95 protein-coding genes, 1 pseudogene and 1 riboswitch (2 of these 97 cut by a window edge) are annotated in these 115,343 nt (G+C 60.0%); of the genes and pseudogenes, 53 read left to right on the top strand and 43 right to left on the bottom strand.

The annotated features are described in order from the left end of the window. From AC1DVF_RS00990 to madM, 12 genes are all read left to right on the top strand, one after another. Positions 1 to 2,907 carry the 3' end of a hybrid sensor histidine kinase/response regulator gene (locus AC1DVF_RS00990; RefSeq protein ID WP_477781887.1) on the top strand. 2,991 nt of this gene lie to the left of the window's left edge, so the window shows 2,907 of its 5,898 coding nt (coding positions 2,992–5,898); the start codon falls outside the window, past its left edge; its stop codon occupies positions 2,905 to 2,907. Next, positions 2,900 to 3,370, top strand: coding sequence for a chemotaxis protein CheW (locus AC1DVF_RS00985; protein WP_460089157.1), 471 nt, complete (start codon positions 2,900 to 2,902; stop codon positions 3,368 to 3,370). Before AC1DVF_RS00990 ends, AC1DVF_RS00985 begins: the two co-directional genes overlap by 8 nt. 651 nt (positions 3,371 to 4,021) lie before the next feature. After that, on the top strand, positions 4,022 to 4,387 hold the full coding sequence (locus AC1DVF_RS00980) for a DUF6124 family protein (RefSeq protein WP_477781886.1): 366 nt from the start codon (positions 4,022 to 4,024) through the stop codon (positions 4,385 to 4,387). 296 nt (positions 4,388 to 4,683) lie between these two features. Further along, positions 4,684 to 6,354 carry a malonate decarboxylase subunit alpha gene (gene mdcA / locus AC1DVF_RS00975; protein ID WP_098966058.1) on the top strand — a complete coding sequence of 557 codons (1,671 nt, stop codon included), beginning with the start codon at positions 4,684 to 4,686 and terminating at the stop codon, positions 6,352 to 6,354. Beyond that, positions 6,354 to 7,226 carry a triphosphoribosyl-dephospho-CoA synthase gene (locus AC1DVF_RS00970; RefSeq protein WP_460089155.1) on the top strand — a complete coding sequence of 291 codons (873 nt, stop codon included), beginning with the start codon at positions 6,354 to 6,356 and terminating at the stop codon, positions 7,224 to 7,226. Before mdcA ends, AC1DVF_RS00970 begins: the two co-directional genes overlap by 1 nt. Next, positions 7,226 to 7,525 (top strand): malonate decarboxylase subunit delta, encoded by a 300-nt coding sequence (locus AC1DVF_RS00965; RefSeq protein ID WP_007913697.1) that lies wholly within the window; start codon positions 7,226 to 7,228, stop codon positions 7,523 to 7,525. Before AC1DVF_RS00970 ends, AC1DVF_RS00965 begins: the two co-directional genes overlap by 1 nt. Continuing rightward, the gene (locus AC1DVF_RS00960; protein ID WP_320336202.1) at positions 7,518 to 8,369 is read left to right on the top strand and encodes a biotin-independent malonate decarboxylase subunit beta; all 852 of its coding nucleotides are present in this window, start codon (positions 7,518 to 7,520) and stop codon (positions 8,367 to 8,369) included. The genes AC1DVF_RS00965 and AC1DVF_RS00960 overlap by 8 nt, the downstream gene beginning before the upstream one ends. Next, complete coding sequence (gene mdcE, locus AC1DVF_RS00955; protein WP_099757410.1) at positions 8,366 to 9,151, top strand: biotin-independent malonate decarboxylase subunit gamma; 786 nt, start codon at positions 8,366 to 8,368, stop codon at positions 9,149 to 9,151. Before AC1DVF_RS00960 ends, mdcE begins: the two co-directional genes overlap by 4 nt. Next, positions 9,145 to 9,765 (top strand): malonate decarboxylase holo-ACP synthase, encoded by a 621-nt coding sequence (locus tag AC1DVF_RS00950; RefSeq protein WP_016984758.1) that lies wholly within the window; start codon positions 9,145 to 9,147, stop codon positions 9,763 to 9,765. The genes mdcE and AC1DVF_RS00950 overlap by 7 nt, the downstream gene beginning before the upstream one ends. Continuing rightward, positions 9,762 to 10,682 (top strand): malonate decarboxylase subunit epsilon, encoded by a 921-nt coding sequence (gene mdcH, locus AC1DVF_RS00945; protein ID WP_477781885.1) that lies wholly within the window; start codon positions 9,762 to 9,764, stop codon positions 10,680 to 10,682. Before AC1DVF_RS00950 ends, mdcH begins: the two co-directional genes overlap by 4 nt. Positions 10,683 to 10,747: 65 nt before the next feature. Beyond that, positions 10,748 to 11,140: a malonate transporter subunit MadL gene (madL, locus tag AC1DVF_RS00940; RefSeq protein WP_016984760.1), complete on the top strand. Its 393-nt coding sequence runs from the start codon at positions 10,748 to 10,750 to the stop codon at positions 11,138 to 11,140. Positions 11,141 to 11,145: 5 nt separating this feature from the next. Continuing rightward, positions 11,146 to 11,910, top strand: a complete 765-nt coding sequence (gene madM / locus AC1DVF_RS00935) for a malonate transporter subunit MadM (RefSeq protein WP_038861195.1) — start codon at positions 11,146 to 11,148, stop codon at positions 11,908 to 11,910. Between the two features lie 213 nt (positions 11,911 to 12,123). Here madM and AC1DVF_RS00930 read toward each other — a convergent pair whose 3' ends face one another. After that, entirely contained in the window at positions 12,124 to 13,044 is a 921-nt protein-coding gene (locus AC1DVF_RS00930; protein WP_099757407.1) for a LysR family transcriptional regulator, read from the bottom strand. 142 nt (positions 13,045 to 13,186) lie between these two features. Here AC1DVF_RS00930 and trhA point away from each other — a divergent pair, with 142 nt between their 5' ends. Then, entirely contained in the window at positions 13,187 to 13,804 is a 618-nt protein-coding gene (trhA, locus tag AC1DVF_RS00925) for a PAQR family membrane homeostasis protein TrhA (protein WP_007964065.1), read from the top strand. Positions 13,805 to 13,952: 148 nt separating this feature from the next. On the opposite strand, the gene AC1DVF_RS00920 is transcribed toward trhA, so the two are convergent. Both AC1DVF_RS00920 and AC1DVF_RS00915 read right to left on the bottom strand, forming a co-directional pair. Beyond that, positions 13,953 to 14,672, bottom strand: coding sequence for a 16S rRNA (uracil(1498)-N(3))-methyltransferase (locus AC1DVF_RS00920; RefSeq protein WP_460089152.1), 720 nt, complete (start codon positions 14,670 to 14,672; stop codon positions 13,953 to 13,955). A gap of 145 nt (positions 14,673 to 14,817) precedes the next feature. Then, entirely contained in the window at positions 14,818 to 16,224 is a 1,407-nt protein-coding gene (locus AC1DVF_RS00915) for an adenosylmethionine--8-amino-7-oxononanoate transaminase (protein ID WP_320336205.1), read from the bottom strand. Positions 16,225 to 16,447: 223 nt separating this feature from the next. On the opposite strand from AC1DVF_RS00915, the gene AC1DVF_RS00910 reads away from it, so the two are divergent. The 3 genes from AC1DVF_RS00910 (at position 16,448) to AC1DVF_RS00900 (ending at position 19,990) form a co-directional block, all read left to right on the top strand. Beyond that, entirely contained in the window at positions 16,448 to 18,217 is a 1,770-nt protein-coding gene (locus AC1DVF_RS00910; RefSeq protein WP_460130359.1) for a flavin monoamine oxidase family protein, read from the top strand. 611 nt (positions 18,218 to 18,828) lie between these two features. Further along, complete coding sequence (locus AC1DVF_RS00905) at positions 18,829 to 19,380, top strand: cytochrome b (RefSeq protein ID WP_077574882.1); 552 nt, start codon at positions 18,829 to 18,831, stop codon at positions 19,378 to 19,380. Between the two features lie 31 nt (positions 19,381 to 19,411). Continuing rightward, positions 19,412 to 19,990, top strand: coding sequence for a YceI family protein (locus AC1DVF_RS00900; protein WP_038358767.1), 579 nt, complete (start codon positions 19,412 to 19,414; stop codon positions 19,988 to 19,990). Positions 19,991 to 20,249: 259 nt separating this feature from the next. On the opposite strand, the gene AC1DVF_RS00895 is transcribed toward AC1DVF_RS00900, so the two are convergent. The 4 genes from AC1DVF_RS00895 to ahcY form a co-directional block, all read right to left on the bottom strand. Continuing rightward, the gene (locus AC1DVF_RS00895) at positions 20,250 to 22,133 is read right to left on the bottom strand and encodes an RNA helicase RhlE2 (protein WP_427119116.1); all 1,884 of its coding nucleotides are present in this window, start codon (positions 22,131 to 22,133) and stop codon (positions 20,250 to 20,252) included. A 222-nt stretch (positions 22,134 to 22,355) separates the two neighbouring features. Then, positions 22,356 to 23,168, bottom strand: a complete 813-nt coding sequence (locus tag AC1DVF_RS00890) for a substrate-binding periplasmic protein (protein ID WP_477781884.1) — start codon at positions 23,166 to 23,168, stop codon at positions 22,356 to 22,358. A gap of 145 nt (positions 23,169 to 23,313) precedes the next feature. Next, positions 23,314 to 24,159, bottom strand: coding sequence for a methylenetetrahydrofolate reductase [NAD(P)H] (metF, locus tag AC1DVF_RS00885; protein WP_093429977.1), 846 nt, complete (start codon positions 24,157 to 24,159; stop codon positions 23,314 to 23,316). A 156-nt stretch (positions 24,160 to 24,315) separates the two neighbouring features. After that, positions 24,316 to 25,725 (bottom strand): adenosylhomocysteinase, encoded by a 1,410-nt coding sequence (gene ahcY / locus AC1DVF_RS00880; RefSeq protein WP_460089147.1) that lies wholly within the window; start codon positions 25,723 to 25,725, stop codon positions 24,316 to 24,318. Between the two features lie 23 nt (positions 25,726 to 25,748). Beyond that, positions 25,749 to 25,847: riboswitch (S-adenosyl-L-homocysteine riboswitch) on the bottom strand. Positions 25,848 to 26,045: 198 nt separating this feature from the next. On the opposite strand from ahcY, the gene AC1DVF_RS00875 reads away from it, so the two are divergent. Then, a complete protein-coding gene (locus AC1DVF_RS00875; protein ID WP_016984776.1) occupies positions 26,046 to 26,453 on the top strand; it encodes an acyl-CoA thioesterase in 408 nt (135 codons plus the stop codon). A 177-nt stretch (positions 26,454 to 26,630) separates the two neighbouring features. Beyond that, positions 26,631 to 27,518, top strand: a complete 888-nt coding sequence (locus AC1DVF_RS00870; protein ID WP_099757402.1) for a formate/nitrite transporter family protein — start codon at positions 26,631 to 26,633, stop codon at positions 27,516 to 27,518. Here the strand turns inward: AC1DVF_RS00870 and AC1DVF_RS00865 are convergent, their stop codons facing one another. Together AC1DVF_RS00865 and AC1DVF_RS00860 are read right to left on the bottom strand one after the other, a co-directional pair. Further along, a complete protein-coding gene (locus AC1DVF_RS00865) occupies positions 27,519 to 28,784 on the bottom strand; it encodes a cation:proton antiporter (protein WP_477781883.1) in 1,266 nt (421 codons plus the stop codon). Positions 28,785 to 29,051: 267 nt separating this feature from the next. Next, entirely contained in the window at positions 29,052 to 30,221 is a 1,170-nt protein-coding gene (locus AC1DVF_RS00860) for an MFS transporter (RefSeq protein ID WP_477781882.1), read from the bottom strand. Positions 30,222 to 30,433: 212 nt separating this feature from the next. Between AC1DVF_RS00860 and AC1DVF_RS00855 the strand changes: the two genes are divergently transcribed. Together AC1DVF_RS00855 and AC1DVF_RS00850 are read left to right on the top strand one after the other, a co-directional pair. Then, positions 30,434 to 31,267, top strand: coding sequence for an EamA family transporter (locus tag AC1DVF_RS00855; RefSeq protein ID WP_093429860.1), 834 nt, complete (start codon positions 30,434 to 30,436; stop codon positions 31,265 to 31,267). Between the two features lie 38 nt (positions 31,268 to 31,305). Beyond that, on the top strand, positions 31,306 to 31,689 hold the full coding sequence (locus AC1DVF_RS00850) for an MAPEG family protein (RefSeq protein ID WP_008081053.1): 384 nt from the start codon (positions 31,306 to 31,308) through the stop codon (positions 31,687 to 31,689). Positions 31,690 to 31,810: 121 nt separating this feature from the next. Here the strand turns inward: AC1DVF_RS00850 and mltA are convergent, their stop codons facing one another. Next, entirely contained in the window at positions 31,811 to 32,989 is a 1,179-nt protein-coding gene (gene mltA / locus AC1DVF_RS00845; protein WP_460130355.1) for a murein transglycosylase A, read from the bottom strand. Positions 32,990 to 33,117: 128 nt separating this feature from the next. On the opposite strand from mltA, the gene AC1DVF_RS00840 reads away from it, so the two are divergent. Further along, complete coding sequence (locus AC1DVF_RS00840) at positions 33,118 to 33,567, top strand: c-type cytochrome (protein ID WP_093429862.1); 450 nt, start codon at positions 33,118 to 33,120, stop codon at positions 33,565 to 33,567. Positions 33,568 to 33,641: 74 nt separating this feature from the next. Here the strand turns inward: AC1DVF_RS00840 and AC1DVF_RS00835 are convergent, their stop codons facing one another. From AC1DVF_RS00835 to AC1DVF_RS00820, 4 genes are all read right to left on the bottom strand, one after another. Beyond that, entirely contained in the window at positions 33,642 to 34,037 is a 396-nt protein-coding gene (locus AC1DVF_RS00835; protein ID WP_093429863.1) for a DUF1090 domain-containing protein, read from the bottom strand. Between the two features lie 97 nt (positions 34,038 to 34,134). Further along, positions 34,135 to 35,811 (bottom strand): NAD-dependent DNA ligase LigB, encoded by a 1,677-nt coding sequence (ligB, locus tag AC1DVF_RS00830; protein ID WP_477781881.1) that lies wholly within the window; start codon positions 35,809 to 35,811, stop codon positions 34,135 to 34,137. A 230-nt stretch (positions 35,812 to 36,041) separates the two neighbouring features. Then, on the bottom strand, positions 36,042 to 37,232 hold the full coding sequence (metK, locus tag AC1DVF_RS00825; protein WP_093429865.1) for a methionine adenosyltransferase: 1,191 nt from the start codon (positions 37,230 to 37,232) through the stop codon (positions 36,042 to 36,044). A gap of 18 nt (positions 37,233 to 37,250) precedes the next feature. Next, positions 37,251 to 38,246 carry an ArsR/SmtB family transcription factor gene (locus AC1DVF_RS00820; protein WP_093429866.1) on the bottom strand — a complete coding sequence of 332 codons (996 nt, stop codon included), beginning with the start codon at positions 38,244 to 38,246 and terminating at the stop codon, positions 37,251 to 37,253. Between the two features lie 259 nt (positions 38,247 to 38,505). Between AC1DVF_RS00820 and tkt the strand changes: the two genes are divergently transcribed. From tkt to fba, 6 genes are all read left to right on the top strand, one after another. After that, the gene (tkt, locus tag AC1DVF_RS00815) at positions 38,506 to 40,503 is read left to right on the top strand and encodes a transketolase (RefSeq protein WP_093429867.1); all 1,998 of its coding nucleotides are present in this window, start codon (positions 38,506 to 38,508) and stop codon (positions 40,501 to 40,503) included. 150 nt (positions 40,504 to 40,653) lie between these two features. Then, positions 40,654 to 41,706 carry an erythrose-4-phosphate dehydrogenase gene (gene epd, locus AC1DVF_RS00810; RefSeq protein ID WP_064388120.1) on the top strand — a complete coding sequence of 351 codons (1,053 nt, stop codon included), beginning with the start codon at positions 40,654 to 40,656 and terminating at the stop codon, positions 41,704 to 41,706. 12 nt (positions 41,707 to 41,718) lie between these two features. Then, entirely contained in the window at positions 41,719 to 42,882 is a 1,164-nt protein-coding gene (locus AC1DVF_RS00805) for a phosphoglycerate kinase (protein ID WP_007913753.1), read from the top strand. 34 nt (positions 42,883 to 42,916) lie between these two features. Beyond that, positions 42,917 to 43,138, top strand: a complete 222-nt coding sequence (locus tag AC1DVF_RS00800) for a hypothetical protein (protein WP_477781880.1) — start codon at positions 42,917 to 42,919, stop codon at positions 43,136 to 43,138. Positions 43,139 to 43,195: 57 nt separating this feature from the next. Beyond that, positions 43,196 to 43,528, top strand: coding sequence for an MliC family protein (locus AC1DVF_RS00795; protein WP_016987235.1), 333 nt, complete (start codon positions 43,196 to 43,198; stop codon positions 43,526 to 43,528). A 271-nt stretch (positions 43,529 to 43,799) separates the two neighbouring features. Beyond that, positions 43,800 to 44,864, top strand: a complete 1,065-nt coding sequence (gene fba / locus AC1DVF_RS00790; RefSeq protein WP_019694035.1) for a class II fructose-bisphosphate aldolase — start codon at positions 43,800 to 43,802, stop codon at positions 44,862 to 44,864. 215 nt (positions 44,865 to 45,079) lie between these two features. On the opposite strand, the gene AC1DVF_RS00785 is transcribed toward fba, so the two are convergent. The 4 genes and pseudogenes from AC1DVF_RS00785 to AC1DVF_RS00770 all read right to left on the bottom strand — a co-directional run bounded on the left by AC1DVF_RS00785 (position 45,080) and on the right by AC1DVF_RS00770 (position 47,422). Then, positions 45,080 to 45,430 (bottom strand): hypothetical protein, encoded by a 351-nt coding sequence (locus AC1DVF_RS00785; protein ID WP_220557107.1) that lies wholly within the window; start codon positions 45,428 to 45,430, stop codon positions 45,080 to 45,082. Positions 45,431 to 45,702: 272 nt separating this feature from the next. Beyond that, positions 45,703 to 45,813, bottom strand: a pseudogene (locus tag AC1DVF_RS00780) (helix-turn-helix domain-containing protein); the annotation flags it as partial. A gap of 120 nt (positions 45,814 to 45,933) precedes the next feature. Beyond that, complete coding sequence (locus AC1DVF_RS00775) at positions 45,934 to 46,296, bottom strand: DUF6124 family protein (protein WP_477781879.1); 363 nt, start codon at positions 46,294 to 46,296, stop codon at positions 45,934 to 45,936. Between the two features lie 457 nt (positions 46,297 to 46,753). Further along, a complete protein-coding gene (locus AC1DVF_RS00770) occupies positions 46,754 to 47,422 on the bottom strand; it encodes a polysaccharide lyase family 7 protein (RefSeq protein WP_477781878.1) in 669 nt (222 codons plus the stop codon). A gap of 321 nt (positions 47,423 to 47,743) precedes the next feature. On the opposite strand from AC1DVF_RS00770, the gene AC1DVF_RS00765 reads away from it, so the two are divergent. Genes AC1DVF_RS00765 through AC1DVF_RS00755 form a run of 3 tightly spaced genes read left to right on the top strand, consistent with a single transcriptional unit; the run spans position 47,744 to position 50,727 of the window. Next, complete coding sequence (locus AC1DVF_RS00765) at positions 47,744 to 49,867, top strand: putative bifunctional diguanylate cyclase/phosphodiesterase (RefSeq protein ID WP_460089143.1); 2,124 nt, start codon at positions 47,744 to 47,746, stop codon at positions 49,865 to 49,867. Between the two features lie 44 nt (positions 49,868 to 49,911). Then, the gene (locus AC1DVF_RS00760; RefSeq protein ID WP_099757394.1) at positions 49,912 to 50,406 is read left to right on the top strand and encodes a M48 metallopeptidase family protein; all 495 of its coding nucleotides are present in this window, start codon (positions 49,912 to 49,914) and stop codon (positions 50,404 to 50,406) included. Positions 50,407 to 50,430: 24 nt separating this feature from the next. Continuing rightward, positions 50,431 to 50,727, top strand: a complete 297-nt coding sequence (locus tag AC1DVF_RS00755) for a winged helix-turn-helix domain-containing protein (protein WP_093429875.1) — start codon at positions 50,431 to 50,433, stop codon at positions 50,725 to 50,727. 186 nt (positions 50,728 to 50,913) lie between these two features. Here AC1DVF_RS00755 and AC1DVF_RS00750 read toward each other — a convergent pair whose 3' ends face one another. Then, a complete protein-coding gene (locus tag AC1DVF_RS00750; RefSeq protein ID WP_102900062.1) occupies positions 50,914 to 51,366 on the bottom strand; it encodes a GNAT family N-acetyltransferase in 453 nt (150 codons plus the stop codon). Between the two features lie 255 nt (positions 51,367 to 51,621). On the opposite strand from AC1DVF_RS00750, the gene AC1DVF_RS00745 reads away from it, so the two are divergent. Further along, a complete protein-coding gene (locus AC1DVF_RS00745) occupies positions 51,622 to 52,359 on the top strand; it encodes a substrate-binding periplasmic protein (RefSeq protein WP_460089141.1) in 738 nt (245 codons plus the stop codon). A 112-nt stretch (positions 52,360 to 52,471) separates the two neighbouring features. Here the strand turns inward: AC1DVF_RS00745 and yccS are convergent, their stop codons facing one another. From yccS to betI, 9 genes are all read right to left on the bottom strand, one after another. After that, the gene (yccS, locus tag AC1DVF_RS00740) at positions 52,472 to 54,664 is read right to left on the bottom strand and encodes a YccS family putative transporter (protein WP_186620004.1); all 2,193 of its coding nucleotides are present in this window, start codon (positions 54,662 to 54,664) and stop codon (positions 52,472 to 52,474) included. 230 nt (positions 54,665 to 54,894) lie between these two features. After that, positions 54,895 to 56,073, bottom strand: a complete 1,179-nt coding sequence (locus AC1DVF_RS00735) for a BaiN/RdsA family NAD(P)/FAD-dependent oxidoreductase (protein WP_477781877.1) — start codon at positions 56,071 to 56,073, stop codon at positions 54,895 to 54,897. 131 nt (positions 56,074 to 56,204) lie between these two features. Next, positions 56,205 to 57,590, bottom strand: a complete 1,386-nt coding sequence (dbpA, locus tag AC1DVF_RS00730) for an ATP-dependent RNA helicase DbpA (protein WP_093429879.1) — start codon at positions 57,588 to 57,590, stop codon at positions 56,205 to 56,207. 80 nt (positions 57,591 to 57,670) lie between these two features. Then, positions 57,671 to 59,098, bottom strand: a complete 1,428-nt coding sequence (mdtD, locus tag AC1DVF_RS00725; protein WP_099757388.1) for a multidrug transporter subunit MdtD — start codon at positions 59,096 to 59,098, stop codon at positions 57,671 to 57,673. A gap of 151 nt (positions 59,099 to 59,249) precedes the next feature. Continuing rightward, positions 59,250 to 60,587: a TldD/PmbA family protein gene (locus AC1DVF_RS00720; protein WP_477781876.1), complete on the bottom strand. Its 1,338-nt coding sequence runs from the start codon at positions 60,585 to 60,587 to the stop codon at positions 59,250 to 59,252. Then, the gene (locus tag AC1DVF_RS00715; RefSeq protein WP_186620000.1) at positions 60,587 to 62,029 is read right to left on the bottom strand and encodes a TldD/PmbA family protein; all 1,443 of its coding nucleotides are present in this window, start codon (positions 62,027 to 62,029) and stop codon (positions 60,587 to 60,589) included. Before AC1DVF_RS00715 ends, AC1DVF_RS00720 begins: the two co-directional genes overlap by 1 nt. Before the next feature lie 256 nt (positions 62,030 to 62,285). Then, a complete protein-coding gene (gene betA / locus AC1DVF_RS00710) occupies positions 62,286 to 63,989 on the bottom strand; it encodes a choline dehydrogenase (protein ID WP_099757387.1) in 1,704 nt (567 codons plus the stop codon). A 153-nt stretch (positions 63,990 to 64,142) separates the two neighbouring features. Continuing rightward, entirely contained in the window at positions 64,143 to 65,615 is a 1,473-nt protein-coding gene (gene betB / locus AC1DVF_RS00705) for a betaine-aldehyde dehydrogenase (RefSeq protein ID WP_477781875.1), read from the bottom strand. Positions 65,616 to 65,704: 89 nt separating this feature from the next. Continuing rightward, a complete protein-coding gene (gene betI / locus AC1DVF_RS00700) occupies positions 65,705 to 66,298 on the bottom strand; it encodes a transcriptional regulator BetI (protein WP_008085771.1) in 594 nt (197 codons plus the stop codon). 429 nt (positions 66,299 to 66,727) lie between these two features. Between betI and betT the strand changes: the two genes are divergently transcribed. Next, a complete protein-coding gene (betT, locus tag AC1DVF_RS00695) occupies positions 66,728 to 68,725 on the top strand; it encodes a choline BCCT transporter BetT (RefSeq protein WP_099757385.1) in 1,998 nt (665 codons plus the stop codon). A 188-nt stretch (positions 68,726 to 68,913) separates the two neighbouring features. Here the strand turns inward: betT and choV are convergent, their stop codons facing one another. The 3 genes from choV to AC1DVF_RS00680 form a co-directional block, all read right to left on the bottom strand. Beyond that, positions 68,914 to 70,092 carry a choline ABC transporter ATP-binding protein gene (gene choV / locus AC1DVF_RS00690; RefSeq protein WP_034153601.1) on the bottom strand — a complete coding sequence of 393 codons (1,179 nt, stop codon included), beginning with the start codon at positions 70,090 to 70,092 and terminating at the stop codon, positions 68,914 to 68,916. Continuing rightward, positions 70,089 to 70,934 (bottom strand): choline ABC transporter permease subunit, encoded by an 846-nt coding sequence (gene choW, locus AC1DVF_RS00685; RefSeq protein ID WP_093429887.1) that lies wholly within the window; start codon positions 70,932 to 70,934, stop codon positions 70,089 to 70,091. Before choW ends, choV begins: the two co-directional genes overlap by 4 nt. 66 nt (positions 70,935 to 71,000) lie before the next feature. Then, a complete protein-coding gene (locus AC1DVF_RS00680) occupies positions 71,001 to 71,945 on the bottom strand; it encodes a choline ABC transporter substrate-binding protein (protein ID WP_007918300.1) in 945 nt (314 codons plus the stop codon). A gap of 436 nt (positions 71,946 to 72,381) precedes the next feature. On the opposite strand from AC1DVF_RS00680, the gene AC1DVF_RS00675 reads away from it, so the two are divergent. Both AC1DVF_RS00675 and gbdR read left to right on the top strand, forming a co-directional pair. Beyond that, entirely contained in the window at positions 72,382 to 73,758 is a 1,377-nt protein-coding gene (locus AC1DVF_RS00675) for an L-serine ammonia-lyase (RefSeq protein WP_477781874.1), read from the top strand. Positions 73,759 to 74,300: 542 nt separating this feature from the next. Then, complete coding sequence (gbdR, locus tag AC1DVF_RS00670; protein WP_007949927.1) at positions 74,301 to 75,404, top strand: choline metabolism transcriptional regulator GbdR; 1,104 nt, start codon at positions 74,301 to 74,303, stop codon at positions 75,402 to 75,404. Positions 75,405 to 75,529: 125 nt separating this feature from the next. Here gbdR and AC1DVF_RS00665 read toward each other — a convergent pair whose 3' ends face one another. The 6 genes from AC1DVF_RS00665 to AC1DVF_RS00640 all read right to left on the bottom strand — a co-directional run bounded on the left by AC1DVF_RS00665 (position 75,530) and on the right by AC1DVF_RS00640 (position 81,230). Then, positions 75,530 to 75,793 (bottom strand): hypothetical protein, encoded by a 264-nt coding sequence (locus AC1DVF_RS00665; RefSeq protein WP_007962640.1) that lies wholly within the window; start codon positions 75,791 to 75,793, stop codon positions 75,530 to 75,532. A 387-nt stretch (positions 75,794 to 76,180) separates the two neighbouring features. Then, entirely contained in the window at positions 76,181 to 77,344 is a 1,164-nt protein-coding gene (locus AC1DVF_RS00660) for a gamma-butyrobetaine dioxygenase (protein WP_477781873.1), read from the bottom strand. 23 nt (positions 77,345 to 77,367) lie between these two features. Next, positions 77,368 to 77,844, bottom strand: coding sequence for a thioesterase family protein (locus AC1DVF_RS00655; protein WP_116254345.1), 477 nt, complete (start codon positions 77,842 to 77,844; stop codon positions 77,368 to 77,370). A 337-nt stretch (positions 77,845 to 78,181) separates the two neighbouring features. Beyond that, positions 78,182 to 79,147, bottom strand: coding sequence for an L-carnitine dehydrogenase (locus AC1DVF_RS00650; RefSeq protein ID WP_093429892.1), 966 nt, complete (start codon positions 79,145 to 79,147; stop codon positions 78,182 to 78,184). A 141-nt stretch (positions 79,148 to 79,288) separates the two neighbouring features. Next, complete coding sequence (gene cdhC / locus AC1DVF_RS00645) at positions 79,289 to 80,176, bottom strand: 3-dehydrocarnitine:acetyl-CoA trimethylamine transferase CdhC (protein WP_093429893.1); 888 nt, start codon at positions 80,174 to 80,176, stop codon at positions 79,289 to 79,291. Positions 80,177 to 80,285: 109 nt separating this feature from the next. Further along, positions 80,286 to 81,230, bottom strand: a complete 945-nt coding sequence (locus AC1DVF_RS00640; protein ID WP_477781872.1) for a choline ABC transporter substrate-binding protein — start codon at positions 81,228 to 81,230, stop codon at positions 80,286 to 80,288. A gap of 206 nt (positions 81,231 to 81,436) precedes the next feature. Here AC1DVF_RS00640 and AC1DVF_RS00635 point away from each other — a divergent pair, with 206 nt between their 5' ends. Continuing rightward, positions 81,437 to 82,381: a GlxA family transcriptional regulator gene (locus tag AC1DVF_RS00635; RefSeq protein WP_093429895.1), complete on the top strand. Its 945-nt coding sequence runs from the start codon at positions 81,437 to 81,439 to the stop codon at positions 82,379 to 82,381. 137 nt (positions 82,382 to 82,518) lie between these two features. Here the strand turns inward: AC1DVF_RS00635 and AC1DVF_RS00630 are convergent, their stop codons facing one another. Continuing rightward, positions 82,519 to 82,935: a DUF3010 family protein gene (locus tag AC1DVF_RS00630; RefSeq protein ID WP_477781871.1), complete on the bottom strand. Its 417-nt coding sequence runs from the start codon at positions 82,933 to 82,935 to the stop codon at positions 82,519 to 82,521. 47 nt (positions 82,936 to 82,982) lie between these two features. Then, entirely contained in the window at positions 82,983 to 83,384 is a 402-nt protein-coding gene (locus tag AC1DVF_RS00625; protein ID WP_077574880.1) for a lysozyme inhibitor LprI family protein, read from the bottom strand. A gap of 234 nt (positions 83,385 to 83,618) precedes the next feature. Here AC1DVF_RS00625 and AC1DVF_RS00620 point away from each other — a divergent pair, with 234 nt between their 5' ends. The 9 genes from AC1DVF_RS00620 to AC1DVF_RS00580 all read left to right on the top strand — a co-directional run bounded on the left by AC1DVF_RS00620 (position 83,619) and on the right by AC1DVF_RS00580 (position 99,322). After that, positions 83,619 to 84,596: a dipeptidase gene (locus AC1DVF_RS00620; RefSeq protein WP_093429898.1), complete on the top strand. Its 978-nt coding sequence runs from the start codon at positions 83,619 to 83,621 to the stop codon at positions 84,594 to 84,596. A 106-nt stretch (positions 84,597 to 84,702) separates the two neighbouring features. After that, positions 84,703 to 85,233 (top strand): DUF5943 domain-containing protein, encoded by a 531-nt coding sequence (locus tag AC1DVF_RS00615; RefSeq protein WP_005792152.1) that lies wholly within the window; start codon positions 84,703 to 84,705, stop codon positions 85,231 to 85,233. A gap of 15 nt (positions 85,234 to 85,248) precedes the next feature. Further along, positions 85,249 to 87,309 (top strand): dimethylglycine demethylation protein DgcA, encoded by a 2,061-nt coding sequence (gene dgcA, locus AC1DVF_RS00610; RefSeq protein WP_477781870.1) that lies wholly within the window; start codon positions 85,249 to 85,251, stop codon positions 87,307 to 87,309. Between the two features lie 164 nt (positions 87,310 to 87,473). Then, entirely contained in the window at positions 87,474 to 89,423 is a 1,950-nt protein-coding gene (gene dgcB / locus AC1DVF_RS00605) for a dimethylglycine demethylation protein DgcB (RefSeq protein WP_186619988.1), read from the top strand. Then, entirely contained in the window at positions 89,423 to 90,643 is a 1,221-nt protein-coding gene (gene etfA, locus AC1DVF_RS00600; RefSeq protein WP_477781869.1) for an electron transfer flavoprotein subunit alpha, read from the top strand. The genes dgcB and etfA overlap by 1 nt, the downstream gene beginning before the upstream one ends. Before the next feature lie 9 nt (positions 90,644 to 90,652). Beyond that, on the top strand, positions 90,653 to 91,423 hold the full coding sequence (gene etfB / locus AC1DVF_RS00595; RefSeq protein WP_186619986.1) for an electron transfer flavoprotein subunit beta: 771 nt from the start codon (positions 90,653 to 90,655) through the stop codon (positions 91,421 to 91,423). A 1,144-nt stretch (positions 91,424 to 92,567) separates the two neighbouring features. Continuing rightward, the gene (locus AC1DVF_RS00590; protein ID WP_477781868.1) at positions 92,568 to 96,020 is read left to right on the top strand and encodes an alpha/beta fold hydrolase; all 3,453 of its coding nucleotides are present in this window, start codon (positions 92,568 to 92,570) and stop codon (positions 96,018 to 96,020) included. Between the two features lie 164 nt (positions 96,021 to 96,184). After that, entirely contained in the window at positions 96,185 to 98,053 is a 1,869-nt protein-coding gene (locus AC1DVF_RS00585; RefSeq protein ID WP_477781867.1) for a c-type cytochrome, read from the top strand. A 24-nt stretch (positions 98,054 to 98,077) separates the two neighbouring features. Next, a complete protein-coding gene (locus AC1DVF_RS00580; protein ID WP_477781866.1) occupies positions 98,078 to 99,322 on the top strand; it encodes a metallophosphoesterase family protein in 1,245 nt (414 codons plus the stop codon). A 122-nt stretch (positions 99,323 to 99,444) separates the two neighbouring features. Here the strand turns inward: AC1DVF_RS00580 and gbcA are convergent, their stop codons facing one another. Beyond that, positions 99,445 to 100,740: a glycine-betaine demethylase subunit GbcA gene (gene gbcA, locus AC1DVF_RS00575; RefSeq protein WP_093429906.1), complete on the bottom strand. Its 1,296-nt coding sequence runs from the start codon at positions 100,738 to 100,740 to the stop codon at positions 99,445 to 99,447. Between the two features lie 297 nt (positions 100,741 to 101,037). Between gbcA and gbcB the strand changes: the two genes are divergently transcribed. Beyond that, positions 101,038 to 102,138, top strand: coding sequence for a glycine-betaine demethylase subunit GbcB (gene gbcB / locus AC1DVF_RS00570; RefSeq protein WP_007911227.1), 1,101 nt, complete (start codon positions 101,038 to 101,040; stop codon positions 102,136 to 102,138). 180 nt (positions 102,139 to 102,318) lie between these two features. Here the strand turns inward: gbcB and AC1DVF_RS00565 are convergent, their stop codons facing one another. The 3 genes from AC1DVF_RS00565 to AC1DVF_RS00555 all read right to left on the bottom strand — a co-directional run bounded on the left by AC1DVF_RS00565 (position 102,319) and on the right by AC1DVF_RS00555 (position 105,183). Next, on the bottom strand, positions 102,319 to 103,143 hold the full coding sequence (locus AC1DVF_RS00565) for an SDR family oxidoreductase (RefSeq protein ID WP_099757370.1): 825 nt from the start codon (positions 103,141 to 103,143) through the stop codon (positions 102,319 to 102,321). A 151-nt stretch (positions 103,144 to 103,294) separates the two neighbouring features. Continuing rightward, positions 103,295 to 103,828: an REP-associated tyrosine transposase gene (locus tag AC1DVF_RS00560; protein ID WP_093429909.1), complete on the bottom strand. Its 534-nt coding sequence runs from the start codon at positions 103,826 to 103,828 to the stop codon at positions 103,295 to 103,297. Positions 103,829 to 104,142: 314 nt separating this feature from the next. Then, entirely contained in the window at positions 104,143 to 105,183 is a 1,041-nt protein-coding gene (locus tag AC1DVF_RS00555; RefSeq protein WP_093429910.1) for a threonine aldolase family protein, read from the bottom strand. Positions 105,184 to 105,309: 126 nt separating this feature from the next. On the opposite strand from AC1DVF_RS00555, the gene AC1DVF_RS00550 reads away from it, so the two are divergent. The 8 genes from AC1DVF_RS00550 to fdhA all read left to right on the top strand — a co-directional run. Then, entirely contained in the window at positions 105,310 to 106,020 is a 711-nt protein-coding gene (locus AC1DVF_RS00550) for a TraX family protein (RefSeq protein WP_477781865.1), read from the top strand. A 274-nt stretch (positions 106,021 to 106,294) separates the two neighbouring features. Continuing rightward, positions 106,295 to 107,548: a serine hydroxymethyltransferase gene (gene glyA / locus AC1DVF_RS00545; RefSeq protein ID WP_108225128.1), complete on the top strand. Its 1,254-nt coding sequence runs from the start codon at positions 106,295 to 106,297 to the stop codon at positions 107,546 to 107,548. 20 nt (positions 107,549 to 107,568) lie between these two features. Then, complete coding sequence (locus AC1DVF_RS00540; RefSeq protein WP_034155011.1) at positions 107,569 to 108,819, top strand: sarcosine oxidase subunit beta; 1,251 nt, start codon at positions 107,569 to 107,571, stop codon at positions 108,817 to 108,819. 14 nt (positions 108,820 to 108,833) lie between these two features. Further along, entirely contained in the window at positions 108,834 to 109,163 is a 330-nt protein-coding gene (locus tag AC1DVF_RS00535; RefSeq protein WP_007913119.1) for a sarcosine oxidase subunit delta, read from the top strand. Beyond that, on the top strand, positions 109,160 to 112,177 hold the full coding sequence (locus AC1DVF_RS00530; RefSeq protein ID WP_477781864.1) for a sarcosine oxidase subunit alpha: 3,018 nt from the start codon (positions 109,160 to 109,162) through the stop codon (positions 112,175 to 112,177). The genes AC1DVF_RS00535 and AC1DVF_RS00530 overlap by 4 nt, the downstream gene beginning before the upstream one ends. A 132-nt stretch (positions 112,178 to 112,309) precedes the next feature. Beyond that, a complete protein-coding gene (locus AC1DVF_RS00525) occupies positions 112,310 to 112,942 on the top strand; it encodes a sarcosine oxidase subunit gamma (RefSeq protein WP_008086919.1) in 633 nt (210 codons plus the stop codon). Positions 112,943 to 113,165: 223 nt separating this feature from the next. Further along, a complete protein-coding gene (gene purU / locus AC1DVF_RS00520) occupies positions 113,166 to 114,023 on the top strand; it encodes a formyltetrahydrofolate deformylase (RefSeq protein WP_064589552.1) in 858 nt (285 codons plus the stop codon). A gap of 173 nt (positions 114,024 to 114,196) precedes the next feature. Then, positions 114,197 to 115,343: the 5' portion of a formaldehyde dehydrogenase, glutathione-independent gene (gene fdhA, locus AC1DVF_RS00515; RefSeq protein ID WP_093429915.1), read on the top strand. 53 nt of this gene lie beyond the right edge of the window; only the first 1,147 of its 1,200 coding nucleotides appear in the window; the start codon lies at positions 114,197 to 114,199; the stop codon falls past the right edge of the window.

Here is a 115,343-nt window from a genome sequence, read left to right as displayed (position 1 = left end):
CACGAAGCGCTGATCAACATGCTCGACGAACTGGCCGCCGGGCAGGAAGTCACGCCACAACCGGCGCGGATCCGGGCGTTGCATGATCTGCTCGATCAGAGCCTCGACCCATCGTCCATGGGCCTGATTCGCAGCGATGGCAGCCGCACCCTGAGCATCCGTGATCTGGGCAGCGCCACCGCTGAGTTGCAGCAAAAGGCAACGGCGCTTGAACACGATGACGAGATCGTCGAGATTTTCCTTGAAGAAGCGGTCGACATTCTCGATAGCTCGGGCCAAGCCTTGCAGCGCTGGTTGAGCGACCCGGACAACGCTGCACCGCTGTCCTCGCTGCAACGCGATCTGCACACCCTCAAGGGTGGCGCGCGGATGGCTGAAGTCGAGGCCATTGGCGATCTGGCTCAGGAGCTGGAAAGCTTTTACGAAGGCTTGGTGGATCGTCGCTACCACTACAGCGAAAGCCTGGGGCGCTTGCTGCTCAAGAGTCATGAGCGTTTGGCATTGTTGCTTGATCAACTGCAAAGCCATCAGCCGCTGATCCCGGCGCAGGATCTGATCGACACGATTCGTCAGGTACGTCAGGGCCACAGCGTCGCCGAAGCGCCGTCAGCAACAACCGAGCACGACAGCGCTGGCCACGATCCCGAACTGCTGGAAATCTTCCTCGAAGAAGGTTTCGACATCATCGAAAACTCCGGCGCCGCGCTGCTGCGCTGGCAAGCCGAGCCGGGCAATCGCCAGGAAGTGGAAACCCTGCTGCGCGATCTGCACACCCTCAAGGGTGGCGCGCGGATGGTCGAGATCGGGCCGATCGGCGACCTCGCCCATGAGCTGGAATACCTTTACGAAAGTCTTTCCAGCGGCGCTTTGCAGCCGTCGGCGGAGCTGTTTGCGCTGGTGCAGCGCGGCCATGATCGGCTGGCACAAATGCTCGATGGCGTGCGCGCCGGGCAACCGTGTCCACCGGCCGATCGGCTGATCAACGCGATCCAGAATTTCAGCCATCCGGTGACGATAGAAACGCCGCCAGTGCTACCCGCTCCGGTCAAGACCGACGCGGCGCCGCCGGCTGCTGACGCTGGCGCGGACATGGTCAAAGTCTCCGCCGAACTGCTCGATGAGCTGGTCAATCTGGCCGGGGAAACCTCGATCTTCCGTGGTCGCATCGAGCAGCAGGTCAACGACGCACAGATCGCCCTGAACGAGATGGAAACCACCATCGAACGCATGCGCGATCAGTTGCGTCGTCTCGATACCGAAACCCAGGGGCGGATTCTCAGCCGCCAGCAAGTCGATGCCGAACGTCTCGGCTACGAAGAATTCGATCCGCTGGAAATGGACCGCCATTCGCAGTTGCAGCAACTGTCTCGCGCGCTGTTCGAATCGGCCTCCGACTTGCTCGACCTCAAGGAAACCCTCGACCGCCGCAACCACGACGCCGAGAACCTGTTGCAGCAACAGGGGCGGATCAATACCGAATTGCAGGAAGGCCTGATGCGCACGCGCATGGTGCCGTTCGAGCGCATGTTGCCGCGTTTGAAACGCATCGTCCGCCAGGTCGCTGAAGAGCTGAACAAAGACGTCGCGTTTGTCGTCGGCAACGCCGAAGGCGAGATGGATCGCAACGTACTCGAACGCATGGCCGCGCCGTTGGAACACATGCTGCGCAATGCCGTCGATCATGGTCTGGAGTCCGCCGAGGTGCGGCTGGCGGCAGGCAAACCGGCGCAGGGCACGGTAAGCCTGGACCTGTCCCGCGAGGGCGGCGACATCGTTTTCGACATTCGCGACGACGGTGCCGGCGTGCCACTGGAAGCGGTGCGGCGCAAGGCGATCAAGCGTGGCATGCTCGCGCCGGAGGCCGAAATCAGCGACCGCGACGTGTTGCAGTTCATCCTCCAGCCGGGGTTTTCCACGGCGGAAAAGATCACGCAGATTTCCGGACGCGGCGTCGGCATGGACGTGGTGCATGAAGAAGTGCGGCAACTCGGCGGCAGCATGAGCATCGACTCGGTGCCGGGGCAGGGCGTGCATTTCCGTATTCGTTTGCCATTCACCGTGTCGGTCAACCGCGCATTGATGGTGCAGTGTGGCGAGGATCAATATGCGATTCCGCTGAACACCATCGAAGGCATCGTCCGTGTGCTGCCGAATGATCTGGAAGGGCACTTCCGCCAGGATCCACCGCGCTACCACTACGGCGGCCAGACCTATGAACTGTGCTACCTCGGCGAACTGCTGAAAACCGCGCCACGGCCAAAACTGCTCGGCCAGAACCTGCCGTTGCCGGTGCTGCTGGTGCACTACAACGACCGGCGCATCGCGGTGCTGGTCGATACCATGGCCGGCACCCGCGAGATCGTGGTCAAGAGCCTTGGCGCGCAATTCGCGGCGGTGCAGGGCGTGTCCGGCGCGACGATTCTTGGCGATGGTCGAGTGGTGCTGATTCTCGATCTGCTTGCTCCGATCCGCGCGATGCAAGCACGGGTTGTGCAGCCGCCAACGCTGCCGGAGATCGACAGCGAACCGCACAAACCACTGCTGGTTATGGTGGTCGACGACTCGGTCACCGTACGCAAGGTCACCAGCCGCTTGCTCGAGCGCCATGGCATGAACGTGCTGACCGCCAAGGACGGTGTCGACGCCATGCTACTGCTGGAAGAACACATGCCCGACCTGATGCTGCTCGACATCGAAATGCCGCGCATGGACGGCTTCGAAGTCGCCACCCAGGTACGCAACGACGAACGCCTGAAACACCTGCCGATCATCATGATCACCTCACGCACCGGCCAGAAACACCGCGACCGTGCCATGGCGATTGGCGTCAACGACTACCTCGGCAAGCCGTATCAAGAGTCGGTGCTGCTTGAAAGCATTGCCCAATGGAGCAAGAAACATGCATGAGCGCCGGCATAATCAGCGCAGCAGCCAACTCACCGGGTTGCTGCTGCCGTTGGCGGATCGCAATTTGATCCTGCCTAACGTCGCTGTCGCAGAGCTGATCGATTACCAGGCCAGCGCCTTCGATCTGGATACGCCGCCGTGGTATCTCGGCAAGGTTACGTGGCGTGAGCGGCAGATTCCGTTGCTGAGTTTTGAATCGGCGTGCGGGCAGAAAATCGTCATTGGCGAGCGCGCGCGGATCGTGATTTTGAATGCGCTGGGCGGGTTGCCGGAGTTGAAATTCATTGCGCTGCTGGTGCAGGGGATTCCGCGGTCGTACAAGCTTGATAGCCAGTTGAGTTATGTCGATGTGCCGTTGTGTGCGCTGGAGCAGGCGGCGGTGCAGGTCGGGGAGCAGGTGGCAAAGGTGCCGGATTTGTTGGGGCTGGAGAAGTTGTTGGTAGATGCTGGGCTAGCCCACTGATCGTTCCCACGCTCCGCGTGGGAATGCAGCCCGGGACGCTCCGCGTCCCAAAAAGCCGAACGCAGAGCGTCCGTTGAGGCATTCCCACGCAGAGCGTGGGAACGATCATCCGCGGGGTGATCCAGAACTTGCGCTGCTTCGGCTGGCCTCTTCGCGAGCAAGCTCGCTCCCACAGTGGGTTTCTGTCGTACACAGAATCTGCGTTCTCTGGAGATCTCCTGTGGGAGCGAGCTTGCTCGCGAAAGCGTCAGTCGCTACACCTCAATCCGACAGGAAAATCCTCAATCTTTGTGCGCAATAAACACCCTTTAGCGCAGCTGTTTAAAGACACTCTGTGTTACGCCTCCCTAACCTACAAATCCTTGCGCCGCTGCCTACGCATGCACCAGAATCCGCCGGCTTGTGCGCCTTGGGCATGCTGCGTAACTTGATTCCGTCACTGATTTCCAGTGATCGGGTTTAGCAGCCCGTGGTTAATCTAAGGGTGCACATGCATCATCGTCAGGCTCAGCGCCTGCATTCGATGGCGGCTGTGCGCAGGGCGCTTCGGCGCGCCGGCTTCCTTAGGTTCCCCGGTCTGCTAACCTGCGTTCAGCTGCCACCCCTTCTTTTAGCAGAGAAGCGGTTCCAGCTTTATTTCGGAACCTGAAGATGATTAAACCAACGCCTAACCCCCCGCTCGCAGACCCGGCATCCCCCTACGAATCCTCCGATTCGAAGAAATTCCACGAAGCCGCCGAGCGCGCCCTCGATCATTACCTTGGCCCGACCAACGCCGACCTGATGGCCACGCCCTACACCCCGAACACGCTGTACATGGCCAACCCGAATGCCGACACCGAATCCCTGCTGGCCGACGCCAGTGAAACCCTCGGGTCGGCCACGGTGATGCTCAACAATCATGCGGCAATGGTGGAAGGTACGCACCGCAAGACTGTGCAGGGTATTGCGCAGGTGGTGATGGTGGCGGAGATGGCGGTCAATCGTTTGTTGGATAGGTTGGTGCCGACGGAGTAGCGAAAAAGCTGACCCTCACCCCAGCCCTCTCCCGGAGGGAGAGGGGGCCGACCGTGGGATGCTCACAAGTTACGCCGACCTGAAAGTACCGCTGTGAATCCATAATCGACTCGGTGAGGCAGGTCGATGTAAGGCGCCATACACCTCGGTCAGTCCCCTCTCCCCCCGGGAGAGGGCTAGGGTGAGGGCGCTCTTGACCATTACGCTCAGCGTAACGATTCACCACCGCGCTTGATTGATGCCCCCACCCCACACGCCTACCTTAGCTCCACGACAGCGAACCCCGTGGAGTGAGCATGACAACAACAATTTCCCCCGACTCGCGCTGGACGCGGCGGCGCGATGAGAAGCAGCGCCGGCTCGACAAGGTGCGCGGGCTGGCCGACGGTGTGGTGTTGCCCACCGACAAGATCGTCGCCGCGCTCGAAGCGCTGATCCACCCCGGTGACCGTGTGGTGCTGGAGGGTAACAACCAGAAGCAGGCGGATTTCCTTTCGCGCTCGCTGGCCAAAGCCGACCCGGAAAAGCTCCACGACCTGCACATGATCATGCCCAGCGTCGGCCGCTCCGAGCACCTCGACCTGTTCGAACGCGGCATCGCCCGCAAGCTTGATTTCTCCTTCGCCGGAACCCAGAGCCTGCGCATCAGCCAGTTGCTGGAAGACGGCCTGCTGGAAATCGGCGCGATTCACACCTACATCGAACTCTACGCCCGGCTGGTGGTGGACCTGATCCCCAACGTCGTGCTCTCGGCCGGGTTCATGGCCGACCGCGCCGGCAACATCTACACCGGCCCGAGCACCGAAGACACTCCGGCACTGATCGAACCGGCCGCCTTCAGCGACGGCATCGTCATCGTCCAGGTCAACCAATTGGTCGACGACGTCAGCGAACTGCCGCGCGTCGACATCCCCGCCTCATGGGTCGACTTCGTGGTGGTGGCCGACAAGCCGTTCTACATCGAACCGCTGTTCACCCGCGACCCACGCCATATCAAGCCTGTGCACGTGCTGATGGCGATGATGGCGATCCGTGGCATCTACGAAAAACACAACGTGCAGTCGCTCAACCACGGCATCGGTTTCAACACCGCCGCCATCGAGCTGATCCTGCCGACCTACGGTGAATCCCTCGGCCTCAAAGGCAAGATCTGTCGCAACTGGACGCTCAACCCGCACCCAACTTTGATCCCGGCAATCGAGAGCGGTTGGGTCGAAAGCGTGCATTGCTTCGGCACCGAACTGGGTATGGAAAACTACATCGCCGCGCGCCCGGATGTGTTCTTCACCGGTCGCGACGGCTCGCTGCGTTCCAACCGGATGTTCTGCCAGCTCGCCGGGCAATACGCGGTGGATCTGTTTATCGGCGCGACGTTGCAGGTTGATGGCGACGGCCACTCCTCGACCGTGACCCGTGGTCGCCTCGCCGGTTTCGGTGGTGCGCCGAACATGGGCCACGACCCGCGCGGTCGGCGTCACGGCACCCCGGCGTGGCTCGATATGCGTCATGACGATGCGCAGCAACCGATGCTCGAACGCGGCAAGAAACTCGTGGTGCAAATGGTCGAGACGTTCCAGGAGGGCGGCAAACCGACCTTCGTTGAAACCCTCGACGCCGTGGAAGTGGCGAAGAAAAGCGGCATGCCGCTGGCGCCGATCATGATCTACGGCGACGACGTCACCCACCTGCTCACCGAAGAAGGCATCGCCTACCTGTACAAGGCGCGCTCGCTGGAAGAGCGTCAGGCGATGATCGCAGCGGTCGCCGGCGTCACCGCGATCGGCCTGCGCCACAACCCGAAAGACACCGAACGCATGCGCCGCGAAGGCCTGATCGCCTTGCCCGAAGACCTCGGCATCCGTCGCACCGACGCCACCCGCGAACTGCTCGCGGCAAAAAGCGTGGCCGATCTGGTCGAGTGGTCCGGCGGCCTGTACAACCCGCCCGCCAAATTCAGGAGCTGGTAATGCACGCATTTAACCTGCAAGCGAAACCGCTGTCCCTGGCTGATCGATTGGCCGACCTGGCGGTGGACGCGCTGATCGACGAAGCCGATCTGTCGCCGAAACCGGCACTGGTCGACCGTCGCGGCAATGGCGCGCACACCGATCTGCACCTGGGCCTGATGCACGCTTCGGCGCTGTCGTTGTGGCCGGCGTTCAAGGAGATGGCTGAAGCGGCGGTTGCAATCGGTGAAGTCGATTCAGCGTTGCGCGAAGCGATTGGCCGCATCGGCCGTGAAGGTGAGCAAGCGATGCTCACCACCACCAACGGCGTGAACACGCATCGTGGGGCGATCTGGGCCTTGGGATTATTGGTGACCGCCGCTGCGCTGGAACCACAATCTTCCAGCGCCAATGCCGTGACCTTGCGCGCCGCACGCCTGGCCTTGTTGGACGATCGCCACGCACCAAAACCCTTGAGCCACGGCGCGCAAGTCGCCCTGCGTTACGGCGCTCGCGGCGCTCGTGAGGAAGCGCAACTCGGCTTCCCTTCGGTGCTGCAACGCGGTCTGCCGCAACTCAAACTCAGCCGCGCCAATGGCCACGGCGAACAGAACGCCCGGCTCGACGCCTTGCTCGCAATCATGACTGACCTCGCCGACACCTGCGTGCTCTACCGCGCCGGCGAAGAGGGTCTGCACGCCATGCAGTCCGGCGCGCAAGCGGTGCTCGACGCCGGTGGCAGCGCCAGCCTCAGCGGTCGCCGTCGCCTGCACGATCTCGATCAACAACTCATCGCATTGAATGCCTCGCCCGGTGGCGCCGCCGACTTGCTCGCCGCCACACTGCTGCTCGATCGCATCGAGCGCGACGGCATCCTTCAGGGAGCGTTTTGATGGAAACCCTATCGTTTGAATTCCCCGCCGGGCAGCCGCCACGCGGCCGTGCGCTGGTCGGTTGTGTCGGCTCGGGTGATCTGGAAGTGCTGATCGAACCGGGTCTGGCCGGCAAACTGACAATCAATGTGCAGACCTCGGTGAACGGCGCGCAACTGCGTTGGCAGCACCTGTTTGCGCGGATGTTCGACGGCACCACGCCGCCGGCGATGGCCATCGATATCCACGATTTCGGCGCGACGCCGGGGGTGGTGCGTTTGCGTCTGGAACAAGGTTTCGAGGAGATCGGCCATGACTGACAGCGCAGCGTTGCTCAACAAACACAGCTTCGTCGAGCTCGGCGCGCGGCAACGGGCGAAAGCCTTGCTCGATGCCGGCAGTTTTCGCGAATTGCTCGACCCGTTTCAACGGCTGATGTCGCCGTGGCTCGAACGCCAGGGCGTGGTGCCGCAGGCCGATGACGGCGTGGTGATCGCCAAGGGCAGCCTCGACGGTTTGCCGGTGGTCATCGCGGCGATTGAAGGCGCGTTTCAAGGCGGCAGCCTTGGCGAAGTCGGCGGGGCGAAGATTGCTGGCGCGCTGGAACTGGCGGCTGAAGACAACCGCAAAGGCATTCCGACTCGTGCGGTATTGCTGCTGGAAACCGGTGGCGTGCGCTTGCAGGAGGCCAATCTCGGGTTGGCGGCGATTGCCGATATTCATGCGGCGATTGTCGATTTGCAGCAGTACCAACCGGTGGTCGGTGTGGTCGCGGGCAGCGTCGGGTGTTTCGGCGGCATGTCGATTGCGGCGGCGCTGTGCAGCTATCTATTGGTGACTCAGGAAGCGCGCCTTGGTTTGAACGGCCCGCAGGTCATCGAACAGGAAGCGGGCATCGAAGAATACGACTCCCGCGACCGACCCTTCATTTGGAGCCTGACCGGTGGCGAGCAGCGTTTCGACACTGGTCTGGTGGATCGTTATGTCGCCGATGATGTGGCGAAGATTCGTCAGCAGGTCGGCGAATTGCTGCAGCAAGGTTTGCCAAAGCAACCACGCAGCCAACGCGCCGAATGGTTTCTGCAACGCCTGAGCAGTCTGAACACTGACCCGCAAATCGAACCGTCGGTGGTTCGCGATCTGTATCAAGGAGAGCGCTCATGAGCGGTTATTCACTGCGCGGTTTGAACTGGTTCGACGCCTTGAGCGCCGGGGCGAAAGCCGTTGAGGGTTTGCCGCCATCGCTGCGGGTTGCCGATGGTGAACTTGGGCGTTTTATCGCCGTGGTCGCTGACCCGGACAATCGCTTTCCGCGTGCTCGCAATGGCGAAGTCGGCTTGCTTGAAGGCTGGGGTCTGGCCAAGGCTGTGGATGACGCGATCACTGCTGATCGTGACAAAGCGCAGAAACGCCCGATCATCGCCATCGTCGATGTGCCGAGCCAGGCTTATGGTCGGCGCGAAGAAGCACTCGGCATTCATCAGGCGCTGGCCGGTGCGGCGGACAGTTATGCCCGTGCGCGGTTGGCCGGGCATCCGGTGATTGCATTACTGGTCGGTAAGGCAATGTCCGGGGCGTTTCTCGCTCATGGTTATCAGGCCAACCGTTTGATTGCGCTGCGCGATCCGGGCGTGATGGTGCATGCGATGGGCAAGGCGTCGGCGGCGCGGGTGACGTTGCGCAGTGTTGAAGAGCTCGAAGCGCTGGCCGCCAGTGTGCCACCGATGGCTTATGACATCGACAGCTACGCCAGCCTCGGATTGCTCTGGGAAACCCTGTCGGTGCAGCAGATTGAGCAGCCGACGGCGGAGGATCTATCGAGAGTTAACGAGTGCCTGAAGCAAGCCATCGGCGATGTCGTCAGCACTGATCTGAGCAATCGCCTCGGCGCGAAGAATCGTGCGGCCTCCAGCAAGGTTCGCGAACTGCTGAGGGCGCAGTGGTGAGCACGCCTCTGGCCCACGATCTGCTCTGGGGCATGACCCCGGCGCAGTTGCCGGCGGATGCGCCGCTGTGGGCCGTCGAGTCATTAGCCGCCGGGCAACCGGTGGTAGTGCGACGGGCGTTGAGTGCTGAGGGTTTTGTCGCGGTCGGCGTGCGCGGTGTGTTGCGCGAGCAGCGCTGGGCGGCATTTATGGCCGTCGATTCGATTGCCTGTCGGGTCAGTCCAGAGGCGCTGTGTCACGTCGACAGTGAGCGCAATCTGCCAGTCATGCACGCGCTCCAACAGCTGCGGCCGATGCTCGACGATTGCGGTTGGGTCTGGGGTGTCAGCGGCAGTGTCGGGTTTGAATTGGCCAGCGGTTTTACCGCGATGCACGCGGCCAGTGATCTCGATTTGATTCTGCGTACACCGCAACTGATCACGCGTAATCAGGCACGCAAACTTGTCGCGGTTTTTGATCAGGCTGTGTGCCGGGTGGATATGCAATTGCAGACGCCGTTTGGTGCTGTGGCTTTGCGTGAATGGGCTAGCGGTTCGGCGCGGGTGCTGCTGAAAAATGCTCATCAGGCTTGCCTGGTGATTGATCCGTGGAATCCGCAGGAGCAGGCAGCGTGAGCAGTCTGCTGGTGTTCCCCGGTCAGGGCGCGCAGCAGGCGGGCATGTTTCAGCGCTTGCCTCGGGAAACCTTGGTCGAAGCCAGTGATGTACTTGGCGAAGATGTTTTGCTGCTCGATTCTGCTCAAGCATTGCGCACGACGAGGGCGGTTCAGCTGTGCCTGCTGATCGCCGGCGTCGCGGCTTCACGACAGTTATTGCAGGACGGACTCACGGCGGATTACGTCGCCGGCTTGTCCATCGGCGCTTACCCGGCAGCGGTGGTCGCTGGAGCGTTGAGCTTCAGCGATGCGCTGCATCTGGTCAGCCTGCGCGGTGAGTTGATGCAACAGGCTTATCCACAGGGCTACGGCATGACCGCGATCATCGGCCTGCAATTATCCACAGTCGAAACACTGCTCGCACAGGTGCACAGCGAAGATTCGCCGGTGCACCTGGCCAACATCAATGCCGATAACCAGGTGGTGATCGCCGGTAGTGACGAGGCCATGCAAGTGGTGGCTGAACTGGCGCGCAGTCGTGGCGCTGGTCTGGCGAAACGCCTGGCGGTGAGTGTGCCGTCGCACTGTCCGCTGCTGGAGGCACCTGCACAAACCCTCGCCGAGGCCTTCGCCAAAGTTGAACTGAAAACTCCGAAAATCGCTTACCTGAGCGGCAGCCGCGCGCGTCCTGTGACCAAAATCGAAGCGCTGCGCGACGACCTCGCCTTCAACATGTGCCGCGTGGTGGATTGGCGCGGCACCGTACAAAGCGCCTACGAGCGTGGCGTACGTTTACAGATCGAACTGCCGCCCGGTGCGGTGCTGACCGGACTGRCGCGCCGGGTGTTCGAGCAGGGCACGGTCACGGCCTTCGACAGTGCGCGTCTCGACACCTTGCAGGCGCTGTTGCGTGAGGAGGGTGGCCGCCAACTCTAAAACCGCCGACTCAAGCTTCGAACAACAAAAACAACATTCGACGATGCACTTTGAGGACTACAACAATGATTATTTACGGTGTGGCGTTTCTCGCCTTTTGTACGCTGGTGGGTATCTGGGTCGGTGAACTGCTCGGCAAGCTGATCGGCGTGCCGGCCAACGTCGGCGGTGTCGGCATTGCGATGCTGCTGTTGATTGGCCTGGGCAGTTATCTGAACAAAAGCGGCTGGCTCAAGGGCAAGACCGAGCAGGGCGTCGAGTTCTGGAGCGCTATCTACATTCCGATCGTGGTCGCCATGGCCGCGCAGCAAAACGTCTATGGCGCGCTCAAGGGCGGGCCTATGGCGATTCTTGCCGGCACCCTCGCTGTGGTGATCGCTTTTGCCCTGGTGCCCGTGCTGACGCGCATGGGCAACAAGGAGCAGACCCCGATCGCTCCAGCCAAGACTGCGGGGTAAGCGCCATGTACGAATCAATGATGAAAGTGATCACCGGTTACGGTTTGATCAGCGGTTTCCTGATTGTCGGGCTGACCATGTGGGTGTCCTACTGGATGTCCAACACCTTCACCAAGGGCCGTTTGCACGGCTCGGCCATCGCCATTCTGCTCGGGCTGGTGCTGTCGTATGTCGGCGGCGCACTGACCGGTGGGCAGAAGGGCGTGGTGGATATTCCGTTGCTGTCGGGCATCGGCTTGCTCGGTGGGGCGATGCTGCGCGATTTCGCGATTGTGGCCACGGCGTTTGGCGTGAGTGTCGATGAACTCAAGCGTGCCGGGTTCGTCGGAGTGCTGGCGCTGTTTGTCGGGGTGGGGACTTCGTTTGTCGCCGGGGTCGGTGTGGCGATGGCGTTCGGTTATACCGATGCCGTGAGCCTGACCACTATTGGTGCCGGCGCGGTGACTTACATTGTCGGCCCGGTGACCGGCGCGGCGATTGGTGCCAGTTCCGAGGTGATGGCGTTGTCGATTGCAGCGGGGTTGATCAAGGCGATTCTGGTGATGGTGATGACGCCGTTCGTGGCGCCGATGATTGGCCTGAACAATCCACGCAGCGCGGTGATTTTTGGCGGGCTGATGGGCACGTCCAGCGGTGTGGCCGGCGGGTTGGCGGCGACGGATCCGAAGCTGGTGCCTTACGGGTGTCTGACGGCGGCGTTTTATACGGCGCTTGGGTGTTTGCTTGGGCCTTCGCTGTTGTTTCTGGCGATGCGCGGGTTGATGGGATAACAGCTAAGAGCTGCCCTCACCCTAGCCCTCCCGAAACGTCGGACCGCCCGTAGGGAGAGGGGACTGACCGAGTTGTTTTGGCGTTATACATCGATCTGAAATTCTTATGTCGAACTCAGGTTCCGAAACCCATGAAGATCTGCTCCCTTTCCCCCTCGCCCCCTTGGGGGAGAGGGCTGGGGTGAGGGGGTAGCTCTTGATCTTGATTTTGCTCTAAATCCCAGCCTGTCGATTGGCATACATCCGACACTCCGCCAGCAACGCCAGCAAATTCGGATCCCGCTCCTTGGCCTTCAAAAACACCACGCCAATGTGCTGCTGCAACCGGTACTTCTCCTGCAACGGAATCAACTTCACCCGATTCTCATACACCGCCGCAATCCTTCCCGGCAGCAATGCATAACCCACTCCCGAACTGACCATGCTCAACAGCGTGAAGATGTCATTCACCTGCATCGCCACTTTCGGCTCGAACCCCGCCTGCTTGAATACCCGGTTACCGTCCTGATGCGTGGCAAAACCCTGGGTCAAGGTGATAAAAGTTTCATCCCGGACTTCCGCCAGATCCACTTCACTGCGCTGGGCAAACTTTGAATCCGCCGGTGTGGCGAGGAAGATGTCGTCAGAAAACAGCGCGATCTGCTCGCAATCCGGGTCGTTGATGCTGTCATCCAGCGACACCAGAATCGCGTCGACTTCCATGTTCTTCAGCTTGTAGAGCAGGTCGATGTTCGAGCCGAGGATCAGGTCGATATTGAGTTCGCTGCGGCGGATTTTCAGGCCCATGATCAGTTGCGGTACGGTTTTCACGGTCAGCGAATACAGCGAGCCGAGTTTGAAGCGTTCGGCGGAGAACCCGGCGGCTTCGCGGGTCAAGCGTACGCTTTCGACGACGTCGTTGATCAGCTTCTGCGCCCGTTCTTCGAGCACATAAGCGCTTTCCAGCGGCGTCAGGTTGCGCCCTTCGTGTTTGAACAGCGGGCAGCGCAGGGCGCTTTCCAGCGAGTGGATCGCGCGGTGCACGCTGACGTTGCTGGTCTGTAACTCGGCAGCGGCGCGCGCGAGGTTGCCGGTACGCATGAAAGCGAGGAACACCTCGAGTTTTTTCAGGGTCAATTCTTCGTCGATCAGCATGGCGCGGACTCTTTTTGGAATGCTTCGATTGTGCCCAATTACCGTGGCGTGCGCAGGTCCGCGTTGAACAGAAACATTGCGCTTTTACGCTTAAGGCCCGAGCCTTGCGCGCTGCGGTAACGAATATTGAGGTGAGCGATACATGTATCACGGAGAAAAACTCAACGCCTGGACGCATTTGGTCGGGGCAGTGGCAGCGTTTATCGGCGGCGTCTGGATGCTGGTGATCGCCAGCCTCGACGGCAGTCCGTGGAAAATTGTCAGTGTGGCGATCTACGCGTTTACCTTGCTGGTTCTCTATAGCGCCTCGACCGTGTACCACAGCGTGCGCGGGCGCAAGAAAGCGATCATGAAGAAGGTTGATCACTTTTCGATCTATTTGCTGATTGCCGGTAGCTACACGCCATTCTGTCTGGTCACCCTGCGTGGGCCGTGGGGCTGGACGTTGTTCGGGATTGTCTGGGGGCTGGCGCTGATCGGCATTCTGCAAGAAATCAAACCGCGTTCGGAGGCGCGGATTCTATCGATCGTGATTTATGCGGTGATGGGCTGGATTGTGTTGGTGGCGGTGAAGCCTTTGATTGCGGCGCTGGGTACGGCCGGGTTTGCCTGGCTGGCATCGGGCGGGGTTTTGTACACGGTGGGGATTATCTTTTTTGCCCTTGATCACCGGTTGCGGCATGCGCACGGGATCTGGCATTTGTTCGTGATTGCCGGGAGTTTGCTGCACTTTGTGGCGATTCTGTTTTATGTCCTGTAGCCCGGCTGACTGATCGTTCCCACGCTCTGCGTGGTAACGCCTCCTGTGACGCTCTGCGTCACGCCGTTTGGGACGCGGAGCGTCCCGGGCTGCATTCCCACGCAGAGCGTGGGAACGATCAATCAGGGGGACGTATTCCAATTTTGGATTAGAAATCACCCCAAAGCTGTTGAGCCACCGCCAGTGCAACCACTGGCGCCGTCTCGGTACGCAATACGCGCGGTCCAAGGCGGGCGGCGTGGAAACCGTTGCCCTTGGCCTGCTCGACTTCGGCATCTGTCAAACCGCCTTCCGGCCCGATCAGGAACGCCAGCGTCGCCGGTTTGGCATGACTCACCAACGGCTCCGCCACCGGGTGCAGCACCAGTTTCAACTCGGCTTCGGCCTGCTTGATCCAGTCCGCCAACAACACCGGCGGATGAATCACCGGCACCCGCGAGCGTCCACATTGCTCACACGCGCTGATCGCCACCTGACGCCAATGCAGCAGGCGTTTGTCGGCGCGTTCGTCCTTGAGGCGGACTTCACAGCGATCACTGAAGATTGGGGTGATTTCATTCACGCCCAGTTCGGTGGCTTTCTGAATCGCCCAGTCCATTCGCTCGCCACGGGACAGGCCCTGGCCGAGGTGAATGTGCAGCGGCGATTCGACCTGGCCGGCGAATTGCTCATCGATCTGCACGGTCACGCGCTTCTTGCCGACTTCCAGCAGGGCGCCGCGAAATTCATGGCCGGAACCGTCGAACAACTGCACCGCATCGCCCTCGGCCATGCGCAGTACGCGGCTGATGTAATGCGCCTGGGCTTCCGGCAATTCGTGTTCGCCGGTGCTCAGCGGGGCGTCGATAAAGAAGCGGGACAGTCTCATTTCGGGTCTCTGGAAAGATGTGAATCAGGTGGATCGGTGTCGACTTCATTCGCGAGCAAGCTCGCTCCCACATTTGGAATGCATTCCCCTGTGGGAGCGAGCTTGCTCGCGAAAGCGGCAGTTCAGGCGCCACAAATTTTTTGAATCAGCCTGGATCGCGGAACCCCGGGTGGAAGTCTTTTGGCACGGCGACGCTGACGCTGTCACGCGTCGCTATATCGATGCCTTCGCTGGCCACTTCGGCGAGGAAGTCGATCTGCTCCGGGGTGATCACGTACGGCGGCAGGAAATACACCACGCTACCGAGCGGGCGCAGCAACGCGCCACGTTCCAGTGCATGCTGGAACACTTTCAAACCGCGACGTTCCTGCCAAGGGTAGGCCTCTTTCGTGGCTTTATCCTTGACCATCTCGATGGCCAGGACCATGCCGGTCTGGCGTACTTCGGAGACGTTCGGGTGATCGACCAGATGCGCCGTCGCCGACGCCATGCGCTGAGCCAGCGCCTTGTTGTTCTCGATGACGTTGTCCTGCTCGAAGATATCCAGCGTTGCCAGTGCCGCCGCGCACGCCAGCGGGTTGCCGGTGTAGCTGTGCGAGTGGAGGAAGGCGCGCAGGGTTGGATAGTCGTCGTAGAACGCGCTGTAGACCTCATCGGTGGTCAGGCACGCCGCCAGCGGCAGATAGCCGCCGGTCAGCGCCTTCGACAAGCAGAGAAAGTCCGGGCGAATGCCGGCCTGTTCACAGGCAAACATGGTTCCGGTGCGACCAAAGCCGACGGCGATTTCGTCGAGAATCAGGTGCACGCCGTAGCGGTCGCAGGCCTCGCGCAGCAACGTCAGATACACCGGGTGATACATGCGCATGCCGCCGGCGCCCTGAATCAGCGGCTCGACGATCACTGCCGCGACGCTGTCATGATTTTCTGCCAAGGTCTGTTCCATGGCGGCGAACATATTGCGCGAATGGTCTTCCCAGCTCATGCCTTCGGGGCGTCCGTAGCAATCCGGGCTCGGCACCTTGATGGTGTCCATCAACAGCGCTTTGTAGGTTTCGGTGAACAGCGGCACGTCACCGACTGCCATCGCTGCCATGGTTTCACCGTGGTAGCTGTTGGTCAGGGTGACGAAGCGCTTCTTGTTCGGTTGGCCGCGATTGAGCCAGTAATGAAAGCTCATCTTCAGCGCGACTTCGATGCAGGACGAACCGTTATCGGCATAGAACACCCGGTTCAGGCCTTCCGGGGTCATCTTCACCAGACGCTCGGACAGCTCGATCACCGGTTGATGGCTGAAACCGGCCAAAATCACGTGTTCCAGCTGATCGACCTGATCCTTGATGCGCTGGTTGATGCGCGGGTTGGCGTGGCCGAACACGTTGACCCACCACGAGCTGACGGCGTCGAGGTAGCGCTTGCCTTCGAAGTCTTCGAGCCAGACGCCTTCGCCGCGCTTGATCGGGATCAGCGGCAGCTGTTCGTGGTCTTTCATCTGGGTACAGGGATGCCACAACACCGCGAGGTCGCGTTGCATCCACTGGTTATTCAGGCCCATTTACAGTCTCCTCGAGGCGGCTCGCGTCAGGCGCGGGCAAACAATCGCGCAAGCCTATGCAATGCGTCGCGCGGGGACAACCCATTGTGTCGATTGAGCTACTTTGTATGAGCCGATAGACGTCGCTGGCGGCGTTTTGATGGCTAACGTATTCTTCGCGGTTCTTTGGGTCGTCTGACCCGCAAAACTGCTTTTTCCTACGTGTATTTCCGGAGTTCGCTGAATGTCTGTCGGTTGGCTGCGCGCCTGTGCGCTGGTGATGTTGGGGCTGTTCAGCGTTACAGCGCTGGCCAAGGATAAAACTGCAATCGTGATCGGCGGCGGCCTGTCGGGCCTGACCGCCGCTTATGAGCTGCAAAACAAAGGCTGGCAGGTCACCCTGCTGGAAGCCAAACCGAGCCTGGGTGGTCGCTCGGGTATGGCCACCAGCGAGTGGATCGGCAACGACAAGACCCAGCCAGTGCTGAACAAGTACGTTTCGACGTTCAAGCTGAGCACCACGCCAGCCCCTGAATTCGTGCGTACACCGGGTTATCTGATCGATGGCGAGTATTTCTCCGCTGCCGATCTGGCGACCAAACAGCCGGCCACCGCCGATGCCTTGAAGCGCTACCAGAAAACCCTCGATGATCTGGCGCGTTCGATCGACGACCCGCAAAACCCGGCGGCAACCAGCACCCTGCACGCACTGGACCAGATCACCGTGTCGAGCTGGCTCGACAAGCAGAACCTGCCAGCCACCGCACGTCAGTTGATCAACCAGGACATCCGCACCCACTACGACGAGCCTTCGCGTCTGTCGCTGCTGTATTTCGCTCAGCAGAACCGCGTGTATCGCGGCATCTCCGACCGTGACCTGCGCGCTTCGCGTCTGGTCGGCGGCAGCCAAGTGCTGGCGCAGGCGTTCGTCAAACAGATCAAAACCATCAAGACCAACTCGCCGGTGTCCGCGATCACTCAGGACAAGGACGGCGTGACCGTCAAGGTCGGCAGTGTTGGCTATCAGGCTGACTACGTCGTGTTGGCCGTGCCGCTGCGTGCACTGAACAAGATTGCCCTGACGCCGGCGCTGGATGCCCAGCATCTGGCCGCGATCAAAGGCACTAACTACGGCTGGCGCGACCAGATCATGCTGAAGTTCAAGACGCCGGTGTGGGAAAGCAAGGCGCGCATGTCCGGCGAGATCTACAGCAACACCGGTCTCGGCATGCTTTGGATCGAACCTGCCCTGAAGGGCGGCGCCAACGTGGTGATCAACCTGTCCGGCGACAACGCTCGTGTGATGCAGGCGTTTGGCGACAAGCAAATGGTCGATCAGGTGCTGATTCGTCTGCACGCGTTTTATCCACAGGCTCGTGGCTCGTTCACCGGTTATGAAATCCGTCGCTACAGCACCGACCCGTCGATGGGCGGCGCCTACCTGGCTTACGGCCCGGGGCAGATCAGCAAGTTCTGGCGTCTGTGGGAACGTCCGCTGCAACGCGTGACGTTCGCCGGCGAACACACCGACACCTTGTACCCGGGCACCCTGGAAGGCGCGCTGCGCACCGGTCAGCGGGCGGCGAGTCAGGTTGAAGATCTGGCGGCAGGCAAATCGTTCGAGCCAGCCAAAGTAGTGCCGGCTGCAGCAGCGGCAGGCGCGGCGGGTGCCGTGGCGGCGAAGAAGGGCAACTTCTTCACTAATCTGTTCGGCGGTTCGGATGACGAGAAGAAGCCAGAGCCTGTGAAGGCGCCAGAGCCGGCTCCAGCTCCGGTCGCTCCAGCGCCTGCGCCGACTCCGGCACCTGCGCCAGCTCCGGTGGAAGCGCCAAAGCCTGCGGCACCAGTGAAAGCTGCACCGGCGAAGAAAGCGGCGGCCAAGCCAGCGGTGAAGAAGCCAGCGGCTAAAACCGAGGCGAAAAAGCCTGCGGCGAAACCGGCAGCGCAGAAGGCTGAGCCGGCGAAGAAGCCAGCGGCCAAGCCGGCAGCCACTACTGAGACCAAGGCGCAGTAAGCCTTTGCTTCAATAAAAAACGCGGCCTTCGGGTCGCGTTTTTTTTCCTGCATTTTTGTCCTTCGCCATCCGGTCACGGAGCTTACTTGTGTACCGGAGCCTTCCCACAAAATACTCAGAGTGAGGTGATAGCGGGTGCCCCGGCGCCAATTCTATGCTGGGAAAAATAGGAGGCACTTGATGAAAACGTTCACGCTCATGCTTTTGCTGATTGCACTTCCAGGTTGCTCCAACGGGCGTTTCTTACCTGGCGGTTATAGTTCAGAACTCGCGCATAAATGCCAGATAGATCCCTACAGCGCCGATTGCCTGCAACCACCGGCGGTACTTCATAACTAATCAGCCATGAATAAAGAACCGGTTACTTGAATAACTCTGTCCCGTTCGGCAGTTTCCCTTGGCCACCTTTGCTTGCGCTTGTGCAGGCGCCCGAGGGTTCAGCAACGATCATTTGTCCAGACGTCCCACGCCAAAATCGCCTTTAATCTTTCCTTAACACGCCACTTTCAGACTCTTGATCGTATTTCTCGATATTTCAAAGCAAAATTTTCCGCTTTAATTCGATAGATAACTCGCTAGTCTTGGTTCGCAGTTCTCACAGGATTTGGGCAATGCAGCTACGTAACTCTTCTTCGCGCTATGGTTGGGTCAGCATCTTCATGCACTGGGGCGTGGCGCTGGTGGTCTTCGGGCTGTTTGCGCTGGGCCTGTGGATGGTCGGGCTGGATTACTACAGCAGCTGGCGCAAAGAGGCGCCGGATCTGCACAAAAGCATCGGACTGGTGCTGCTGGGTGTGATGGTGTTGCGGGTGCTGTGGCGCTTTATCAGCCCGCCGCCGCCGACGCTGCAAAGCTACAGCCGGATGACCCGTATCGGCGCCAAGTTCGGCCATGGGTTTCTGTATCTGGCGCTGTTCGCTGTGATGCTTGCCGGTTACCTGATTTCCACCGCAGACGGTGTCGGGATTCCGGTGTTTGGCCTGTTTGAAGTTCCTGCACTGGTTTCCGGGCTACCGGATCAGGCAGATACCGCTGGGGTGATTCATCTCTGGCTCGCGTGGGCACTGGTAATTTTTTCCGGCCTCCATGCGTTGGCAGCATTGAAGCACCACTTTATCGATCGTGATGCGACCCTGACGCGAATGCTCGGTCGCAAAGCCTGAAATTCAACCTCGACTCAAAGGAAAAGAAAGCATGTTGAAAAAGACTCTGGCCGCTCTGGCAATCGGTTCTGCACTGCTCTCGGCTGGTCAGGCCATGGCTGCGGACTACAAAATCGACAAGGAAGGCCAGCACGCCTTCGTTGACTGGAAAATCAGCCACCTGGGCTACAGCTTCATTCACGGTACTTTCAAGGATTTCGACGGTACATTCTCGTGGGATTCGGCCAAGCCTGAAGCCAGCAAGATCTCGGTTGATGTGAAAACCGCCAGCCTGTGGTCGAACCACGCTGAACGTGACAAGCACATCGCCAGCAAAGACTTCCTGGATGTTGGCAAGTTTGCTGATGCCAAGTTCGTCTCCACCGCCGTTAAATCGACCGGTGAAAAGACTGCAGACGTGACTGGCGACCTGACCCTGCACGGTGTGACCAAGCCTGTGACCTTCAAGGCTACGTTCAACGGCGAAGGCAAGGATCCATGGGGCGGCGAGCGCGCTGGCTTCAATGCCAAGACCACCCTCAACCTGAACGATTTCGGGATCAAGGGCCCAGGTCCTACCTCGCAAACTGCGGATCTGGACATCTCGCTGGAAGGCGTGAAAGTTAAATAACTTTCCTCCCGCCACACAGAAACGCCCCCGGTCGAAAGATCGGGGGCGTTTTTTATTGCCTACGACACACACGCATCCCCTGTGGGAGCGAGCCTGCTCGCGAAGGCGGCGGGTCAGTCAGCAATGATGTTGGCTGAATGACCGCTTTCGCAAGCAGGCTCGCTCCCACAGGGTATATGCGGTGATTCAGGGGGATTCGTGGCGGCAAAAAAATGCCCCGGCTCTTGCGAGTCGGGGCATTTTATATGGCGGCGTTAACTCAGCGATTGCGGGTCAGCAATGCTGGTTTTTCGCCACGCGGGCGGCTTGGCAGTTGATCGAGCTGCTCAGGCGTCGGGAAGCGGTCGGCTTTCGATTCCTTGTGCATGATCTTCGGGCCGTTGCTGCGCGGGTTCTGCACGGCTGGCTCGCTGCGTGGCTGATCGTCACGGGCCGGACGACGATTGCGCGAGGACGAGGAGGATTCGTCGCGACGACCCGACTGACCATCACGCGGTGCGCCGTTGCGCGGGCCGCTACGCTTGGCTGGCGGGGTGCCGGTGCTCGAACCGTTGCTGTTGCGCGGACCGTTCTGACGACCCTGCGACTGACCGCCACGTGGTGCGCCCGAACCTGCGCCTGCACCTTGAGCCGGTGCGCCTGGACGACGGCCACGGCCGCCGGCAGGGGCTGGTTTTGGTACGTAATCAACGCGGTTACCGAAGTTATCGATATCGTCGTCGAGGAACTCGTCCGGTGCACGATCAGCCGCCGCACGTGGCGGTTGGCTCGGACGCTGTTCGCGGCTCGGAGTGCCTTCGCGCGGTTTCTGCTGACGAGCAGGGCGCTCGCCACGTTCGCCGGCCGGTTTTTCCTTGCCCTTGTCTTTGCCTTTGTCTTTACGACCGCCGCCACCGCCGCTGCCATTCGGGCCGTCGCCGCGTGGGCCACGTGGATTGCGTGGGTTACGCACGTCCGGACGCTCACGCACTTCCGGCTTCTCGGCTTCAATGGTGCTCGAATCGAAGCCCATCAGGTCGCCGTCGGCGATTTTCTGCTTGGTCATGCGTTCGATGCTTTTCAGCAGTTTCTCTTCGTCCGGCGCGACCAGCGAGATCGCCTCGCCCGAACGACCGGCACGGCCAGTACGGCCGATACGGTGCACGTAGTCTTCATCGACGTTCGGCAGTTCGAAGTTGACCACGTGTGGCAACTGATCGATGTCCAGGCCGCGTGCGGCGATGTCGGTCGCAACCAGAATGCGCACCTGGTTCGCCTTGAAGTCGGCCAGCGCTTTGGTGCGCGCGTTCTGGCTCTTGTTACCGTGGATCGCTACAGCCGGCAGGCCGTGCTTGTCCAGGTACTCGGCCAGACGGTTGGCGCCGTGCTTGGTGCGGGTGAACACCAGCACCTGTTCCCACGCGCCGGCGGTGATCAGGTGCGCCAGCAGCGCACGCTTGTGGCTGGCCGGCAGACGGAACACGCGTTGTTCGATGCGCTCGACCGTGGTGTTCGGCGGCGTCACTTCGATGCGTTCCGGGTTGTGCAGCAGCTTGCCGGCGAGGTCGGTGATGTCTTTGGAGAAGGTCGCCGAGAACAGCAGGTTCTGACGCTTGGACGGCAGGCGCGCGAGGACTTTCTTCACGTCGTGCACGAAACCCATGTCGAGCATGCGGTCGGCTTCGTCGAGGACGAGGATTTCCACGTGGGACAGGTCAACGCTGCCCTGGCCGCAGAGGTCGAGCAAGCGACCCGGGCAGGCAACGAGTACGTCGACGCCGCGGGACATGGCCTGAACCTGTGGGTTCATGCCGACGCCGCCGAAGATGCAGGCGCTGACGAATTTCAGGTCACGGGCGTAGATCTTGAAGCTCTCGTGAACCTGGGCCGCGAGTTCGCGGGTCGGGGTCAGGACCAGTACGCGCGGTTGGCGCGGGCCATGACGCTGGGATTTGTCCGGGTGACCGTTGGGGAACAACCGCTCCAGGATCGGAAGGGCGAAACCGCCGGTTTTACCGGTACCTGTCTGTGCCGCAACCATCAGGTCGCGACCTTGCAACACGGCGGGGATGGCCCGCTGTTGCACCGGAGTAGGCTCGGTATAGCCCGCATCTTCGATGGCGCGGACTAAAGCCTCGGAGAGACCGAGGGAAGCAAAGGACATGAGTAATCCTGTTTTAGTTAGGGCTTGGCCCAATGGGAGTCTTGCCTGGCGCGAATCACGTTTAAGAGGACGCAATCCCGTCCGGTCCTGCTGCGGTTCCGAAGGCACGTCTGGAGTGCTCGCGCGGGCTGCAAAGCTGCGCTGTAGCGGGTCGAGAGGCCTGTTACGGTTCCGGGCGTCCGGGCGTGAGCCTGGCGGGAACGCCGGAGTATAACAGAGCAATCACTGCGCGCTGCTTTCCTGCTGCTCAACGGTTTTGCCGCTGGCCGTGGCATTGCCCAGCGGCGCAGCCATGGCGGGAGCCGCGCCGTAGCGTGCGCTCAGCTCGGCGTAAGCCGGTTCGCGCTTGAATCGCTTGAGCTCGGCGCCAAATCGCTGCACCAGCAAATCCATGCCGGCATTGCGTCTAACCGCGAGAAACTGGCTCTGGCGGCTAATGACAGTGGGGTTTTCGGTGATCTGATCGCGAATATCCAGCTCATCGAGCAAGTGCTGACCGACACGGCGATCGGTGATCAGCAAGTCGATGCGGCCGCGCACCAGTTTGCCGAAGTTGGCTTCGTGGGTCGGTGCCGGTTCACGGGTAAACAGTGTTGATTCGCTGAAATCGGGGCTGTACAGATAACCCGGCGAGGTGCCGATGGTCAGGCCTTTGAGCTCTTCGAGTTTGCTGAACGGGTGCGGCCGGTCGTTGGCGTACAACAGGACGAACTCGACGTCCGACAGCGGCTCGCTCGGGTAAAGCAGGGTGGCGTCGCGCTCGTCGCTGTGAAAAATGTCCAGCGCGCCATCGGCCTGACCGGTCTCAAGCATCGACAGGCAGCGCTTCCACGGCAAGAACTGCCATTCGACTTCGATGCCCAGACGTTTGAAGACAATGGCCGTGGTTTCGTAATCCAGCCCGAGGTTTTTACCGTTCTCTTCGTAGACATAGGGCGCCCACGGCTCGGTGACAATACGCAACTTTTCGCCTCGAGCGGCGAAGCTCAGGCAAGCAAAAACCAGCACGGCGAATAACTGCGTGATCAAAGGCATGGCTTGAGATTACGACGAGAAACGCGAAAGAGCCAGAAAGTGCCTGCACAAGCTCTGTTTCGGGCCTTTAAAAGCAAAAAATCGCAGCTGCGACACCCCTGTAGGAGCTGCCGAAGGTTGCGATCTTTTGATCTTTCTATGAGGCTTAACGCGGCAACTTCAGGTTATTCCAGATCGCCAGGCTAGGCTCAGCCTGGTTCATGGAATAGAAGTGCAGACCCGGCGCGCCACCTTGCAGCAGGCGTTCGCACATCTCGCTGACGACTTGCTCACCAAAGCGCTGAATGCTTTGCGTGTCATCGCCGTAGGCTTCCAGTTGCTTGCGGATCCAGCGCGGGATTTCCGCACCGCAGGCATCAGAGAAGCGCGCGAGTTTGCTGTAGTTGGTGATCGGCATGATCCCCGGAACGATCGGCAGATCCACACCCTGCGCCTGCAAACGCTCGACGAAATAGAAGTAGCTGTCGGCGTTGAAGAAGTACTGGGTGATTGCGCTGTCGGCGCCGGCACGGGCCTTGCGGATGAAATTGGCCAGATCGTCTTCGTAGTTGCGTGCTTGCGGATGCATCTCCGGGTAAGCGGCAACTTCGATATGGAAATGATCACCGGTTTCTTCACGAATGAATTCAACCAGTTCATTGGCGTGACGCAGCTCACCGCTGGTCATGCCCATGCCGGATGGCAGGTCGCCACGCAGCGCGACGATACGCTTGATGCCGGCAGCCTTGTACTCGTTCAGCAGGCCGCGCAGGTCGTCCTTGCTGTCGCCGACGCACGACAGGTGCGGTGCGGCCGGTACTTTGACTTCGCTTTCCAGTTGCAGAACGGTGTTGAGGGTGCGATCACGGGTCGAACCACCAGCGCCATAGGTGCAGGAGAAGAAATCGGGATTGTACGTTGCCAACTGACGGGCAACGTTGAGCAGCTTTTCATGCCCAGCATCGGTCTTGGTCGGGAAGAACTCGAAGCTGTAGCGACGGTCTTGGGACATGGTCATACCCTTGGAAACAAGAACCTTCGAGGCGCTGCAATCCCGTGTGGGAGCGAGCCTGCTCGCGAAAGCGCCGGGTCAGACAACACGGATGCTGAATGATAAACCGCCTTCGCGAGCAGGCTCGCTCCCACAGGGAGAGCGAGCAAGCACCTGTTAGTAGCGGTAAGCGTGCGGCTTGAACGGGCCTTCGACGGTCACGCCGATGTAGTCAGCCTGTTGCTTGGTCAGTTGGGTGACCACGCCGCCGAAGCCGCGAACCATTTCCAGGGCCACTTCTTCGTCGAGTTTCTTCGGCAGTACTTCAACGGTCAGGCGCTCGGCTTTCTGGGCTGGCGACAGGTCGGCGTACTTCTGGCCGAACAGGAAGATCTGTGCCAGAACCTGGTTGGCGAACGAACCGTCCATGATGCGGCTTGGGTGGCCAGTGGCGTTACCCAAGTTAACCAGACGGCCTTCGGCCAGCAGGATCAGGTAGTCGTCGTTCTGCGCGTCGAACGCGCCCGGGCCGGTACGGTGGATCTTGTGTACCTGTGGCTTCACTTCTTCCCATGCCCAGTTCTTGCGCATGAAAGCGGTGTCGATTTCGTTGTCGAAGTGACCGATGTTGCAGACAACAGCGCGCTTCTTCAGGGCTTTGAGCATGTTCGCGTCGCAAACATTGACGTTACCGGTGGTGGTCACGATCAGGTCGATCTTGCCCAGCAGCGCTTTGTCGATGCTCGTTTCGGAACCGTCGTTGATACCGTCGATGAACGGCGAAACCAGTTCGAAACCGTCCATGCATGCTTGCATGGCGCAGATCGGGTCAACTTCGGAGACTTTAACGATCATGCCTTCCTGACGCAGCGACTGAGCCGAACCCTTGCCCACGTCACCGTAACCGATGACCAGCGCTTGCTTGCCGGACAGCAGGTGGTCGGTACCACGCTTGATCGCGTCGTTCAGGCTGTGACGGCAGCCGTACTTGTTGTCGTTCTTGGACTTGGTCACCGAGTCGTTGACGTTGATGGCCGGGATTTTCAGCTCGCCTTTGGCCAGCATGTCCAGCAGACGGTGTACGCCGGTGGTGGTTTCTTCGGTCACGCCGTGAACGCGATCCAGTACTTGTGGGTACTTGTCGTGCAGCAGCTGAGTCAGGTCGCCGCCGTCGTCGAGGATCATGTTGGCGTCCCATGGCTGGCCATCCTTCAGGATGGTCTGCTCCAGGCACCACTCGTACTCTTCTTCAGTTTCGCCTTTCCAGGCGAAAACCGGGATACCGGCAGCAGCGATAGCGGCAGCAGCCTGATCCTGAGTCGAGAAAATGTTGCAGGACGACCAGCGTACTTCGGCACCCAGGGCAACCAGGGTTTCGATCAGCACGGCAGTCTGAATGGTCATGTGGATGCAGCCGAGGATCTTGGCGCCTTTCAACGGCTGTTCGCCGGAGTACTTGCGACGCAGACCCATCAGGGCCGGCATTTCCGATTCGGCGATGATGGTTTCGCGACGGCCCCAGGCAGCCAGGGACATGTCGGCAACTTTGTAATCGTTAAAATCTGCAGGCGTGATAACAGCGCTCATGAAGAGCCTCCATTCGTAATGTATGCGAATGGGCGCCGTTGTGCGTTTAGTGTCCGGCCTGAGCCAGTCAACGCCCCATCCGAGCCTGACAGGTTGAACCTGCTGCAGCGCCCCTCGGACAGGTGGCGGGAAAACGGTAGCAAGTGAACGTTACCGTTTTGAAACGGGGGCGATTATAGCCGTCTAGACTGATCTTCCAAAGGGTTTCTGTCGGCCAGATGAAGATCGTTAATGACGACCATAGTCGAAGCCGCATGGAGCCTGACCGCTCAGTCTGCCAAGATACCGTCCATCGTTCGGCAAGACACTCAGGAGTGAAGATGAATTTCCACACCCGCAAATGGGTAAAACCCGAAGACCTTAACCCCAACGGCACCCTGTTCGGTGGCAGCCTGTTGCGCTGGATCGACGAAGAAGCGGCGATTTACGCGATCGTCCAGTTGGGCAATCAGCGCGTGGTGACCAAGTACATTTCCGAAATCAACTTCGTCAGCGCCTCGCGCCAGGGCGACATCATCGAACTGGGCATCACCGCCACCGAGTTCGGCCGCACCTCGATCACCCTGACCTGCGAAGTGCGCAACAAAATCACCCGCAAAAGCATTCTGACGGTTGAGAAGATGGTGTTTGTGAACCTCGGTGAAGACGGTTTGCCGGCTCCGCACGGGCGCACTGAAATCAAATATGTGAAAGATCAGTTCCAGGAAGATGAATTGGTCACCAAATAACATCGGCGGTGCTTTCTTCGCGAGCAAGCTCGCTCCCACAAGGATTACGCTTTACCTGTGGGAGCGAGCTTGCTCGCGAAAGCGGTTGTCCTGTCACCGAAGATTGATCAGGCCACTGAACAGCCATGAACCGCCGGGGTCGTAGGTAAACCCCCCCCCCCCCACGGTTCCCACGCCATGACCACCCCCACCGACGGCAAGACCCCCGATCTCTCGGCCGATGAGCAACACGAAGTCGAGAAAAGCCAGCCGCCCCGCGCGGCCGTTCTGCATGAAATCATCCGCACCCAAGGCGATCAGGAACTGGAACGCAGCATCGCCGCGCTCTGGTGGTCGGCGTTGGCGGCGGGGTTGACCATGGGCCTGTCATTGATGGGCATGGGCCTGCTCAATTCGCGTCTGCCCGAAGGTGACGAGTTCAAGGTAATCGCCAGTTTCGGCTACTGCGCAGGCTTCCTCGCGGTGATCCTCGCCCGCCAGCAACTGTTTACCGAAAACACCTTGACCGCCGTATTGCCGGTCATGACCAAGCCGACCCTGAAAAACTTCGGCCGGTTGATCCGCCTGTGGACAGTGGTTTTGGTCGGTAATCTGTGCGGGACGATTCTGGTTGCGTACGTGATGCTCGAACTGCCGATCTTCGACACCAAGACTGACCACGCCTTCCTCGAAATTGGCCGCAAGGTGATGGAGAACCACGCCAGTCAGATGTTCGCCAAAGGCATCGTTTCCGGCTGGATGATCGCCACCATGGTCTGGATGATCCCGTCCATGGAGAGCGCGAAGATGTGGATCATCATCCTCATCACTTATCTGATGGCGCTCGGCGATTTCACCCATATTGTGGTGGGTTCAGCGGAAGTGTCGTATCTGGTGTTTGCCGGCGAGTTGCCGTGGAGCGATTTCTGGATGGTCTTCGCAGGTCCCACGCTGGCGGGGAATATCATTGGTGGCAGCTTTATCTTTGCGCTGATCAGCCATGCGCAGATTCGCAGCGAGAGCGGTGCGCCTAAGGAGCCTGCGGATCAGGCCGGGAAACCTGATCCGCAGGAGATCAAAAAATGATCAGTGGTGAGCGGCTTCGCTGATGGTCACGGGCTCGTGGCGAGTCGCGTACTTGACCAGTTTGCCGATGGTCAGACCCTGCAACAGGATCGATGACAGCACCACGATGTAAGTGATGCTCAGCAGCAGATCGCGCTCCGGGCCCAACGGCAGGGCCAGCGCCAGTGCCACCGAAACACCGCCGCGCAAACCGCCCCAGGTCAGAATCCGGATGGTGCCGGCCGGCACCGTCCGCCAGCGGCGCAGCAGGACAATCGCCGGGGCCACGGTGAGCAGGCGCGACAGCAGAATCGCCACCGCCAACAAACCTGCCGCGGCCATGTGCAACCAGTTGAATGGCAGCAGCAACAGTTCCATGCCGATCAACGCGAACAGCAGCGCGTTGAGCATGTCATCGAGCAATTCCCAGAAACCGTCCAGATAACGACGGGTCATGTCATTCATCGCCAGATTGCGCCCGACGTTACCGATGATCAGACCTGCGACCACCATCGCAATCGGTGCGGAAACGTGAATCTCGGTAGACATCGCCGAACCACCAATGACCAGCGCCAGCGTCAGCATCACGGTGATTTGATGTTGCTCGACGCTTTTGATCATTCGATAAACCAGATAACCGATCAGGCCGCCAAACAGCACGCCGCCAATCGCTTCGTGCACGAACAGCATCGCGGTGGCGCTGATGGTCGGGGTTTCGCCGAGTTGGGCGATGCCCAGCAACACGGTGAACACCACCACGGCTGTGCCGTCGTTGAACAGCGACTCGCCGACGATGGTGGTTTTCAGCGGTTTCGACGCATTGGCGGTACGCAGCACGCCGAGCACCGCGATGGGGTCGGTCGGCGAAATCAACGCGCCGAACAGCAAGCAATACAAGAAGCTCACGTGCCAGCCGAACAGGGCGAAAATGTAATAGGCGAGGCTGCCGATCACCGTGGTGGCAATCAACACACCGAAAGTCGCCAACAGACCGATGGGCCAGCGGTAGCTGCGCAGGTCGTTGAGGTTGACGTGCAGGGCGCCGGCGAACAGCAGGAACGAGAGCATCCAGTTCATCAGCAGATCGCCGAAGTCGATCTGGCCAATCAGTTGCTGCACGCGTTCTTCGAGACCGGGGTAACCGAGCACGCTCAGGCCTTGCAGGATCAGCGAGAACAGTAGCGCGGTGACCATCACGCCGATGGTCGGCGGCAGGCCGATGAAGCGGAAATTGACGAAGGTGAGGAGGGTGGTGAGGCAGATGAAAGCGGCGACAAGTTCAAGCATCCGGGGTCCTTTGGATGAGGGGTGAGTGGAGCGCGCCCGATGTTTGGGCGCAGGGGTTTGATGGGCTGAGAGCGACAGAGGGCACAAGCTTCCCTCACCCCAGCCCTCTCCCGGAGGGAGAGGGAGCCGACCTTATTGTCTTGTGGCATGCATCGACCTGAATAACCGAGTCGATTATGGATTCGGCAATGCGCGTTCAGGTCGGCGTACTTCTGAAGCATCCCCCATTCAGTCCCCTCTCCCTCTGGGAGAGGGTTAGGGTGAGGGCTAGCCGGACACATTGACCGCAGCCGCTTCGCGACGTTGCAGATAGATGAAAAACAGCGCCGTCAGCACCGTCAATACACCGACCAGCGCACCCGTCCATGGCAAGTCCGCCAGATCCGCGCCACTGGCCACCACCAGTCCGCCGATCCACGCACCCGCTGCGTTGCCAAGGTTGAATGCGCTCTGGTTCAACGTCGAGCCCAGGTTCGGTGCTTCATGCGCCTGATCGATGATCAGCAGTTGCAGAATCGGGCACAGCGCAAAAGCGAAAATCCCCCACAGCGCCAGCGTGATTGCCGCTGGCACCACCGAGCGACTGGTCTGACTGAACGCCGCCAGAATCACCACCACCGCCAAGGCCACACCGACCAGCGACGGCAACAAACGGCTATCAGCCAGACGCCCGCCGAGCATGCTGCCACCGGTCAAACCGACGCCGAACAACAGCAACATCACCGTCACGCCATGCGGGCTGACGCCGGTGATGTCCTGGAGGATCGGCGCGATATAGGTAAACACGCTGAACAGACTGGTCGACGCGAGCACACTCATGCCCAGAGCCAGCAACACGTTGACCTTGCCCAGTACCTTGAATTCGCTGGCGAGGTTGGCCTTGTCCATGGGGATGTGTTTTGGCAGCCACAACCATTGCGCGAGCGCCGCAATCACACCAATCACCGACACCGCCCAGAACGTCGAGCGCCAGCCGGCATACTGCCCGAGCGCCGTGCCCAGCGGCACGCCGAGAACGTTGGCCAAGGTCAGGCCGGTGAACATCATTGCAATCGCCTGCGCGCGTTTGTTCGGTGCGACCAGCCCGGCGGCAACCACCGAGCCAATGCCGAAGAACGCGCCGTGACAGAGGGCTGTGACCACACGAGCGGCCATCAGCGTCGCGTAGTTGGGCGCCAGTGCGCAGAGGATGTTGCCGAGGATGAACATCAGCGTCATGCCCAGCAACGTTGCTTTGCGCGGCATGTTTGCGGTGCCGATCGCCAGGATCGGGGCGCCGAAGACCACGCCCAGGGCGTAGCCGGTAATCAGCAGGCCCGCATGGGGAATGCTCACGGAGAGGTCCCGGGCGACATCGGGCAGCAGGCCCATGATGACGAATTCAGTGGTGCCGATGCCGAACGCGGCAACAGCGAGTGCAAGCAAGGCGAGTGGCATGCGCAAGGTCTCTGTCGATAGTCTTGACGCTTTGATCAGGCATACGCAGGCCGACGACCGATCTCGATGGAGGGCGGTGCAGGCAGGGATTATTGGTATTTTTCTGTGCGCAACTGAGTGCGGCGTGGTCGCTTGCAGTATAAACAGCTGCTGACACATCGCGAATCAATAATCTGACTAATTGGCTCGCTAACAACAATAAGGAGTGGAACGTGCTGGCGACAGCTTTGGTATTGATGGCGGCGCTGTTGCATGCGACGTGGAATACGTTAATCAAGTTCAGCGCCGAGCGACTGTTGGTGGTGGCGTGCATGGACACCGTGGCGCTGCTGGTCGTTGCCATCGCGTTTCCATTCGTGAGCTTGCCGCCCATGGAAATCTGGCCATGGATTCTCGCTTCGGCAGCCTTTGAGCTGCTGTATCGCTATCTGCTGATTCAAGCCTACCGGGTCGGCGATCTCGGGCTGGTATATCCGCTGATGCGTGGATTATCGCCTTTGGTGGTGCTCGCGCTGACCCTGATCTTCGCGGGAGAGGTGCTCACCACGCAGCAAATCTTCGGCATCATGCTGATCCCGTTCGGCATGGTTTGTCTGCTATGGCAGGGTGGCGGTGGCAAGCATTTGCCATGGTCGATGCTGCCGGTGGTGGCGCTGATCGGCCTGTGCATCGGCTGCTACACCTACATTGATGGCCAGGCGTTGCGGCGCTGGTCCCATCCTTTGGATTATCTGGTCTGGGTCACGCTGCTCAGCGCCTGGCCGTTTCCGCTGTTGGCGTGGGTCGCCAAGCGTCCGGCGTTCATGTTGTTCTGGCGTGAGCAATGGAAGCTGGGGTTGGCGGTGGGCTTCTGCGTATTGGCCAGCTACGCTCTGGTGCTGTGGGCGATGCAATTGGGCTCGATTGCGGAGGCGGCGGCATTGCGCGAGATCAGCGTGATTCTGGTAGTGCTGTTCGGTATGCGTTACCTCAAAGAACCTTTTGGCCGGCCGCGGCTCTTAGCCTGTGGGCTGGTACTGATCGGCATGCTGGTAATGAAGTTCTGACCGCTCGCGAACTCTAAAACTCGAAAAAGGACGGCGTTATGACGGTGGCTCTGTGGTGTGTGTTGATTGCGATTTTCCTGCCGTATATCTGCACTGGCGTAGCGAAAGCCGTGGGCGGCTACCGGCTGAGTGATAACCACGATCCGCGCGACTTTCTCGAAAGTCTCAACGGTGTGGCGAGGCGTGCCCATGCCGCGCAGATGAACAGCTTTGAAGTGACGCCGGCATTTGCGGCGGCAGTGATTGTTGCGCACCTGGTGGGGACGGCGGAGCTGGTGACGGTCAATGTGCTGGCGGTGCTGTTTATCACCAGTCGCCTGCTCTACATCATTTGCTACCTGGCGGACTGGGCGATCCTGCGCTCGCTGGTGTGGTTTGTGGGGATGGGGTTGATTGCTTCGTTCTTCTTTGTGTCTGTTTGATTATCGGTGTTGCTGATGGCCTCATCGCGAGCAGGCTCACTCCTACATTTTGGAATGCGTTCCCCTGTAGGAGTGAGCCTGCTCGCGATAGCTATCTGATTACCTCAGCAAATTCCAAGGGTTACTTCTTCTCTGTATCAGCCACCTGCGGTACTTGCGGCAGCGCTGCGCCTTTGGGCCAGAGCATCCAGATCTGCCCCTGCTGTTTCATGTCCCCGGCCAGTTGTCCGGCCGCATCACCGGTGCCCCAGAACAGATCCGCACGCACCTCGCCGGCAATCGCGCCGCCGGTATCCTGTGCCGCCACCGGGCGAACCAGTGCCGTGCCATCCGGTTTTGTCGTCGACAGCCACAGCAGGCTGCCCAACGGAATCACCTTGCGATCCACTGCCGCGCTATAACCGGCAGTCAACGGCACGTTCAGCGAACCGCGCGGGCCTTCGTTGCTGTCCGGGTTGCGCGTGAAGAACACGTAGCTCGGGTTGCTGCCCAGCAGTTCCGGAATGCGCGAAGGATTGGCCTTGGCCCAGTTGCTGATCGCGCTCATGGTCACGTCTTCTTTCTTCAGCTCGCCTTGCTCGACCAGCCAGCGCCCGATTGGGCGATACGGATGGCCGTTCTGATCGGCGTAAGCGATGCGCAACTGTTTGCCGTCCTCGGTCTGAATTCGCCCGGAACCCTGGATCTGCAGGAATTGCAGATTCATCGGGTCGGTCAGGTAGGCAACCACCGGAGCTTTTACACCTTTGGATTCAATGGTGGCGGCATCGTCGTAAGGCTTGAGCACGCGACCTTCGAGGCGGCCGCGCAGGCGTTTGCCTTTCAGCTCCGGGTAAATGCTGTCCAGCGAGACAATGATCATGTCTTCGGGCACGCCGTACACCGGCACATTGGCCGTGTCGGTGGGAGTCAGGCTGCCGGGGTAGACCGGTTCGTAGTAACCGGTGATCAAACCGTTCGGGTTGTCGTTTTCAGCGCGCAGGCCGTAAACGTCGAGGTTTTGCTTAAGGAAGGCGCGAATCTCGCCAGCACTTTGTGGCACGTTGGCCGCAGCGGCGCAGGTGGAGCCCCATACGGCATCAGCTTTGAGTCGGGTGCAGGCGCTACGCCACGAACCGAAACCGGCGACCAGATCGCTATCGGATACTGCCGGCAGTGCTTCCCAGGTGGCGCTGGAATAAGTGGCCAGTGCGTGGGTTTTTGGTTTGGCGCTATCACCGCCAGTGCAGCCAGCGAGAATTGCCACTAGAGGCAGGGATGCGATCAGCGGGTGACGCCAGGCCTTGAAAGGGCTGTTCATGGAGTAATTCCTGTGCCGGTTGACCGAGTGCTCCATGCGCTCGAGCAACCCGTATTTTTAATAGGGCTATTGGTGTTTGGCGGTGACGCGAGGATACTGGCCGCCGAATTCCGTGACCTGAAGCCACCATGACTCTTAAAAGCATTTCTGTTGTATTGCTGGCCTGTCTGACCTTGTCCGCCTGTGGCGGTGTCGATCCGAATTCTCCACTGGGCCAACGCAAGGCGATCTTCAAACAGATGCTCAAGACCGGTGAAGATCTGGGAGGCATGTTGCGTGGGCGCATTCCGTTCGACGGGCCGAAATTCGCCGAGGGCGCGGTCAAGCTTGATGCGTTGTCCCATGAGCCGTGGAAGCACTTCCCGCAGGTTCGCGAAGAAGATCACACCAGCGCCAAGGACGATGTCTGGAAACAACAGGCACGTTTTCAGGAAATGGCCCGCAACCTTGAAGCCGCCACCGGTGAATTGGTGATTGCCAGCCAGGTGCAGCCGTACAAGGCCAGCAATCTCGGGCCTGCGGTGCAGAAAGTTGAAGATGCCTGCAGCGCTTGTCATAAACAGTTTCGCGATCATTGATATTTAAAAGATCGCAGCCTGCGGCAGCTCCTGCCCTGATCAAGGAGCTGCCGCAGGCTGCGATCTTTTGATTTTTACTTATCGATTTCGTCCAGCGCGTCCTGAAGTTCTTTGCGCGATTCGGCGAGTTTGTCTTTGCGCTTGTTGATCTTCTCTGGATCGCCTTTCTTCATCGCCTTGTCGAGATCAGCCTGGCGCTTGCTCACTTCGTGCTTGGCGTCGAGCACCTTGTTTTCGCGTTCTTTCTTCAGGCCCGCGTCGGTGCAGTGTTCGGTCACCTCACGCAGGGCAGTTTCCAGGCCTGCCTGCTGATCAGCGTTGCCACGCGACTTGGCCTGTTCGATCTGGTTCATGATGCCTTGCTTCTTGGCCGCGCAACCGGTCAGGCCCGGGGCGTCTTCGTCGGCCATGACAGGGGCGGCCATCACGCCACAAAGGGTCAGCATGGCGAGCGGTGCGAGAAATTTCATAAAAGCTCCATGTGCAAAGGCAATCGGGTCGGGGCGGCACTGCGCTGTTGGAGCGCCTCGGTGGTGGTTGGGTTCCCGGGGTACCGGGATTGCGTGCTCAGAAACCGTCGATGCCGGCGTTCCGCAAGGTATCGCTCAAGGCTAACACCTGCGGGTCGCGGAAGAAGGCGCTCAATTGCGCTGCGCGACCGGGGCCGATACCGGGTTCTGCCTGCCATTGTTCGGTGTCTCGTTGTGCCAGCGCCTGCCATGAATCGGGGAGTTGTGCCTCACCGCTTGGCGGCAAGCCCAAAGCCTTGAGCCACTGAGCGAAGGGCCGTTGGCGGGCGCTGTGAAAACTGTGCATCAGGCGGGCGCTGCTGCGTTCGCCAAAGCCGGCAATGTTAGCAAGCTCCGGCTCATCAAGGGTCAACCAATCCAGCAGGTTATTCAGGCGGCCTGTTTCGAAAAGTTTCTCCCAGGTGCCGCGACCGACATGCTGCATCGCCAGTCCCTGCTTGCCACTGAGCCAGGTCAAGCGGGCGAGAAACTGGCTTTCGCAACCAGGGGTAGGTTGCCAGCAACTCAAGGTATGGAAGTCGTCGGCGTTGGGGAGGTTGATCTCTGCCCGCTCGGCGGTTCGCAGCACGACGCCGTCGAGCCGGGGAATGGTCAGGCCGGCGAGGCTGATGGCGACCTGATCACCAGGACGAATATCCAGTGCCTGCCAGCGTTTTAGCGAACTGGCGCTGACCCGTTTTATCTCTCGGTCATCGAGCCTGACCGGGTTCAGCTCGATCACCGGGGTGATGCGCCCGGTGCGCCCGATCTTGAAATTGACCTTGCGGACTTCGGCCAGTACCTGCGCGAATGGGTATTTCCAAGCGATGGCCCAGTAGGGAGCACGTGCCTGCCAGCGTTCGGCGGGTGGGCGCTGACCCTGACGCAGAACCACGCCGTCGGTTGCGAAGGGAAGGGGTGAGCGATACCAGTGATCGCGCCATTTCTGCGCCTCTGCGAGTTTGCTGACCGGTTGGCTGTAAGGTTCCGTCGTGGCGAAACCCAGCGTCGCCAATCCGGTTATTCGCTTGGGCAAGTCCAGGGGGCTTTGCGGCCAGTCCCAGGCGAAGAATCCGATTCCGGCGGCTTGTTCTGTATTCAGGAATTTACGCCCCATCAATCCGGCGACGGTGGCGCGAGCGTTGACGCTGCCGGATTTGGCTTGCACGTGTTCGTTCAAGCGCCAATAAAGTTCGCCTTGTACCAGCAGGTCCAGCGGTTGCGTCAGGCGTTGCGGAATGGCGGCGATCTTTTGCACTGATGGCGTCCAGTCCTGGCCCCGAATCCCGTCACCACGACTGATGGCCTGATGCAGAACGCCTGCGCGGTAAATCAGCGTCACCGCGACGCCGTCGATCTTGGGTTGTACCCAGACATTCCGGCGGTCGCGTAGCCACGCTTCCACGGCGGCTGCTTCGTGTAATTTATTCAGGCCGGTATGGGCGATGGGGTGTGTGATTGAACCTGAGGTGGTGCGCAGTGGCACAGGTGCGGGTGGCAGATCGAAGCAGCGCTGCCACTCACTTAAGCGCAGACGTGACTGATCGTAGAGTTCGTCGGCAATCAGCGAGCGGCCTTCGCGGTGATAGGCGTCGTCCCATTGGTTGATCTGTTTGTGCAGGGCGGTGATTTCGCTTTTTGCTTGAGTAGCTGGCCATTTCGGGCAATCGGCGTGGGCGTTGAGGGCCGTACAGGCCACGAGGAAAACAAACAGCAGGCGCAGCGTGACAAGCATGGTGAGCGTCCTTGCTCAGGGGGAATGCTTGAAGGTTAGAAGACAATCTGGAGCGTGGTAGACGGGGTGTTTTGCGGGGTGTGTCTGGCCGGAAATTGATGTCGGTTCGGCTGGCCCCTTCGCGAGCAAGCTCGCTCCCACAGGGGGGCGAGTTCAAAACTGTATTTCAGGCATGAAAAAGCCCCGCACGGGGCGAACCGTGCGGGGCTTTTTTGTACCGCCAGGGAGTCTTACAGACCAGCAGCAGAACGCAGGGCGTCGGCGCGGTCGGTTTTTTCCCAGGTGAACGTGGTGAAGGTGTCTTCGCCAACGGTCTTGGTCTCTGACGCGCGACCGAAGTGGCCGTACGCTGCAGTTTCCTGGTACATCGGGTGCAGCAGGTCGAGCATAGTGGTGATTGCGTATGGACGCAGGTCGAACACTTCACGCACCAGTTTGACGATCTTGTCATCGCTGATCTTGCCGGTGCCGAAGGTGTTCAGCGAGATCGAAGTAGGCTGAGCCACACCGATCGCGTAGGAAACCTGAATCTCGCAACGCTCGGCCAGGCCGGCCGCGACGATGTTCTTGGCAACATAACGGCCAGCGTAGGCAGCCGAACGGTCAACCTTCGATGGATCTTTACCGGAGAACGCGCCACCGCCGTGACGGGCCATGCCGCCGTAGCTGTCGACGATGATCTTGCGACCGGTCAGACCGCAGTCACCTACCGGGCCGCCAATGATGAACTGGCCGGTCGGGTTGATGTGAAACTGGGTGTCTTTGCTCAGCAGTTCGGCAGGCAGCACGTGCTTGACGATCAGCTCCATCACGCCTTCGCGCAGGTCTTTGTACGACACTTCAGGGTTGTGCTGGGTCGACAGAACAACCGCGTCGATACCAACAACCTTGCCGCCTTCGTAACGGCAAGTCACTTGCGACTTGGCGTCCGGGCGCAGCCAAGGCAGCAGACCCGATTTACGGGCTTCGGCCTGGCGCTGCACCAACTGGTGCGAGAAGGTGATCGGCGCTGGCATCAGCACGTCGGTTTCGTTGCTGGCGTAGCCGAACATCAGGCCCTGGTCGCCGGCGCCCTGATCTTCAGGCTTGGCACGGTCAACACCTTGGTTGATGTCTGGGGACTGCTTGCCGATGATGTTCATCACGCCGCACGTCGCGCCGTCGAAGCCGACTTCGGAGCTGGTGTAGCCGATGTCGCAGATGACGTCACGAACGATCTGCTCCAGGTCGACCCAGGCGCTGGTGGTCACTTCACCGGCAACGATGGCCACGCCGGTCTTGACCAGGGTTTCCACGGCAACGCGTGCGTGTTTGTCCTGGGCAATAATGGCGTCCAGCACCGCATCGGAAATCTGGTCGGCGATTTTGTCCGGATGTCCTTCGGACACGGACTCGGAGGTGAAGAGGGAGTATTCGCTCATCTCGATGTTTTCCTGAATTTACCGATGGTGAGTGTCGCCAGCCGGTCGCTGAAAATGGCGGACCTGGATCTGGAAACCATTACGTAAGCCTACATAGAGGCTTTCCCCGGGAACGAGTCCCGCAGCGGTGGCCCAACGGGCCAAATCGTCCTGTTCAAACCCCAACCACAGATCACCGCAGGCCTCCCTGGCCCAACTCTGGTTGTGGCTACATAACTCTGTCACGAGCAGGCTACCGCCCGGTTGCAGCAGGTTGGCCATATGCTTGAGTGCGTCGGCCGGCGCGGCGAAATGGTGCAACACCATGTTCAACACCACGCAATCGGCCGTAAGGCTTGTGCCATTCAATGCATCGGCCAATTGCAGGCTGACGTTAGCCAGCTGTTCACGTTCACATACCTGGCGCGCCAGTTCGAGCATCGCCGGGCTGTTGTCCAGCGCGGTTACGGTGCCGAAGCGACGGGCCAGTTCCGGCAAAAAAGCACCATCGCCGGGGCCGACTTCAATGGCCGTGGCTGCACCATCGAAGTTCAGTTTGTCGAGCAGGGCCAGCACGCTGTCACGGTATTGCGGCAGGCCTGCGATCAAGTCTTGCTGGGCACGGAATTTTTCCGCCACCCGGGTGAAAAAGTCCTGACTGGCGGCGGCACGTTGGCCGTGAACCTGTTCGATGCGCGCTTGCACGTCGTCAGGCAGTGCCAGGTTGTCGACTTCTTCTAACAATGCAGCGTGCAGCTTGCCGCCGAGCAATTCGGTGTGGGGCAGGGCGCGGCGATAAAAGATCGCGTTGCCTTCGCGGCGCGTCGCCACCAGATCAGCCTGGGCCAGCACCTTGAGGTGGTGACTCATGCCGGACTGACCAATGCCGAAAATCTGCGCCAGCTCCAGCACGCCGAACGAATCGTTGGCCAGCGCGCGCAATACATTCAGGCGCAGCGGATCGCCGCCGGCCTTGCACAGGGCCGCCAGCTCGTCGCAATCGTCATGGCGAATGGAAGGCACGCGTAAGTTCATAGGGCTGGCAGTCTAGAGAGGGGGGCAAATCATCGCAAGGCCAATATCAAAAAGTTTTGATATTGCTCGATAAATGGCACTTCTCCCGAAACGGTTAACTCTACAAACGAACAGCGGAAAGGTTTCACCTACCGAAACCACTGCTATCCATTGGAAAAACGCCTCCGGATGACTATCTGTCATTGCCCCGAGGCGCTCCGGTGAGGGAAAATGCCCTCCTTTTTTCCGTTTCAATCTATTCACACCCAGGAGATCAGCGATGCCTAGCCGTCGTGAGCGTGCCAACGCCATTCGTGCCCTCAGCATGGATGCCGTGCAAAAAGCCAACAGCGGCCATCCCGGTGCCCCTATGGGTATGGCAGATATCGCCGAAGTGCTTTGGCGCGACTACCTCAAGCACAACCCGAGCAATCCATCGTTCGCCGACCGTGACCGCTTCGTGCTGTCCAACGGCCATGGCTCGATGTTGATCTACTCGCTGCTGCACCTGACCGGTTACGACCTGTCGATCGAAGACCTCAAGCAGTTCCGTCAACTGCACAGCCGCACCCCGGGCCACCCTGAATTCGGTTACACCCCGGGCGTTGAAACCACCACCGGCCCGCTGGGTCAGGGCCTGGCCAACGCCGTCGGTTTCGCTCTGGCAGAAAAAGTCCTGGCAGCGCAGTTCAACCGCCCAAACCACAACATCGTTGACCACCACACCTACGTGTTCCTGGGTGATGGCTGCATGATGGAAGGCATTTCCCACGAAGTCGCATCCTTGGCTGGCACTCTGGGTCTGGGCAAGCTGATCGCTTTCTACGATGACAACGGCATCTCCATCGACGGCGAAGTCGAAGGCTGGTTCACCGATGACACGCCGAAGCGTTTCGAAGCCTACAACTGGCAAGTGATCCGCAACGTTGACGGTCACGACCCGGAAGAGATCAAGACCGCCATCGAAACCGCGCGCAAGAGCCCGCTGCCAACGCTGATCTGCTGCAAGACCACCATCGGTTTCGGCTCGCCGAACAAGCAGGGCAAAGAAGACTGCCACGGCGCCCCACTGGGTGATGCGGAAATCGCGCTGACCCGTCAGGCGCTGAACTGGAACCACGGCCCGTTCGAAATCCCGGCCGACATCTATGCCGAGTGGGATGCCAAGGAAAAAGGTCGCGCGGCCGAAGCCGAGTGGGATCAGCGTTTCGCTGCCTACTCCGCTGCATTCCCGACCGAAGCCAACGAACTGGTGCGTCGTCTGAGCGGTGAGCTGCCGGCCGATTTCTCCGAAAAAGCTTCGGCTTACATCGCTGAAGTTGCGGCCAAAGGCGAAACCATCGCCAGCCGTAAAGCCAGCCAGAACACCCTGAACGCGTTCGGCCCGTTGCTGCCGGAACTGCTCGGCGGCTCCGCTGACCTGGCCGGTTCCAACCTGACCCTGTGGAAAGGTTGCAAAGGCGTCAGCGCTGAAGATGCCAGCGGCAACTACATGTACTACGGCGTGCGCGAATTCGGCATGACCGCAATCATGAACGGCGTGACCCTGCACGGCGGCCTGGTGCCTTACGGCGCGACCTTCCTGATGTTCATGGAATACGCCCGCAACGCCGTGCGCATGTCCGCGCTGATGAAGAAGCAAGTGATCCACGTCTACACCCACGACTCCATCGGTCTGGGCGAAGACGGCCCGACGCACCAGCCGATCGAACAACTGACCAGCCTGCGTACCACACCGAACCTCGACACCTGGCGTCCAGCCGATGCCGTTGAATCGGCGGTGGCCTGGAAAAACGCTCTGGAGCGTAAGGACGGCCCATCGGCGCTGATCTTCTCGCGTCAGAACCTGCAGCACCAGGAACGCGATGCCGGCCAGATTGCCGACATCAGCCGTGGCGGTTACGTGCTGAAGGACTGCGCAGGCGAGCCTGAGCTGATCCTGATCGCCACCGGTTCGGAAGTCGGTCTGGCTGTTCAGGCGTTCGACAAGCTGACCGAACAAGGTCGCAAGGTGCGTGTGGTTTCCATGCCGTGCACCAGCGTTTTCGATGCTCAGGACGCTGGCTACAAACAAGCCGTGCTGCCGTTGCAGGTCAGCGCGCGTATCGCGATCGAAGCGGCACACGCCGACTTCTGGTTCAAGTACGTGGGTCTGGAAGGTCGCGTGATTGGCATGACCACTTACGGCGAATCGGCTCCGGCTTCGGCACTGTTCGAAGAGTTCGGTTTTACCCTGGAAAACATCCTGGGTCAGGCTGAAGAACTGCTGGAAGACTGATCCAGAAAAGATGTCGTCTGAGCTGACGCCTTCGCGAACAAGCTCGCTCCCACATTGGAACGCATTTCCCTGTGGGAGCGAGCTTGCTCGCGAAAGCGTTGGTTCGGGCAACATCGCACTGCCTGATTCACCACGGTAATCGAGAACCCCATGCCTCAACCGCGTCCCTTCAAAGTTGCACTCAACGGCTACGGCCGCATTGGTCGTTGCGTCTTGCGTGCGTTGTTTGAGCGAGGCGAGAAAGCCGGGTTTGAAATTGTCGCGATCAACGATCTGGCGGACATGGCCAGCATCGAATACCTGACACGCTTCGACTCCACTCACGGCCGTTTTCCGGGCGAGGTGCGAGTAGAAGGCGATTGTCTGCATATTAATGGCGACTGCGTGAAGGTCCTGCGCAGTGCCACCCCCGAAGGCATCGATTGGGCGTCACTGGGCGTCGATCTGGTGCTTGAATGTTCCGGTGCCTACAACACCCGTGAAGACGGCCAGCGTTTTCTCGACGCTGGCGCGCCGCGCGTGTTGTTCTCGCAGCCGATGGCCAGCGAGGCGGATGTCGACGCCACCATCGTTTACGGCGTCAATCAGGATTGCCTGACCGGCGACGAACTGCTGGTGTCCAACGCCTCCTGCACCACCAACTGCGGCGTGCCGCTGTTGCGCTTGCTCGACAAGGCGATCGGCCTCGATTACGTGTCGATCACTACGATTCACTCGGCGATGAACGATCAGCCAGTGATCGACGCCTATCACCATGAAGACCTGCGCCGCACCCGTTCGGCGTTCCAGTCGGTGATCCCGGTGTCCACCGGTCTGGCGCGCGGCATCGAGCGCCTGCTGCCGGAACTTGCCGGGCGAATTCAGGCCAAAGCCGTACGCGTGCCGACGGTCAACGTGTCCTGCCTCGACATCACGATGCAGACCGCCACCGCGACCGACGCCAATGAGGTCAACCGGATCCTGCGCGAAGCCGCCACCAGCGGCCCGCTCAAAGGCCTGCTCGCCTATACCGAGTTGCCGCACGCCAGTTGTGATTTCAACCATGACCCACATTCGGCCATCGTCGATGCCAGTCAGACCCGTGTTTCCGGCCCTAAGCTGGTGAACATCCTGGCCTGGTTCGACAACGAATGGGGTTTTGCCAACCGAATGCTGGACGTAGCAGAACACTATCTGCAAACAGCAACTTCAAAAAAACCGTAGGAAGTGCGACCCATGACCGTGTTGAAGATGTCCGACCTCGATCTGCAAGGTAAGCGCGTATTGATCCGCGAAGACCTCAACGTCCCAGTCAAGGACGGTGTTGTCACCAGCGATGCGCGTATCCTGGCTTCGCTGCCGACCATCAAGCTGGCCCTGGAAAAAGGCGCGGCCGTGATGGTCTGCTCGCACCTTGGCCGTCCGACCGAAGGCGAATTCTCTGCCGAGAACAGCCTCAAGCCTGTCGCTGACTACCTGAGCAAGGCCCTGGGCCGCGAAGTGCCGCTGGTGGCTGATTACCTGGGCGGCGTGGACGTCAAGGCCGGCGACATCGTGCTGTTCGAAAACGTGCGCTTCAACAAAGGCGAGAAAAAGAACGCTGACGAACTGGCCCAGCAATACGCTGCTCTGTGCGACGTGTTCGTGATGGACGCTTTCGGCACCGCTCACCGCGCCGAAGGTTCGACCCACGGCGTGGCCAAGTTCGCCAAGGTTGCGGCTGCTGGTCCACTGCTGGCCGCTGAACTGGATGCACTGGGCAAAGCCCTTGGCGCACCGGCTCAGCCAATGGCTGCCATTGTTGCCGGCTCCAAGGTGTCGACCAAACTCGACGTGCTGAACAGCCTGAGCCAGATCTGCGATCAACTGATCGTCGGCGGCGGCATCGCCAACACTTTCCTCGCGGCGGCCGGTCACCCGGTTGGCAAGTCGCTGTACGAACCGGATCTGCTCGACACCGCACGCGCCATCGCTGCCAAAGTCAGCGTGCCACTGCCGGTTGACGTAGTGGTTGCCAAAGAGTTCGCTGAAACCGCAGAAGCCACCGTCAAGCTGATTGCTGACGTCGCGGCTGACGACATGATTCTGGACATCGGCCCGCAAACCGCTGCCAACTTCGCCGAATTGCTGAAATCGTCGAAAACCATTCTGTGGAACGGTCCGGTCGGCGTGTTTGAATTCGACCAGTTCGGTAACGGCACCAAAGTGCTGGCTCAGGCCATCGCTGAAAGCTCGGCATTCTCGATTGCTGGCGGTGGCGATACCTTGGCCGCGATCGATAAATATGGCGTGGCTGAGCAAATCTCCTACATTTCCACCGGTGGTGGCGCGTTCCTCGAATTCGTCGAAGGCAAAGTGCTGCCCGCCGTTGAAGTCCTGGAAAGCCGGGCCAAGGCCTGAGGCCGCCCGTTTGGCCAGGCAAAGGAGTGTTTACATGGTCAAGTCGTTAGCACTGTTGTTGCTGACCGGTACGCTGGCGGCCTGCGGGAGTAACCCGAAGGCCGAGGCTACGCCGGCGCCGAGCGAGTCGCAGAAGGCCTGCTATCAGGCCGACTGGCAGGCCGAAACCAACCCGGTGCTGAACAAGCGCTCGGGCCCGGACGGCTTGGACAAATACGAGACGCAAACCCCGGCCAAGGAACATGGTTGTCCTTGACGGGTCTGACTGTTTAACTCAGGGCTGGCGGCGTGCGCCGTCAGTCGAGGAACACGGATGAAAGGCTTGATCGCCATTGCGGCGTTGGCATTGTTGGGCGGTTGCGCGCAGTTGAACCTGTTTCAGTCGTCTGCCCCGGCGGACAACTGGACCACCTGGACCTGCGACAGCCAGGCCAAAGTGCTGTGGCGTTACGCCGATGCCGGCCAGAAGGAAGTCGACGTGCGACTGGGTGGCGGTGATCAGGTCTATCGCCTGAAAGAAGAACCGGGCGCCTCGGGCACGCTGTACAGCGACGGCATGCTGGCGTTTCACGTCAAGGGAGAGGAAGGCCTGGTGTACTGGGTCGCCACCAATGACCTGATCGGCCGCGGCTGCAAAGCGCAGTAATTGCAACACCGCAGGCCCAATGTGGAAATAGATCCAACTGTGGGAGCGAGCTTGCTCGCGAAAGCGGTGGATCAGCTTGCATCAATGCTGAATGCCAAGCCGCATTCGCGAGCAAGCTCGCTCCCACAGGGGTTCTGTGTAGCTCTCAGGATTTTGCTTTATCGAATCACCAGACCGGGCCTCAACCCCCGATCTGCAATCACTTGAATAGCCGCCGCCGCTCCGGCAGGCTGGCACGATTAACGACCCTCAACCGGGAGAGACACACACAATGGCACTTATCAGCATGCGCCAGATGTTGGACCACGCAGCCGAATTCGGCTACGGCGTTCCAGCCTTCAACGTCAACAACCTTGAGCAGATGCGCGCCATCATGGAAGCCGCTGACAAGACTGACTCCCCGGTGATCGTTCAGGCTTCGGCCGGCGCTCGCAAATACGCCGGCGCACCTTTCCTGCGTCACCTGATCCTGGCCGCGATCGAAGAATTCCCGCACATCCCGGTGTGCATGCACCAGGACCACGGCACCAGCCCTGACGTCTGCCAGCGTTCGATTCAACTGGGCTTCAGCTCGGTGATGATGGACGGCTCGCTGGGCGAAGACGGCAAGACCCCGACCGACTACGACTACAACGTCCGCGTTACCCAACAAACCGTAGCCATGGCTCACGCCTGCGGCGTTTCGGTAGAAGGCGAGCTGGGCTGCCTGGGTTCGCTGGAAACCGGCATGGCCGGTGAAGAAGACGGCATCGGCGCTGAAGGCGTTCTGGATCACAGCCAAATGCTGACCGACCCGGAAGAAGCCGCTGACTTCGTCAAGCGCACACAAGTCGATGCCCTGGCCATCGCCATCGGCACCAGCCACGGCGCCTACAAGTTCACCAAGCCACCTACCGGTGACGTTCTGGCGATCGACCGCATCAAGGAAATCCACAAACGCATCCCGAACACCCACCTGGTGATGCACGGTTCCTCGTCGGTGCCACAAGAGTGGCTGGCGATCATCAACCAGTACGGCGGCGACATCAAAGAAACCTACGGCGTACCGGTTGAAGAAATCGTCGAAGGCATCAAGCACGGCGTGCGCAAGGTCAACATCGACACCGACCTGCGTCTGGCATCCACCGGTGCGATGCGTCGCCTGATGGCCACCAACCCGAGCGAATTCGACCCGCGTAAATTCTTCGGCGCGACCGTGACGGCGATGCGTGACGTGTGTATCGCTCGTTATGAAGCTTTCGGTACTGCGGGTAATGCTTCGAAGATCAAACCGATTTCTCTGGAAGCGATGTTCCAGCGTTATCTGAAGGGTGAGTTGAACGCTAAGGTTAACTGAGCTTGAGCGTTAGACTTCTTTAAAAGAAACCCGCCGTGAGGCGGGTTTTTTGTGGACGATTATTTCGCTTGACGAAGTTATCTAAAAGTAAGAGCAATCCATAATGCTTCGGATATTAAGCCGATCTTGCTGGAGGTGAAATCTCAGCGTTATCTGAAGGGTCAGCTGAATGTAAGGTTAACTGATTCACCCTGTTTCATAGGTAATAAAGGATGTCAGCCTTTTGTGAATCTGATTCCAAAGGATTGGCCTACATACGGCCCGCCTGCTTTAACGGTAACCGTACCTTCCAAGTTCCTGTCGGTTCCATCAGTTGATTTCATATCAATATTGAGAGTGCTTGGGCCATGGTTTAGCTCATCTCTATTTTTGGCATCTGATTTCGCTTGAAGCTTAAAAGCCCAAGTGGATTTCGTGCAGGTGCCAGTGACGACGAAGTCAAGTCCGCAATAGTCCATGTAGCCGTTACTTATGTTGCCAGTTTGCTGGGCTGGATCGTCAAATCTGAGTGTGGCGGCATGTTCCTCGCCGGCGGCGTTAAATACGAAGCCATTGTAATTTTTCATGATATTTACCTTCCGTGTATTCAGTATTAAAGTCAAATAGGTTGTCTCGTATTACGTCGATGAGACTAGGCGAGAAGTTGTTGCAGGTAACCTGTAATAAATGACAGGTTTTAATATTTTTTCGCTATAAGGGTTCTGGTTTTTAATAAAACAAGGAAGTGGCAAAAAGAGACAATGTCAAAGTTTGACTGATTTGTTTGATTAAGATCTCGCTGAAAGTGCAAAAAAGGGGCAGATTTATTTATCAAGATTCCGTCCCCTTTTTGTGTCTTTGTCCCCTTTATTTGCTTGTATCGTGTCCGTCCCGCTAGATCGGTAAGCTGCGCCTGCGTCAGGCCACGATTTATACGTTTTTCGCGTAGTTGAATACCGAGACGGGTGATTAAAGGAGAGTCATTCCATGTTGCGCTACCGTCACATTTTGATGTCGATGTTGCGTATGCGGAACATTTAATCCATTTGGCTTAAGAAACCCGCCATGAAGCGGGTTTTTTTATGGGCGGTTATTCCTTCAGTTCAACGTGATCCAGCGCCTGATTCACCGCCAGTTCACCGAGCATGACCACTTGCGCGATGCCCAGCGCGGTCTTGCGGTGTGAGGTGTCGAGCATGGCGGCGAAGTTGTTGAGCATTTCGCTGGCTGAACCCAGGGTTTCGCTGGCGTTGGCCAGCAGGGATTCGGTGTTGTACTTCGGGTTGGCGAGGTACATGGGCTCGGGTTTGTGCGTGCTGGCCATGATGAAGGCGGACGGTTTGAGGTAATGGTCGAGGGCGCGCTCGGCGGCGTCGTTGAGTTTTTTGGAATCGAGGGATTCGTAAGGGGATGCGAGATCTGTTTCTGGCGGGTGTGGCGTTGATTTTGTCATTTGCTCGAAACCTGATTGGAGTGCCCCCGCTCTGGCTACTAAATCAAAGTGGAGGCAACTGTACGCAGGTTAGTAGACCGGGGTTTCGAGCAAGCCGGCGCACCCGAAGGTGCCCTGCGCACAGCTACCATCAAGCGCAGGTATGGGAATACCTGACTGACAGATGCTTGTGCACAACGCTTGAAACCACGGGCTACTAAACCCGATCACTGGAAATCAGTGACGCGAATCAAGTTACCGATGGCCCGCCAGGCGCACAAGCCGGCGGATTCTGGCGTAGTGGTAGGCAACGGCGCAAGGCCTTGTAGGCATCCGGAAGTAACCGCCGACAGATCTAAACAGCACTGTTTAAAGGTAGGAGCTGCCGAAGGCTGCGATCTTTTGATTTTGTCTTTTCAGAATCAAAAACAGGATCAAAAGATCGCAGCCTTCGGCAGTTCCTACCGTGGGGTTTGGGTTATTTATCGTGATCAATGTCGAGTTTGGAGAAGGTCACCTGCCCACCTTCACTGGTGTACCCTGTGTTGTCCTGCACATAAACCCCGGCCTTGAAATACAGCGGCTTATTCCGCCAAGTCGCACTTATCTGTGAATCCCACTGATATCCCGCCGCACTCACACCCAACGCACCGCCAGGACTCAGGTGAATCAAGTAGTTGAATTCGCGATCCAGTTTGATCCCGGTCGCCAGCGTGATGACGCGACTCTCATCCTCGTCCGGATGCATGCGCACCTTGATCACCAGGTTGCCGGTCTCGGTTTTTGTCTTGTACTGATATTCAAGTTTGACCATCGGCTTCTGGCTTTCATAAGCATGAATCTGGCCGATGACGATCTTGCCGGAGCTCGGCACTTTGTTCACCGTGACGGTCGCGCGCAATGAATTGTCGGCATCCGGGTAATACCAGTTGCGCAGGGTGCCGTTGCTGTAGGTTTCGCGCAGTTCGGTGCGCGGATAAATGGCGTTTTCGGTTTTTGACCCGGTAACCGGTGACCAGAAGAACAAGGTGCCGGTGTCGGAATGGAAGTACTGATCTTTGAAGCCGTTCACCAGTTTTGAGGTTTCGACGGTGTATGGCGGGCTGCCAACGGGAACGCTGAGGTTCCRGGTTGCGAGGTCGATCATGTCGGTTCTTCCACTCAGTTCATCCTGAACGCGGGTGCCAGAAGCTCTAGTCCGCGCCTTTTCGGGCGGCCTTTATAAGCGTAGAGGGATTTTTTGTTAATGCCCGTTTGGCAGATGATTGACGTCAACATCCTGTCGAAATGCCATCTCTGCCGGTTTCCGGGGGCTTCAGCGGTGACCGTTAGTCGGCAAACTCACGCTTTGGTTAAATGATGGCCTGATGACAGCTTCTGCTTTCCTGGATCCAGTACTAGAGTGAAGGCTCAGTATGTGTGCGGTTTTTATCGGAAACCGACCGAAAGTCCCGACAAGAGAAGCAGCATGGAATGCGCGCAACCCCCGCCAGGTGAAGGCAGCTCTGTCCTTTTGATCGTTGATGATTACCCTGAAAATCTGATCAGCATGCGCGCGTTGCTGCAGCGCCAGGATTGGCACGTCCTCACCGCAGCCTCCGGTTTCGAAGCGCTCAATATTCTGCTCTCCCACGACGTCGATCTGGTGCTGCTGGATGTGCAGATGCCGGGCATGGATGGCTTTGAAGTTGCGCGATTGATGCGTGGCAGCCAGCGCACGCGCCTGACGCCGATTATCTTTCTGACTGCCAACGAGCAATCCCAGGACGCCGTGATCAAAGGCTATGCCAGTGGCGCGGTGGATTACCTGTTCAAGCCGTTCGACCCGCAGATCCTCAAGCCCAAAGTGCAGGCGTTGCTGGAACATCAGCGCAATCGCCGCGCGTTGCAGCGCTTGAGTCATGATCTGGAGTTGGCGCGCGCCTTCAATGCTTCGGTGCTGGATAACGCTGCCGAAGGGATATTGGTGGTGGGCGAGGACGGTTTGATCCGCTTTGCCAATCCGGCGATTTCGCGGTTGTTGAATGCGCCGGTGAAGGAGCTGGAAGGTAAGGAGTTTCTCGATTTTCTTCAGAAGCCGCACATTCCGCTGTGGGCCGATTCCGAGTTTTATGCCAGCTACAAGCGTGGCGAGACGTTGAGGCTGCACGACGCCTTGCTGCGCACCGCGCCCGGCCAGCAAGTGCCGGTGGCGCTGTCCTGTGCGGCGTTGCCCGCCGAACAGCATGCGATGGTGGTGACCGTGCTCGATATGTCGGTGGTGCGTCACTTGCACCAACAACTTGAATTCCAGGCGGTGACCGATCCACTGACCGGGTTGCTCAACCGGCGCGGGTTTTACCAGACGGTTGAGAATCTGCTGCTGCGTGGCGAGCGCAGCGACAGCAGTTGGGTGTTGCTGTATCTGGACCTCGACGGCTTCAAGCGGGTCAACGATTCGCTCGGTCATGATGCCGGCGATCGGGTGTTGCGCTGGGTCTCCGAGCAATTGAAGGCATGTCTGCGGCCGTTCGACATTCTTGCGCGCATGGGCGGCGATGAATTTACCGCGCTGCTGGATCTGGAGTTTCCCGAGCAAGCGGCGAAGATTGCCGAAAAACTCATCGAACGGGTGTCGATCTGTCAGCAGATTGAAGGGTTGGACATCGCTCTAGGCGCCAGCATCGGCATCGCCACTTACCCGGACTGCGGCTCGGACCTTGACGGGTTGCTGCGTGCCTCCGACATCGCCATGTACGAAGCCAAGCGCGCCGGGCGCCAACAATATCGTTTCTACGATCATGAAATGAACGGCCGGGCGCGCTCGCGGTTGATGCTCGAAGAGAGCGTGCGTGCCGCCATCGAGAACCGCGATTTCAACTTGGTGTATCAGCCGCAGGTGGCCATCGACACGGGCCAGATTCGTGGCTTCGAAGCCTTGTTGCGCTGGCAGCACCCGAGCGTTGGCGATGTGCCGCCGGGGTTGTTCTTGCCGTTGCTGGAAGAGGCGCGGCTGATCAGCCGCCTCGGCAGCTGGATTTATCATCGTGGTGCCGGTCAGCGCAAAGCCTGGGAAACCCTGTTTGCCGAAGATCTGGTGCTCGGTGTGAGTTTGAGCAACACCCAGTTCAGCCTGCCGAATCTGGTCACCGAGTTGCGTCAGGTGATGGAACGACATGCCTTGCAGCCTCGGCAACTGGAGGTCGAGGTCACCGAAGAAGCGCTGATGCAGAATCCCGACGAAACCCGCAAACAACTGCGGTTGCTGCGCAATCTGGGCGTGCGGGTGGCGCTGGATGACTTCGGTTCCGGGCCGTGTTCGCTGGCGCACCTGCGTGATCTGGAGCTGGATACCCTCAAGCTTGATCGCCATCTTATTGCGCGGTTGCCGGACTCCAAACGCGACGCCTCGCTGGTCAGTACGGTGATCAGTCTGTGCAAACAATACGGTTTGCTGGTGATTGCCGAGGGGGTGGAAACCATCGAGCAATACCAATGGCTGCAAGCCCATGGCTGCGAATACGTGCAGGGTTTCCTCGTCGCGCGGCCGCTGATGGCCGAGGATGCGGTCAGCTTCGCCGAACCGTTTGACTGGAGCGCGCTGCCCGGTTGAATTCGCTACACTGGCGCACCTTTTTCGAACCGTGTCGCTCGTCCATGACTGTGTTGAAGTACCTCCAGGCCTATCCCGCGCAATTGCAGGACCAGGTGCGCCAGCTGATTGCCGAAGGGCGTCTGGGTGATTACCTGAATCAACGCTATTCAGGGCGACACGACGTGCAGAGCGACAAGGCTTTGTACAGCTACGCGCTGGACCTGAAGCAGGAGTACCTGCGCAACGCCCCGGCCATCGACAAGGTGCTGTTCGACAACCGCCTCGACCTGACCCACCGCGCACTGGGTCTGCACACCACGGTTTCACGGGTGCAGGGCGGCAAACTCAAGGCCAAGAAAGAGATTCGTATCGCCTCGTTGTTCAAAGACGCCGCGCCGGACTTTCTGAAAATGATCGTGGTGCATGAACTGGCGCACTTCAAAGAGTCGGATCACAACAAGGCGTTCTACAAATTGTGCGAGCACATGCTGCCGGGGTATCACCAGGTCGAGTTTGATCTGCGTGTGTACCTGACGTGGCGCGATATGCAGGCTTAACCGTACGCAACCAGGAAGGTGGGGATGGACGTCAGCAAGACCAAAAGCAGTTTCTACCGCCGCTTGTATGTGGCGTACCTGATCGACAGCGGTCTGGCGCCGAGTGTGCCGACGCTGACCGAAGTGACCGGCATGCCCCGGCGCACGGCGCAGGACACGATTGCCGCGTTGGCGGATCTGGATATCGTCTGTGAATTTGAGCAGGAAGAGGGCGCGCGTAATCACGCCGGGCGCTATCGGATTCGTGAGTGGGGGGCGATTGATCGTGGGTGGATCGAGCGTAATTTGCGGCAGATCAAGGCAGTTCTGGGATATCCCTGAAAAGCCCCTCACCCCAGCCCTCTCCCAGAGGGAGAGGGAGCCGATTGGGGGATATTGGAGAAGTACGCCGACTTGAGCGAATTCCTCTGAATCCATAATCGACTCGGCTTTTCAGGTCGATGTCTGCCGCAAGACAATAAGGTCAGTCCCCTCTCCCTCCGGGAGAGGGCTAGGGTGAGGAGCTCTTCAGGAACGACGCATCCCAATGTGTGGAATGTCATCCTCCAGATACTCTTCACCCGCCACAACAAACCCGTACCGACCGTAATACCCCTGCAAATGCGCCTGCGCCGACAGATAGATCGGCACCTGCGGCCAATGCTTCTCGGCCTGTTTCAGTGCTTGCTCCATCATTTCATGCCCTAGCCCTTTGCCGCGCCCCTGCGGTGCGGTAATCACGCGGCCGATCACCACGTCACCCCCCTGGGATTCCGGATCCAGCAGGCGCAGGTACGCCATCAACTGGTCATCCTCCCACCCCATCAGATGGTAGGTGTCGCCTTCCAGATCCTGGCCATCGAGGTCCGGATAGGCGCATTTCTGCTCGACGACGAACACGTCCGAGCGCAGCTTCAACAGCGCGTATAGCTGTTCCTTGCCCAGATCACTGTGATGTTTGCAGACCCATTCGATTGTCATTTGCCGATTCCTTGAACGTGTCGCCCGATACTAAGCGCCTGTGGCAAAGATGTCTGTATGGCGTAAGAGTCTGTGACAAAGGTCAAAATGCCATCATTCCTTTCTCGCAGCCTCGGTGACTTTGTGTAATCTGCTGGAGAGCCCTGTGCATTGGCTGCAATGAGCTAATGTTAGAGCCTGGGTTTTGCCGGTAAGGGGCCTTGGGGTTTTGGCTGAAAACATGCTGGGCAACTTGCCCGCTAAGGATTTTCAAGCATGCCGCGTTTGCATCGAGCCTTTGCTTTGATCGGATTGCTCTTGCTGGCTCAGACCGCTGCAGCGGATAAGCTGCGGCTGGTGTTTGATATCTGGCCACCCTTTACCGACGACACGCTGGTCAACGGCGGCCTGGCCACCGACATTGTCAGCACCGCGCTGTCCAGAGCCGGTTACGCCAGCGGTTACGAGCAGGTGCCGTGGGCACGGGCGCTGCTTGGCGTGGGGGAGGGCCGTTACGATGTGCTGGTCAACGCCTGGTACAACGACGAGCGGACCAAGCTCGGGCAATTTTCCGGGGAATACCTGCTCAACCGCATCCGCTTTCTCAAGCGCAAAGACACGCCACTCGACTATTCCAATCTGCAGCAACTGCACACCTATCCGATTGCGGTGGTGCGCGGCTACGCCTATTCGGCGCCGTTCGATGCCGACACGGCGTTGCAGAAAGTCCCTGTGCATAACTTCGCCATGGCCGTGCGCATGCTCGCGGCGGATCGGGTCAAGCTGACGCTGGAAGATGAGTATGTGGCGAAATATTACCTGGCGCGGGAATCCGCCAAGGTGCGCAATTCGGTGGAGTTTCTACCCAAGCCGTTGAGTGAGAACAGCCTGCATATATTGGTGAGCCTGAAGAATCCGCAGCATGAGCAGATTGTTGCAGGGTTTGATAAGGCGATTGCGGCGATGAGGGCGGATGGGAGTTATGACAAGTTGTTGAGACAGCATGGGATGTGAGGGTCGATCCAGAATCCTCTGTGTGGCAGATGTCGCTATCGCGAGCAGGCTCACTCCTACAATTTGGAATGCGTTCCCCTGTAGGAGTGAGCCTGCTCGCGATGACGCCCTGTCAACCGCCGCTGATTTCTGAGGTGTCCTTGATCAAATGCGCCGCCAACGTCCGCAACGGCCCCAACTGCCGACAGATCAACGCCAGTTGCGTCTGCACCAACCGCTGCCCCTCATCGATCTCATCGGCCATCTGCTCCAGCTCATTGGCCAGCGCTTCTTCTTCATCACTCTGAATCGCCACCGGCTGCTTGTTGGCCAGCCCTTGGGCGATTTCATCAATACTCGTCGCCAGTTTCACCCCGGCGCCATCAATCAAATGCTCGCGCACATCCGCCGGCAACTGCGTCTCGCGGTGTGCACCCAGACCTGACAGATAACTCAACAACGTGTGCGACAGCACCAGAAAGCGGAATCCGACATCGGCTTCCTTACGGAAATGCCCCGGCTCCATGAGCATGTTCGCCAGCGTTGTCGACAGCGCCGCATCGGCGTTGTGCGCGTTGCGGCGGGCCAGCCGATAGGCGAGATCGTCGCTCTTGCCGGCGGCGTATTGCTGCATGATCTGGCGCAGGTAGATGCTGTTGCAGGTCAGGGTGTTGGCCAGCACTTTGTTCAGGCGCCGGCCCTGCCAGTCCGGCAGGAACAGGAACACCGTCAGCCCGGCAATCAGGCTGCCGAGCAAGGTATCGAACAACCGTGGCAGGAACAGTCCGTAACCGTCGCCGACCTGATTGAAGCAGAACAGCACCATGATGGTGATCGCCGCTGTTGCCAGGGTGTAGCGGGTGGTGCGGTTGGTAAAGAACACCACGCCGGCAGCGATGGCGAAACACGACTGCACCAACGGACTCGGGAACAGATCGAACAGCGCCCACGCCACGGTCAGGCCGATGGCGGTGCCGAAAATCCGCTGACCGAGTTTGCGCCGCGTCGCGCCGTAGTTCGGCTGGCAGACGAACAGCGTGGTGAGGATGATCCAGTAACCCTGCGACGGGTGAATCAAATGCACCATGCCGTAACCGATACTCAGCGCCAATGGCAGGCGCAGGGCATGACGGAACAGCAGAGACGTTGGCGTCAGTTGCGTGCGCAGGCGCACCCAGACATCTTTGAGGTTGCGCGGCGAACGGTCGAGCAGGCTGCTGTCGGTCGCGTCGGCCAAGGCGTCGGGGTTGCTCGCGTCGCTGAGCAAACGGTCGAGGGTGCCGAGGTTGGCCGCCAGTGCGCGCAGCGAACGCAACAGTCCGCGCCACGCCGGGTTGCTCTGGATGCGCAGGTGTTCAAGGGAGGCGTCGAGGTCGCCCAGCGCTTCGGCGAAACTCGCGTCATAAATAAAAGGCTGACGCATCTGGATCGATTCGGCCAGAGCGCGGCAGGCCTTGCCTTGCTGGCGCAACAGGCGTTGGCAGCGGAACAGCACGTCGCTGTGGAAGAACGCTTCGGCCAGTGCGTTGTACGGATAGTGCGAAGAACTCGCGCGTTCGTGGATGTCCTGAGCGAGGAAGTACAGTTTCAGGTAACGGCTGACTTTCGATCCGGGGCGGCCATTGCCGACGCGGTGCAGGATGATTTCCTTGGCACTGTTCAGCGCCGCCACCACGCGACCGTTTTGCTGGGCCAGTTCCAGCCGCCGGGCTTCGACGTCCATCTGCCGGATCGGCTCGAACAGCGACGATTTCAGCTTCAGGTAAAAGCCCAGCTCACGGAACAAGCGCGCCAGACTTTGTTGCACCGGCTGGTTGGAAAACAGCGCCTGCCACAACACCGAGAGCAAGCCGTACCACGCGGCACCGGCGACCAGCAGCATCGGTTCGTGCCAGAAATCGGTGACCGCCCCGCCGCGCTGATCAACGCCGATCATCGTGTATACCGACAGAATCAGCGTCGCCGAAGCAATCGCGCCATAGCGCTCGCCGAGCGCACCGAGCATGGTCAGGCCGAAACTGGCCAGCGCCAAAGCAATGGCAAACACGATGGGGTAGGGGAAGAGTAATTCGACCGACAGCGCGGCGATGCTGAAACACACCAGCGTCACGGCGAGGGCGTTGAGGCGGCCCTGCCAACTGTCGTCGGTTTCGGCCAGGGCGCTGGCGATAATCCCCAGGAATAACGGGATCAGCAGGCCCATTTCATCCTGATACCAACACAGCGCCATGCTGCCGGTCAGGGCGATGAACACCCGCACGCTGTAGCTGAATTTATCCAGCGCCCACAGGCGCCGCAAAGACTGACGAAACGAGGTCGAGGACATGAAGTGCGAGGGCCTTCCGAGGCGATGCCGCTAAATTGAGCCAGTAATGACGCCGACGCAATGGCGCCGATCACATCTGACAGCAAAAAGTGTTCCTTACTGCATCACACATAACAACTGTAGGAGTGAGCCTGCTCGCGATAGCGGTGTGTCAGCCAATGCATTCATCGACTGATTCACCGCTATCGCGAGCAGGCTCACTCCTACAGGGTTTTGTATTTGGCCTTGAATCAGGCGTACTGCGCGGCGGCGTAGCCCGAGGCCCAGGCCCACTGGAAGTTGAAACCGCCCAAGTGGCCAGTGACGTCGAGGACTTCACCGATGAAATACAGGCCGGGGCTTTTCAGCGATTCCATGGTCTTGGAGGAGACTTCGCGAGTGTCGACACCGCCGAGGGTCACTTCGGCCGTGCGATAACCCTCAGTCCCCGCTGGCACGACTTTCCAGCTGCCGAGCTTCTCGGCAATTTCCGCCAGTTCCGCGTGGGTGTATTGCTTCATCGGTTTGGACACGAACCAGTTGTCCGCCAGCAGATTGGCCATCTTCTTGGTGAAGATTTCACCGAGCAGGGTTTTCAATTCACTGTTCGGACGCTCGGCCACTTGCTGCTGCAGCCAGCTCGCCGCGTCGTGATCCGGCAGCAGGTTGATCTCAACCGTGTCGCCGGATTCCCAGAACGAGGAAATCTGCAAAATCGCCGGGCCACTGAGGCCTCGGTGAGTGAAGAGGATGTTCTCGCGAAAGCTCTGATCGYTGCAGCTGACCAGACAATCCACCGAAGTGCCGGACAGCTCGGTGCAGAGTTCCTTGAGCTGATCGGTGATGGTGAACGGCACCAGACCGGCGCGGGTCGGCAGCAACTCATGGCCAAACTGTTTGGCCACTTGATAACCGAAACCGGTGGCGCCCAGCGTCGGGATCGACAGACCGCCGGTGGCGATCACCAGCGACTGGCACTGGATCTGGCCCAGTGTGGTGTCGAGCAGGTAACCGCTTTCGATCTTCTCGATGGTCTGGATCGACGTGTCCAGATGCAGCTCGACACCGACCTGATCGCACTCGGTCAGGAGCATTTCGAGGATGTCGCTGGATTTGTTATCGCAGAACAACTGGCCGAGTTTCTTCTCGTGGTACGGCACGGCGTGTTTGCCGACCATGCCGATGAAATCCCACTGGGTATAGCGCGCCAGCGCGGATTTGCAGAAGTGTGGGTTCTGCGAGAGGAAATTGCTCGGCTCGGTGTACATGTTGGTGAAATTGCAGCGGCCACCGCCCGACATCAGGATTTTCTTGCCGGCCTTGTTCGCGTGGTCGAGCAGCAACACCTGACGCCCACGCCCGGCGGCGGTCAGTGCACACATCAACCCAGCGGCGCCTGCGCCAATGATCACGACTTCGGTAGAGCGCAAAACGGTGTCCTCACACAATGATCGTTCCCACGCTCTGCGTGGGAACGCCGCCATGGACGCTCTGCGTCCGTTGTTATGTGACGCGGAGCGTCACGGGATGCATTCCCACGCAGAGCGTGGGAACGATCAGGTCAGAGGATGCGGACGCGCAGCGAACGGCCTTTGATCTTGCCGTCGTTCAGACGCTGCAAGGCCTGCATGGCCACAGTGCGGTCAACAGCCACATAGGCCTGGAAATCGAAGATCGCGATCTTGCCAACCTGCGCACCGGGAATGCCGGCATCGCCAGTCAGTGCGCCAAGAATGTCGCCCGGACGCACTTTGTCTTTACGGCCAGCACCGATGCACAGGGTGGTCATCGGCGGTTGCAGCGGGGCGAGGCCCTGGGACTTGAGGTTATCGACCTGATCCCAGTTCAGCGGTGATTTCTGCAGTTGTTCGATGGCTTGCGCGCGGTGCGCTTCGCCCGGAGCAACCAGGCTGATCGCGATGCCTTTTTCGCCAGCACGACCGGTACGGCCAACGCGGTGAATGTGGATTTCCGAATCGCGCGCCAGTTCGACGTTGATCACCATGTCCAGTGCATCGATGTCCAGACCACGGGCGGCGACGTCGGTGGCAACCAGTACCGACGTACTGCGGTTGGCGAACATCGCCAGCACCTGATCGCGGTCACGCTGTTCCAGATCGCCATGCAGGCCGACGGCGGAAATGCCTTTGGCGGTCAGGTGATCGACGGTTTCCTGCACTTGCTGCTTGGTGAAGCAGAACGCCACGCAGGACGCCGGACGGAAGTGGTGCAGGACTTTGGTCACCACGCTCATACGATCTTCCGGGGAAATCTCGTAGAAACGCTGCTCGATCTGCGTGTCATCGTGGAACGCTTCGGCTTTCACCGTTTGCGGATCACGCATGAACTTCGACGCCAGTTGCTTGATGCCCACCGGGTAAGTCGCAGAGAACAGCAGGGTCTGACGGCGCTCCGGGGTTTTGACGATGATGTCTTCGATGGCGTCGTAGAAGCCCATGTCGAGCATGCGGTCGGCTTCGTCGAGGATCAAAGTGTTCAGGCCGTCGAGGACCAGCGAACCCTTGCGCAGGTGCTGCTGAATACGCCCCGGGGTGCCGACGATGATGTGCGCGCCGTGCTCCAGCGAAGCGATTTGCGGGCCGAACGACACGCCGCCGCACAGGGTCAGGACTTTGATGTTGTCTTCGGCACGGGCCAGACGACGGACTTCCTTGGCAACCTGGTCGGCCAGCTCGCGCGTCGGGCAGATCACCAGTGCCTGGCAACCGAAGTAGCGCGGGTTGATCGGGTTGAGCAGGCCGATGCCGAACGCGGCGGTCTTGCCGCTGCCGGTCTTGGCCTGAGCGATCAGGTCCATCCCCTTGAGGATCACCGGCAAGCTCTGCGCCTGGATCGGCGTCATCTGGGCATAACCGAGGGATTCGAGGTTAGCCAGCATGGCGGCGGACAGCGGCAGAGTATTAAAAGCGGTGGCGATGGTGGTCACGGGACTGGCCTGCAAAACAAAATGTCGCGCAGTGTAGCAGCCCCGTGCCACTTTCTTCGAAAGTTCTGGACGAACAGTGGTTAATGTTCGATGTGTTCTTCCGGACGTTTGGCGCGGCGGCCGTCTTCTTTCGACAGTTGCGAGAAGATCGTCGCGGCCAGCATCGCCATGATGCCGACGGTGACGAAGGTCAGCTGGAACGCGCCGAGCACGGTCTCCACGCCATCGTTACCGATCTCTGCGGTAAACCCGCCGAGCAACGCGCCGGCGCAGGCAACGCCCAGACTCAATGACAACTGCGCCACCACCGAGAGCAAGCTGTTGCCGCTGCTGGCGCTGGCATCGTCGAGATCAATCAGCGTCACGGTGTTCATCGCCGTAAATTGCAGCGAGTTGATCGCGCCCAGCACTGCCAGCAGGCACAGCAACAACCAGTATGGCGTCTGCTCGCTGACCAGGCCCATGCTTGCCAGCATGATCCCCAGTGCCAGGGTGTTGCCGGTGAGCACGATACGATAACCGAGCCGCTCAATCAGCGGCCGTGCCATCCACTTGGCAAACATCGCCGCCGCCGCCAGTGGCAGCATGCTCATCCCCGCTTGCGACGGTGAATAGCCCAGCGCCACTTGCAGCAGCAACGGCACCAGAAATGGCAATGCGCCGCTGCCCAGGCGGGCGAACAGGTTTCCGAGAATGCCGACGGCAAACGTGCGGGTCTTGAACAGCGATGGCGCGAACAGCGGGTTTTCGATGTGCCCGGCGCGCAACCAGTACGCCGCCAGACACGCCAGACCAGCGAACAGCAGCAACATCACCCGCAGATGCGGCAAGTGCAGTTCGCCAAGGCCTTCCATGGCGATGGTGATCAGGATCATCGCCGCGCCGAACAGCAGGAAACCCAGGCTATCGAAACGCGTGCGCTCGGTGCCGCGCAGGTCGGGAATGAATTTCCACACGGCGTAGCAACCGATCACGCCGACCGGCAGGTTGATCAGGAAGATCCAGTGCCACGTCAGGTACTCGACCATCCAGCCGCCCATGGTCGGGCCGATCAGCGGGCCGAGCAGGCCGGGGATGGTGATGAAGCCCATGATCCGCACCAGTTCGGATCGCGGATAGGCGCGCAGTACGACGAGTCGCCCGACCGGTAGCATCAGCGCACCGCCCAGGCCCTGAATCACCCGGGCGCCGACCAGCATGCTCAGACTGCTCGACAAGGCGCAGAGCAGCGAGCCGAAGCTGAACAACAAGATCGCGCCGAAGAAGATTTTCTTGGTGCCGAAACGGTCGGCGATCCAGCCTGAGGCCGGTATCAGCAAGGCCACGGTGAGCATGTAGGCGATGATCACGCCTTGCATGCGCAACGGGTCTTCGGCCAGATCCCGAGCCATGGCCGGCAGGGCGGTGTTGAGGATGGTCCCGTCGAGGGACTGCATGAAGAACGCAATGGCGACGACCCACGGCAACCAGCGTGCGGTGATGGCGTCGAGAGGCGGGCGGTTGGGCATGGAACCTCTTGTCGTTGAAGTTAATGCATATCCATTGTCGAGCGCGGTCAGTGTGGGAGCGAGCTTGCTCGCGAAGAGGCCATTTCATTCAACATCGATGTCGATTGATCTACCGCTTTCGCGAGCAGGCTCGCTCCCACAGGTTTTGCGTTTACAGGGTCAAGGTCAAACGGCTCACCAACGCCCCCGGCAGCAACGCCGACGAGGTATTGCGCTGGCTGTACGTACTCGCCGACAGCAACAACTCACGCTCGGCGGTCAACGCTTCCAGCTGTGAACCCAGCAGGCTGTAAGCGCTGTCGTCGAAGCGCATGGTGCTGACCGGCGCCTGGATCTCGCCGTTCTCGACCCAGAAGGTCGCAAACCGAGTCATGCCGGTCATGCGCGCCGCCGGTTGATCCGAGAAGTTCAGGTACCACAGGTTGCTGATGTACAGCCCGGTGCCCAACTGTTTGAGGATCTCTGCTTGCGCCAGATCTCCCGCCGCCATGTTCAACGCACTCGGCATTTCCCCGCCGCCGGCGCCGTTGGCGGTCAGGCCATATTCCGCTGCACTGCGCGAGCCGACCAGTTGATCGCCAGCCTTGCCTTCGACGATCAGGCGCAAATCACTGCGCGGATAACCCTCGCCGGAAAACGCCGGGCTCAGCGATTCGCTGACTTTCTCATCCAGCGACAGCAGTGGACTGAACGCCTGATCGCCGACATACAGCTTTTGCAACGGGCTGCTCTTACTGGCGATCGACTGCGCCGAGAAACCGCCCCAGCTCAGCATGCCCATGATTTCTTCCAGCGCCGCCGGTGCCAGATACGCGCGGTACTGCCCCGGCGCCAAGGTGCGCAGCGGTCGGCCGAGAAATTCCAGTTGCTCGCGGGCCTGGCCGAAGCGCTTGGCGAAGCCTTCGCTGCTCCAGTCATGCCCGGCGTAGCTGGCTTTCACCGCCTCACCGTTGTCGTGGAACAGGCTGAAATCGAAATTGAAGCTGTTGGCCTGATGCCAGCCAAATGCGCCTGAAGAACTGGCGAAACCGCGGCTGATCGGGCCGGCCGCATAGAAGCCCACCAGATCCAGACCTTCAGCGGCAGCGCAGATTTCATCGACAACCTGTTCGGTGTCCGGCAGCGGATGCTCCTGCACATTTTTGCTCTGCCAGCCGTTGTGGTTGAGCAACAGGTACGGATCCTGCGGCAGCAGCGGCAGGGTTTCGCGCAGTTGTTGCAGGCCTTCGGCGAGGCGTTGCAGATCGCCTTCCTGATCACCGGACAGGGTGACTTGCAGGTCGGCGTGGCGACCGTCGTTGATCAGTTTCAGGACGATATTGGCCTGCTGCACTTGTCCGGCCTGACGCACCTTGGCGTGATTGAAACGCACGAACGCCGAGGATTCGGCGGCAAAGCTGAGGGTGAACTGTTCTGGCTCGCGCACGCTGTCACGCAGCCACTCGACCATGACCTTGAAGGCGTCGGACTGACTCTTCGAAATGCTCATCAGGCGTCTCCCCCAAACACATCAACGTTGCTGAATACGCAGGCCGGCGAAGCGTGGCCGACGCGGATCACCTGGTTCGGTTCGCCCTTGCCGCAGTTCGGCGTGCCCAGCACCTTGACGGTGTTGGCGTCGCCGACGGCGCGCAGGCTTTTCCAGAAGTGCGCGGAAATCGCCCGGTAGTTCGGGTTTTTTACCACGCCTTTGAGTTCGCCGTTTTCGATCAACTGGCCCCATTCACAGCCGAACTGGAATTTGTTGCGCGCATCGTCAATCGACCAGGAACGGTTGGTGCTCATCAAAATGCCGTTCTCGATGCCTTCGATCAGTTTGTTCAGAGGCTGATCGCCAGGTTCGATATTGAGGTTGGCCATGCGGTCGATCGGCGGGCGGTTCCAGCCGCAGGCGCGGCTGTTGGCAACGCCATCGAGACCGGCGCGGAACTGCGACAGCGCACCACCCAGTGGGCGCAGCAGCAAACCATCGCGAATCAGGAATTGTTTGCTGGCCTTGCTGCCATCGTCATCGTGGCCATAGCTGGCGAGTTCTTCGGGAATGCCCGGATCGAACGTCACGTTGAGCAGTTTCGAGCCGTATTGCAGGCTGCCGAAGTCGCTGGCTTTGACGAAACTGGTGCCGGCGTAATTGCGCTCGTCGCCGAGGATGCGGTCGAGTTCCAGCGGGTGGCCGATGGATTCGTGGATTTGCAGCATCATTTGATCGGGCATCAACAGCAGGTCGCGCGGGCCTTGCGGGGTGTTCGGCGCAAGCAGCAGTTGCAGGGCCTGATCGGCGACTTGCGGGCCGGCGCCGATCAAACCGCAGCGGCTGATCACATCAGCGCCGCCCTGTTGGCCGAAATTCTCGCGGCCGAGGCTACGGGTCTGGCTGTCGTTGCCATCGTAAGCGGTGACGTCGAGGCCCGGATAGACGAAGCGCTGCGCTTGGCGCAATTCAGCCCCGGCGCTGCTCAGGTAGATCTGTTCGACGTGGGTAATGCCAATGCTCACTTCCCAATTCACCAGGCGCTCATCCTTTGGCACTGAGGCGGATTCCGCGCCGAGCAGCTCAAAACATTCGCTCAGGGACGGGAAGGCTTGGTCGAGATTGGGTGAAAAGTAATCAGCACGATCGCTGGACACCGGCTGATCGCGCAGGTCGAGCAAGGCGTGCGGCTTGAGGCGGCGGGCTTGCTGCTCGGCGCGTTCGAGGGCGGCTTGCAGACCTTGTTGCGACAGGTCGTTGGTCGCCGCGTAGGCCTCAACGCCATTGACGCGCACGGTGAGCATCGCGCCTTCGTCGCGTCTCAGGCTCGGCGGCTCGGCGACATTCTTGCGCACCGACAGATATTGCCCGGACTCGCGTACATACCGCAGGGAAAAAAACTCAGCGCCCGTGCGCAAGGCAGCGAAGCGCTGCTTGAGCTGGGGGTGGAAATCGAACATTCGGGAACCTCCTTGTCAGGGGGAAGCGGTAGAGCAGCGGCGGGGAGGGGGTGAAACGGTTGCGCGAGGTCTAGAGTAGGCCCGCGTGGGGGTAGGATCAAGTGAAGAGGGGGTGTAGGGGGATTTACTGTGCGAGGCAGGAGATCGTTCCCACGCTCTGCGTGGGAACGCCGCCATGGACGCTCTGCGTCCGCTGTGTGACGCGGAGCGTCAGGGGATGCATTCCCACGCAGAGCGTGGGAACGATCACTTCAGGCTACTGAGCAGCCGGGGTGATATCACGCATTGGCTTGCCTTTGACCGGCGCATCGCCCGCGACGTAGTACGGCGCGGTGCTACGCGGCAGCGGCTGGCGGCCACGGATCTTGTCGGCGATTTTCTCGGCGATCATGATCGTTGGCGCGTTGAGGTTGCCAGTGGTGATGATCGGCATGATCGAGGCATCGACCACACGCAGGCTCTGCATGCCGTGCACGCGACCTTCGCCATCCACTACAGCCATTTCGTCGGTGCCCATCTTGCACGAGCAGGACGGGTGGAACGCAGTTTCGGCGTGCTCGCGGATGAACTTGTCCAGCTGCTCATCGGTTTGCACTTCGATGCCCGGGCTGATTTCGCGGCCACGGAAAGCGTCGAGCGCCGGCTGTTGCATGATTTCACGGGTCAGGCGAATGCCGTCGCGGAATTCCTGCCAGTCTTGCTCGGTGGCCATGTAGTTGAACAGGATGCTCGGGTGCTGGCGCGGGTCTTTCGACTTGGCCTGGATGCGACCACGGCTTGGCGAACGCATGGAACCCATGTGTGCCTGGAAGCCGTGCTCTTTCACACCGTTGCTGCCGTTGTAGTTAATCGCTACCGGCAGGAAGTGGTACTGGATGTTCGGCCATTCGAATTCCGGACGCGAACGGATGAAACCGCCGGCTTCGAACTGGTTGCTGGCGCCGATGCCGGTGCCGTTGAACAGCCACTCGGCACCGATGGCTGGCTGGTTGTACCAGAGCAGCGACGGGTACAGCGAAACCGGCTGAGTGCAAGCGTATTGCAGGTACAGCTCAAGGTGATCCTGCAGGTTTTCACCGACGCCCGGCAGGTCGTGAACGACCGGGATGTCGAGGGATTTCAGCAGTTCGGCAGGGCCGACACCGGAGCGCTGCAGAATCTGCGGCGAAGCGATGGCGCCGGAGCACAGCAGCACTTCTTTGCGCGCTTTGGCTTCAACGCGTTCTTCCGCATCGCCGACCAGGTAACGCACACCGACGGCACGCTTGCCTTCAAACAGAATCTTGTCGGTCAGGGCGTGGGTGACGATGGTCAGGGTCGAACGCTTCTTGGCGACGTCGAGGTAGCCACGGGCGGTGGATGCACGACGGCCGTTCGGCGTCACGGTGCGGTCCATCGGGCCGAAGCCTTCCTGCTGGTAACCGTTGAGGTCTTCGGTGCGCGGGTAACCGGCCTGCACACCGGCTTCGACCATGGCGTGGAACAACGGGTTGTTGCCCGCCTTCGGCGTGGTCACGCTGACCGGGCCTTCGCCACCGTGGTAGTCGTTCGGGCCGATGTCGCGGGTTTCCGCTTTGCGGAAGTACGGCAGGCAGTCGAGGTACGACCAGTTTTCCAGGCCCGGCAGTTTCGCCCAGCCGTCGTAGTCCATCGCGTTGCCACGGATGTAGCACATGCCGTTGATCAGCGAGGAACCGCCGAGGCCTTTGCCGCGACCGCATTCCATGCGGCGACCGTCCATGTGTGGCTCTGGATCGGTTTCGTAGGCCCAGTTGTAGCGACGACCTTGCAGCGGGAATGCCAGGGCAGCGGGCATTTGCGTGCGGAAGTCGAAACGGTAGTCCGGACCGCCAGCTTCGAGCAGCAGAACGGTGACGCCTTCGTCTTCAGTCAGACGGGTCGCCAGGGTGTTACCGGCCGAGCCGGCACCGATGATGATGTAATCGAATTCTTGGGACATTGAATGCACCCTCTTTAGATGTGGTCAGGTCGGGCCTGACGAGTGCTTTGCACTCGAATCGCGAGCGGGCTCACTCCCATAGGAGACACTGTTCCAATGTGGGAGCGAGTCTGCTCGCGAAGACGGCCTCACGAGCAATACAAGACTCGGGTCTTAGAACACCGAGACGTATTCGCCCAGCTCGACCTGTACCGATTTGATGCGGGTGAAGTTGTTCAGCGAGCTGATGCCGTTCTCACGGCCAACACCCGACTGCTTGTAACCGCCGACCGGCATTTTTGCGTCGGACTCGCCCCAGGCGTTGATCCAGCAGATACCGGCTTCCAGTTGATGAATCACGCGGTGTGCGCGGTTCAGGTCTTTGGTGACGATACCGGCGGCCAAACCGAAGTCGGTGTCGTTGGCGCGGCGGATCACTTCTTCTTCGGTCTCGTAGGAGAGGATCGCCATCACTGGGCCAAAGATTTCTTCGCGAACGATGGTCATGTCGTCGGTGCAATCGGTGAACACGGTAGGTGCCACGAATGCGCCTTTGGCGAATTCGCCGTCGGTCAGACGGTCGCCGCCGCACAGGACGCGGGCGCCTTGTTCTTTACCCTTGGCGATGTAACCCAACACGCTTTCCATGTGCGCGAAGCTGACCAGCGGGCCGAAGTTGGTGTTTTCGTCTTCCGGGTTGCCGACGCGGATGCGTGCAACGCGCTCAACGATCTTGGCTTCGAAAGCGGCTTTCAGGTGCGCCGGAACGAACACGCGAGTGCCGTTGGTGCAGACCTGGCCGGAGCTGTAGAAGTTGGCCATCATCGCGGTGTCGGCAGCACGATCGAGATCGGCGTCGTCGCAGATGATCAGCGGAGACTTGCCGCCCAGTTCCATGGTCACGTCTTTCAGCGACGAAGCCGAAGCGCTGGCCATCACCTTCTTGCCGGTGTCGGTGCCGCCGGTGAAGGAGATTTTTTCGATGCGCGGGTGCTCGGTCAGCCAGGTGCCGACTTCACGGCCGCTGCCGGTCAGGACGTTGAACACACCGTTTGGAACGCCGGCTTCGGTGTAGATTTCAGCCAGTTTCAGGGTGGTCAGCGAGGTCACTTCGCTTGGCTTGAAGATCATCGCGTTACCGGCCGCCAGGGCTGGCGCGGATTTCCACAGCGCGATCTGGATCGGGTAGTTCCACGCGCCGATACCGGCGACAACGCCCAGCGGCTCGCGACGGGTGTAGACGAACGAAGTGTCGCGCAGAGGAATCTGCTCGCCTTCGATCGCTGGCACCAGGCCTGCGTAGTATTCCAGCACGTCAGCACCGGTAACGATGTCGACGTACTTGGTTTCGGAGAAGGCTTTACCGGTGTCCAGGGTTTCCAGCGCGGCCAGTTCATCGTTGCGCTCGCGCAGGATGTCGACGGCGCGACGCAGGATGCGCGAACGCTCCATGGCGGTCATCGCAGCCCAGATTTTCTGGCCCTTTTCAGCGCTGACCACAGCACGCTCGACGTCTTCCTTGGTCGCACGTTGCACCAGTGCGAGGACTTCACCGTTAGCCGGGTTGATGGCTTCGAAGGTGGCATCGCTGCCGGCGTCGGAGTACGCGCCATCGATGTAAAGTTTTTGCAGTTCGAAACGGGCCATAGTGTCCTCGCAAGTGCATTAGTGGTTGGCGTTGACCACCGCTGTAAGGCTGCGGTGGCGGTTCAGGGGCCGAGCGTTTTCTGTGTGCTCTAGCTCACCTTCTTGGCCAATTGGAAATCCATGTATTCGTAAGCGATCTGTTGCGCCTGCGCCGTGTCGAAAGCGTCTCCCGACAGCGCGCCGCGCAACCACAAGCCGTCAATCAACGCTGCCAGCCCCCGCGCTGCGCTGCGCGCATCTTCGAGCGGCAGCACACGGCGGAACTGGCAGCACAGGTTGGAATACAGACGGTGATCGTTGATCCGCTGCAACCTGTGCAAAGACGGCTGGTGCATGCTGGTGGCCCAGAAGGCCAGCCAGGTTTTCATTGCCGGGCCATTGACCTGGCTGGCGTCGAAGTTGCCTTCGATGATCACCTGCAGATGCGCCCGTGGGCTGTCATCTGCCAGCGCCTGACGGCGCGCGGTGACGCTCTCGCTGAGGGCTGTCATCAGATACCGCATCGTGGCGGCAATCAGGCCGTTCTTGTCCTGAAAGTAATGACTGATGATGCCATTCGAGACACCGGCCAAACGGGCGATCAGCGCAATGCTGGCGTCCCCCATTCCGACCTGATCGACCGCCTGCAATGTGGCTTCGATCAGTTGTTGGCGGCGGATGGGTTGCATACCGACCTTGGGCATCTTGCACATCTCCTTAGGCCTTCCGAGCGGCGAATCACGCCGATCGGATTGAGGGCCAGTCTATTTTGTTTTGATTGAACGTTCAATCAACAAAGAATAAGATCTGCGACAAATCGTCGCTGCCTACAGCTTTTTCCTACGTGTAAGTGGCGATAAAACCGACATCCGAAAAAGCTCGAAACCTGCGTGGGGCATGGCGCGGTTCGCGATTCGATGGACGTGTTGAAAGGGCAAGACGCTCAGGGCCAGGTTTCGGATGACCGTCCGTCCACCTTCGGCCACGAAAGCGATTCGCAGCGCCATTTCGGCAGGTTCGGGCTTTTTTCGGGGTGTCTTTATATCACCCGCCGGTCGGCTGCCAACTAACCGATTGGTCGGGTTCCGTGTTGCCTTGTGTTCTTCTCTCGCACTGCCTGGAGCATTTGTGCCATGAGTTCTGCCTCGCTTATAAAGACCCCGCCCGAGAAGGTGACGGTCAACGGTTGGGTGTTTTACACCTCTACCGCGCTGATTCTGTTGTTGACCGCCATTCTGATTATCGCCCCGCAAGAGGCCGGCAGACTGTTGGGTATCGCTCAGGCCTGGTTGTCGCGCAGCTTCGGCTGGTACTACATGGTGGTCATCGCCGCCTACCTGGTGTTTGTGGTGGGCCTGGCGTTTTCTTCGTACGGCAAACTCAAACTGGGCAGCAAGGACGACACCCCGGATTTCAGTTACGGCGCCTGGGCGGGGATGCTGTTCTCGTCGGGTATCGGTATTTCGCTGTTGTACTTCGGCGCATCCGAGCCACTGGATCACTACTTCAATCCGCCGGAAGGCGCTTCGGCCAGCAACCTGGCCGCGCGTCAGGCAGTACAGCTGACGTTCCTGCATTGGGGTCTGCACGGCTGGGCGATCTACGCACTGGTCGGTCTGGCCGTGGCGTACTTTGCTTACCGGCATAACCAGCCGCTGGCCCTGCGTTCGGCGCTGTATCCGCTGGTCGGCGAGCGTTGGGTCAAGGGTGCGGCCGGTCACGCGGTGGACGGCTTCGGCATGTTCGTGACCCTGCTGGGTCTGGTGACCAACCTGGGGATTGGTTCGCTGCAGGTGTCCTCGGGCCTGGAAAACCTGTTCGGCATGGAACACAGCAACACCAACCTGTTGATCGTGATTATCGTGATGAGCACCGTGGCGACCATCGCTGCCGTGTCCGGCGTGGAAAACGGCATCCGTCGTCTGTCCAACCTGAACATCGTGCTGTTCAGCGGTCTGCTGATTTTCGTGCTGTTGTTTGGCCCGACTTTGCACCTGCTCAACGGCTTCGTGCAGAACATCGGCGACTACCTCAATGGCATCGTGCTGAAAACCTTCGACCTTTATGTGTACGAAGGCGACAACGCCAAGTCCGAGCGCTGGATGGGCCTGTGGACCCTGTTCTACTGGGCGTGGTGGATTTCCTGGGCGCCATTCGTTGGCATGTTCATCGCGCGTATTTCCCGTGGTCGTACCGTGCGTGAGCTGGTGGCCGGCGTGCTGCTGATTCCGCTGGGCTTCACCTTGGCCTGGCTGTCGATCTTCGGTAACTCGGCGCTGGACCTGGTGATGAACCATGGCGCGGTGGAGCTCGGCAAGACGGCGCTGGAACAGCCGTCGATGGCGATTTATCAGTTGCTTGAACACTACCCGGCGTCGAAAGTCGTTATCGGTGTGTCGATCTTTGTTGGCTTCGTGCTGTTCCTGACCCCGGCCGACTCCGGTGCGGTGATGATGGCGAATCTGTCCTGCAAGGGCGGTAACGTCGATGAAGATGCGCCGCACTGGCTGCGGATCTTCTGGTCGGTGGTGATCACCCTGGTGACCATCGGTCTGCTGTTTGCCGGTAACTTCGAAGCCATGCAAACCATGGTGGTGCTGGCCGGTCTGCCGTTCTCGGTGGTGCTGGTGTTCTTCATGTTCGGCTTGCACAAGGCCATGCGTCAGGACGTGCAGATCGAACAGGAGCAGGCGCAGCTGGCGGAGCGCGGTCGTCGTGGTTTCAGCGAGCGTCTGACGCAACTGGATCTGCAACCGAGCCAATCGGTGGTGCAACGCTTCATGGACAAGCAGGTCAGCCCGGCGCTGGAAGATGCTGCTGCGCAGATGCGTGCGCAGGGTCTGGAAGTGCAGACGCTGCTGGGTAAATCCAAGCGTTGCATGGGCGTGCGCGTCGAGATGGAAGAGGGCAACCCTTTCGTCTACGAAGTCAGCCTGGACGGCTATCTGGCGACCCCGACCGAATCGGCGCAATCCGATGAAGCGCGCCAGCGTTACTACCGCGCCGAGGTGTACCTGCACAACGGCAGCCAGGATTACGACCTGATGGGCTTCACGCAGGATCAGATCACACGCGATGTGCTCGATCAGTTTGAAAGCCATCGGCAGCTCCTTGGCCGGGTGTATAGCTAAACCGCTAAAACAAAAGGGGCTCGATTGAGCCCCTTTTGCATGATCGTTCCCATGCTCCGCGTGGGAATGTCTCAATGGACGCTCTGCGTCCGCTGTTGTGGGACGCGGAGCGTCCCGGGCTGCATTCCCACGCAGAGCGTGGGAACGATCAGGGATCGCTCACCGCGATCCCTTTTTTTTATCCCGCCTTAACCGAGATTCTTGCCCAGCAACGCGTGATACAACTCGCTGTCGCCCAAGATCCCCACCACATGATTGTCATCGTGCAGCACCAGCTTGTTGCCGGTCTGATAACGAATCTGCAACGCATCGCGCATACCGATATTAGAGTCCACCAGCGTCGGCTTGCGCTCCAGGCCTTCCACCGCTTGCCCCGGCGCCCAGTTCTGCAGGTTCAGCACCGAACCATTCTGCCGCGCACCTTTGATGGTGTTGCCTTCGGCCAGGTCCAGCCACGAATCGCCGCCCGGATCGAGGCACACCGAACCATTGATGCGTTTGCACTTGTCCAGGGTGCGCATCAGGCTGCGACCGCAAAGTACGTTGAGCGGATTGGTGTGCGCAACGAAGGTGCGCACATAGTCGTCCGCCGGGTTCAGCACGATCTCTTCCGGCACGCTGTACTGGATGATCCGGCCGTCTTTCATGATCGCGATGCGGCTACCCAATTTGAGCGCCTCGTCGAGGTCGTGGCTCACGAACACGATGGTCTTGCTCAGCTTGCGTTGCAGTTCCAGCAGTTCATCCTGCAGGCCCTGACGGATCAGCGGGTCGAGGGCCGAGAACGGTTCGTCCATCAATAGAATGTCGGCGTCCATCGCCAGTGCCCGCGCCAGACCGACACGCTGCTGCATGCCGCCGGAGAGTTCGTCGGGCTTCTTGTTGCGCCACTGGGTCAGGCCGACCAGTTCGAGTTTCTCGTCGACCAACTTCTTGCGTTCTTTCTCCGGACGACCCTGCATTTCCAGGCCGAAACTGATGTTCTCGCGCACCGTTAGCCAAGGCATCAGGGCGAACTTCTGAAAGACCATGGCGATGCGTTTGGTGCGCATCATTTTCAGTTCGGCCGGGGTGCAGGAGGCGATGTCGATCTGACGGTTTTCATGCTCGACGAACAACTTGCCGCGACTCACGGTGTTGAGGCCGTTGATGCAGCGCAGCAGGCTCGACTTGCCCGAGCCGGACAAGCCCATCAGCACGCAGATCTCGCCTTTATTGATGTCCAGCGTGGCTTTTTCCACGCCGACGATCTGTCCGGTCTTCTTCAGGATCTCGTTGCGGGTCATGCCCTGATCCAGCAGCTTGAGCGCCTCGCGCGGGTCTTTGGAGAAGATTACGTCGACGTCTTCGAAGCGAATTATGCTCATGCGTCACCCCCTGCTTTAGCGTCGGGTTGTTTGCAGATACGGTCGAGCATGATCGCCAGCAGTACGATCGCCAGGCCCGCTTCGAAGCCCAGGGCGATATCAGCAGTGTTCAGTGCGTTGACCACCGGTTTGCCGAGTCCGTCGGCGCCTACCAGTGCCGCGATCACCACCATCGACAACGACAGCATGATGCACTGGGTGATGCCGGCCGCGATGCTCGGCATGGCGTGCGGCAGTTCGATCCGTGAGAGCAGTTGGCGACGCGAGCAGCCGAAGGCCTTGCCGGCGTCCATCAGTTCTTGCGGGACATCGCGGATGCCCAGGTAGGTCAGGCGGATCGGCGCAGCGATGGCGAACACCACTGTGGAGATCAGGCCTGGCACCACACCCAGCCCGAAGAGGGTCAGGGTAGGAATGAGGTAAACGAAGGTCGGTACGGTCTGCATCAGATCGAGTACCGGACGCATGACCGTGTAGAACATCGGTTTGTGCGCGGCGACGATGCCCAACGGCACGCCGATGACCACGCAGACCAGGGTTGCGAACATGACCTGGGCGAGGGTTTCCATGGTCTCCTGCCAGTACCCCAGATTGAGGATCAGCAGGAAGGAGGCAATGACGAACGCAGTCAGGCCCCATTTACGCTGAATGAAGTGAGCGAGTAGTGCGATCAGGCCAATCAAGACCAGTGGGTTGAACCAGGTCAGCGCAAACGTCACGCCGTGGATCATCGTTTCCAGTGTCACGGCGATTGCGTCGAAGGTGTTGGCGCCGTGTTGCGTCAACCATTCAACGAAGCCCGCGATGTACTGGCCTAAAGGTATTTTCTGATCAATCAGCATGGTAGTGAACGTCCGCATGCAAGGAAATAAACAGCCCGGGCGGGCGAACCCACCCGGCATAAGCGATTACTGAAGCTTGGCTTTCACGGCCTCCAGGCCAGGTTTACCGTCAATGGTGGTCACGCCAGCGAGCCAGGTATCGAGCACTTGTGGATTCTTTTTCAGCCAGGCCTTCGCGGCCGCGTCAGGCTTCATCTTGTCGTCGAGGATGTTGCCCATCAGTTCGCTTTCCATGTCGACGGTGAACTCCAGGTTCTTCAGCAACTGACCGACGTTGCTGCATTCCTCGGCGTAACCCTTGCGGGTGTTGGTCGCTACGGTCGCAGCACCGAAATCGGGGCCGAAGAAATCATCGCCACCGGTCAGGTATTGAATCTTGAAGCGCTTGTTCATCGGGTGCGGCGCCCAGCCGAGGAAGACCACCGCGGTGTCGCGTTTTTGCGCGCGATCCACCTGCGAGAGCATGCCCGCTTCCGACGATTCGACGACTTTGAAACCGGCGGTTTTCAGGCCGAAAGCGTCCTTGTCGATCATGCTCTGGATCAGACGGTTGCCGTCATTGCCAGGCTCGATGCCGTAGATCTTGCCGTCGAGTTCTTTCTTGAATTTGGCGATGTCGGCGAAGTCATGCAGACCTTTGTCATACAGGGCTTGCGGCACGGCGAGGGTGTACTTGGCGCCCTTGAGGTTGGTGCGCACGGTTTCCACGGTGCCGGCGTCGCGGTAAGCCTTGATGTCGTTTTCCATGGTCGGCATCCAGTTACCGAGGAACACGTCCATGTTCTTGCCGTCGGCCAGCGACTTGTAGGTCACGGGCACGGAGATCATGGTGGTCTTGGTCTTGTAGCCGAGGGCGTTGAGGACAACGGAGGTGGTAGCGGTGGTAGCGGTGATGTCGGTCCAGCCGACATCGGAGAAGTTAACGGTACTGCACTGTGCCGGTTCTGCAGCTTGCGCCAGTAACGGCAGACTCAGCATGGCGGCCAACAACAACGACGGGGAACCTTTCATGGATGGACTCCTTGGTGTTTTTTTTGGCAGTGTTCCGACTGTGGACCACCGCACTTATAGGTTGCGGTTGGATGGCGTTCTGGAGACAGCTCTGTCACGGCGCCTTGCAATCGAGTCATAACGATCATGTACCAGTGAAAATCTGACGCCTACAGGGGGGGTCGTATCCAGTACAGGGATGGTCGCATCCAGTGTCAGTGACGTCGCTTACAGCTTTTTTCAGCCCCGAATGGCCATCTGAACCGCATAAAAACGGCGAAAAACCGGGGCGAAAACGGCGCGGCGCTGGTGGACATGAGTGCGTCGGTGTCAGACGCCGTGCGCTCCGACAAAAGCCTGATGATGCGGGCATTCCGGCGGATCGCAGCTTGAGCGTAGCAGCTCCGCCAGCGGGCGCTTCACGCCCCGGACCGGCATCCTCAGGAGCTCTGCAGCAATGGCTATCAGCGTTTTCGACCTGTTCAAAATCGGCATCGGCCCTTCCAGTTCCCACACCGTCGGGCCCATGCGCGCCGCGGCGTTGTTCGTCGAGTCGCTACGGGACAAGCACCAGTTGGAACAGGTGCGTCGTATAGAAGTGCAATTGTTCGGATCGCTGTCGGCCACGGGCATTGGCCACGGCAGCGACAACGCGGTGATCATGGGTTTGATGGGCGAGTGGCCGGACGCAATCGACCCGTCGCAGATCGGCCCACGTATCCAGGCGTTGCGCGAAACGCACACCCTGCTATTGGATGGTCGCTTGTCGGTGCCGTTTGTCTGGGTACGGGACATGCGCCTGATCGACGAGAACCTGCCATTCCACCCCAATGCCATGACTATCGTTGCCGAGGGTGATCACGGCGAACTGCATCGCGACACCTACTACTCAGTGGGCGGCGGTTTTGTCGTGGATCAAGCGCAGGCGTCCAGCGGCGTGGTCGATCTGGATCGCACTGAGTTGCCGTACGACTTTTCCAGCGCGGTTGAGCTGCTGGAGTTGTGCAAGAAAAACAACCTGCGCGTTGCCGAATTGATGATGGCCAACGAAAAGGTCTGGCGCAGTGAAGAAGAGATCCGCGCCGGGCTGATGAAACTGTGGCGGGCGATGCAGGATTGCGTCGAGCAGGGCCTGAAACACGAAGGCATCCTGCCCGGCGGACTGAATGTGCGTCGGCGCGCGGCGAAGTTGCATCGCAGCCTGCAGGAACTGGGCAAGCCCAATGTGATCGGCTCGACGCTGAGCGCGATGGAGTGGGTCAACCTGTTCGCTCTGGCGGTTAATGAAGAAAACGCGGCGGGCGGGCGCATGGTCACGGCGCCGACCAATGGCGCGGCGGGCATCATTCCGGCGGTGTTGCACTACTTTATGAAGTTCAGTGAAGCGGTGACTGACGCCAACGTGGTCGATTACTTCCTCGGTGCAGCGGCGGTGGGGATTCTGTGCAAGAAGAATGCTTCGATCTCGGGCGCCGAAGTGGGTTGCCAGGGCGAAGTCGGTTCGGCGTGTGCGATGGCGGCGGCGGGGCTGGCGGAGATTCTTGGTGCCACGCCGGAGCAGTTGTGCAACGCAGCGGAGATTGGTCTTGAACACAACCTTGGGCTGACTTGCGATCCGGTCGGTGGCCTGGTGCAGGTGCCGTGCATCGAGCGTAATGCGATTGCCGCGGTCAAGGCGATCAACGCGGCGCAAATGGCATTGCGTGGCGATGGTCAGCACTTTATCTCGCTGGATCGGGTGATCCGCACCATGCGTGATACCGGCGCTGATATGCATGACAAATATAAAGAGACATCGCGTGGTGGATTGGCGGTCAGTGCGGTTGAGTGCTGAGACCGAGTCGCCTCCATCGCGAGCAGGCTCGCTCCCACAGTAGATCTCCAGTGAACACAAAATGTGTGAACGCCAGGGTCCAATGTGGGAGCGAGCCTGCTCGCGAAGGGGTCAGACCAGTCAAAATTGCTCATCAAGTGAACACAGACAATAAATCACGCCACCTTTTAGCGCGTCGCAAACAGATAAGAGTCTTTCCCAGCTGTTACATGCATTCAGCACCCCCTACCGTCCGTCACCCGTGCTTGCGGTGACACTCCCTACAAACTGCGCGCAGGCCAGTTCCCACAAGTGCTACCGATTTGCTCACACCCCTGGGGGCAGGGCGCTCAGCAACGCTGATGGCACTTCGAAACACCTTTCGTCGGACGGCTCGTATAGACACGTCGCGACGTCGTTTTCAGGAGTTATTGAACGGCCATCCAATTTTAGGCATGGCAATTGCTCTGTCATAACAAAGCCCGTCTCCCACGCGAGAACGCTGGCAATAACAAGAGCCTCCGCCTGAGGCCATCACCCGCTTTGTGTGAGGAGATACCGCGATGACGTCGTTCAACTCCGGGGCCCAACCCCAGAACCGTGCGCCTCAATCCATCGGCTTTCTGCTGCTGGACAATTTCACGCTGATTTCTCTGGCGTCCGCAGTAGAACCCCTGCGCATGGCCAACCAATTGTCCGGTCGCGAGCTGTATCGCTGGAGTACCCTCACCGTCGATGGCGGCCAGGTGTGGGCCAGTGACGGTCTGCAAATCACGCCAGACGCCTCCATGCACAAAGCCCCGCCACTGGACACTGTGATTGTCTGCGGCGGCATCGGCATTCAACGCACTGTTACCCGTGAACACGTTTCCTGGCTGCAAAGCCAGGCGCGTCAGTCCAAGCGTCTCGGCGCGGTGTGCACCGGCAGTTGGGCTTTGGCCTGCGCCGGGTTGCTCGATGGTTTCGATTGCAGCGTGCACTGGGAATGTCTGGCGGCGATGCAGGAAGCTTTCCCGCGCGTGGCCATGAGCACCCGTTTGTTCACCCTCGACCGTAACCGTTTCACCAGCTCCGGCGGTACCGCGCCGCTGGACATGATGCTGCACCTGATCAGTCGCGATCACGGCCGTGAACTGTCCGCCGCGATCTCGGAGATGTTCGTCTACGAACGTATCCGCAACGAACAGGATCACCAGCGTGTGCCGCTCAAGCACATGCTCGGCACCAACCAGCCGAAGCTGCAGGAAATCGTCGCGCTGATGGAAGCCAACCTCGAAGAGCCGATCGACCTCGATGAACTGGCGGTGTACGTCGCCGTGTCGCGTCGACAGCTGGAGCGCCTGTTTCAGAAATACCTGCACTGCTCGCCGTCCCGTTACTACTTGAAGCTGCGCCTGATCCGCGCCCGGCAGTTGCTCAAGCAAACGCCGATGTCGATCATCGAAGTGGCGTCCGTGTGTGGTTTCGTCTCGACGCCGCACTTTTCCAAGTGCTATCGCGAATACTTCGGCATTCCGCCGCGTGACGAGCGCGTAGGGTCCAACACCACTCAACAAGTGGCGATGTTGCCGCTGCCGCAGGCCATCGTGATGTCGCCGCTGTCGGGGCCGATGTCGGCGTTGAGTCAGGCGCGCAATGAATCGACGTTTGCCAGCGTAAGGCTCTGATGAGGATCGTTCCCACGCTCTGCGTGGGAACGCAGCCCGGGACGCTCTGCGTCCCAAAAGGCCGAACGCGGAGCGTCCGTTGAGGCATTCCCACGCAGAGCGTGGGAACGATCAGGTGAGCAACGTCAGGCGCTATGGCTTTGCTGATAGTCCGCCAATGCCGGCAGTAATTGTTTGTCGATCGCCTGGCGCACCGCAGGCTGGATACTGGCGCCGCTGGTGTACATGTCCTTGACCATTTTGCGCAGTTCAAACGCGCGAACATTATCCAGACCGCGCACCGCGCATTCGCAAGCCTGCTCGGCCGTTGAACCGCTCGGCACCTGGAAACCCAACGCCTTGAGCTGGCCCAGCAAATCTTCCTGATCGATCAAATCGGCATACATCATGACGCGCATCCTTCTTCGGTAACGGAGGTCGTGGCTCGATTCTGGTAGCCATGCGGGAGCACGGCAAGGGCGATTTGTCGCAGTGGCTGCGACGGCTATGAACAGGTCGTTTTCGGCTAACTCGCCGCTCAAGGGAGTGGGCACACTGAACTCAGCTTGCAACACGAAGGTTTGGTCACCCTCGCTTGGCAGCTCCTCAACAGTAGCTTGAGCCCCGATCCAGTCACGGCTGGTATCGGGGCTTTTTTTGTCTGTGATTCAGTTAGTGACGCGTTGTCTGGACTGACGCTTTCGCGAGCAAGCTCGCTCCCACAGGTGACCGCGTTCATTCAGGGGAATGCGATTAAATGTGGGAGCGAGCCTGCTCGCGAAGAACGATGACGCGGTCTACCGCTGCAACACCAGAATCCGCGACAACAACTCATCCCGGTCGACGTAGCAGCCCTGAAAATGCCGCGCCCCGGTCGCCGGATCGAAGGCATTACGCGCGTGCAACGTACGGCGATTATCGAAGCACCACAGCTCACCGGAATTAAGCCGCTGCATCAGCCGAAACCGTGGCTCACGGGTCATCGCAATAAACCGCCGATAAGCCCGATACAACCGTGGCATCTGCTCTACCGAGGTATCGAACGCTCCGCGCAGAAAGTTTGCCATGCGGATTTCCGCCACGCGTCCCAAGGCGTCCAAAGCGATGATCGGCGCCAGGCAGCGATAGTCGCTATGGCGATCCTTGTTGCGAAACTCCACCGGTATTTCACACAGTGCCTGAAACGATGCAGGGTCTTCACTGCGCAAGGCATCGGCAATCGCAAAACCGTCGACAAAAATACTTTCGCCACCCTCGGCGTCATTCACCAGGCAATGCAGAAATTGCAGCCCCGGTTGCAGCTCGCGTGTCGGTAGATCGGTGTGCAACGGCAGGTTGAAAGCGGTGTAGGCATTGCTGTCAGCATCGGCTTTGGATTGCACGTTAAACAGCACACCGAAGTTGCTCTCGCGAATGAAGGAAATGCGTTGCGCGATGAGCTTCAGTGAACCGGACTCGGTGGGCACGCCGCGTACTTGCGTCAGGCCGATGTCGCGTACGGCGAGCAGCCATTGCAGCAGGGCGGCGTTGTCGTTCATCAATGCCGCGTATTCGAACACTGGCAACTGCAGATCGCTGCGCCACAGATAAGACTTAGGTTTGCCGGCCAAGCGTTCGGCGCGGGATTCATCGTCATAGGCATGAGCGCGCAGCCAGCCGGGATCAAAACGGCTGAGGTGACCGTCCCGCCAGTCGATCCGCAGGCAGCCGTCGGTATCGATATCGGCGGCGGCAGGCCTGAGGTCTTCAGCGGCATCGACAATCTCGAACACCTGCTCGCGGGTGACGTTGTAGACGCACTGCGGGCACGGGCAGTTATCCCGCAACCAGACGTGGTGAAACGGGCTGATACGACCGTCAGCCCATGCGATGGCAACGCGATCCGCCAGGGTCTGCACGCCACCGAGCGCGCTGATCAACGGATAAGTACGGAAATCGGCAACAGCGGCAGCGGTGTGCATGGCGGCTCCTTGTGATCGATGGATTACCTGGCGGGTGGCAGTGCGATAACGCGGCCGATGTAAGCGGGAGCGGGCAAGTCTTGCTGCTCGGCGACGATGCTTTGCAGGCGGCTCAGGGTGTCCGCGCTGAACGGTGCCGAACGCGGGCCGGCGAGGTCGACGTGCAACAGCATCTGTTCGTTGCCGGCCAGTTCCTGTTCCTCACCGACCTTGTACAGGCTGTGATAGAGGTGCAGGCGTTTGCTGTCGTGACCGATGATTTGCGTGCGCACCTCGACTTCGCTGTCGAGCTTCACTTCGTGCAGATAGTTGAGGTGCAGTTCAAGGGTGAACAGCGAGTGGCCGCTGGCTTCGCGGTTGTTGCTGTCCATGCCGAGGCGATCCATCAGGGCGTCGGTGGCGTAGCTGAAAATCAGCAGGTAGAAGGCATCGCGCAGGTGGCCGTTGTAGTCGACCCAGTCGGGGATGATTCGGGTTTGGTACGTGGTGAGCTGGGGCATGGTTTGGGTTCCGGCAGTTAGGTGGTCTTCAAGATCAAAAGCTACCCCCTCACCCCAGCCCTCTCCCCCAGGGGGAGAGGGGGAAGGGAGTGGATCGGGGGCCTTTCAAAACTTGAGTTCGGCTCGATAGATCAAGTCGGCGTAGCTCGAAAAAAACACCGCGGTCAGTCCCCTTTCCCCAATGGAGGAGAGGAGAAAGGGTGCTGATCTTCAAGCGTTTCAAGTCCTGAGTTCGGCTCGGCGGTGCAGGTCGGCGTAGCTCGAACATTCAACTCGGTCAGTCCCCTCTACCCCTGGGAGAGGGCTAGGGTGAGGGCAGCGGTCTGACGCGAACGCATTACTCGCTGAACGCCATCCCATGCTTTTCCTTTGTGGTCTTCACCGCCTCAAGCACCGCCAGCAAGCAATCATCACGATAGCGCTCCAGTGCCGAAATGCTGTGACGACCAAGCTGATCACTGGTGCCATCAACCACATCATCAATCAACTTGTCAGTCAGTTCCGGCGCCGGCAGATAGGTCCACGGCAACTGCAACGCCGGGCCGAATTGCGACATGAAGTGGCGCATCCCCGCATCACCCCCGGCCAAGGTATAAGTCAGGAACGTACCCATGAACGACCAGCGCAGGCCGGCGCCAAAGCGGATCGCATCATCGATCTCGCCAGTGGTCGCGACACCATCGTTGACCAGGTGCAGCGCCTCACGCCACAGCGCTTCGAGCAAGCGGTCGGCGATAAACCCCGGCACTTCTTTGCGCACGTGCAGCGGACGCATGCCGAGGGATTCGTAGACTTTCATCGCTGCCTGAACGGCCTCGGGCGCGGTGTTCTTGCCACCCACGACTTCGACCAACGGCAGCAGATAAACCGGGTTGAACGGGTGGCCGACCACGCAACGCTCCGGGTGCGTTGAACTCTCGTAAAACTCGCTCGGCAGCAGGCCCGAGGTACTCGAACCGATCAACGCATTGGGCTTGGCCGCGGCGCTGATTTTGCTGTGCAGATCGAGTTTCAGTTCCAGGCGTTCCGGGGCGCTTTCCTGAATGAAGTCGGCATCGCGTACGCACTCCTCGATGGTCGCGACAAAGCGCAGACGATCCTGCGAAGCGCCCGGTGCCAGACCGTTTTTTTCCAGCGCGCCCCAGGCGTTGGCTACGCGTTTACGCAGCGCCGCTTCGGCGCCGGGCGCCGGGTCCCAGGCGATCACATCCAGGCCATGGGCGAGGGCGCGGGATACCCAGCCACTGCCGATGACACCGCTGCCCAGCGCGGCGAAGGTTTTGATTTCGGTGATAAAGCTCATGGTGATTTCCTGAATAGTTCGGCGATCAACTGTGGGAGCGAGCTTGCTCGCGAAGGGGGCGGTACATCCGCAGTATCTTCATCAGCAGATCCATCGCATTCGCGAGCAAGCTCGCTCCCACAGGGTTTTGAGGTGAGTTCGTTAGCCGCGCTGGGTCAGGCCCATTTTCTTGCGGCCCTCGGCCGGGGTCAGCACCCGGGCGCCGAGGCGGCTGAGGATTTCGGTGGCGCGTTCGACCAGTTGGCCGTTGGTCGCCAGCACGCCTTTGTCCAGCCACAGGTTGTCTTCCAGCCCCACCCGCACGTTGCCGCCGAGCAGCACTGCTTGCGCGGCCATTGGCATCTGCATGCGGCCAATGCCAAACCCGGCCCACACCGCATCGGCGGGCAGGTTGTCGACCATGGCTTTCATCGTGGTGGTATCCGCCGGCGCGCCCCACGGGATGCCCAGGCACAGCTGGAATAACGGGTTATCGAGCAGACCTTCCTTGATCATCTGCTTGGCGAACCACAGGTGACCGGTGTCGAAAATCTCCAGCTCGGCCTTCACGCCCAGCTCGGTAATGCGCTTGGCGCCGGCACGCAGTTGCGCCGGTGTGGAGACGTAAATGGTGTCGCCATCGCCGAAGTTCAGCGTGCCGCAATCGAGGGTGCAGATTTCCGGTAACAGCGCTTCAACGTGAGCCAGACGAGTCAATGGGCCGACCAGATCGGTATTCGGGCCAAACTCCATCGGGTTCTCGCCAGCGCCGATTTCCAGGTCGCCGCCCATGCCGGCGGTGAGGTTGACGATGATGTCGACGTCGGCCTCGCGGATGCGTTCCATCACTTCGCGGTACAGCGCCACGTCACGGCTGAACTTGCCGGTCTGCGGATCGCGCACATGGCAGTGCACAACCGTGGCGCCGGCCTTGGCCGCTTCCACCGCAGCAGCAGCAATTTGTTTCGGGGTGACCGGCACGTGCGGGCTCTTGGCGGTCGTGTCGCCAGCACCGGTGAGTGCGCAGGTGATGATGACGTCGTGATTCATGGTGCGGTTTCCTTCAGGCGTGATGGGTCTGTCCGCAGCCCTTTTCCGGGCTGCGAAGCGTCGTTCAGTTCCCTCTCCCAACGGGAGAGGGCTAGGGTGAGGGTGGCGGTTATTTGCTGGTCAGTTGCAGGTTTTCAGCCGCCGGTTTGCCATCGAACGTGGTCACACCTTCCAGCCAGCGCTGCTTGTCTTCGGGGTGATCCTTGAGCCATTGCTTGGCCGATTCGAAAGCGTCCTGGTGGTCGAGCAGCGGCTGCATCATCCGGCTCTCGTCCTCGGCGGTGAACGTCAGGTTGGTCAGCAGGCGACCAATGTTCGGGCACTGCTCGGCGTATTTCGGCGCGGTCACTGTCCACACGGTGGCCATGCCTTCATTCGGGCCGAGGGCGTCGTCGCTGCCGGTCAGATAAGTCATCTTGACGTTGACGTTCATCGGGTGCGGCGCCCAGCCAAAGAAGACCACGGCCTCTTTGCGGCGCACAGCACGGTCGACGGCGGCGAGCATGCCGGCCTCGCTCGACTCGACCAACTGGAACTTGCCGAGGCCGAACTGGTTCTTGGCGATCATTGCCTTGATCTGCGTGTTGGCGCCCGAGCCTGGCTCGATGCCGTAGATCTTGCCGGCCAGTTCTTTTTCGAACTTGGCAATGTCGGCGAAGGTTTTCAGGCCCTTGTCGGCCAGATAAGTCGGCACGGCGAGGGTCGCACGGGCATCTTTCAGGCTTGGCGCTTCGAGGACTTTGACCTGATTGGCGTCGACAAACGGCGTGATGGTCTGGGTCATCAGCGGGTTCCAGTAACCGAGGAACAGGTCCAGCCGTTGATCGCGGATCCCGGCGAAGATGATTTGCTGGGACGCGCTGGTTTGTTTGGTGTTGTAGCCGAGGCCGTCGAGCAGGACCTGGGTCATGGCACTGGTGGCGATCACGTCGGTCCAGTTGACCACGCCCATGCGTACGTTCTGGCATGACGCAGGTTCGGCCGCCATGACGCTGGCGCTCAAGAAAGCGGTACCGCTGAGTGCAAGAACACAGCTGCTGATCAGTCGTTTCATGTCGGGTTCCTCGGCAGGTCGTTATTGTGAGTTCCGGCATCTGTCGTGCCGGTGATGCAAAGTTACGCAGCTATACGCCCATGAAAGCGCACTGCGGCGACTGGCATTTGCACTGTAGCGACCTGTGCGCTTGAACGCTGACGACAATCGGCGTATCAACGAGCCACGCTCCCCTCCCTCTCGTTACCCGCGAATCGAGTGCGCCCATGTCCCAGGATTTCTACTTTCTGCTGATGCCGGGGTTCTCCGCCATCGGCTTTATTTCGGCGATCGAACCGCTGCGCGTGGCCAACCGCTTTCGTGGCGAGTTGTACCGCTGGCACGTGCTCAGCGCCGACGGCGGGGCGGTGCTGGCGAGCAATGGCATGTCGGTCAACGCCGATGCGGCGCTGGAGCCGCTGAAGAAAGGCGCGACGCTGCTGGTGGTGGCCGGGTTTGAACCGCTGAAGTTCGCCACGCCAACCCTTGAACACTGGTTGCGGCGACTGGATAACGAAGGCGTGACCCTCGGTGCTATCGACACCGGCAGCTTTGTCCTCGCTGAAGCAGGTCTGCTCGACGGTCATCGCCTGACCCTGCACTGGGAAGCCATCGACGCGTTCAAGGAATCTTATCCAACGCTCAGCGTGACCCAGGAACTGTTCGAGATCGACCGCCGGCGCATCACCTCGGCGGGTGGCACGGCTTCCATCGATTTAATGCTCGATCTGATCGCCCAGGCTCATGGGCCGCAACTGGCGATTCAGGTCAGCGAGCAGTTTGTGCTGGGGCGCATCCGTCCGCGCAAAGATCACCAGCGCATGGAAGTCGCCACGCGTTATGGCATCAATAACAAGAAGCTGGTTCAGGTGATCGGCGAGATGGAGCAGCACAGCGAACCGCCGCTGACTACTTTGCAATTGGCAGAATCGATCAAGGTCACGCGGCGGCAATTGGAGCGCTTGTTTCGGCTGCATCTGAACGATACACCGAGCAATTTCTATCTCAGGTTACGGCTGGAAAAAGCCCGGCAGTTATTGCGCCAAACCGACATGAGCGTGCTCGAAGTCAGCATCGCCTGCGGCTTCGAATCACCGTCCTACTTCACCCGCAGCTACCGGGCACGCTTCGCCCGCTGCCCGCGCGAAGACCGCCGTACCGCCCAGGCCTGAATGGATGCACCCAAAACCAATGTGGGAGCGAGCCTGCTCGCGAAGACGGCGTGTCAGTCAATACAGGATTGACTGATCCACCGCTTTCGCGAGCAGGCTCGCTCCCACATCGGGATCTTCATTGTCTGAAAAAACGCTTACTTCTTCAGCAACGCCGAACACGCGGCTTTGTAAGCCTCATGCTGATACTTGTTCAACGTCCCCGGCAGCTCGAAATTATGCTTCTTCGCCTGCGCATTGATCGTCTGCGGCGATAACAACGTCACCTCGCAACCATCCAGCAACTGCAAAATCCCTTCAATCTTGAACGTCGTCGGGCCACCGGCAAACTCGCCCTTCTTGCTGCGCTTCTTGATCGCGATCCGGTCAACCGAATTCTCCCGCACAAACGACGCCACCTGCGCCGCAAACATCTTCACGTTCGCCGCCTCGTCATCGTCTTCGAGGGCAATCTTCTTGGTGGCGAGGGGAACGTGGCTCAGGTTCGAACCGTCGAGAGCGGCCACGGCGATGATCGCTTCGCTGCCTTTGATTTCAATGCCGCAGATGTTCATGTGCTTACCTAGATTGGCTATAGAAGGGCAGCTTACAGCTCAGACACTCACTCCTGCCCAATCGACTCCAAAAACTCCGACCGCTCATCACTCATTCGCGCCACGCAATCATTCTGCGCAATCGTGAACGCCTTGCTCCCCGCCGTAGCCGGAAACGCTTCCACCGCACAATCCGCGTCCCGCGTCTTCAACCACTGCTGCTGAGCCGTCTTGATCTTGGCGGTAATGTCCGCCAATTGCGTCGGGTTCTTGCCGTACGCCGTCTGCATGCGTTCGTTGAGGCTGGCGTAGTTGTCCTTGAGCAGGTCTTCGGCGGTGGTGCGGCTATAGGTCGAGCATTCCAGGGTCTGGACGTCGTTTTCGACGGCGTCGCACGGGTTGTTGTCGGACTCTTCAGCGGCGTGCACGCCGGTCGCAAGCAAAGCCAAAGCCAAGAAGATCGATTTCATTGTTGTCGCCGCTCTAATCCAGTGGTGTTTCCAAGATGGGCCAGATTCTGGCTCAAGCTGGCGGGCTTGAACAGGTAGCTGATCGGAGCGTCTGGCGACCCTTTGTCGCGGATTGACGCTTTCGGCAATTCCCCTGTCGTTTTTGCACCCGGTCGCCCCGGCACCGAGGCATATGCTGGCCCCAAAGCGCCGGCAGACGATTCGGCGCATGAATCGCCAATAAGGGGACGCCTGATGAGCCCAGCCGAATTACACGCCGACAGCATCGTTATCGACGGTCTGATCATTGCCAAATGGAACCGCGAGCTGTTCGAAGACATGCGCAAGGGCGGTCTGACGGCAGCCAACTGCACTGTGTCGGTGTGGGAAGGCTTTCAGGCGACCGTGAACAATATTGCCGCCAGCCAGAAGCTGATCCGCGAAAACGGCGACCTGGTGATGCCGGTGCGCACCACCGCCGACATCCGTCGCGCCAAGGAGCAAGGCAAGACCGGCATCCTCTTCGGCTTCCAGAATGCTCACGCGTTTGAAGACCAGATCGGCTATGTCGAAGTGTTCAAGCAGCTCGGCGTCGGCATCGTGCAGATGTGCTACAACACCCAGAACCTGGTCGGCACCGGTTGCTATGAGCGTGACGGCGGCCTGTCGGGTTTCGGTCGCGAGATCGTCGCCGAGATGAACCGCGTCGGCGTCATGTGCGACCTGTCCCATGTCGGCTCGAAGACTTCCGAAGAAGTCATCCTCGAATCGAAAAAACCGGTCTGCTATTCCCACTGCCTGCCGTCGGGTCTCAAAGAGCACCCGCGCAACAAGTCCGATGCAGAACTGAAGTTCATTGCCGACCACGGCGGTTTTGTCGGCGTAACCATGTTCGCGCCGTTCCTCGCCAAGGGCATCGATTCGACCATCGACGACTACGCCGAAGCGATCGAATACACCATGAACATCGTCGGCGAAGACGCCATCGGCATCGGCACCGACTTCACCCAGGGTCACGGCCAGGACTTCTTCGAATACCTGACCCACGACAAGGGCTACGCCCGCCGTCTGACCAGCTTCGGCAAGATCATCAACCCGCTGGGCATCCGCACCGTCGGCGAGTTCCCGAACCTGACCGAAACCCTGCTCAAGCGCGGCCATTCCGAGCGCGTCGTGCGCAAGATCATGGGCGAAAACTGGGTCAACGTCCTGAAAGACGTCTGGGGCGAGTAACGCTGACTCAAGACCGCCGCCGATCTGCCCCCTCTCCTGTGGGAGAGGGCTGGGGTGAGGGCAGCGGTCACCACTGAATCCACTATTTTTCTGGAGTTAAGTTTCCATGGCCAAGATCGCCCCGCAATTGCCAATCGAAGTCGACAGCGAAACCGGTGTCTGGACCTCCGACGCCCTGCCGATGCTCTACGTACCGCGTCACTTCTTCGTCAATAACCACATGGGCATCGAAGAAGTTTTGGGCGCCGACGCCTACGCCGAAATCCTCTATAAGGCCGGCTACAAATCCGCCTGGCACTGGTGCGAGAAAGAAGCTGAATGCCACGGCCTGGAAGGCGTCGCGGTGTTCGAGCACTACATGAAGCGCTTGTCGCAACGCGGCTGGGGTCTGTTCAAGATCCAAGACATCGACCTCGACAAAGGCACCGCCAGCGTCAAGCTCGAACACTCGGCATTCGTCTATGTGTACGGCAAGGTCGGGCGCAAAGTCGATTACATGTTCACCGGTTGGTTTGCCGGGGCCATGGATCAGATTCTTGAGGCTCGCGGCAGCAAGATTCGCACCGTCGCCGAGCAAGTCTACGGTGGCTCCGAAGAAGGCCACGACGACGGCCTGTTCACCGTCAAGCCGTTGTAAGTCGAGGAACCCGCCATGGCTTTCGAAGCAATGTTCCAGCCGATCCAGATCGGCAAACTGACCATCCGCAACCGCGTGCTCAGCACCGCGCACGCTGAGGTCTACGCAACGGACGGCGGCATGACCACCGACCGCTACGTCAAATACTACGAAGAGAAAGCCAAGGGCGGCATCGGCCTGGCGATTTGCGGCGGCTCCTCTGTGGTCGCCATCGACAGCCCGCAGGAATGGTGGAGCTCGGTGAATTTGTCCACCGACCGCATCATTCCGCATTTCCAGAACCTGGCCGACGCCAWGCACAAGCATGGCGCCAAGATCATGATTCAGATTACCCATATGGGCCGGCGCTCGCGCTGGGACGGCTTCAACTGGCCGACGCTGATGTCGCCGTCAGGCATCCGTGAACCGGTACACCGCGCCACTTGCAAAACCATCGAGCCGGAAGAAATCTGGCGGGTCATCGGCAACTACGCCCAGGCGGCGCGCCGGGCCAAGGCCGGTGGTCTCGACGGCGTTGAGCTGTCAGCGGTGCACCAGCACATGATCGACCAGTTCTGGAGCCCGCGCGTCAACAAGCGTACCGACGAATGGGGCGGCACCTTCGAAGGCCGAATGAAGTTCGGTCTGGAAGTGCTGAAAGCCGTGCGCGCCGAGGTCGGTGACGACTTCTGCGTGGGCATGCGTCTGTGCGGTGACGAGTTCCACCCGGACGGCTTGTCCCACGAGGACATGAAGCAGATCGCCAAGTATTACGACGACACCGGCATGCTCGATTTCATCGGCGTCGTCGGCTCGGGTTGTGACACCCACAACACCCTGGCCAACGTGATTCCGAACATGAGTTATCCACCGGAGCCGTTCCTGCATCTGGCCGCCGGGATCAAGGAAGTGGTCAAGGTGCCGGTGCTGCACGCACAGAACATCAAGGACCCGAACCAGGCCACACGGATTCTTGAGGGCGGTTACGTCGACATGGTCGGCATGACCCGTGCGCACATCGCTGACCCGCACCTGATCGCCAAGATCAAGATGGGCCAGATCGATCAGATCAAACAGTGCGTTGGCGCCAACTACTGCATCGACCGCCAGTATCAAGGCCTCGACGTGTTGTGCATCCAGAATGCCGCGACCTCCCGCGAATACATGGGCGTGCCGCACATCATCGAGAAATCCACCGGGCCGAAACGCAAAGTGGTGATCGTCGGTGCCGGCCCGGCCGGCATGGAAGCGGCACGTGTTGCTGCCGAGCGAGGCCACGACGTGACCCTGTTCGAGAAGAAGGAATTCATCGGCGGGCAGATCACGACCGCATCGAAAGCGCCGCAGCGCGACCAGATCGCCGGTATTACTCGCTGGTTCCAGCTGGAACTGGCGCGGCTGAAAGTCGATCTGCGTCTGGGCACGGCGGCTGATGCCGAGACCATCATGGACTTGCGTCCGGATGTAGTGGTGCTGGCAGTCGGCGGGCATCCGTACCTGGAACAGAACGAACACTGGGGCGCCGCCGAAGGCTTGGTGGTCAGCAGCTGGGACGTGCTCGACGGCAAGGTTGCGCCGGGCAAGAACGTGCTGGTCTACGACACCATTTGCGAGTTCACCGGGATGTCGGTTGCTGACTTCCTCGCCGACAAAGGCAGCCAGGTCGAGATCGTCACCGACGACATCAAACCGGGCGTGGCCATCGGCGGTACGTCGTTCCCGACCTACTACCGCAGCATGTACCCGAAAGAAGTGATCATGACCGGCGACATGATGCTGGAGAAGGTCTACCGCGAAGGCGACAAACTGGTCGCGGTGCTGGAAAACGAATACACCGGCGCCAAAGAGGAGCGGGTGGTCGATCAGGTGGTGGTGGAGAACGGCGTGCGTCCGGATGAAGAAATCTACTACGCGCTCAAAGAGGGTTCGCGCAACAAGGGCCAGATCGACGTTGAAGCGTTGTTCGCGATCCAGCCGCAACCTTCGCTGAGCACCACCGGCGACGGCTACTTGCTGTTCCGCATCGGCGACTGCGTGGCGCAGCGCAACACCCACGCCGCGATCTATGACGCGCTCAGACTGTGTAAAGACTTCTAAAGGCTTGCACACAACCCTGTGGGAGCGAGCTTGCTCGCGAAAGCGGTGGATCAGTCGACATCGATGTTGAATGTCAGTCCGCCTTCGCGAGCAAGCTCGCTCCCACAGTGACCGAGTAAGGCAACTCGACCTGCAAGACCCTGCGGTCTTTGGGAGCTTCACCTATGTTGAACACCCTTCTTCCAATCCTGTTGTTCGCCGCCCTGGGCCTTGGTGTCCTTGGTGCGTTGCGACGGGTAGCGATGTGGCGTCGGGGCCGGGCCTCGAAGGTCGATCTGATCGGCGGCCTGTTCGCCATGCCCAAGCGCTACATGGTCGACTTGCACCATGTCGTGGCGCGGGACAAATACATCGCCAACACCCACGTGGCCACGGCCGGCGGTGCGGTGGCGTCGATTGTGCTGGCGCTGCTGGTGCATGGTTTTGGCCTGCATAACCGCATACTCGGTTACGCCTTGCTGCTGATGACGGCGGTAATGTTCGTCGGTGCGATCTTCGTTTATCTGCGTCGGCGCAACCCGCCGGCGCGGCTGTCGAAAGGCCCGTGGATGCGCCTGCCGAAAAGCCTGCTGGCGTTCTCGGCGTCGTTCTTTCTGCTGACCTTGCCAGTGGCCGGAATTCTTCCGGTGAACTTTGGCGGCTGGATACTCGCGGTCATCCTCGGAATCGGCGTGTTGTGGGGCGTGTCGGAGCTGTTCTTCGGCATGACCTGGGGCGGGCCGATGAAACACGCCTTTGCCGGTGCCTTGCACTTGGCCTGGCACCGTCGCGCCGAACGTTTTGGCGGCGGCCGTTCCACGGGTTTGAAGCCGTTGGATCTCAATGATCCGTCAGCGCCGTTGGGTGTTGAGAGACCCAAGGATTTCACCTGGAACCAGTTGCTCGGCTTTGACGCCTGCGTGCAGTGCGGCAAGTGCGAAGCGGCGTGCCCGGCCTTCGCCGCCGGCCAGCCGTTGAACCCGAAAAAACTGATTCAGGACATGGTCGTCGGCCTCGCTGGCGGCACCGATGCCAAGTTCGCCGGCAGTCCGTATCCCGGCAAACCAATTGGCGAGCACAGCGGCGATCCCCATCAACCCATCGTCAACGGTCTGGTCGACGCCGAAACCCTGTGGTCGTGCACCACCTGCCGTGCCTGCGTCGAGGAGTGCCCGATGATGATCGAGCACGTCGATGCCATCGTCGACATGCGTCGCCATTTGACCCTGGAAAAAGGCGCAACCCCGAACAAGGGCGCAGAAGTCCTCGAAAACCTCATTGCCACCGACAACCCCGGCGGTTTTGCCCCGGGCGGACGGATGAACTGGGCAGCGGACTTGAACCTCAATCTGCTCAGCGAGAAGAAATCCACTGACGTGCTGTTCTGGGTCGGCGACGGTGCCTTCGACATGCGCAACCAGCGCACTTTGCGCGCGTTCGTCAAAGTACTGAAAGCGGCAAAAATCGACTTCGCCGTGTTGGGGCTGGAAGAACGTGACAGCGGTGACGTGGCCCGTCGTCTGGGCGATGAAGCGACCTTCCAGTTGCTCGCCAAACGCAATATCCAGACCCTGGCCAAATACAGCTTCAACCGCATCGTCACCTGCGATCCGCACAGTTTCCATGTGCTGAAAAACGAATATGGCGCCTTCGACGGCAACTACCTGGTGCAGCACCACAGTACCTACATGGCGGAAATCATTCAGGCCGGTGCGCTGAACCTCGGTCAGCACAAAGGCAACAGCGTGACCTATCACGACCCGTGCTACCTCGGTCGTTACAACGGCGAGTACGAAGCGCCGCGCGAAGTGCTGCGTGCCCTCGGCATCGAGGTCAAAGAGATGCAACGTTCCGGCTTCCGCTCGCGTTGCTGCGGCGGCGGTGGCGGGGCGCCGATCACCGACATTCCGGGTAAGCAACGGATTCCTGATATGCGCATGGAAGACATCCGCGAGACCGGCGCCGAACTGGTGGCCGTGGGTTGTCCACAGTGCACGGCGATGCTCGAAGGCGTGGTCGAACCGCGTCCGCTGATCAAGGACATCGCCGAACTGGTGGCCGACGCGCTGCTCGAAGACGCCGCGCCGAACAAGCCTGCCACCCCGGCCAAACGTGAACCTGCGGAGGCCCATTGATGAGCGACATTATCCGCCGCGACCCACGCGCCGAATGGATTGCGCGTAACCGCCTGCATCCGCTGCACGCGGCGATGCAACCGGCGCAACACAGCTGGATGGGGCCCAACGGCATCATCCGCAAGAATCTGCATGGCATCGGTTTTATTGGCCCCAACGGCATAAAACGGATCGATCGCAGCGGCGCGCAACAGGGCGGGGCGGTCAAACGTTCGGCTGCTGTGGAAGTGCAATTGCCACTGCATCAGGTGCCGGCCCCGGCGTTCTATATCAGTGTGGTGCCGGACATGGTCGGCGGCCGCCTGAGCAGCCACGATCGCGACTTGCTCGGCCTCGCTCATCAGCTCGCCGGCAATGACGGCGCGGTGCTGGCGGTGGTCTTTGGCGAGCACAAGGAAAATGCCTTCGCCACAGCAGGCGTCGATCGCTTGCTGGTGCTCGAAGGCGAAGCCTTTAGTGGTTATGCACCGGAGCAACGCGTGCAAGGTTTGCGCGCTGTGGATAACCAGTTCAACCCGCGTCACTGGCTGCTCCCAGACAGTCGCAGCGGTGGCGGCGAACTCGGCCGGCGCTTTGCCGCGGCACTGGGCGAGCGCCCGGCCACGCGGGTCTGGCAGGTCAAGGATCAGGAGTGCATCGGCCGCGCTGGCGCTGGGCTGCAAGATCTCGCCCGTCCGCTCGCACGGTTGATTCTGGCCGCCGCCGAATGCGCCGAACCGGTCAGCGAAACCCGTCATGAAGCGTTGCCGGTGGAGTTATCCACAACAGTAGCGCGCAGCCTGTCGCGGATTGAAGATCTCGGCGCCGTGGCGGTCGACCCGGCAGCGATTCCGATGGCCGAAGCCGAATTCATTTTCTCCGGCGGCAACGGGGTCAAGGACTGGGCGCTGTTCCACGAGACCGCCGCTGCGCTGGGCGCTACCGAAGGTGCGTCGCGGGTGGCGGTGGACGATGGCTTCATGGCCCGTGATCGCCAGGTCGGCGCGTCCGGCACCTGGGTTACCGCGCGGGTCTATGTGGCTGTGGGCATCTCTGGCGCGATCCAGCATCTGCAAGGCATTGGTGCCTGTGACAAGGTGGTGGCGATCAACCTCGATCCGGGTTGCGACATGATCAAGCGTGCAGACCTCTCCGTGATCGGCGAGAGCGCAGAGATTCTTCAGGCGTTGATCGAGGCGGTGGCGGCTTACCGCAACGAAGCCAAGCGCGATGCGGCTTAAGGAAACGCTATGAACACGAAAGTAATCAGTCTGGTTTCAATCGGCGCTCACCCTACTTCCGGGCGGCCACGCCGCGCTGATCAGGACGCGCGCGCCGTGGAACTGGGTCTGCAACTGGCTGGGGATAACCTGCAAGTGCTGCATGCCGGTGACGTTGCGGAAGCGGCGTTGCGCGCCTATCTGGGCATGGGTCTTGAGCAGATGCATGTGCTGGAGCAACCGGCTGGTGCCGATGCGCTGCCGGCGCTGACCGCGTATCTGCGTGATGCCGGTGCGCAGGTGGTGCTGACCGGCAGCCAGGCGGAAACCGGCGAAGGTTCGGGGATGTTGCCGTTCTTGCTGGCGGAAGGTCTGGGCTGGCCGCTGGTGGTGGGCCTAGCGCAGGTCGAGTCGATCAACGACGGCTCGGCGCTGGTGCTGCAAGCGTTGCCGCGCGGGCAGCGGCGTCGGTTGAAAGTGAAACTGCCGTTTCTGGCGACTGTGGATAACGCCGCGCCGAAACCTCGGCAGAGTGCTTATGGACCGGCGCGACGCGGGGTTTTGCAGGCTGAAGATGTGGAAGTTGTGGACGATGAGTTGTTGTCGGTTGCCACCCTGCAACCCGCCAAGCCACGGCCGAAACGCTTGAAGGTGATCAAGGCCAAGAGCGGGGCGGACCGGATGAAAGCCGCGACGGCCAAGGCCAGTGGGGGCGGGGGGCAAGTGCTCAAGGGTGTTACCCCTCAGGCCGGTGCTGAAGCGATCCTCAAGTTGCTGATTGAAGAAGGCGTTGTCCGCTGAAAAGCCCCTCACCCTAGCCCTCTCCCAGAGGGAGAGGCGACCGACCGAGTGGTATTGGCTAATTACATCGACCTGCGATTGCGCGGTGACCTTGGCTTGGCCAAGCCTGAGATCGCAATGTTCGTTCAGGTCGATGGAGTTCAAATAGGCGATTCGGTCGGCTCCCTCTCCCTCCGGGAGAGGGCTGGGCGGGCGGCGTTCCGATGAGGGTAGGCGGTTTACCCACAATCCCTGTTGGCGGATCTGTGGATAACGTGTTCGCCCATCCCTGCACCCCGTGCCAATCAAGCCCTACAGCCCTCCGATCAAAAAACAACCAGCCTAAGTCACGGATTTTCAGGGCTTTTTCGGCAGGATAACTCAGCAAGTTGCCCCCAATCTCTGTTGGCGCTTCTGTGGATAAGATGTTCGCTATCCGCTGCGAACCATACAGACCGTGGCTTTCAAAGATTTGATCAAAAAATAGTCAATTCATCTGTTTCCAAGGAAAACTCCCGCGCAAACCTCGATTTCACACAGCCTTCGGCGCTTTTCCACAGCACAGGCAAAGTTACCCCCGATCTCTGTTGGTGCTTCTGTGGATAACGTGTTTGCCATCCTCTGAAAGCCATGAAAAACGTGGCTTTCAAGCTTGTGATCAAAAAACAACCAATGCGTCTCGCAAACCGTCCTTCTGGATAAGTCACGATTTTTCTTCATAAATCAGCGGTTTATTTTTCCAGTCATCCACAGTTACCCCCATTTGCTGTGGGTGGCTATGTGGATAACTTGTTTGCCAAACCTTGCAAGCCCCGTCCGGCATAGTCCAAAGGGCAATTGATCACATTTCATACAGTTCTAAGACGTTGCCTTGACTTCGATTCCTGCGCTGTCTTCACTGCAATGGCACAAGGACAGCCGTCACTTATCCACATCAGGTTCTGGGAGAACGCATGATGGATAGTCAGCCGCACCGCCCCCCGCCCTCGCCACGCAAGCGCACGCTACGGCGCGCCGCCAATCAGCACGCTCGCCTGTAGCGCGCCCCACCCGCCAGACCGTTGTGCTGTCGCCGGACTTGATCCGGTGGCCAGGTGCCCGTTCGCCCATCGATTGCAGGCAACCGCAGAGTTGCCCCCATCTGCCTGATTAGAGGAACCACCTCATGACACGGATCGCAACGCCCATCAGCGAGATCAAGGAACACTACGATGTGATTGTCATTGGTTCAGGCTACGGCGGCGGCATCGCTGCCTCGCGCCTGTCCCGTGCCGGCAAACGTGTGTGCCTGCTCGAACGCGGTCGGGAAATCCAGCCCGGCGAATACCCCAACACCATGATCGCCGCCACCGAGGAACTGCAGGTGCATGACCCGGATGGCCATATCGGCTCGCGCACCGGGCTGTTCGATTTACATGTGAATGCCCAGCAGAACGTCGTGGTCGGTTGCGGCCTCGGCGGCACGTCGCTGATCAATGCCAACGTGGCCCTCGAACCGGAGCCGGGCGTATTCGATGATCCGCGCTGGCCGCAAGCAGTGCGTGAACACCGCGATACGCTGCTCAAGGACGGTTATGCCCGCGCCCGGGAAATGCTCAAACCCAATCCTTACCCGAACACTGCGCCGAACCTGCCCAAACTCGACGCCAACAAGAAATCAGCGGATTACCTCAAGCAAGGCGCGCATTTCTACAAGCCGCCGATCAACGTGACCTTCGACAAGCTGCCGAACAACCTCAACCATGTCGGCGTCGAGCAACTGCCGTGCAACCAGTGCGGCGACTGCGTTTCGGGCTGTAACAACAAGGCCAAGAACACCACGCTGATGAACTATCTGCCGGACGCCTGGAACCACGGCGCGGAGATTTTCTGCCAGGCCGAAGTGCGGCACCTGGAGCGTGATGGTGAAGGCTGGATCGTGCACTTCCAGTACCTCGACAGCGGGCGGGAGATGTTCAGCGCGCCGACGTTGTTCGTGAAGGCCGACATTGTCGTGGTCTCCGCCGGCACCCTCGGCTCCACGGAAATTCTTCTGCGCACGCGCGACAAAGGTGTGGTGATGTCCGCCCAGCTCGGCGAGAACATGAGCGGCAACGGCGACATCCTCGGCTTCGGCCACAACTGCGAGCAGACCATCAACGGCATCGGTTTCGGTGCGCACCCGGCCAAGGAACTGCACCCGGTCGGCCCGTGCATCACCTCGGTGATCGACATGCGCACCGAGGGCGATTGGCGCAGCCGCATGGTCATCGAGGAGGGCTCGATCCCCGGCGCGCTCGGCCGGCCGATGGTGCCGGCCATGGCCGGGTTTGCCGAGATGATCGGCGTGGCCACGGATGACAGCTTCAGCGGCAAGGTCAAATACAAGGCGCGTGAAGCGGAAAGCTTTCTGCGCGGCCCGTATTACGGCGCACTGCACAACATGCAGACTTACCTGATCATGAGCCATGACAGCGGCCAGGGGCGGATGGTCCTCGACAGCAAGGATCAACTGCGCATCGACTGGCCGGGCGTTGGCGAGCAGGAGAACTTCAAGCTCGGCAACGAACGTTTGCAGCAGAGCACCAAGGCACTGGGTGGCGTGTGGGTAGAGAATCCGATCTGGACCAAACTGCTCAAGCACAGCATCGTTTCAGTCCACCCGTTGGGCGGTTGCGTGATGGGTGAAGACGCGGCGCAAGGCGTGGTCAATCACAAGGGGCAGGTGTTCAGCGGTGCCAGCGGCACGGATGTTTACGCTAATTTGTACGTGACTGACGGCGCGGTGATTCCGACGTCGCTGGCGGTCAATCCGCTGCTGACCATCTCCGCGGTGAGTGAGCGCAACATGGGCTTGCTCGCCGCCGACCGTGGCTGGCAGATCGACTACACGCTGCCTTCGGCGCCGCGCAAACAGGTGGCGCCGCCAACCCTCGGCGTGCAGTTCACCGAAACCATGAAAGGCTATTTCTCTCGCGCCTTCACCGCGGCGCAAAGCACTGATCTGAAAGTCTACGAAGCGGCGGCCAAACGCGGTGAGGCGGACAATTCGCCGATCGACTTCACCCTGACCATCACCGCCAACGACCTCAACCGCATGATCAAGGAGCCCGAGCACGCGGCAACCATTGTCGGCACGGTGAATGCTCCGGCACTGTCGCCACAACCGCTGACCGCCAGCAATGGCGTGTTCAACCTGTTCGAGCAATTCGAGCAACAGGTCGATACGCGCCACATGAAGTACGACATGAGACTGACCGCCGAAGACGGCAACGACTATTTCTTCAGCGCCTTCAAAACCGTACCGGAAGACAACGGCGTGCTGAATATCTGGCACGACACCAGCACGCTGTACGTGACGCTATATCGCGGGCCGGACAAGACCGGTGAGGTGATCGGTTCCGGGGTGATGCACATACATCCGACCGATTTCGCCAAACAGATGACCACCATGAAAGTGCTCAATGCGCGTAACGAACGTGAGCGCATTGAAGGCTTGGCGCGGTTCGGCAAGTTCTTCGCCGGGATCCTCTGGGAGAGTTACGGCGGGGTGTTTGCCGGGGATATCTACTTCAATCCCGACGCGCCGCCACGGTTGAAACGGCCGCTGGATGCGCCGACGCCAGCGGTGCATTTCTTTCCCACCGAGGATGGCGTGGAACTGCGCCTGACCCGTTACCAGGCCGGCAGCAAAGGCCCGGTGATGCTGGTGCATGGCCTGGGCGTCGGCTCGAATATCTTTTCCACCGACACCATCCAGACCAATCTGCTGGAATATCTGTGCAAGCACGATTACGACGTGTGGTTGCTGGATTTCCGCGTGAGCATTTTGCTGCCGGCGAGCAAGAAAGAGTGGAACGGCGACCAGATTGCCCAATACGATTTCAAGGCTGCCATCGCGCAGATTCAGCAGCAGACCCAGGCCAAGGACGTGCAGTGCGTGGTGCATTGCTACGGCGCAACGACCTTCTTCATGTCGTTGCTCGCCGGTTTGCAGGGTGTGCGTTCGGTGGTCTGCTCGCAGATTGCCGCTGACACCGTAGTTGCCACTGCCACAGGGCTTAAGGCCGGATTGCACCTGCCGGGGATGCTCGATGCGATCGGCATCAAGTCGATGACCGCTTACGCCGACAGCAAGGAAAACTGGTTCAACAAGCTCTACGACAAGGCCCTCAACGGCTACGCGCGGATCGAGGCGCAGGGTTATTGCACCAACCCGGTGTGCCACCGCATCACCTTCATGTACGCGTCGCTGTATCGCCACGACACCCTCAACGAAACCCTGCACGACAACCTGCATGAGTTGTTCGGTGAGTCGAACATCGAAACCTTCGAGCACCTGGCGCTGATCGTGCGCAAAGGGCACCTGGTGGATTTCAAAGGCAACGATGTGTACATGCCGCACTTCGATCGCCTGACTATGCCGATCTGCTTCATCAGCGGTGCCGACAACCAGTGTTACCTGCCGGAAAGCACCCTCAAGACCTATCAGCGCTTGTGCGAAATGCATGGGCCGGAGCGCTATAGCCGGCAAGTGGTGCCGGGCTACGGCCACATTGACTGCATGTTCGGCAAGAACGCAGTGGTCGATGTCTATCCGATCATCCTTGAACACCTTGAGAAAACGGCCCTCGGCTGACGTTAGACCGAGGCGACCGCTTCGCGAGCAGGCTCGCTCCCACAGGGTTTTGTGCCAGTCACAAAACCAGTGGGCATCCCCAATCCAATGTGGGAGCGAGCCTGCTCGCGAAAGCGGTGCATCTGGCACAACACCTCTCAGGTCTGCACAAGGAAATGGATGATATGGACAGCTACATCCGCTGGTTTCAACGCTTCATCTGGATAGGCATTGCAATGAACATGGTGTTCGCCATCCCCGCGCTGTTCGCGCCGGGGTTGCTGACATCGGTGGTCGGGCTGCCGCCGCAACTCTCTGACCCATGGCTGGAGAACGCCGGGATGCTGCTGGTCGGCATCAGCGTGTTTTACATGCCGTCGGGTTTCGACGCGCCGCGTTACGTGGTGCATTCCTGGTTGTGTGTGCTGACGCGATTGATCGCGGTGATTTTCTGGATTTATCTGATCAACACCAGCTCTCAAGGCTCGGTATTCGTGCCGATGTTGATGGGCGATCTGAGCTTCTTTCTGATCCTCGGCATTCTGCTCTACCTCGGCACCGCGCCGGAGAATCGCCCTTGGGCATTGCTTTGCGATGGCTGGCGCGAGTGGCGCGCGGCGTGGCAGCGGCAATGGCAGAGTCACGCCTTCAAGGTAGGCACGCTGTTTGTCGTCGCGGTGCTCGGTTTCATCGGTTACGAGACTTGGTATCAGATGCTGCGAGTGGTGCCGGAGCAGGAATACGCCTCCGACGAAGACCACTACAAGTACGCTGCCATCGGCCTCGGCATCGAAGCGCGCATCCCGTATTACCTGTTCGCCGTGCTGCCGCAGATGTGCCCGGAGAAAATGCCCAAACCCGGTGGCTGGGAGGTTTTCGGCTTCCTCTTTGAAAACGGCAAGGACCTGCCGATCGGCATGGCCAAGCGGCAGATCGGTTACCCGACGGTAGAGCCGAACTGCGCGCTGTGCCACACCGGCTCCTACCGCGCCAATGCCAGCGACGTCGCCGTCAATGTGCCCAGCGCGCCGGCCAACACCCTGCAACTGCAAGCCTTCCAGTGGTTCGCTTACGATTGCGCCAGCGATCCGAAATTCACCACCGACGCGGTGATGGCGGCGATCAACAGCAAGTTTCAGTTGGGCTTCTTCGAGAAGCTCTACAACCGCTACCTGATCATGCCGATGGCCAAAAGCGCACTGCTCAAGCAGAAGCAGGCCTACGCCTGGCAGAAGCTGCGTCCGCAACAAGGCCCGGGGCGCACCGACACCTTCAATCCGACGAAAATGGTCGTGTTCGGCTTCCCGGATGACTCGACGATCGGCACCGTCGACCTGCCGCAAGTATGGAACCAGAAACCCCGCGAATCGATGTACCTGCACTGGGACGGCAATAACAACAAGATCCACGAACGCAACTACGCCGCCGCGATGGCGGTGGGCGCGACGCCGGAATCGGTGTTGCCGCCGAGCTTCAACCGCGTGACCAACTGGCTGCTCGGGCACAAGGCGCCGGCGTGGCCGTGGGCGCTGGATCAGGCCAAGGTCGCCCAGGGCAAACCGATCTGGGAGGCCAACTGCGCGGCTTGTCATGACTTCGGGCGCGCCGATACCGGGCAGGTCACGACCAACATCGATCAGCTCGGCACTGATCCGCACCGGCTCGACTCGTTCACCACGGGGCTGGTCGCCGCGTTCCACACCTTCAAAAAACCGCCGTTCGATTTCGGCGCCTACCGCAAGACCCAGAGCTACAGCAATACGCCCACCGACGGCGTCTGGTTGCGCGCACCGTACCTGCACAACGGCTCGGTGCCGACCCTGTGGGACTTGCTGCAACCGCCGGAAAAACGTCCGCAGGTGTTCATCACCGGCTCGGATATTTACGACCCGGTCAACGTCGGTTTCGTCACCAGCGGCGCTCAGGCCAAAGCCTCGGCGGACTTCAAATACGACACGCGCCAGGAGGGCAATCACAACAGCGGCCACCTGTACGGCACGACGCTGTCGGACGACGACAAACGCGCGCTGATCGAATTCATGAAAACCCTGTGAACTTTACGGAAAGAGGATTACGCCATGTCACTGGTCAGTCATTGGGAACACGAGTACGACAAGGTCAAAGTGCGCATTCACGGCTTGTTCACGCGCATGGAAATGGCCTGGATGAAACTCATCAGCGAGCTGGAGCCGCAGGAGTTTCAGGCGATCATCAAGCTGCTGCAACGCGGACATGATCAGGCGCAGTACGTGCTGAAGAACGGCGAGTTGCCGGACGACGAACCGAGCGTACCCTGGGAGCTGTCCCACGGTCTGTCGATCCTGCGCATCGGCAACGCCGCACCGTTGCCGCAATCGCCCGATCAACTGGCGACCCGGGTGCTCAAGGACGGCAGCCTGCTCGGCTGTCGCAAGTGGGAACTGCTGGATCTGCTGTGGAGCGAGGCGCTGCTGAAGTGGATCGAAAACCTGCGCCATCACGCGACCTTCGGTACTGACCCGGCGGTGGTGCAAATGGATCGCGACGTGACCCTGGCGATTGCCGGCGACTGGGGCACCGGGCCGTTCGACAGTCATGCGCCGGCGGTGTCGGTGGCCAATCAGATGCAACTGGCCCAGGCCGATTTCACCATTCATTTGGGCGATGTGTATTACGCCGGCAGTCATTCCCAGGAAGACGTCGACATGGCCGGTTGGCCGATGGGTACGCATGGCTCGTTTACCCTCAATTCCAACCACGAGATGTACAGCGGCGCCCACGGCTACTTCAAGGAACTGGCCAAACGTTTTCCGGGGCAGCAGGGCACCAGTTACTTCGCCTTGATCAACGATGACTGGCTGGTGGTAGGGCTGGATTCTGCGTACGCGTCTGATGCGATGAATTTGTACATGGACGGCACTTTGAACGAGCCGCAGATCGCGTGGATGAAAGGCCTGCCAAAACGCAAAAAGCTCATGGTGCTCAGCCATCATCAGGGCTTCGATATTTCCGGGCACAACAAGACCGCGCTGTATCAACCGGTGTGCGATGCGCTGGGGCGTGAGCCGGATTACTGGTATTGGGGGCATCTACACAACGGCATCGTGTACGCGCAGCAGGGCGGTTTGCATGCGCGTTGTGCCGGGCACGGGGCCATTCCCTATGGCAATGCCAGTGAACTGGACGGGCATTCGCGGGTGTTGTGGTCGGAGACGCAGGATGCCAAGGACCCGGCATATCCGCTGCGGGTGTTGAACGGGTACGCAAAAATCAGGTTGGTGGGGGAGGAGATATTTGAGGAGTTTATTGGTGAGGATGGATCGGTGAGGTGGTCATCACACTGACTGATCGTTCCCACGCTCTGCGTGGGAATGCAGCCCGGGACGCTCTGCGTCCCAAAGGCCGAACGCGGAGCGTCCGTTGAGGCATTCCCACGCAGAGCGTGGGAACGATCAAGCAGAAGACATCAGCCCTGTACCGGGACACCTTTTAGGTACGGCGCAGGCTCGGCGCCGAGGTTGCTCAGCAAGCGCTCGCTGTACCAATCAACGAAGTTGACCACGCCAAACTCATAAGTCTTGGAGTAAGGCCCGGGCTGGTAGGCGGTGGAGTTGATCCCGCGCTGGTTCTCTTCGGCCAGACGACGATCCTGATCGTTGGTCGCGTCCCACACCTGGCGCATACGGTCGACGTCGTAATCCACGCCTTCCACTGCATCTTTGTGCACGATCCACTTGGTGGTGACCATGGTTTCCTGCGCGCTGATCGGCCACACGGTGAAGACGATGATGTGATCGCCCATGCAGTGGTTCCACGAGTGCGGCAGGTGCAGGATGCGCATCGAACCCAAATCCGGGTTCTTGATCCGGCCCATCAGTTTCGCGCAGCCCTGTTTGCCGTCGAGGGTCATCGACACGGTGCCCTTGAGCAGCGGCATGCGCACGATGCGGTTGCGCAGGCCGAAGCTGGCGTGGGCGTAAGGAATCTTCTCGGCTTCCCAGGCAGCGGCGGAGGCGGCGACGTGATCCTTAAACGCCTGATCGGCGCGCGGGTCGGTGACGTCGTCCCATTCCAGCAAGGTTTTCAGCAGTTCCGGGTGCGACGCGTTGCAGTGGTAGCACTCGCGGTTGTTTTCCAGCACCAGTTTCCAGTTGGCCTTTTCCATCAAGGTGGTGGTGATCGCCACCTTGGTGTTCTCCATGTCGTACGGTTCCATGTAATGGTTCAGCGTCGACAGGAAGTCATCAATGGCCGGCGGGTTCTCGGCCAGGCTGATGAAGATGTAGCCGCCGGCAGTCTTCACGTTCACCGGTTTGAGGCCGTACTGCTTCATGTCGAAGTCGGCGCCCATCTCGGTGCCGGCGAACAGCAGGCGACCGTCCAGCTCGTACGTCCACTGGTGGTAGTGGCAGACCAGTTTGGCAACCTTGCCTTTTTCGCTGGTGCACAGGCGCGAGCCACGGTGGCGGCAGACGTTATGGAACGCGTGCACCACGCCTTCGGCGCCACGGATGACGATGATCGGGTTTTTGCCGACCTGCAGGGTCAGGTAGTTGCCCTTGGCCGGGATCTCGCAGGTCATACCAGCGATCAACCACTCTTTCTGGAAGATCTCCTGCATGTCGATATCGAACAGCCGTTCATCGCTATAGAACGGCTGTGGCAGTGAAAAGGTGCGCTCGCGCTCTTGCAGCATTTGTGCGGTGGCCTTGCGTGCGGGTTCCAGCGGATCGCCCAGGCTGATTTTTGCGGTGACGTCCATCGATGTGATCCTCATGGCCATCTGCGTGGCCGGCGAAAAGTGGCTGATCAGGTGTGCTGCTAACGGTTGCTACGCAAGGTGTAAAGAATCTGTATTGGTGTTGGGGCGAGTGTGGGGCCGGCGCGGGGCGGAACCTTATCCATGGGCGACATGGTGCAATCTGTTCCCGACGCGCAACCCCCGGTGATTGGGGGCTGGTCGCGATAAGTATGCCGATGTCGCGGATAGGTAAACGGACGGTTCACGCTATACGCAGAATCGCCGACATGAGGCCGACAGTCGGCCGTGGAGAACAGCATGTCCAACAGCTTCCTGAATCCGGTCACCACCCAGACCTGGGCCAATGGCCGACACATCGTCCGTTGCGTCAAAGTCATCCAGGAAACCTGGGACGTGCGCACCTTCTGCTTTATGGCCGACCAGCCGATCCTGTTCTTCTTCAAGCCCGGGCAGTTCGTGACCCTGGAGCTGGAAATCGAAGGCCAGCCGATCATGCGCTCGTACACGATCTCCAGTTCGCCGTCGGTGCCGTACAGCTTTTCGGTAACGATCAAACGTGTACCGGGCGGCAAGGTCTCCAACTGGTTGCACGACACGCTGCATGAGGGGCAAGAGCTGGCGGTGCACGGGCCGGTTGGGCTGTTCAATGCCATCGATTTCCCGAGCCCGAAAGTGCTGTACCTCAGCGGCGGCGTCGGGATCACGCCGTGCATGTCGATGGCGCGCTGGTTCTACGACACCAACGCCAACGTCGACATGACCTTTATCCACAGCGCGCGCTCGCCGAAAGACATCATCTATCACCGCGAGCTGGAACACATGGCGTCGCGGATCGACAACTTCAGCCTGCACCTGATTTGCGAGAAGCACGGACTGGGCGAGCCGTGGGCCGGGTATCGCGGCTACCTCAATCACAAGATGCTCGAGCTGATGGTTCCCGACTTCCTTGAGCGCGAAGTGTTCTGCTGCGGCCCGACGCCGTACATGAACGCGGTCAAGCGCCTGCTGGAAGTGGCCGGTTACGACATGTCGCGTTATCACGAGGAATCCTTCGGCGCTACGCCACCGGAAGCTCGTGCCGATGCGGTGGAGCAGGCGGAGCAGGCAGCGGATGCACCGGAAATCGATGCAGCGGATCTGCATCAGGTCGAATTCACTTCGTCTGGCAAGAGCATTCGTGTGGCACCGGGTGAGACGGTGCATGCGGCGGCGGCCAAGCTTGGCTTGATGATTCCGAAGGCGTGCGGGATGGGGATTTGCGGCACGTGCAAGGTGTTGAAGCTGGGCGGCGAGGTGGAGATGGAACACAACGGCGGGATTACCGAGGATGACGAGGCTGAAGGGTTTATCTTGTCGTGCTGCAGTGTGCCTAAAGGGGATGTGCGAATCGATTTTTGAGTGGGGCGAATTTTTGCGCACGGCTTGCCCCTCACCCCAGCCCTCTCCCGAGGGAGAGGGAGCCGATTTTTGGGCTTTTCAAAATGTGAGTTCGGCTCGGTATTTCACGTCGGCGTAACTCTGATAAACACCACGGTCAGTCCCCTCTCCCTCTGGGAGAGGGCTAGGGTGAGGGGCTTTTCAGTCGATAAACAAATCCGTCATCAACGCCGCATTACTCCCCGGTTCAAACCGGTAATGCTCAAATTCGCCAACGCCGCTCTCCCGCAAAATCTCCTCATCAATCAACAACCGCCCGGTAATCTGCCGCCCGCTGCTATCCAGAATCACATGCGCCGCATCCGCCATGATCGCTGGCGTTCGCGCCTGCTTGAACGACTCCCGATTACCCAACTGAAATTCAATCGCCGCCGTCGCAATCATCGTCTGCGGCCACAACGAATTGACACTGATCCCGTAACTGGCAAATTCCTCGCTCATCCCGATCGTCAGCATGCTCATGCCGTATTTGGTCACGGTGTAAGGGCTGAACTGGGCAAACCACTTGCTTGCCAGATTCAGCGGGGGCGACAGGTTGAGAATGTGCCCGGCAGATTTCTTCAGATAAGGCAGGGCGGCCTGGCTGCACAGCAACACCGCGCGGGTGTTGATCTGATGCATCAGGTCGAAGCGTTTGAGCTCGATGTGTTGCACACCGGTGAGTTTGATCGCCCCGGCGTTGTTCACCAGTGCATCGATGCCGCCGAAATGATCGTTGGCCTGAGCCAGTGCCTGGCGTACGGCGTCTTCATCACGCACATCGACTTGCAGGGCTAAAGCCTTGCCACCCGCCGCTTCGACTTCGGCGGCGACGCTGTGGATGGTGCCGGGCAGTTTGGCGTGGGGTTCGGCGCTCTTCGCCGCAATCACGATATTGGCCCCGTCCCTCGCGGCCCGTAGCGCAATCTCGCGGCCAATGCCACGGCTGGCGCCGGTGATGAACAGGGTTTTGCCTTGTAACGACATGCCGATGCTCCTGCTTATTGTTATGTGAGCGGAGGGCTCGACAGACAATGTAGACCAAGTCTTCAGGTGCGAACGAGGAGGGCTGAGTGGGCGAGTTGATCGTTCCCACGCTCTGCGTGGGAATGCAGCCCGGGACGCTCCGCGTCCCATTTTAATACCAGCACTGAACCTCGATCAGCCCCGGCATTCCCGCGTAGTTCCTGGCACTCGAATAACGCCATTGTTCTGGCAAATCCACATATCCGCGTTTCACTGGGTTGTTGTGGATGTATTCAAGCTTCTGGCGCATCACCGATTCGCTATAAACCATCTCTGCGTGGGAGCCTTCTTGCCACAACTGGTAAACCCGGTCTTGCTTGTGCGCACGTTTGCTAAAGCGCAGACGTTGCAGGGCTTTGTCTGCACCTTTGCTTTGCAGATCATCAATAATCTTTCGAGCGGTGAATGACTTGAACTGACTGAGGCATTTGCTCAGGTCGGGTGCTTGGGCGACGAAGTGAAGATGGTTTTCCAGAATCACGTAGCCGTACAGCTTCAAGTCATGGTGGGTCTGTTGATAACGCCAGCAGTTGAGCAGGTGGTCGACGATGTAGGGACGGATAAACAGCGGCAGCCACTCCATGACCGTGCAGGTCAGAAAATGTGGCTTGTCGGTTTCGGTAAGGGTGTAGCGGCTGCGGCCCATGGGATTCTTCCTTGAATCTTGCGGTGCATTGGAGATGGAACGCGGAGCGTCCCGGGATGCGTTACCACGCGGAGCGTGGGAACGATCAGGATGAGTCGGGTGGCATGTTCTCGCTAGAAGAGAAGTCTGGTGTTGCGGTGGGAAAAATCATTCCCGATCGAAGATCGTCCCCACGCTCTGCGTGGGAATGCAGCCGTCGACGCTCCGCGTCATAGCGGTGTTAAGCATGTCGACAGTGGTGAGGCTGGAACGCGGAGCGTCCCGGGAGGCATTCCCACGCGGAGCGTGGGAACGATCAGTGTGCGGGAGTCAGGTCAGGCGGACATGACTTCGCGGATGTCGCGGGCCAGTTCGCGGACGCGTTCTTCTTCGGTGTCCCAGGAGCACATGAAGCGCGCGCCGCCCTTGCCGATGAAGGTGTAGAAGCGCCAGTTTTTTGCGGTCAGCGCGGCAATCGCCGGTTCCGACAGTTGCAGGAACACGCCGTTGGCCTGCACCGGGAACATCAATTCGACGCCTGGAATGTCGCTGACCAGCTCGGCCAGCAATTGCGCGCAGTGGTTGGCGTGGCGGGCGTATTTCAGCCAGGCGCCGTTTTCGAGAATGCCGACCCAGGGTGCCGAGAGGAAACGCATTTTCGACGCCAGTTGCCCGGCCTGTTTGCAGCGGTAATCGAAGTCTTCCGCCAGTTTGTGGTTGAAGAACAGGATCGCTTCACCCACGGCCATGCCGTTCTTGGTGCCGCCGAAGCACAGCACATCGACGCCGGCCTTCCAGGTCAGATCCGCTGGCGAGCAGCCGAGGAAGGCGCAGGCGTTGGAGAAACGCGCGCCGTCCATGTGCAGGTGCAGACCCAGCTCTTTGCAGGTGGCGCTGATGGCGCGGACTTCTTCCGGGGTATAGACACTACCGACTTCAGTGGCTTGGGTCAGGGTGACCACACGCGGTTTCGGGTAATGGATGTCCTGGCGCTTGAGCGCGACTTCGCGGATCGATTGCGGGGTGATCTTGCCGTTTTCGGTGCCGGCGATCAGCAGTTTCGAGCCGTTGGAGAAAAATTCCGGGGCGCCGCATTCGTCGGTTTCGACGTGGGCGGTTTCCGAGCAGATCACGCTGTGGTAACTCTGGCACAGCGACGACAGGGCCAGCGAGTTGGCGGCGGTGCCGTTGAAGGCGAAGAACACTTCGCAGTCGGTTTCAAACAATTGGCGGAAATGGTCGGCCGCGCGTGCGGTCCATTCATCGTCGCCATACGCGCGCTGGTGGCCGTGGTTGGCCTGTTCCATCGCAGCCCAGGCTTCAGGGCAGATTCCGGAATAGTTGTCGCTGGCGAATTGTTGGCTCTTGTCGGTCATGGCCGGCTTCCGTGGTCGAGACTCTTGTGAAGGCTCGTGGTCAATGAGGGTGCGCACTTTACCGAAGATCTTCCGGGGAGCACACGGGATGTCACGTTCAGGAAATTACCAGTTTGTAGGACGATTATGCACCTGAGCAAACGCGACGGCGCACTGGATCTGCTCAAGTGGCTGGCGCTCCTGTGCATGTTGCTCGATCACCTGCGATATGCCGGGTTCTCCGCCGATTGGCTGTATGTGCCTGGGCGGCTGGCGTTTCCGTGGTTTTGCCTGGCGATGGCGGCGAATCTGGCGCGCGACGGGTCGCGGAGGATGGAATGGCGCTATCTGGGCTGGTTGATGCTGTTCAGTGCAGTCAGTGAGATTCCCTATCGGCTGTACATTCCTGAGCCCGATACGTTGAACGTGATGCCGACGCTGGCGTTGGGCTTGCTGGTGGCGCGGGGGTGGCAGGATCCCTCGAGCATGTCGCGATTGCTCGGTGTTGCTGCGCTGGTGTTGGCCGCCATGTTTCCGGAACGACTGATGTTCGGTTTGTTCGGGATTCTGTTGCCGCTGGCGATGCTGCTGGTATTTCGCCGGCCGTGGTATTTCAGCCTGCTGCCGGGGTTGGTGAGTTTGGCGGCCAACCAATGGCAAGTCCTGTACGACTCGGCGAGGTTCGGCAGTAGCGTCGCCATTCTTGGCATTGCCACCTGTCTGTTTGCGCCAATGCTCGGAATGTTCCTGTTGCGACATGTGCGACATCTCCAGCCACCCCCCATGCGCCGTTGGGCGTATGCATTCTATCCCGCACATTTCCTCCTGCTGCTCGCCATCCGCGCGGCATACACCTGACCCCTGTGGGAGCGAGCCTGCTCGCGAAGAGGCCGGCACATCCAACATAGAAGTTGGCTGACCGACCGCTTTCGCGAGCAGGCTCGCTCCCACAGGGGATCTGCGGCGTTTCGAAGAGAGCATTTCAGGCCATGTCGTAAACGCACCTTTGCGTGGCGCGCGCAGGCATTTGAGCTGTCTGCGCCGGTCATACCATCGGCATCAAAGGGCACTGCCTTCAATGCCAGTGCCTTACCGAGACGAATGGCGCACAGATGCCGCTGGGAGAGACGCGATGTTCAGCAAGCAAGACCAGATCCAGGGTTACGACGATGCACTGCTGGCGGCGATGAATGCCGAGGAGCAACGTCAGGAAGATCACATCGAGCTGATCGCGTCGGAGAACTACACCAGCAAACGCGTCATGCAAGCGCAAGGCAGCGGCCTGACCAACAAATACGCCGAAGGTTATCCGGGCAAGCGCTACTACGGTGGCTGCGAGCATGTGGATAAAGTCGAAGCGCTGGCCATCGAACGCGCCAAGCAACTGTTCGGCGCCGATTACGCCAACGTCCAGCCGCACTCCGGTTCTTCGGCCAACAGCGCCGTGTACCTGGCGCTGATCCAGCCGGGCGACACCATCCTCGGCATGAGCCTGGCCCACGGCGGGCACCTGACCCACGGCGCCAAGGTGTCGTCTTCGGGCAAGCTCTACAACGCCGTGCAGTACGGTATCAACACCGACACCGGGCTGATCGATTACGACGAAGTCGAGCGTCTGGCCGTCGAGTGCAAGCCGAAAATGATCGTCGCCGGGTTCTCCGCGTACTCCAAGACCCTCGACTTCCCGCGCTTCCGTCAGATCGCTGACAAGGTCGGTGCGCTGCTGTTTGTCGACATGGCCCACGTTGCCGGTCTGGTCGCCGCCGGTCTGTACCCGAACCCGCTGCCGTACGCCGACGTGGTCACCACCACCACGCACAAAACCCTGCGCGGTCCACGTGGCGGCTTGATCCTGGCCAAGTCCAACGAAGAGATCGAGAAGAAGCTCAACGCTGCCGTGTTCCCTGGCGCCCAGGGCGGCCCGCTGATGCACGTCATCGCCGGTAAAGCCGTGTGCTTCAAGGAAGCGCTGGAGCCAGGCTTCAAGGCGTATCAGCAACAGGTGATCGACAACGCTCAGGCGATGGCCAGCGTGTTTATCAAGCGTGGCTACGATGTAGTGTCTGGCGGCACCGACAACCACTTGTTCCTGGTCAGCCTGATCCGTCAGGGCCTGACCGGCAAAGACGCCGACGCCGCCCTCGGCCGCGCGCACATCACCGTCAACAAGAACGCCGTGCCGAACGACCCGCAATCGCCGTTCGTGACCTCGGGCCTGCGCATCGGCACCCCGGCCGTCACAACTCGCGGCTTCAAGGTGACCCAGTGCGAAGTGTTGGCCGGCTGGATCTGCGACATCCTCGATAACCTCGGCGATGCCGATGTCGAGGCCAATGTTGCCCAGCAAGTGTCGGCCCTGTGCGCTGACTTCCCGGTTTACCGCTGAGCGTTCTGGAGTAAATGACTATGCAACGCTATTCGGGCTTCGGCCTCTTCAAACACTCCCTCAGCCACCACGAAAACTGGCAGCGCATGTGGCGCACGCCAACGCCGAAGAAGGTCTACGACGTGGTCATCGTCGGCGGCGGCGGGCACGGTCTGGCGACTGCCTACTATCTGGCCAAAGAACACGGCATCACCAACGTCGCCGTGGTCGAGAAGGGCTGGCTGGGCGGCGGTAACACCGCGCGCAACACCACCATCGTGCGGTCCAACTACCTGTGGGACGAGTCGGCGCACCTCTACGAACACGCGATGAAATTGTGGGAAGGCCTGTCGCAGGATCTCAACTACAACGTGATGTTCTCCCAGCGTGGCGTCTACAACCTGTGCCACACCCTGCAGGACATCCGTGATTCCGAGCGTCGGGTCAGCGCCAACCGCCTCAACGGCGTCGATGGCGAACTGCTCAACGCCAAGCAGGTCGCTGACGAGATTCCGTACCTCGACTGCTCGAAAAACACTCGCTACCCAGTGTTGGGCGCGACCGTTCAGCGTCGCGGCGGCGTTGCCCGTCACGATGCCGTGGCCTGGGGCTTTGCCCGTGCCGCTGACGCCCTCGGTGTCGACTTGATCCAGCAGACCGAAGTGATCGGCTTCCGCAAGGAAAACGGCGTGTGCATCGGTGTGGAAACCAACAAGGGTTTCATTGGCGCCAAGCGCGTCGGTGTGGTCACGGCCGGTAACTCCGGGCACATGGCCAAACTCGCCGGTTTCCGTCTGCCGATCGAATCCCACCCGCTGCAAGCGCTGGTGTCCGAGCCGATCAAACCGATTATCGACAGCGTGATCATGTCCAACGCGGTGCACGGTTACATCAGCCAGTCTGACAAGGGCGATCTGGTGATCGGCGCCGGTATCGACGGCTACAACGGCTACGGCCAGCGCGGTTCGTATCCGGTGATCGAGCACACCATCCAGGCCATCGTCGAGATGTTCCCGGTGCTGTCGCGGGTACGCATGAACCGGCAGTGGGGCGGCATCGTCGACACCACGCCGGACGCTTGCCCGATCATTTCGAAAACCCCGGTCCCGAACATGTTCTTCAACTGCGGTTGGGGCACCGGCGGCTTCAAGGCCACACCTGGCTCGGGCAACGTGTTTGCCGCGAGTCTGGCCAAGGGTGAAATGCACCCGTTGGCCGCCCCGTTTTCCATCGACCGTTTCCACAACGGCGCACTCATCGACGAACACGGCGCTGCTGCCGTCGCCCACTAACAGGAGAAATCCCCATGTTGCATATCTTCTGTCCTCACTGCGGCGAACTGCGCTCCGAAGAGGAATTCCACGCATCCGGTCAGGCGCACATTCCGCGCCCGCTCGACCCTGGCGCCTGCACCGACGAGGAGTGGGGCGACTACATGTTCTTCCGCGATAACCCGCGCGGTCTGCACCACGAACTGTGGGATCACGTTGCCGGTTGCCGCCAGTACTTCAACGTCACCCGCGACACCGTGACCTACGAGATTCTCGAAACCTACAAGATCGGCACCAAGCCGCAATTCACCGACAAGGCTGATTCGGCGAAAACAGCCACGACGGCGCTGGGAGAGAAGGTATGAGCCAGACCAATCGCCTGTCCAACGGTGGACGGATCGACCGCAACAAAGTGCTGAGCTTCACCTTCAACGGTCAGAGCTACAAAGGCTTCGAGGGTGACTCGCTGGCCGCCGCACTGATCGCCAACGGCGTCGACATCATTGGCCGCAGCTTCAAGTATTCGCGTCCTCGCGGGATCTTCGCCGCCGGTGCCGAAGAGCCGAACGCGGTGCTGCAGATCGGTGCTACCGAAGCCACGCAGATTCCCAACGTGCGCGCCACGCAACAGGCGCTGTATCAAGGTCTGGTTGCGACCAGCACCAACGGTTGGCCGAGCGTCAACAACGACATGATGGGTATTCTCGGCAAGGTCGGCGGCAAGCTGATGCCGCCGGGTTTCTACTACAAAACCTTTATGTACCCGCAGTCGTTCTGGATGACCTACGAGAAGTACATTCGTAAGGCTGCCGGTCTGGGCCGTTCGCCGACCGAGAATGATCCGGACACCTACGACTACATGAACCAGCACTGCGACGTGCTGATCGTCGGTGCTGGCCCGGCCGGTCTCGCCGCTGCCCTGGCCGCTGCGCGCAGCGGTGCCCGAGTGATTCTTGCCGATGAGCAGGAAGAGTTCGGTGGCAGCCTGCTCGATTCCCGCGAAAGCCTCGACGGCAAACCGGCGATGGACTGGGTCGCCAGCGTCATCACGGAACTGAAGAACACCCCGGATGTGCTGCTGTTGCCGCGCGCCACGGTCAACGGTTACCACGACCACAACTTCCTGACCATTCACGAACGCCTCACCGATCACCTCGGCGACCGTGCGCCAATCGGTCAGGTGCGTCAGCGTATTCACCGTGTTCGCGCCAAGCGTGTGGTGCTGGCGACCGGTGCTTGCGAGCGTCCGCTGGTTTACGGCAACAACGATGTGCCGGGCAACATGCTTGCCGGTGCGGTGTCGACTTACGTGCGTCGTTACGGCGTAGCACCGGGCAAGAAGCTTGTCCTCAGCACCAACAACGATCACGCCTACCGCGTGGCACTGGATTGGCTCGACGCCAGTCTGCAAGTGGTGGCCATCGCCGATGCGCGCAGCAATCCGCGTGGTGCGCTGGTGGAAGAAGCCCGCGCCAAAGGCATCCGCATTCTCACCGGCAGCGCCGTGATCGAAGCCCGTGGCAGCAAGCGCGTCACCGCTGCTCGTATTGCCGCGATCGATGTCAAAGCGCACGCCGTGACCAGCCCGGGCGAATGGCTCGACTGCGATGTGATCGCCAGTTCCGGCGGTTACAGCCCGGTCGTTCACTTGGCCTCGCACCTCGGTGGCAAGCCGACCTGGCGTGAAGACATCCTCGGTTTCGTACCGGGCGAAGCACCGCAGAAGCGCGTGTGCGTTGGTGGCATCAACGGCGTGTACGGTCTCGGCGATTCGCTGGCTGACGGTTTTGAAGGTGGCGTGCGCGCTGCCGCTGAAGCCGGTTTCCAGACCGTCGAAGGCGTGCTGCCAAAAGCCCTGAGTCGTCTCGAAGAGCCGACGCTGGCGCTGTTCCAGGTGCCGCATGAAAAGAACACCGCACGGGCGCCGAAGCAATTCGTCGACCTGCAAAACGACGTGACCGCCGCCGCCATCGAACTGGCGACCCGCGAAGGTTTCGAATCGGTCGAACACGTCAAACGCTACACCGCGCTGGGTTTCGGCACCGATCAGGGCAAGCTCGGCAACGTCAACGGTCTGGCCATCGCGGCCCGCTCGCTGAACGTGACCATCCCGCAGATGGGCACCACCATGTTCCGTCCGAACTACACGCCGGTGACTTTCGGCGCCGTGGCCGGTCGTCACTGTGGGCACATCTTCGAGCCGGTGCGTTACACCGCGCTGCATGCCTGGCATGTGAAGAACGGTGCCGAGTTTGAAGACGTCGGTCAGTGGAAGCGTCCATGGTACTTCCCGAAAAACGGTGAAGACCTGCATGCCGCCGTGAAGCGTGAATGCAAAGCTGTGCGCGACAGCGTCGGCCTGCTCGACGCCTCGACCCTCGGCAAGATCGACATTCAAGGCCCGGATGCCCGCGAGTTCCTCAACCGCGTGTACACCAACGCCTGGACCAAACTTGACGTGGGCAAGGCTCGCTACGGTTTGATGTGCAAAGAAGACGGCATGGTCTTCGACGACGGTGTGACGGCGTGCCTGGCCGACAACCATTTCGTCATGACCACCACCACCGGCGGCGCGGCGCGCGTGCTGCAGTGGCTGGAGCTGTACCACCAGACTGAATGGCCGGACATGAAGGTTTACTTCACCTCCGTGACTGACCACTGGGCGACCATGACCCTGTCCGGGCCGAACAGCCGCAAGCTGCTCAGCGCCGTGACCGACATTGATCTGAGCAACGAAGCGTTCCCGTTTATGACCTGGAAAGAAGGTCTGGTCGGCGGCGTGCCTGCGCGGGTGTTCCGCATCTCGTTCACCGGTGAGCTGTCGTACGAAGTCAACGTGCAGGCCGACTATGCGATGGGCGTGCTGGAGAAAATCGTCGAGGCCGGCAAGCAGTACAACCTGACCCCGTACGGCACTGAAACCATGCACGTCCTGCGTGCCGAGAAGGGCTTCATCATTGTCGGTCAGGACACGGACGGCTCGATGACCCCGGACGACTTGAACATGGGCTGGTGCGTCGGTCGCACCAAACCGTTCTCGTGGATCGGCCAGCGTGGGATGAACCGTGAAGACTGCGTGAAGGATCAGCGTAAACAGTTGGTCGGCCTGAAGCCGATTGATCCGAATGTCTGGCTGCCGGAAGGCGCGCAATTGGTGTTCAACACCAAGCAGGCGATCCCGATGACCATGGTCGGCCACGTGACGTCCAGCTACGCGCACAACTCCCTCGGTTATTCGTTTGCCATGGGTGTGGTCAAGGGCGGTCTGAAGCGCCTCGGTGAGCGGGTGTTTGCACCGCTGGCCGATGGCAGCGTGATCGAGGCGGAGATTGTTTCTTCGGTGTTCTTTGATCCGAAGGGTGATCGCCAGAACATCTGACACTGATCGTTCCCACGCTCTGCGTGGGAATGCATCCCGGGACGCTCCGCGTCCCAAGAGCGGACGCAGAGCGTCCATGGCGGCATTCCCACGCAGAGCGTGGGAACGATCAAGAATTCAGGAAGGTGCTTTATGACCACAGCCAATGTTTACCAACAACGCCCGACCACCGGCGCCAAGGCCGAGTCGTCGCTGCACCATGCCGACCTCGCCAGCCTGGTCGGCAAGGGCCGCAAGAACGCCGGCGTGATCGTGCGGGAAAAGAAACTCCTCGGCCACCTGACCATTCGTGGCGATGGCCACGATGCCGCGTTCGCCGCCGGTGTGCACAAGGCCCTGGGTATCGAACTGCCCGGCGCTCTGAGCGTGATCGTCAAAGGTGAAACCAGCCTGCAATGGATGGGCCCGGACGAGTGGCTGCTGATCGTGCCAAGCGGTGAGGAATTCGCCGCCGAACAGAAACTGCGTGAAGCCCTGGGCGATCTGCACATCGCGATCGTCAATGTCAGCGGCGGCCAGCAAGTGCTCGAACTGAGCGGGCCGAACGTGCGTCAGGTGCTGATGAAGTCCACCAGCTACGACGTGCACCCGAACAATTTCCCGGTGGGTAAAGCGGTCGGCACGGTATTCGCCAAGTCGCAGTTGATGATTCGCCACACGGCCGAAGACACCTGGGAATTGCTGATTCGTCGCAGTTTTTCGGATTACTGGTGGTTGTGGTTGCAGGATGCTTCGGCTGAGTACGGGTTGAGCGTTCAGGCCTGAAAGATCAAAAGCCACCCCCTCACCCCAGCCCTCTCCCCCAGGGGGGAGAGGGGGAAGGGAGCCGATTTCGGGTGTTTTTGTGATCTATATTCACCCGCGATATTTCAGGTCGGCGTAGCTCGAAAGAACACCTCGGTCAGTCCCCTCTACCTCCGGGAGAGGGCTAGGGTGAGGGGCAAAAATCCCCCAGACACCGCGCACAAAGAACAGGAGTCACCGCACCATGAGCCGCGCCCCAGACACATGGATTCTGACCGCCGACTGCCCCAGCGTCCTCGGCACGGTGGACGCGGTGACGCGTTTTCTGTTCGAGCAGGGCTGCTACGTCACCGAGCACCACTCGTTCGATGACCGCCTCTCCGGGCGTTTCTTCATCCGCGTGGAATTCCGCCAGCCCGACGGTTTCGACGAGCAATCCTTCCGCGCGGGTTTAGCCGAACGTGGTCAGGCCTTCGGCATGGTCTTCGAATTGACCGCGCCGAACTACCGGCCGAAAGTGGTGATCATGGTCTCCAAGGCCGATCACTGCCTCAACGACTTGCTCTACCGCCAGCGCATCGGCCAGTTGTCGATGGATGTGGCGGCGGTGGTGTCCAACCATCCGGATCTCAAGCCATTGGCCGACTGGCACCAGATTCCCTACTACCATTTCCCCCTCGACCCCAACGACAAACCGTCGCAGGAACGTCAGGTGTGGCAGGTGATCGAAGAGTCCGGCGCTGAACTGGTGATCCTCGCCCGCTATATGCAGGTGCTGTCGCCGGAGTTGTGCCGCAAGCTCGATGGTAAGGCGATCAACATTCATCACTCGCTGCTGCCGGGTTTCAAGGGCGCCAAGCCGTATCACCAGGCCTACAACAAGGGCGTGAAACTGGTTGGCGCGACGGCGCATTACATCAATAACGATCTCGACGAAGGGCCGATCATTGCCCAAGGCGTCGAGGCGGTGGATCACAGTCATTACCCTGAGGATCTGATTGCCAAGGGGCGCGATATTGAAGGCCTGACACTGGCCCGTGCTGTTGGATATCACATCGAAAGAAGGGTTTTCCTCAACGCCAATCGCACGGTCGTTCTTTAGATCGCTTTCGCGAGCAAGCTCGCTCCCACATTGGAACGCATACCCCTGTGAGAGCGAGCTTGCTCGCGAAGAGGCCATAACAGGCAACACATAAACAGCATCTGTACCCGAGCACTTAACGCGCTGCCTGCCTGGGCAACGCGGTTCCATAAAAACAACAGCGAGGTGAAAGCATGTCTGGCAATCGTGGTGTGGTGTATCTCGGCGCTGGCAAGGTCGAAGTACAGAAAATCGACTATCCGAAAATGCAGGACCCGCGCGGTCGCAAGATCGAGCACGGGGTCATTCTCAAAGTGGTTTCCACCAACATCTGCGGCTCCGACCAACACATGGTGCGCGGCCGTACCACGGCGCAAACCGGTCTGGTGCTGGGGCACGAGATCACCGGCGAGGTGATCGAAAAAGGCTCCGACGTCGAAAACCTGAAAATCGGTGACTTGGTCTCCGTACCGTTCAACGTCGCTTGCGGGCGCTGCCGTTCCTGCAAAGAGCAACACACAGGCGTGTGCCTGACCGTCAACCCCGCTCGTGCTGGCGGTGCTTACGGTTATGTCGACATGGGCGACTGGACCGGTGGCCAGGCCGAATACGTGCTGGTGCCATACGCCGACTTCAACCTGCTGAAATTGCCGGACCGCGACAAGGCCATGGAGAAAATCCGCGACCTGACCTGCCTCTCCGACATCCTCCCTACCGGTTACCACGGCGCCGTCACTGCCGGCGTTGGCCCGGGCAGCACCGTTTACATTGCCGGCGCCGGCCCGGTCGGTCTGGCCGCAGCCGCTTCCGCGCGTCTGCTCGGTGCGGCGGTGGTGATCGTCGGCGACGTCAACACCATCCGCCTGGCCCACGCCAAGGCGCAGGGTTTTGAAATCGTCGACCTGTCCAAGGACACGCCGCTGCACGAACAGATCGCCGCACTGCTGGGCGAACCGGAAGTGGATTGTGCAGTGGACTGCGTCGGTTTCGAAGCGCGCGGCCATGGCCACGACGGCGTAAAAGCCGAGGCCCCGGCCACCGTGCTCAACTCACTGATGGGTGTGGTGCGCGTAGCCGGCAAGATCGGTATCCCCGGCCTGTACGTCACCGAAGATCCGGGTGCTGTCGATGCCGCTGCGAAAATGGGCAGCCTGAGCATTCGCTTCGGCCTGGGCTGGGCCAAGTCGCACAGCTTCCACACCGGCCAGACCCCAGTGATGAAATACAACCGCCAACTGATGCAGGCGATCATGTGGGATCGCATCAACATTGCTGAAGTGGTAGGCGTGCAGGTGATCAGCCTCGATCAGGCGCCGGAAGGGTATGGCGAGTTCGATGCGG

It is taken from the genome of Pseudomonas sp. P4_D7 (genome assembly GCF_056401755.1).
The sequence above is the reverse complement of the archived record's forward strand: the minus strand, read 5'-3'. Positions and strand labels throughout refer to the sequence as shown.

What these genes read in the sequence shown, in the direction of transcription:
- AC1DVF_RS00985 (WP_460089157.1), top strand. Translation starts at nt 2,900, where the DNA reads ATGCATGAGCGCCGGCATAATCAGCGCAGCAGCCAACTCACCGGGTTG.
- AC1DVF_RS00980 (WP_477781886.1), top strand. Translation starts at nt 4,022, where the DNA reads ATGATTAAACCAACGCCTAACCCCCCGCTCGCAGACCCGGCATCCCCC.
- mdcA (WP_098966058.1), top strand. Translation starts at nt 4,684, where the DNA reads ATGACAACAACAATTTCCCCCGACTCGCGCTGGACGCGGCGGCGCGAT.
- AC1DVF_RS00970 (WP_460089155.1), top strand. Translation starts at nt 6,354, where the DNA reads ATGCACGCATTTAACCTGCAAGCGAAACCGCTGTCCCTGGCTGATCGA.
- AC1DVF_RS00965 (WP_007913697.1), top strand. Translation starts at nt 7,226, where the DNA reads ATGGAAACCCTATCGTTTGAATTCCCCGCCGGGCAGCCGCCACGCGGC.
- AC1DVF_RS00960 (WP_320336202.1), top strand. Translation starts at nt 7,518, where the DNA reads ATGACTGACAGCGCAGCGTTGCTCAACAAACACAGCTTCGTCGAGCTC.
- mdcE (WP_099757410.1), top strand. Translation starts at nt 8,366, where the DNA reads ATGAGCGGTTATTCACTGCGCGGTTTGAACTGGTTCGACGCCTTGAGC.
- madL (WP_016984760.1), top strand. Translation starts at nt 10,748, where the DNA reads ATGATTATTTACGGTGTGGCGTTTCTCGCCTTTTGTACGCTGGTGGGT.
- madM (WP_038861195.1), top strand. Translation starts at nt 11,146, where the DNA reads ATGTACGAATCAATGATGAAAGTGATCACCGGTTACGGTTTGATCAGC.
- AC1DVF_RS00930 (WP_099757407.1), bottom strand. Translation starts at nt 13,044, where the DNA reads ATGCTGATCGACGAAGAATTGACCCTGAAAAAACTCGAGGTGTTCCTC.
- trhA (WP_007964065.1), top strand. Translation starts at nt 13,187, where the DNA reads ATGTATCACGGAGAAAAACTCAACGCCTGGACGCATTTGGTCGGGGCA.
- AC1DVF_RS00920 (WP_460089152.1), bottom strand. Translation starts at nt 14,672, where the DNA reads ATGAGACTGTCCCGCTTCTTTATCGACGCCCCGCTGAGCACCGGCGAA.
- AC1DVF_RS00915 (WP_320336205.1), bottom strand. Translation starts at nt 16,224, where the DNA reads ATGGGCCTGAATAACCAGTGGATGCAACGCGACCTCGCGGTGTTGTGG.
- AC1DVF_RS00910 (WP_460130359.1), top strand. Translation starts at nt 16,448, where the DNA reads ATGTCTGTCGGTTGGCTGCGCGCCTGTGCGCTGGTGATGTTGGGGCTG.
- AC1DVF_RS00905 (WP_077574882.1), top strand. Translation starts at nt 18,829, where the DNA reads ATGCAGCTACGTAACTCTTCTTCGCGCTATGGTTGGGTCAGCATCTTC.
- AC1DVF_RS00900 (WP_038358767.1), top strand. Translation starts at nt 19,412, where the DNA reads ATGTTGAAAAAGACTCTGGCCGCTCTGGCAATCGGTTCTGCACTGCTC.
- AC1DVF_RS00895 (WP_427119116.1), bottom strand. Translation starts at nt 22,133, where the DNA reads ATGTCCTTTGCTTCCCTCGGTCTCTCCGAGGCTTTAGTCCGCGCCATC.
- AC1DVF_RS00890 (WP_477781884.1), bottom strand. Translation starts at nt 23,168, where the DNA reads ATGCCTTTGATCACGCAGTTATTCGCCGTGCTGGTTTTTGCTTGCCTG.
- metF (WP_093429977.1), bottom strand. Translation starts at nt 24,159, where the DNA reads ATGTCCCAAGACCGTCGCTACAGCTTCGAGTTCTTCCCGACCAAGACC.
- ahcY (WP_460089147.1), bottom strand. Translation starts at nt 25,725, where the DNA reads ATGAGCGCTGTTATCACGCCTGCAGATTTTAACGATTACAAAGTTGCC.
- AC1DVF_RS00875 (WP_016984776.1), top strand. Translation starts at nt 26,046, where the DNA reads ATGAATTTCCACACCCGCAAATGGGTAAAACCCGAAGACCTTAACCCC.
- AC1DVF_RS00870 (WP_099757402.1), top strand. Translation starts at nt 26,631, where the DNA reads ATGACCACCCCCACCGACGGCAAGACCCCCGATCTCTCGGCCGATGAG.
- AC1DVF_RS00865 (WP_477781883.1), bottom strand. Translation starts at nt 28,784, where the DNA reads ATGCTTGAACTTGTCGCCGCTTTCATCTGCCTCACCACCCTCCTCACC.
- AC1DVF_RS00860 (WP_477781882.1), bottom strand. Translation starts at nt 30,221, where the DNA reads ATGCCACTCGCCTTGCTTGCACTCGCTGTTGCCGCGTTCGGCATCGGC.
- AC1DVF_RS00850 (WP_008081053.1), top strand. Translation starts at nt 31,306, where the DNA reads ATGACGGTGGCTCTGTGGTGTGTGTTGATTGCGATTTTCCTGCCGTAT.
- mltA (WP_460130355.1), bottom strand. Translation starts at nt 32,989, where the DNA reads ATGAACAGCCCTTTCAAGGCCTGGCGTCACCCGCTGATCGCATCCCTG.
- AC1DVF_RS00840 (WP_093429862.1), top strand. Translation starts at nt 33,118, where the DNA reads ATGACTCTTAAAAGCATTTCTGTTGTATTGCTGGCCTGTCTGACCTTG.
- AC1DVF_RS00835 (WP_093429863.1), bottom strand. Translation starts at nt 34,037, where the DNA reads ATGAAATTTCTCGCACCGCTCGCCATGCTGACCCTTTGTGGCGTGATG.
- ligB (WP_477781881.1), bottom strand. Translation starts at nt 35,811, where the DNA reads ATGCTTGTCACGCTGCGCCTGCTGTTTGTTTTCCTCGTGGCCTGTACG.
- metK (WP_093429865.1), bottom strand. Translation starts at nt 37,232, where the DNA reads ATGAGCGAATACTCCCTCTTCACCTCCGAGTCCGTGTCCGAAGGACAT.
- AC1DVF_RS00820 (WP_093429866.1), bottom strand. Translation starts at nt 38,246, where the DNA reads ATGAACTTACGCGTGCCTTCCATTCGCCATGACGATTGCGACGAGCTG.
- tkt (WP_093429867.1), top strand. Translation starts at nt 38,506, where the DNA reads ATGCCTAGCCGTCGTGAGCGTGCCAACGCCATTCGTGCCCTCAGCATG.
- epd (WP_064388120.1), top strand. Translation starts at nt 40,654, where the DNA reads ATGCCTCAACCGCGTCCCTTCAAAGTTGCACTCAACGGCTACGGCCGC.
- AC1DVF_RS00805 (WP_007913753.1), top strand. Translation starts at nt 41,719, where the DNA reads ATGACCGTGTTGAAGATGTCCGACCTCGATCTGCAAGGTAAGCGCGTA.
- AC1DVF_RS00800 (WP_477781880.1), top strand. Translation starts at nt 42,917, where the DNA reads ATGGTCAAGTCGTTAGCACTGTTGTTGCTGACCGGTACGCTGGCGGCC.
- AC1DVF_RS00795 (WP_016987235.1), top strand. Translation starts at nt 43,196, where the DNA reads ATGAAAGGCTTGATCGCCATTGCGGCGTTGGCATTGTTGGGCGGTTGC.
- fba (WP_019694035.1), top strand. Translation starts at nt 43,800, where the DNA reads ATGGCACTTATCAGCATGCGCCAGATGTTGGACCACGCAGCCGAATTC.
- AC1DVF_RS00785 (WP_220557107.1), bottom strand. Translation starts at nt 45,430, where the DNA reads ATGAAAAATTACAATGGCTTCGTATTTAACGCCGCCGGCGAGGAACAT.
- AC1DVF_RS00775 (WP_477781879.1), bottom strand. Translation starts at nt 46,296, where the DNA reads ATGACAAAATCAACGCCACACCCGCCAGAAACAGATCTCGCATCCCCT.
- AC1DVF_RS00765 (WP_460089143.1), top strand. Translation starts at nt 47,744, where the DNA reads ATGGAATGCGCGCAACCCCCGCCAGGTGAAGGCAGCTCTGTCCTTTTG.
- AC1DVF_RS00760 (WP_099757394.1), top strand. Translation starts at nt 49,912, where the DNA reads ATGACTGTGTTGAAGTACCTCCAGGCCTATCCCGCGCAATTGCAGGAC.
- AC1DVF_RS00755 (WP_093429875.1), top strand. Translation starts at nt 50,431, where the DNA reads ATGGACGTCAGCAAGACCAAAAGCAGTTTCTACCGCCGCTTGTATGTG.
- AC1DVF_RS00750 (WP_102900062.1), bottom strand. Translation starts at nt 51,366, where the DNA reads ATGACAATCGAATGGGTCTGCAAACATCACAGTGATCTGGGCAAGGAA.
- AC1DVF_RS00745 (WP_460089141.1), top strand. Translation starts at nt 51,622, where the DNA reads ATGCCGCGTTTGCATCGAGCCTTTGCTTTGATCGGATTGCTCTTGCTG.
- yccS (WP_186620004.1), bottom strand. Translation starts at nt 54,664, where the DNA reads ATGTCCTCGACCTCGTTTCGTCAGTCTTTGCGGCGCCTGTGGGCGCTG.
- mdtD (WP_099757388.1), bottom strand. Translation starts at nt 59,098, where the DNA reads ATGCCCAACCGCCCGCCTCTCGACGCCATCACCGCACGCTGGTTGCCG.
- AC1DVF_RS00720 (WP_477781876.1), bottom strand. Translation starts at nt 60,587, where the DNA reads ATGAGCATTTCGAAGAGTCAGTCCGACGCCTTCAAGGTCATGGTCGAG.
- AC1DVF_RS00715 (WP_186620000.1), bottom strand. Translation starts at nt 62,029, where the DNA reads ATGTTCGATTTCCACCCCCAGCTCAAGCAGCGCTTCGCTGCCTTGCGC.
- betA (WP_099757387.1), bottom strand. Translation starts at nt 63,989, where the DNA reads ATGTCCCAAGAATTCGATTACATCATCATCGGTGCCGGCTCGGCCGGT.
- betB (WP_477781875.1), bottom strand. Translation starts at nt 65,615, where the DNA reads ATGGCCCGTTTCGAACTGCAAAAACTTTACATCGATGGCGCGTACTCC.
- betI (WP_008085771.1), bottom strand. Translation starts at nt 66,298, where the DNA reads ATGCCCAAGGTCGGTATGCAACCCATCCGCCGCCAACAACTGATCGAA.
- betT (WP_099757385.1), top strand. Translation starts at nt 66,728, where the DNA reads ATGAGTTCTGCCTCGCTTATAAAGACCCCGCCCGAGAAGGTGACGGTC.
- choV (WP_034153601.1), bottom strand. Translation starts at nt 70,092, where the DNA reads ATGAGCATAATTCGCTTCGAAGACGTCGACGTAATCTTCTCCAAAGAC.
- choW (WP_093429887.1), bottom strand. Translation starts at nt 70,934, where the DNA reads ATGCTGATTGATCAGAAAATACCTTTAGGCCAGTACATCGCGGGCTTC.
- AC1DVF_RS00680 (WP_007918300.1), bottom strand. Translation starts at nt 71,945, where the DNA reads ATGAAAGGTTCCCCGTCGTTGTTGTTGGCCGCCATGCTGAGTCTGCCG.
- AC1DVF_RS00675 (WP_477781874.1), top strand. Translation starts at nt 72,382, where the DNA reads ATGGCTATCAGCGTTTTCGACCTGTTCAAAATCGGCATCGGCCCTTCC.
- gbdR (WP_007949927.1), top strand. Translation starts at nt 74,301, where the DNA reads ATGACGTCGTTCAACTCCGGGGCCCAACCCCAGAACCGTGCGCCTCAA.
- AC1DVF_RS00665 (WP_007962640.1), bottom strand. Translation starts at nt 75,793, where the DNA reads ATGATGTATGCCGATTTGATCGATCAGGAAGATTTGCTGGGCCAGCTC.
- AC1DVF_RS00660 (WP_477781873.1), bottom strand. Translation starts at nt 77,344, where the DNA reads ATGCACACCGCTGCCGCTGTTGCCGATTTCCGTACTTATCCGTTGATC.
- AC1DVF_RS00655 (WP_116254345.1), bottom strand. Translation starts at nt 77,844, where the DNA reads ATGCCCCAGCTCACCACGTACCAAACCCGAATCATCCCCGACTGGGTC.
- AC1DVF_RS00650 (WP_093429892.1), bottom strand. Translation starts at nt 79,147, where the DNA reads ATGAGCTTTATCACCGAAATCAAAACCTTCGCCGCGCTGGGCAGCGGT.
- cdhC (WP_093429893.1), bottom strand. Translation starts at nt 80,176, where the DNA reads ATGAATCACGACGTCATCATCACCTGCGCACTCACCGGTGCTGGCGAC.
- AC1DVF_RS00640 (WP_477781872.1), bottom strand. Translation starts at nt 81,230, where the DNA reads ATGAAACGACTGATCAGCAGCTGTGTTCTTGCACTCAGCGGTACCGCT.
- AC1DVF_RS00635 (WP_093429895.1), top strand. Translation starts at nt 81,437, where the DNA reads ATGTCCCAGGATTTCTACTTTCTGCTGATGCCGGGGTTCTCCGCCATC.
- AC1DVF_RS00630 (WP_477781871.1), bottom strand. Translation starts at nt 82,935, where the DNA reads ATGAACATCTGCGGCATTGAAATCAAAGGCAGCGAAGCGATCATCGCC.
- AC1DVF_RS00625 (WP_077574880.1), bottom strand. Translation starts at nt 83,384, where the DNA reads ATGAAATCGATCTTCTTGGCTTTGGCTTTGCTTGCGACCGGCGTGCAC.
- AC1DVF_RS00620 (WP_093429898.1), top strand. Translation starts at nt 83,619, where the DNA reads ATGAGCCCAGCCGAATTACACGCCGACAGCATCGTTATCGACGGTCTG.
- AC1DVF_RS00615 (WP_005792152.1), top strand. Translation starts at nt 84,703, where the DNA reads ATGGCCAAGATCGCCCCGCAATTGCCAATCGAAGTCGACAGCGAAACC.
- dgcB (WP_186619988.1), top strand. Translation starts at nt 87,474, where the DNA reads ATGTTGAACACCCTTCTTCCAATCCTGTTGTTCGCCGCCCTGGGCCTT.
- etfA (WP_477781869.1), top strand. Translation starts at nt 89,423, where the DNA reads ATGAGCGACATTATCCGCCGCGACCCACGCGCCGAATGGATTGCGCGT.
- etfB (WP_186619986.1), top strand. Translation starts at nt 90,653, where the DNA reads ATGAACACGAAAGTAATCAGTCTGGTTTCAATCGGCGCTCACCCTACT.
- AC1DVF_RS00590 (WP_477781868.1), top strand. Translation starts at nt 92,568, where the DNA reads ATGACACGGATCGCAACGCCCATCAGCGAGATCAAGGAACACTACGAT.
- AC1DVF_RS00585 (WP_477781867.1), top strand. Translation starts at nt 96,185, where the DNA reads ATGGACAGCTACATCCGCTGGTTTCAACGCTTCATCTGGATAGGCATT.
- AC1DVF_RS00580 (WP_477781866.1), top strand. Translation starts at nt 98,078, where the DNA reads ATGTCACTGGTCAGTCATTGGGAACACGAGTACGACAAGGTCAAAGTG.
- gbcA (WP_093429906.1), bottom strand. Translation starts at nt 100,740, where the DNA reads ATGGACGTCACCGCAAAAATCAGCCTGGGCGATCCGCTGGAACCCGCA.
- gbcB (WP_007911227.1), top strand. Translation starts at nt 101,038, where the DNA reads ATGTCCAACAGCTTCCTGAATCCGGTCACCACCCAGACCTGGGCCAAT.
- AC1DVF_RS00565 (WP_099757370.1), bottom strand. Translation starts at nt 103,143, where the DNA reads ATGTCGTTACAAGGCAAAACCCTGTTCATCACCGGCGCCAGCCGTGGC.
- AC1DVF_RS00560 (WP_093429909.1), bottom strand. Translation starts at nt 103,828, where the DNA reads ATGGGCCGCAGCCGCTACACCCTTACCGAAACCGACAAGCCACATTTT.
- AC1DVF_RS00555 (WP_093429910.1), bottom strand. Translation starts at nt 105,183, where the DNA reads ATGACCGACAAGAGCCAACAATTCGCCAGCGACAACTATTCCGGAATC.
- AC1DVF_RS00550 (WP_477781865.1), top strand. Translation starts at nt 105,310, where the DNA reads ATGCACCTGAGCAAACGCGACGGCGCACTGGATCTGCTCAAGTGGCTG.
- glyA (WP_108225128.1), top strand. Translation starts at nt 106,295, where the DNA reads ATGTTCAGCAAGCAAGACCAGATCCAGGGTTACGACGATGCACTGCTG.
- AC1DVF_RS00540 (WP_034155011.1), top strand. Translation starts at nt 107,569, where the DNA reads ATGCAACGCTATTCGGGCTTCGGCCTCTTCAAACACTCCCTCAGCCAC.
- AC1DVF_RS00535 (WP_007913119.1), top strand. Translation starts at nt 108,834, where the DNA reads ATGTTGCATATCTTCTGTCCTCACTGCGGCGAACTGCGCTCCGAAGAG.
- AC1DVF_RS00530 (WP_477781864.1), top strand. Translation starts at nt 109,160, where the DNA reads ATGAGCCAGACCAATCGCCTGTCCAACGGTGGACGGATCGACCGCAAC.
- AC1DVF_RS00525 (WP_008086919.1), top strand. Translation starts at nt 112,310, where the DNA reads ATGACCACAGCCAATGTTTACCAACAACGCCCGACCACCGGCGCCAAG.
- purU (WP_064589552.1), top strand. Translation starts at nt 113,166, where the DNA reads ATGAGCCGCGCCCCAGACACATGGATTCTGACCGCCGACTGCCCCAGC.